Raw genomic sequence first — 115,343 nt, 5'->3', positions numbered from 1 at the left:
GACCCGAAGGGTCAGACCATTCAGGTCGCGGTGCTCCGGCTGCCCGCTCAGGGTGACCCCGGGCAGCGCATCGGGTCTCTGGTGCTCAACCCGGGCGGCCCGGGTGGCTCGGGCATGACCCAGGCGACGAGCTTCAGTGCCGCGCATGCGAAGAGCCCGCTGCTGCAACGCTTCGACGTGGTCGGTTTCGATCCCCGCGGGGTCGGATCGTCGACGCCCGCGATCGACTGTTTCACCGACGCCGAGCGCGATCGTGGCGAGGACCAGACCACGCTGCTGGCGTCGTCGGGGCAGTGGAGCGAGGACGACACCCGGCAGCTCGCGGAGCGATGCGCGAAGGGCTCGGGCGGCAAGCAAGTCCTGGCCTCGGTCGGCACCCGCAACGCCGCCCGGGACCTGGACGTCCTGCGCTCGGCGCTGGGCGACGAGAAGTTGACCTTCGCGGGGCAGAGCTACGGCACCCGGCTCGGCGCGGTCTACGCGGAGATGTTCGGCAAGAACGTCCGGGCGCTGGCGCTGGACGGGGTGACGGACCCCACCTTGGAGAACCCGCAGCGGCGGCTGACCCAGCAGGCCGGCTTCCAGCAGAGCTTCGAGAAGCTGGCGGCCTCCTGCGCCGCCAGCAAGGACTGCCCGCTGGGCACCGACCCCGCCCAGGCCACGGCGGTCTTCCAGAAGCTGGTCCAGCCGCTGATCGACAAGCCGGTCCCCGCAGGCAAGGGGCGCACACTGAACTTCAACCAGGCCGTCGGCGGCATCACCGCCGGCCTCTACCAACCCGAGGTCTGGCCCGTGCTCATCAAAGGCCTCACCCAGCTCAAGCAGGGCAACGGAACGCAGATCCTGAAGGTGGGCGACCTGTTCGGCGGCCGGGAGGCCTCCGGCGTGTGGACCAACTTTCTCGAGGCGAACCTCGCCATCAACTGCAACGACGAGGTGCGCCGCACCCCTGAGGAGGAAGCCCGGCTGCGCGCCGACATCAACAGGACCAGCCCGTACGTGGCAAGCGGCGAGAAGGTCGACGGAGCCAGCCGGGATGCGTGCGAAGCCTGGCCGGGCGAGCCCAGCCTCGGCATCCCCTACGCCCAGCACGTCAAGGGCCTGCCCGACACCCTGATCATCTCCGTCACCGGCGACCCGGCCACCCCCTACGCCGCCGGCAAGGTCCTCGCCGACGAGATCGGCGGCAACGTGCTCACCGTCGAGGGTGCACGGCACACCGTCGCGCAGGACGGGATCAACCCCTGCGTCAACGCCGCCTTCGCCGCCTACCTCATCGATCTGAAGGTCCCCGCGGCAGACCAGCGCTGCAAGCTCTGAGCAGAGCGCTGGTCATCGGCTCGGAGTCGGGTCACCGCCGCCGGTCTGATCCCGGCCGGCGATCGTCCGGGCCACGCCGTTGATGCGTGATCGGCATGAATCCCGCGAATTCTGTCTTCGACCGCATACCGGATCGCTGTCAGGGTCGAGTTCTGTCCGACCGGCTCTCTCCGGCACCCGGTCCACCTATCAACAAGGAGTGATCATGGTTCTCACAACGGCACACCGCATGGTGGCTGCGGCGGCAGTGGTGTCGCTGGCTGCCTGCAGTCCCGCCGCCGCCGCCGAACAGCCGACCCGGGACGGCGCGGTGGCGGCCAGCACGTCGTCAGCGCCCGGCCGTAAGCAGGAGTTCCGCCAGCTCGAGAAGAAGTTCGACGCGCGGCTGGGGGTCTACGCCATCGACACCGGCACCGGACGGACCGTGCAGTACCGGGCCGACGAGCGGTTCGCGTACGCCTCGACGTTCAAGGCGTTGGCCGCCGCCGAGATCCTCGACGAGACCACCGACGCCGAGTTGGACCGGGTGGTCCGCTACTCGGCCGACGACCTGGTGAACTACTCGCCGATCACGGAGCAGCACGTCGCCGAGGGCATGACACTGCGGGCCATCGCGGACGCGGCCCTGCGCTACAGCGACAACACCGCCGCCAACCTGATGTTGCGTCACCTCGGCGGACCACAGCGGTTCCAGAAGGAGCTGCGCAAGATCGGCGACAAGGTCACCGATCCGGCGCGTTACGAGCCCGACCTCAACGAGGGCACGCCGGGCGACCGGCGGGACACCAGCACCCCGCGCGCCATGGCCACGTCCCTGCGGGCGTACACCGTCGGTGACGCCCTCGAACCCTCGGACCGGAACATCCTCAACGGTTGGCTGCGGGGCAACACCACCGGCGGCGCACTGATCCGCGCCGGGGTTCCCGACGGCTGGGTCGTCGGGGACAAGACCGGGTCCGGGGGGTACGGCACCCGCAACGACATCGCGGTGATCTGGCCGCCGAACCGCGCCCCGATCGTCCTCGCGGTGCTGTCCAGCCGCGACGAGAAGGACGCCGACTACGACGACGCACTCATCGCCGAGGCGACCAGGGTGGTGCTGACCAACTGGTGACCGGCTGACGGGCACCCACTCGCCGCCGAGCGCCCACCCGGACGCGTCAGACACCGCGGGGCGGCAGCGATCGAGGACCTGACCAGGGCGTGCGACGCCGCTGGCGAGCCGCTGCCGCCCCGCATCCCATTGATCGAGGTGACCTGAATGTGGAAACGTGACCACAATTACCTCACCAACGCCGCGTCGCTGCTGATCTGCGGTTTGCTGGCCGGTGTGGTGGTCGCGGCGGCGGCCTTCCCCGCGGTGGCGATGTCCGGCCTGGCGGCGAAGGCCGGTGTCGAGACGTTCGGCGCGCTGCCCAAGGAGCTGACGGTGGCCCGCGCGCCGCAGATCAGCTACCTGCTCGCCTCCGACGGGAAGACGCCGCTGGCGACGATGTACGACGAGAACCGGCGGGACGTGAAGCTCGCCGACGTCGCCCCGGTCATGCGCCAGGCGATCGTCGCGGCGGAGGACCACGACTTCTACCGGCACAACGGGGTCGACCTCAACGGCGTCGTCCGGGCCTTCGTCAGCAACCAGTCACGCGGCGCCGACGGTCAGCAGGGCGCCTCGACGCTGACCATGCAGTACGTCCGGCTCGCCATCGCCTACTCTGCCACCCATCCGGCCGACGTGGTCGCCGCGACCGAGGACACCAGCGCCCGCAAGCTACGCGAGATGCGCTACGCCCTGCAGGTCGACAAGGAGTTCTCCAAGGACGAGATCCTGGAGCGCTACCTGAACATCGCCGCCTTCGGCAACGGCGCGTACGGCATCTTCGCCGCCAGCCAGGTCTACTTCGGCAAGCCGCCCAGCAAGCTCGCGGTCGAGGAAGCGGCGATGCTCGCCGGCATGGTCAAGGCCCCGTCGACCAACAACCCGACCACACCGAGCGGCCGCAAGGGCGCGCTGGACCGGCGGAACTACGTCCTGCAGAACATGGTCGAGACCGGCGCGCTGCAACAGCCGCAGGCCGACACCGCCAAGGCCACCAAGATGTCGATCAAGGACAAGCGCACCCCGAACGGCTGCGTCGCCACCAACCAGCGGCAGTGGGGCTTCTTCTGCGACTACTTCTACCGCTGGTGGATGGATCAGGAGACCTTCGGCGCCACCACCTACGACCGGGAGCGGCGACTCAAGAGCGGTGGTTACACGATCACCACCAGCCTCGACGTGCAGGCGCAGCGCGGTGCGGACCAGGCGGTACGCCGGGCCAAGAGCGAGACCGCCGAGGAAGCGGCCATGGTCGCCACGGTGGAACCGGGCACCGGCCGTGTCCGTGCCCTCGCCGTGAACCGCACTTTCCGGCCCGACGACCCGAGGAAGCCGACCAACCGGCCGCACAGCGACCCGAAGCAGCGGGCGAAGGGCGTCCCGGGCAACTACCCCAACACGATGAACCCGCTGCTCACCGGCGGTGATGGCATCACCGGTTACCAGGCCGGATCGACCTTCAAGATCTTCACCGTCGTCGCCGCCCTGGAGAAGGGCGTCCCGCTCAGCCACACCATCGACGCCGCACAACGGTTCCGGTCGGAGTACGTCATCGACCGCGCCAGCCCCACCGCGTGTCCCGGCACCAACCTCTACTGCCCCACCAACTCCGACAAGAAGGCCGGTGGTGTGCTGAACATGTGGAGCGCGTTCGCCCGGTCGACCAACACCTACTTCGTGCCGCTACAGCAGCAGATCGGCGCGGAGAAGGTGGTCGACGTGGCCAAGCGGCTCGGCATCCGGTTCCGGGTCGACCAGGAGGACAGGTGGGCCGGCGACCGGGAGGCCGCCCATGACTGGGGCGCGTTCACTTTGGGCGTCTCCAACACGACCCCGCTGGAACTGGCCAATGCGTACGCGACGCTGGCCGCAGACGGCACCTGGTGCGCACCGACACCGGTGCAGGAGATCCGCAGCCCGGACTCCAAGACCGTGGACATCGCCGAGCCTCGCTGCGAGAAACGAATCAGCACCGCCGTTGCCCGCGCCGCCGTCGACGTCGCCCGCTGCCCGGTCGGCGACGACTCCGCCACCAGTCGCTGCGGCGGTAGCCGGACGGCCCCGCAGGTGAAGAACGCCGTGGACGCTCCGGTCGCCGGCAAGACCGGCACCACCGACGCGGAGAACTACGCCTCCATGGTCGCGATGACCAAGCAGTACGCCGTGGCCGGCATCCTGACCGACCCGGACTGGCCGCAGACCACCGTGAAGATGCGACACCAGCAGCGCGACGGCATCAACCCGCCGGTCTACGAGAGCCTGGCGGCGGCCATGAAGGGCAAGCCACGCATCGATTTCGCACCGGCGCCGACCGCGCTGATCAACTGAGCTCCCCACGCGGCCCATACGTGGAGATGGCACGGGCGGTAGTGACACAGCGTCACTGATCCGTGGCTCGACGAGTGGTGCAAATGGGACGTCACCCCCTTCGACGAAAGGCACTTCTCCGATGAACGCCCCCCGGTCCGACGGAGCGTGGAAGCCGATGGATCACCCGAGCCCTTCTGACGCAGGAAACCGGCGACCGCAGACACCGAAGCATGCGCCGCCTGCCGTCGACCCTTCCCGCCCGTTCGGCGCTCACCTGCGCATGGCCTGGTGGAAGCCGCTCGTGGTGCTCGCCGTGCCGCCGCTGGTGATGCTGGTCCTCCAGGTGCTGTCCTGGCAGCTCGCGGGGGTCATCGAGGGCAGCGACGACCCGATGTCCCCCACGATGACGCCGTTGAAGTCCCTGGGTGTCAACCTCAGCATCGGCGCGTCGGGCGTCGTGGCGATCCTGCTCCTGGCGAGGATCACCAGGGTGCCGTGGCGCAGCCTGATCAGCTCACCCCGCGCCTTCGACGCCCACCGTCTGGGCAGCTACCTTGGCGGGGCGGCGCTGCTGGTGGGTGCCGGGATCGGTGTGACCGCCCTGGTCGCGCGCGACTCGACGCCCTGGGCCGGCTTCGGTGTCAGCGGGACGACGATCGCCCTGCTCGTGGTCACCGTGCTGACCACGCCGCTGCAGTCCGCCGGCGAGGAGCTGTGGTGGCGAAGCGCCGTGCTGCCCGCCGCCGCGTCGTGGGCACGCGCGGTCCGGCCGGCTCTGGCAGTCGGGCTCGTCGTCTCCAGCCTCGGCTTCGCCACGCTCCACGGGTCGAGCGATCCCTGGTTCTTCGGTTACTTCACCTTCATCGGCATCTGCACCGGCCTGATGGCGATCATCAGCCGTGGCATCGAAGCACCGGTTGCCTTCCACGTCGCCAACAACGTCCTCTTCGGGATCGCCAACACGGTGCTGGCGGACGGCGAGCCCTACGCGATCGACCGGTCCACCGACGCCGGTGACGCGTCCCTGCTGATCCTGGCGGCCGTCAACATCGTCATGGTGGTCCTGGTGTGGCTGTATGAGCGGCGACCCCGGGCCGTGCGCGCGGGCTAACCCCACCAGGGCAGGGTGCCCGTCCGTAGGTAGTCGTGCAGGCTCCGGGCGACCTGGGCCATCGTCGCCTCGCTGCCGGGCTGCGCGACGGCGGGCACCCGGGAGGCGGTGAGCGCGGCGACCGCGTACGACTGGCCGTCGGCGTGCTCCACCACCCCTACCTCGTGGCGCAGGTGCAGCAGGGTGCCGGTCTTGGACGACCAGCGGGACGCGTCGGAGGTGAAATCCGGCGCGAGCCGCTGGCGATGCAGGTTGGCGCCCATCAGGGCGCGTACCCGCTCGGCGGTGGTCTCGTGGATCGTCGAGGGGCGCCAGAGAGCGTGCAGCAGGTCGACGTAGGCCCGGGCCGACCCGGTGTTGGCCCGGGTGACGTCGAGCTGGGCGACCGGGTGGCCCTGGCCGGGCGTTCCGCTGCCGATGGCGAGGGAATAGGCCAGGTGGACGTCGTCGGGGCCGAGGCGTTCCGCCGGCGTGTCGGCAAGCTCGCCGGCCCGGTGCCGCACGGCGATGCCGTCGATGCGCAGTCGCTGCAACTCGGCGGCGACCGCGGCCGGCGGGGTGAGGTCGAACAACGCGTCGGAGGCGACCCCGTCGCTGACGGCGGTGCTCAGGTAGAGCAAGTCGTCCACGGCGATCCGTGCCGGATGGCGGAAGCGGCTCAGCCCGGTCGGGCCCGGTGTGGTGATCCGACCGGGCGAGACGTCGACCGGCGCCGCCGAATCGAGTTCCCCGCGCGCGATCCGTTCCAGCACCGCGACCGCCAACGGCACCTTCACCAGCGAGGCCACCGGGTACGAGATCTCCGTGTCGAAGCCGATCTCCTCGCCGCTGTCGAGGTTGCGGACCAGGAAGGCCCCGTGCAGCCCCGCCTCGTCAAGCAGACCACGCGCGTCACGCACCACTGCGGTGGCGCTCACGTCGGATCTCCGGTCGTAGGGGTGCCGGGTGGGGAACCCTCGGTCGGTCCCGAGTGGCCGTCGGGCGCGCCCAGGCATCGTGCGATGTCTGCGTACAACCCCGTGCGGAGCTGATCGAGATCCTCGCGTACGCCGGCGACGACGTCGTAACCGCGCAGGAGCCGTGGGCCGGTGACGGGTCGCCAGTGCAGGTCGAAATCCTCGGCCTGTTGACGTGAGCAGAGCAGCAGGTCGGGGGAGCCGAGGGCCGCTGCCGCCGCGTCCACCAGGGACGGCGCGACCGTCACCTGGGCCGGTGCCAGGCCGGCCGACTGGCCGGCCCGGGTCAGTGGGTCCCGCAGGTGCGCGACGTCGTCCTCGGGTTGGATCAGGATCCGCCGCCGGGCCTGCGTGCGGGCCCGGCCGCTGCGCAGCGTCTCCAGGAACACCGTCGGCGCCGGAAACGGGGTCCGGGCGGCCAGCCCGAGCGGCACCCGCCAGGACGCCGTCGCCTCCGGAACCGCCGCGATCCCGGCACCGACCTCCAGGGTCTGACAGAGCCGTTCACGCTCGGCCGGGCCGGCCGGCCGTACCTCCAGGTGGATTTGCTGCCGCCGTGCCGCGACCAGCAATTCGGCGAGGCGACGCGGCGGGCAGATATCGGGTACGGCGACCCGCAGCGGACGCAACCGGGCCCGCTCTGCGTCGTCGCCCATGGCGTCGGCGAGGTCGACCAGGCGCCGAGCCGACGGCAGCATGTCCTGCCCGAACGACGTCAGCCGCACCGCGCGGGACGATCGGTCGAGAAGCCGCGCCCCGAAGTGCTCCTCCAGGGCTGCGATGCGGCGGCTGGCGACCGACTGGGGGATGCCTGCGGCGGCAGCCCCGGAGGTGAAGCTGCCGTGGCCGCTGACCGCGACGAAGGCCCGGCAGGCGGCGACCAAATCCACCCACCGAACCTATACCGGGGCGCCTGGACGAACCGGCGCGGCAGCGACCGGGCCGCCGGCTTCCGAGACGAGCATCACGTGGGCTTGAGTGTGCCGCTACGGCCGGGTGTCTTATCCCAAGACGCAGCTTGTCGGACGACTCGATTCCGAGAAGTTCCCGTGACTTTGTCGGACGTGTCACGCGTGACCGCACCGGGGCCGAGCACTCTGAGCACCGAAGCGGCCCAACCGATCGACACATCGACGCAGAGGACAGCATGCCCCACTCGCAAGCACATCCGGTCGTGCGCCCGCTGGGGGCGTTCGAGCACATCATCGACCTCTACATCAGCCGCAACCCCGTACAGTTCTCACTCGCCATCGAACTCGTCTCGCCCGTCTCGGCGCAGCAGCTGGACCGCGCGCTCGCGCACCTGCAGCAGACACATCCGCTGCTCGCCGTCGGCATCGATCGCAGCGGCGAACGCCCGACCTTCCAGGCGTCGACCGAGCCCATCCCGGTCCGACAGGTCCGCGCGTGCGACTGGCGTGAGGCGGCAGCGCAGGAGCAGACGCGTCCCGTTGATGCCACCGGGAGTCCGCTGGCGCGCGCGACGCTCGTGAGCGACGCATCCGGTGATCAGGGAACCGTCGTCCTCCTGACGTTCTCCCACCAGATCACCGACGGTCGGGGCGCGCTCCGCGCGGCACACGACCTCCTCGCGATCCTCGACGGGCAGACGCTTTCGGCCCGGCCGGCGCCCATCGACCAGGAGAGCCTCCTCGCGCGCCTGCCCCAGGAGGAACGGCCGGCCGGTCAGGCCCCGGGCCCGGCGCCGGCCGTCGCCACGATTCGTCCGTTCGACGCCACCGCACCCAACGTCGAGAGCGCCGAGCTCGACCCTGCGACGACCGAACACCTTCGTTCCACCGCCCGGGCCAACGGGTCAACCGTTCAGGGCGCACTCTGCGCCGCTGCCGCCCAGGCATTCTCCGCGCTCACCGGGGGTGAGAGCATCCGCATCAACGTTCCCATCGACCTCCGCTCGGCGCTGGGTCTCGAGGACGACGTCGTGAACCGCTTCACGGCGACGACCGTGGTGCTGAATGCACCTGCGCGCAGCACGCTCTGGTCGCTTGCGCAGGACGCGACGGCGCAACTGCGGGCAGCACGGGACGCCGCCCGCGAGGCGGCGCTGATGCTGGCTTCGCTCAACCCCGCCGGCGCAGCGGAGGCAGAGGCGGCGATGCTCGCGGCCACCACCGCCGACCTGGAGATCACCAATCTGGGGACGTCCGAGTCCGGCACGTCGTCCGCGGTCGCGATCTGGGGACCGACGATGACGACACAGGTCCGCGACGAGCGGATTCTCGGCGTCGTCACGCACGCCGAATCACTCCGAATGGTATTGACGACGCACAGCGATACGAGGGGTCTTCCCGCTGACATTGCCAGCCGCCTCACGCGACTGTGAGGTTGAGGATCCGAGGAGCGGGCCTCTGCGGTAGGCGTGACGGGCGCGCGCCGTCCAGGCCGATGCCTGCGGCCGAGCAGGAGCCTGGCCTGCGGCGTGGGACACCGATCCAGGCAACTTTCGACCGACGGCGGCGCGTCGTCCTGGGCCCGGCCCCTCGGTGACGGGGTCGTCACGACGATGAGTGGGGCGCGTCAGAGCTCAGACCGCTCGGCCCCGATGCTGCCGGTCGTGACGGCGTCGACGACCATGCGGAGCGTGTCGGTCTCGACCTCGAGTCGCAGGGCGTCGGTCGGGAGTGCGCGCTCGGTGAACAGGCCGTTGACGACGGTGGTCAGGAACCAGGCGCGTCGCTCGACGTCGTCCGCCGGGACCGCGCCTTCGTCGGCGAGGGCGGCCAGCCATCGCTCGATGCGGTGCAGGCCCAGCCGCTCCAGCGAACGGTATGCCGCGACCTCGTTATCCGTCGGGCCGGACGCGATGTACGTCTCGTGGATCGCGCGCCAGTACTCGCGCGCCCGATTCCCGGTGCCGACCTGCTCGCGACGACGGCGCGGTACGCGCGCGGCTCCACCTCGACGGTGCGCTCCATTCGCTCTCCACGATGCCGGCCCGCTTCCCCGTGCCAGGCGGTCACATCGAGGTCGCCGTCACCACCTACGGACTGGGTCGCTGCCACTACGTGCGGGCCGATGACACCGAATCACAGTTGACACCCCATCCCGCTTCCGCCGAGGGTCGACGCGCCCACCTTGACCGCACCCGCCCGAGACTGAGCCGCCTCGTCGGCGTCGTCTCGACGCTGCTCGTGCTCATCGGGATCTGCGTGGCCGTGCCACAACTCGTCGAGACGATCTCGCACATTCCGCCGGGGGCGGATTCCCTGGGGACGTTCGATCTTCCCGTGCGCGTCCCGCTCGCGGTGAACTTCGCCGCCGGTCTCGCAGCGGTCGCGGGCAGCGCCGAGCGCGCACTGCGACTGCGTGCGAACTGGCTCGACTCTCTCGCGAGCTGACCTGATCTGGAGCGGTCCGGACACCATGGTCGTGTTGCTCAACGCCCCCTTCCCGGGCATCCGCATTTGCCGCAAAGCACGCGCTGCGCGCCGGGATGCAGCGGTCAGTCAGTGGTGAGTTCCCCCCGCTTTGATGGAGCGGTGGTTACCTGCTGCCGGCTGGCGCAGGGGTGGCGATAGGTGGTTCGGCTGGTTCCGTCTGGCTGTGCCAGGCGGTCTGGTATTCGTTCGGGCTGAGGTAGCTTACGGCCGACGCGGATGCCGTCGCGGCGTAGCTGCCGGTGGACCCGGTCCGCGCCGTAGGTGCGCCCGGAGGTCTCCCAGATCTCGTGAATGTTGGAGATCAGACCCAGGTCGACCACGCCACGGTCGCAGGGCTGCTCGGCCTGCTTCACCCAGGCGTAGTAGGTCGACGCGCCGATGTTGAGGACCCGTAGCAGGAGCGCGACCGCGAACTGGTCACGGTGTTCATGGATGAACCTCATGACCGTCGCCGGGTCGGGTCGAGCTCCGCCGCGAAATACGCACTCGCCGCTTTCAGGATCTCGTTCGCCCGCCGCAACTCGGCGACCTCCCTACGCAGCCGCCGGTTCTCCTCCGCCATCTCGCTGGTCGGCCGGTCGTGACGCTCGTCGGCGTCTGCCTCGGCCTGGCGGATCCAGTTCCTGAGCGCCTCGTGATGCACACCAAGCTGCTCGGCCAGACGCCGGATCACCGGCTTCGGGTCCGACTCGCGATACAAACGCACAGCGCGCTGACGAAGCTCATCGGGGTACTTCTTCGGTGCTGCCACGAACGACTTCCTCCCCCACGGCCATCAGACCATGGTCAAGAAGCTCCATGAAAGCGGGGGTGGCTCACCCTGCGAGCACCGAGGGAACCCGGGGGGCGATTTGGGTGATTCCCTCGTTGCTGGTTGTGATGGTGGAGGTCGTGGTGGACATAAGCACGGTAGGAGGTGCCATGGACGTCGCGGAGAAGCAGTTCACCGAGTTGTACGAACGTCATCACGGGGACGTGTGGCGGTACGTGGCTCGGCGGGTCGTCGGTGATGTGGTGGCCGAGGTCTTCCTGGTGGCGTGGCGACGTCTGGGTGGTGTTCCGTCCGGGTCGGCGTTGCCGTGGTTGTACGGGGTGGCTCGGCTGGTGCTGGCGAATGAGGCCAGGGGCCGCCGACGGTGGCGGGCGTTGACGTTGCGGGTCACGGCGGAGCCGGACCTGTCGGTGATGGTGGATCACGCGGACGAGGTAGCCAGCCAGCGCGACATCGTGGTCGCTTTCGGCCGCCTAGCCGATGCCGATCAGGAGGTTCTGCGGCTGGTGGCCTGGGAGCGGTTGACTGTTGCCGAGGCCGCGGTCGTCCTCGGGCAGTCGCGGGCGACGTACGCGATGCGGCTGATGCGGGCCCGGCGGCGGCTTCGGGCGCACCTGGAAGCGGTCGGCGACGGCACAGGGCAGGCACCGCGAACAGTTCCGTCGATGTCGAGTTGGGGTGGATAGCGATGAACGCCGTCAAGGACGTGCGTCAGATGTTGAGCGATCTGGATCCAGCGCAGGGTATCCAGCCTGCCGATGAGCAGCGGCGCGCGCGGGACCTGACCCGCATCCTCGCCTCCGACCGGTCGGATGGTGCGGCCAGGTGGGCAACGTCCCGTCGCCGCGTCGTGTGGGTGGCTGCCGCGGCGGCGGTCCTGGCGGTGGCTGCCGGCGGGGTGGCAGTGGAGACGCTTCGACAGCCACAGCCCGCGTACGCGGCCACCCCTGCGGTTCTCATCTACGGGGCGCCGGCGAGCACGGAGGCGGCTGGCCCCAGGTTGCGGCGTCTGGCGGCGGTGGCGGCGGCGCAGCCGGCGCTCGATCGGCCGGCGGGCACGGTGGAGCACCTGGAGTCGGCGAACTGGTTTCTGAACTCGTCGATTTCGGGCGGTCGGACGACGTCGGCTGTCGTTCCGCAGCAGTGGCGCTCTTGGCGGGGTGACGACGACGCCGGCCGTATGGTCAAGAAGGACCTGCCCCCGACGTTCCGGTCGGACGCCGACCGGCGGGAGTGGCAGCGGCGGGGCGGCCGGGTCGACTCATCGCAGGAGACGCGGGACTTCGGGGCCGGCGGATTCTCCAGCCGCTTCTCAGGTGCGGTGCCTACGGACGCGGCCACGCTGCGCCGGTGGCTGACCGCCGGTGCGTCCACGCACGAAGCGCCAGTGCAGTATCTGGAGGATGTCGCCGAACTCGCTGGCGTGCGGCTGCTGAACCCGGCACAGCGGGCGGCGGTGCTCAGCCTGCTGGCCGACCTGCCGGGCATCACGGTGACCGGCCCCGTCACGGACCGGGCCGGCCGTGTCGGGGAGGCGTTCTCGATCACGTCGAGCGCGCACGGTTTGCCTGCCCAGTACACGGTGATCGTCGACCCGCGCTCCGGCGCGCTGTGGGGATACGAGGAGATGCTGACCACGACGGCGGGGAAGTTGAACGTGACGACTCCCGCAGTGATCTCCTACCGGTCGTACCTGGTCGCCGAGTACGCGCCCATGCCCCGATGACGCAGGTCGGGTGGGTGGCGTCGTGGAGACGCCACCCACCCGACAGTCGAGGCCGTGCTGGTCAACTCAAGGCATCAGCCGTGGATGTCCTCGGCCCTGTCGTTGTAGCTGCCGAGGTTTGCCGATGCCGTGCAGTCCGTCATGGTGCGGTTGTCCCCGGCCCCGTCACCGAGGGTGCCGCTGTCGCTGCCGGAACACCCGGTCCAGCTGCCACCCTGGTTGTTGACCCCGCGAGTCATGCGGCTGCCGGCAAGACGCGGGTGACAGTGTGTCGGAGGTCGGCGAGGCCGCTGTGGGGGGTATTCCTACTGAGGTTACGGACGCGCTCCCGCGACGGGGCGGATGTCGTCCTCGGTGAGGAGCGGGTCGGCGCGGATCGTCCAGACCCGGTCGCTTGCGCTTGGGGCCCGGATCATCAGTGCCCTTGGCTTTGTGCGGTGGCTCTCGTGCGGTCCAACCGGAGGGTGGTGCTGTCGCCGGTTGGACCCGCAGAAGGGCTCACGTTTATGCAGTGGTGGGAATGTTGGTCAGCCCATTCGCCGCGTTGGTGACGGTGTTGGAGGAATACACGACGTTGGGGTTCGTGGAGCATTTCGACGTCGAAGTGATGTAGATGGCGTACTTGCCGACGCCGCCGAGATTTGACGTGTTTGTGCGCCAGATGTTGCCGCAGCCGTAGCCGTCGATCAGGTTGTGCGTCTCGTAACCGTTGGCGAAGGTGCCTGGCGACTGGAAGGTGCCGGTGTTGTCTTCGATGAGGTAGCCGTTGCCCTTGGCGTCGACCCACGAGTCGGCGGAGTTGGATCCTGACATGCCCTGGCCGTTGAACCGGTTGCCTCGGATGACGCCGCCCGCGGTGCCCTCCTTGACGTCCACGTGCTCGGCGGCGACGTTGGGGCCGATGTTGTTGTTCAGCACCTGCACCCGGTCCGAGCGGTCCATCCCGCCCGAGTTGCCGTGGCAGCCGAAGTTCGAATTGGAGGAGCCGATGTAGACGGCCTCGCCATAGCCGGCCTGCACGAGGCCGGTGTCGGTGATCGTGGAGTTGCGGATGATGCCGTCCGCGGAGGAACGACGGAAGTGCACTGCTTCCTCGTCGGTGTGGTGCACGTACACCCCGTCGATGGTGACGTGGTGAGAGTTGTCCAGCACCATGCCCTTCTTCGACTGGGCCACCGTGAAGCCGGTGAGGTTCCAGTACGGCGCGTTGAACAACCAGAGGCCGTAGCCGGAGTCCCAGCCGGCGGTTGGCGCCGGGCAGGACGGGGCGGTGCCGGACGGGCCGTCGTTGATGAGGACCGCGTCGCGGGGACCGATAAGTGTGATCCGGGCGGCGGCGGTGCCGGCCCGCTGGGTGAGGAACGCCCCGCGGTAGGTGCCGGACGCGAGCCGAATGGTTTGGCCGGGCTGTGCGGCGGCGAGAGCGGCCTGTAGCTGCGCGGAGGTGGCGACGTCGACGACGGAACCGCTGGGGGGCGGTGTCGTCGGTGGTGGTGTCGTGGGCGGTGCAGCGGTCGGTGGTGTGGTGGTGGGTGGTGTGGTGGTGGGTGGTGTGGTGGTAGGCGGCGGAGTCGTGGCAGCGCCGTCGCAGGGCCTTGCGTTGATGGTGCAGTTGAGGGGGGTGCCGGTACCGGATGCGTTGAAGCCGAAGTCTTCGGTGGCGCCGGGTGCGATGTCGCCGTTGTAGCTGGCGTTGGTGAACCGGTAGTGCTGTCCGCTCTGGGTGCGAACGGAGCTCCACGAGTTGGTGATGGTGGTGCCGCTGGGCAGATCGAATTCGAGGGTCCAGCTGGTGCTGGCGGTGTCGCCGTGGTTCGTGATGAGGTAGTCGGCGCCGTAGCCGCTGCTCCAGGTGGAGGTCCTGAGGAAGCGGGCGGTCAGGTCGGGCGCGGAGGCGTTGGCAGCGGGCGCGAAGACGAGGGCCGTAGTACAGAGGGCGGCGACGAGGCCGATCGTGGCAACGGCTCTGCCGGTACGTGGGCGGGGCATCAGCGGGGCCTTCCGTTCATGGTGCAGGTGAGGGGGGTGCCGGTGCCGGATGTGTTGAAGCCGAGGTCTTCGGTGGCGCCGGGTGCGATGTCGCCGTTGTAGCTGGCGTTGGTGAACCGGTAGCGCTGCCCGTTCTGGCTGCGCGTGGCACCACTCCACCATTTGGTGATCGTGGTGCCGCTGGGCAGGTCGAACTCGAGGACCGAGCTGGTTGTCCTTGTGCTGCCGTGGTTGGTGATGACGTAGTCGGCGCCGTAGCCGCTGCTCCACCTGGAGGTTTTGACAAATTTCGTGGTCAGCACGGCAGTTGGGGGCTCCGACCGAATCGTGTCGATGGCCGCCTGCCGGCGGAGTCGTCGAGACCATGACCAGGATGTACTTCGAAGATGTCGGCGAGTTCGGCGGAGGTGACCTGGCAGGCGGCGCCGGGGTTGAGCTGGTCGTTGCCCGGCAGCGCGGCGCAGCCTCGGTATCCGGCGCGGCGCCAGTCGTAGAGCCCGGTCAGGGGAGCCCGGTGGTTGCCCGAGGACAAGTCGAGTGCAAACGCCGCCTCGGCGGCCATGTCGGTCACCGAGGGGGACTGGGGAGCAGCCCCCAGCGAGCGCGATCGGCCGGCGTTGCGGCCAGGGTTACGGCCGCGCCTACTAGAGGCGCGACCCAGCGTACGGGGGAACGGGGCACCAGGATCTCCGGGTGTTGTCGCAGCCGCCGTGGCGGCAGTGCGGGTCAAGGGTGGCGACAAGGTTGCAGGCTAGTTAACTAAACGCATGTCGAATCGTCAATATTTGTCCTCCCTTTAACCTGGCGTACGCATACGTGGACGGAGATCCAGGCCATCCACATACGTAGACAAACCGCTGCCCGTGGGACGCCCATCCATGTAGGAGGACCGCACGAGGGCATGCTGAGCCACCCCGACCCCAGGACACCAACAGGAGGCACGGCACAGCTCCACCACCGGCACCTGGACCGCCGCGAACGCGGCGGCGAACAAGCATGGATACATCTACGTCACCCGCCCGGCGGGGACCGGCGCGAACACGTTCAACTGGCAGCTCAACGTGCCCTAGGCCGGCACGTACGAGGCGTTCGCCCGCTACCCGAGCGTGTCCGGCGCCGCCACCGACGCCAAGTACACGGTCAACCACGGCGGTGGCGACACGGTGCGGACGGTCAACCAGACCGCCAACGCCGGCACCTGGGTGACCCTCGGCTCGTACAGCTTCACCGAGGGCAACAGCCACAAGGTGTCCCTGTCCGACCAGGCCGGGGGCGCGGTCGTCGCCGACGCCGTGAAGCTGGTCCGGAACAACACCGGCGAGGCGGACAACGAGAAGATCGACTACGCCTACCGGTACGACCCGAACGGCAACCTCAAGACCATCACCGACTCGTCACCCAGTGCCCGCGTCGACACCTACTCGGTCGCCTACACCGACCTCAACCAGGTCCAGACGGTCACCGAAAGCAAGTCCGGGTCTGTCAAGAACAACACCGCCTACACCTACAACGAGAACAGCGCACGGAAGACCGCCACTCTCAGGTATACCGGCCGTGGTGAGTTGTCGAGGCTGACCAAGGGCAATGGCAATACCGTCGACCACACCCGCTACCTGGACGGGGCGCCTGCCGATCCCACCACGCGCTTGGGTGAGCGCGAGCCCTTGTGCTCTCCCCGTTCGGGTTGGCACCGTGGTCGCGAAGCCCGTGTGACGCACAATCGGCGCTCCGTCTGCCTACGGATCAGAAGGTTAGGGGTTCGAGTCCCTTCGGCCCCCCTTCTGCTGTCCGGCCCTGCGTGGACTGTGGGCGCTCGTGGTGGGTCTGCGGTCGGGCCGGTTCGTGCGACGCTGGCTTTGATCTCCTTGCGGGTGCGGAGAGCGGAGCAGCCCTACCGTGGGCGGTGCGCCCTCTCAGGAAGACTGCCCGAGATTCGTGACGAGGTTGATGGCAACAGCAAGGATGCCGGTACCGAAAACGTAGGACAGCAGAGCGTGCCCGAGGGCTACCCGACGTACGCTGCTGAGGGTCGGTTCGGTCTCGGTGACACCGAAGGCCATGCCGACGGTGAACGCCATGTAGGCGAAGTCGCTGTAGCGCGGCGGCGTCTGTTGTTTGAAGTCGATGCCGCCGTCAGTATCGCGGTAGTACATCCGGGCGTACTTGAATGCGAACACCGTGTTTACCAACGCCCACGACAGGGTGACCACGACGACGCTGGAGATGACGGCGGCCACACCGATGGCGTCCTGGCTCCCGGAAGACCGAATCAGCGCTTCGGCGACGGCGGCCAGGCTGACTCCGCTGGCGATCAGCACGGCGGAGTCGGTCGACCGCGACCGGCTCTCCGCTTCGGCCAGCCGCTCGGTCCCTTCCGGACCTTGCGGCCAGCTGATGCGCCACACCCAGATCAGGGCCACGCCGGCCGCGACGATCCAGCCCAGGAGGATGCTCAGTTCCGGCGCGCCGAGCACCGCGGCTACCGCCGCAGCCGCGATGCCGGCGACCAGGGACAGGGACACGCGCCGGACCGAGAGCAGCCGTCCGGTGGATGTCGGCCCGACCGTGCGAAGACGGTTGTCGGTCACGGCTTGAGGACGACCTTCTCGCAGTTGTCCTGCTTGTTCTTGAAGATCTCGAAGCCGCGTTCCGCCTCGTCGAGCGGAAGGGTGTGGGTGATGATGCGGGTCGGGTCGATCTCTCCGCTCTCGATGCGCTGCAGCAGTGGCCGCATGTACCGCTGGACGTGGCACTGGCCGGTGCGCAGGGTCAGTGACCGGTTCATCCAGGCACCGGCCGGGAACTTGTCGAGGAAGCCGCCGTACACGCCGATGACCGAGACCACGCCGCCGCTGCGGCACGACATGATCGCTTGGCGCAGGGCGTGCGGGCGTTCGGTCTCCGACCGGACGGCCTGCTTGATCCGGTCGTAGGCGTGGATGTGCGCGGCGCCGTGGCTGGCCTCCATACCGACCGCGTCGATGCACTTGTCCGGTCCCCGCCCACCGGTCAGTTCCAGCAGCCGGGACCGCACGTCCACCTCCTCGAAGTTCACCGGCGTGTGGCCCGCCCGTTCCGCCATCTGCAGCCGGTACGGCTCCTTGTCGATGGCGATGACCTTCGCCGCCCCGAGCACGCGGGCGCTGTCCATGGCGAACTGGCCGACCGGGCCGGCACCCCACACCGCCACCACGTCACTGGGCTGGATGTCGCACATCTCGGCACCCATGTAGCCGGTGGGCAGGATGTCGGACAGGAACAGCACCTGCTCGTCGGTCAGATCCGACTCGATCTTCAGCGGACCGACGTCGGCGAACGGCACCCGCGCGTACTGGGCCTGACCGCCCGCGAAGCCGCCGGTCAGATGCGAGTAGCCGAAGATCCCGGCGACGGGGTGACCGAACATCTTCTCCGCGATCCCGGCGTTGGGGTTGGAGTTCTCGCAGCAGGAGTAGAGCTCGGCGGCGCAGGCGGCGCACGCGCCGCAGGCGATCGGGAACGGCACGACGACCCGGTCGCCGACCCGCAGTTTGTCCCCGGGAACTCCCGATCCGACCTCGACCACCTCGCCCATGAACTCGTGCCCCATGACGTCGCCGTTCTGCATCGTGGGCACGTACCCGTCGACGAGGTGCAGGTCCGAGCCGCAGATCGCGGTGGAGGTGATCCGTACGATGGCATCGCGCTTGTTCAGGATCTTCGGGTCCGGCACGTCACGGACCTCGACCTTGTTGCGGCCCGCCCAGGTGTTCGCCCTCATTGGTCCGCTCCCTTCGCCAGCTCGGAGTCCGACAGCGGTTGCGCCGGACGCTGCGGGAACTCCTTGCGGGCCCGCTTACCCCACGGGGCACCGTCGGACCGGACCACTTCCCCGGTCTCCAGCACCTGCTTGAGCCGGCGCAGATCGTCGTCGAGCTGCTGGTGCGGCTCCTCGCCGAAGTACTTCGCGACCGCCTTGCCGACCGCGCCACCCGGAATGTCGTACGTGAGAACGACCTGCACCTCGGTGCTGACACCGTCCGGGGCTGGCACGAACCGGACCGTACCGGCGTTCGGCACGTCGGCGTCGCTGGTCGAACGCCACGCGATCTTCTCGCCCGGCGCCTCGTCGACGATCTCCGCATCCCACTCGACGTCCTTGCCGAACGGGGCGCCAGCGACCCAGTGGCTCGTGCGGTCACCGGTGGTGCGGACCTCCTCGAGATGCGCCATGAACGTCGGAAGGTTTTCCCAACTGCGCCAGAACCTGTAGACCTCCGACGGGGGTTTACGGATGGTGGTCGCGGCTGTCAGCTCCATGGATCCTCCTCTACGTGGACCCGCACCGCCTGGCATGGCACGGATTTCCTTCGAGTCGTCCGCCCGGTCGTCAGCAGGACCACGGCGTTCTCGCCAAGGCGGGCGGCGATGGCACCGACGAGCCCGTGTCGAGACCTGTGGAGCCGAACCAGCGACACACACCTTGCCCTGTATTGGCCTCCACTGCGTCTCGGATTGCCGGTCGATACGCGGATCGATTTCGGGTTCGGTCGCCTCTGGGTTGAGCGTCCGGTCAGTGCCGACCGAGGCGGCTACAAGATCGGCTGTACCCCTGGCTGGAACAGCTAAACGAGCCGGCCGACCATCGCGCGAAGAATGCACCACGCGCAGCCGCTCGCTGTCGTGGCTCGGGACAAGCTCGGCCAGCGCGACATCATCCTGCCCGGGTCGTGCCTGTCCGGGGCCTTGGATGTCTCCCCGCCGTAGATTGAGGTATCGGGGCGGGGTTGTCCGTCACCCGGGTGACGGACACGGGTGGTGGGCGGTCCAAGAGGCCGGCGGCGCGAGCTCCTGTGCGGTGGAGGATGCTGGTGCCGCAGCGCGGATGGTCAGGGTGAGATCGGCTCGACGCGCAGGTCCATGCCGGTGCCGGCTTCGGCGGCACCGGCTGCCCCAGCTCCCGCAGGCAGGAGCGGGCACCAGGCAGCACTGCTCCGACAAAACGGGCTGATCTCACGTACGTCGATGATCCTCATGGTGCGACGGGGAAGGGCATCTATAGTGCCGAGACCGACCGGACAGCCCGGATCATGGGCTCACCGGCAGGTCCGCGGTTGCCCACACCGGAGGGATCGAGTCCATGTCCTACGTGGCCCCAACAGAGCTCGTTGCGAAAATGATCGACGCGGGCGAGACAAAAGTCTTCATGTCCACCCGGGACACATTGATCCGTGCTTACATGGCCGGCGCCATCCTCGCGCTCGCTGCGGCGTTCGCGGTCACCATTACCGTGGAGACGGGTCAACCCCTCGTCGGAGCCCTTCTCTTCCCCGTCGGGTTCTGCCTGCTGTACCTGCTCGGGTTCGACCTCCTGACCGGTGTGTTCACCCTTGTTCCCCTCGCCCTGATCGACAGGCGGCCGGGCGTCAGACTGCGTTCGGTCCTGCGCAACTGGGGCCTGGTTTTCGTGGGCAACTTCGCCGGCGCGCTCACCGTTGCGCTCATGATGGCCGTGATCCTGACCTTCGCCTTCAGCGTGGACCCGAACGAGGTCGGCCAGCGGCTCGGCGCGATCGGCGCGTCGCGGACGGTCGGGTACGCCGACCACGGTGCCGCCGGGATGCTGACCCTCTTCATCCGCGGTGTCCTGTGCAACTGGATGGTCTCCACCGGCGTCGTCGCCGCGATGATCTCGACGTCGGTGTCGGGAAAGGTGATCGGCATGTGGATGCCAATCCTGGTCTTCTTCTACATGGGGTTCGAGCACTCGGTGGTGAACATGTTCCTGTTCCCAGCCGGCCTGATGCTCGGCGGCGACTTCTCCATCGCCGACTACCTGGTGTGGAACGAGATTCCCACAGTTGTCGGCAACCTGGTCGGCGGCCTGGTCTTCGTGGGGCTCGCCCTCTACGCGACGCACGCCCGCACCGGTGCGACCCGGAACCGCCCGCATCCCGAGAAGTCGACCTCCCCGAGGGTGGACGCGTGACGGCTCGCTTGCCTCTCCGGATGCCACCGATGCGAAGCCGTGCGGGTTCGGTGGCGTAGGAGTGCGTCGCTTGCGCCGTCGCGGGGTCGCGCGAATCGCAGGTACGCCATGCGGGCTGCCCTGCGTCCAGGTCACCGTAGGTCACCTGGACGCTCCACGGCTGTGCTATTCGGTCTGATACTCGCCCGCCGTGACGATCACGACAGAGCGGCGTGATCGAGGCGGCCCGCACCGACGCCGGAGCGGCGGCGGACCCGGGCCGGCGGAGGGGGCAGCGCCCGCCGGTCGATCTTGCCGTTGGCGGTGGCGGGCAGCTCGGGCAGGAGGACGTAGCGTACCGGCACCATGTGGTCGGGCAACGCCTCGGCGAGGAAGGCGCGCAGCGCCGGCTCGGTCAGGCGGGCCGGGTCGGCGTCGCGCTCGGCGACCAGGTACGCCACCAGGGTCGGCGCGGTGCCCAGGTCCTCGCGGAGCAGCACGACGCTGTTGGCCACGAACGGGTGCCGGTTGAGGCTCGACTCGATCTCACCAAGCTCCACCCGCTGCCCGCGGATCTTGACCTGGGTGTCGACCCGGCCGACGTAGTTGAGGTGGCCCTCCGGCGACCACCAGACCAGGTCCCCGGTCCGGTACACCCGCTGCGGCCGGCCGGCGACCGTCACCTCGACGAACCGCTCGGCGGTCAGGTCGGGCCGGCCGGCATAGCCGCGAGCGAGGCAGTCCCCGCCGACCACCAGCTCCCCGACCTGGCCCAGCGGAGCGAGATCGCCCCGGTCGTCGAGCACGTACGCGACGACGTTGCTGATCGGCCGGCCGATCGGCACGGTGTCCGCCGGTTCGGGCCGGCGGCACGGCCAGGCGGTGACGTCGATGGCCGCCTCGGTGGGGCCGTACAGATTGTGCACCCGCACCCGGGGCAGCACGGCGGTGAGCTTGTTGACCAGCTTCGGCGGCAGCGCCTCCCCGCTGCAGATCACCCGGCGTAGGTCGGCGCAGCGGTCCAGCCCGGCCTCCTCGACGAAGAGGGCGAGCATGGAGGGCACGAAGTGGACGGTGGTCACCGACTCGCGGGCGATCACCTCGACCATCTCCTGCGGGTCGCGGTGCGCCTGCGGCTGCGCCGTCACGAGGGTGGCGCCGGTGAGGAAGGGCCAGAGCAGCTCCCACACCGAGACGTCGAAGGTGTACGGCGTCTTCTGCAACACCACGTCACCCGGGCCGATCCGGTAGCTGTCCTGCATCCAGACCAGGCGGTTGGCCAGCGACAGGTGCGTCATCTGCACGCCCTTGGGCGCGCCGGTCGACCCGGAGGTGAAGATCACGTACGAGAGGCCGTGGACCACCTCCTCCGGCGCCCGGTAGCCGCGCCAGTCGACCGGCGTGGCGGCCCGGTCGCCGCCGTCCAGCGGGCGGACGGGCACGGTCGGCGCGGCACCGAGCGCGGCCTGCCCCGCCGGGTCGGCCAGCACCAGGGCCGCCCCGGCGGTGCCGAGCATGAGGTCCAGCCGGGGGCGCGGGTGCGACGGGTCGACCGGCAGGTACGCCGCACCGGCCAGCAGCACGCCGAGCACCGCGACCACCAGTTCGGGGCTGCGCTCGGCGCAGAGCCCGACCACCGACCCCGGACCCACCCCGTCCGCGCGCAGCCGCCCGGCCAGCGCCGCTGCCTCGTCCAGGAACTCGCGGTAGCTGAGGTGGCGGCCGTCGCCGCGCAGCGCGACGGTGTCCGGGGTGCGTTCCGCCTGCCGGCAGATCAGCTCGTGCACCGGGGTGCGCGGGGCGGGCGTCGGCGCGGGGTTGAAGCCGAGCAGGGTGCGGCGCTCCTCGGGGCCGACCAGCGTCGCCTCCCGTACCGGCCGGTCCGGGTGGGCGGTGAGCCAGGCGTGCAGGGTGTGCAGGCGCTCCGGCAGCCACCGCGCGTCGCCTTGGTGGCGCAGGAAGCGCACCGGCAGGGTGCCCAGGGTGGCCGCGGCGCCGCCGGCAGTGGCGGCGGTGGTGGCCGGTGCGGGCAACAGCACGTCCGGTTCCGCTGCGGGCAGCAGCACGTCCGGCGCCGCCTCCGGGGACACGCTGCGCGCCTGCGCGCGTACCTGGTCGAGGGTGTGCTCCGGGCCCACGCGCAGCCGCAGCTCGCCGCGCGGGCCGCGCACCGCGACCTCGGTCGCGCCGCCGAGCCGGTGGCAGAGCACGGCCGCCACCGCAGCGGCGAGGTCCAGGTCCTCGTGGCGGCCGGTCACGCGGTCACCAGCCCGGCCAGCACGCGCGGCGTGGGGTCCGCGGCGAGGTCGTCCATCGGCACCCGCACGCCGTAGCGGCGCTGCACCTGGCTGATCATGCGGATGAGGAGCAGCGAATCGCCGCCGACCGCGAAGAAGTTCGTGTCCGGGCCGATCTCCGGGGCGCCGATCAGGGCGGTCCAGAGCGCCACGATCTCCCCCACCAGGCCGTCCCCGCCGCCGGCCGGCGGTGTCGGATCGTCCGGGACCGGGGGTGCCGGGTCGTCCGGGACCGGCGGTGCGACGTCGAGCCAGTGCCGGGTGGGGGCGAACGGGTAGCCGGGCAGCGCGACCCGTCGACTGCCGGTGCCGCCGCGCAGCGCCGGCCAGTCCACGCCCACCCCGGCCGTCCAGAGCGCACCGACCCCGGCCAGCACGTCGCCGGCGTCCGGGCGGGCCGTCGCCCGTGGCTGCAGGGCGTACCCGGGCACCGGCCGGCCCTGCGGGGCCTGCCGGGCGGCGCCGGTCAGCGCGCTTCCCGGCCCCACCTCGACCAGGACCGGGTCGGGCAGGCCGAGCGCGGTCAGCAGCGCGTCGTGGTAGCCGACCGGGCTGCGTAGCTGGGTCGCCCAGTAGCCCCCCGGGCGGGACAGCCCCTTGCCGAGCAGCGCACCGTCCACCGTGCTGATCACCGGAACGGTGCGGGGACGGTGGTCCACCCGGTCCGCCTCCGCGCCGAACTGCCGGGCCGCGTCGGCCATCATCCGGCTGTGGAAGGCCCGCCGGGCGGGCAGCGCCCGCCAGTGCACGCCCGCCCCGGTCAGCCGGTCCCGGAGCGCGTCGAGCTGCGCCACCGGCCCGGCCACCACGGTCAGGTCGGGGGCGTTGCGCGCGGCCACGTCGAGCTCGTCCAGGCCGGCCAGGTGGGGGGTGAGGGCGGGCTGGGAGGCGAGGACGACCAGCATGCCGCCCTCGGGTGCGTCCTGCATGAGCCGGCCCCGGGTCGCCACCAGGCGCAGCATGTCGTCACCGGCCAGCTCCCCGGCCAGCGCGGCGGCGGTGAACTCGCCGACGGAGTGGCCGACCAGCGCGGCCGGGCGTACCCCCCAGGAGAGCAGCAGCCGGCCGAGGGCCAGCTCGTGCAGCGCCAGCACGGGCTGGGCCACGTCGGTGCGGTGCACCACGTCCTGCGGGTCCTCGTCGACCAGCACCTCCCGCGGGTCCAGCCCGAGGATCGGGGTGAGCAGCCGCGCCCCCTGGTCGAGGTCGGCCCGGAACGAGGGGTAGCGGTCGTAGAGGCCCCGGGACATGGCGGGGAACTCGGCGCCCTGGCCGGGGAAGAGGAGGACCACGCTGGGCCGGCGGGCCGCCGCCCGGGCCGGGGCGCGGCGCAGCCGGGTCACCGTCTCGGCGAGGTCCCGGGCGGCCACCGCGAGCCGGTGCGGGAAGTGCCGGCGGTACGACTGCAGGGTGCGGGCGACGTCGGCCAGCGGCAGGTCGGGGCGCTGCCGCAGGTGCTCGCCGAGCTGCTCGGCGGCGTCCCGGACCGCCTCCGGGGTACGCCCGGAGAGCACCACCAACTCGGTGCGCTCCTCGGGCGGGGCGGTCGAGACCGGCACGGCCTGCCCGTCCCCCTCCTCCAGCACCACGTGGACGTTGGTGCCGCCGAGGCCGAACGCGCTGACCCCGGCCCGGCGCGGCGTACCGTCGGTCTCCCAGGACCGGGCCACGGCGTCCACCGTGAACGGGGTGGAGCCGTCGAGCAGCTCGGGCCGGGCCTCCTTCAGACCGGCCAGCGGCGGGATCTGGCGGAAGTGCAGCGCCAGCGCGGCCTTGATGAGCCCGGCGACCCCGGCCGCCGCGTCGAGGTGGCCGACGTTGGCCTTGACCGAGCCGAGCGAGCAGGGCCGCGTGCCCCGGGTGAAGACCTCGGTCAGCGCGGACAGCTCGATGGCGTCGCCGACCTCGGTGGCGGTGCCGTGCGCCTCCAGGTAGCCGACGGAGGCGGGCGCCACCCCGGCGGCGGCGTACGCGCGGGTCAGCACGTCGATCTGGCCGGCGACCCCGGGGGCGGTGTAGCCGACCTTCAGGCTGCCGTCGTTGTTCACCGCCGAGCCCTTGATCACCGCGTACACGGTGTCGCCGTCGCGGCGGGCGTCCTCGACGCGCTTGAGCACCACCAGGGCGACGCCGTTGCCGGGCACGGTCCCGTCCGCGGTGGCGTCGAACGGGCGACAGGTGCCGTCGGCCGACATGATGCCCTTGGTCTCGTACAGGTAGCCGGAGTGCTGCGGCACGGCCACGCAGGCCCCGCCGGCCAGCGCGACGTCCGAGTCCCCGGCGCGCAGGCTCTGCGCGGCCAGGTGCACCGCCACGAGCGAGGTCGAGCAGGCGGTCTGCACGGTGACGGCGGGCCCGCCCAGGCCCAGCCGGTAGGCGATCTTCGCGGCCAGGTGGTCCTTCTCGTTGCCGAGCACCACCGACAGCAGCCCCTGCGCGTCGACCAGGCCGGGCTGCGCGAAGACGTGGTTGAGCGCGTAGTAGTTGAAGCCCGCGCCGGCGAAGACGCCGACCCGGCCGAAGGGCGCGTCGGTGGCGAGCCCGGCCGACTCGAGCGCGGCCCAGGCGGTCTGCATCAGCAGCCGGTGCTGCGGGTCGGTGGTCTCCGCCTCCCGGGGGGTGATGCCGAAGAAGGCGGCGTCGAAGAGCTCCGGGTCGGCCAGCATCCCGCGCGCCGGCACGTACGCGGGGTCGTCCAGCCGGTCGGCGGGCACCCCGGCGGCCAGCAGTTCGTTGCGGGTCAGCGAGCTGATGGTGATCTTTCCGGCGGCCAGGTTGGACCAGTACTGCCAGACGTCGGCGGCGCCGGGGAACCGGCCCGCCATGCCTACGATCGCGATGTCGCCGTTCATGAGGGTGCGCCTGCTCCTTCGGTCTGTGCGTGCAGATGCCGGGCCAGCGTCTGGACGGTCGGAAAGCGGTAGAGGTCGGTCAGCGGGACGCTCCGGCCGGAGAGCCGCTCCTGGAGCAGCCGGCGGACCACGGCCAGCCGCAGGGACTCCCCGCCGACGTCGAAGAAGGCCTCGTCGAGGTCGAAGTCGTCGGTGCCCAGCGCCTCCACCCACGCCCCCGTGACCAGCTCCTCGAACTCGGCCAGCGACGCCGAGGACGACGCCGATGCCGAGGACGACGCCACGGCTGCGGTGGGGGGCGCGGCGGCGACCAGGGCGGCCAGCGCGCGCAGGTCGACCTTGCCGTTGCGGTCCAGCGGGAACTCGGCCACGGTGTGCCACTGCTGCGGGCGCGCGTACGGGGCCAGCTCCGGCTCCACCGCCCGGCGCACGTCGGCCACCTCGACGCCGTCCGCGTCGGGCTTCAGAGCGGCGCACAGGCGCACCCCGGTCGCCGGGTCGCCGACGGTGAAGACCACCGCGTCGCGTACGCCGGGCCGGGCGCGCAGCCGGCGCTCGATGTCGACCAACTCGACCCGGTGGCCGGCGATCTTCACCTGGCGGTCGTTGCGGCCGAGGAACCGCAGCTGCCCGTCCGCCCCCCAGCGCACCAGGTCACCGGTGCGGTACAGGCGCGTCCCCAGCTCCTCGGAGCGGACGAACGAGGCGTCCGTACGGGCCGGGTCGTCGAGGTAGCCGTCGGCGAGCCCGGTCCCCGCCGCCCACAGCTCGCCGACCGCCCCGGGCGGGACGAGGCGTCCGCCCGGACCCACGACGTACAGGTCGGTGCCGCGCACCGGCCCGCCGATCGGCAGCGGATCCGGGGTGGCATCGGCGTGGTCGACCGAGTACGTGGTGGTGAACGTGGTGTTCTCGGTCGGGCCGTAGCCGTTGGTGAGCCGCAGCCCCGGGCAGGCGGCCAGCACCCGGCGCACGTGCGCCGGGGAGACCACGCCGCCCCCGGTGAAGAGCTGCCGCAGCCCGGCGAAGGCATCCGGCCGGTGATCCGCGACCAGGTGGAAGACGCCCGAGGTGAGCCAGGCGTGGCTGACGGCCTCGGCGCGCAGGAACCCGGTCAGCCCGCTGGGCGTCGGCTCCCCGGCCGGGAAGACCACCACGGTGTCCCCGTTGGCCAGCGGTACCAGCAGCTCCAGGGTGGACGCGTCGAACGCCAGCGGGGACAGGCGCAGCATCCGCATGCCCGGCCGGTCGACGAAGAGCCCCGGGTCGTCGGCGAGGCGCAGCACCGCCCGGTGCGGGACGACCACCCCCTTCGGCACGCCGGTCGAGCCGGAGGTGAACGAGGTGTACGCGGTCCGGTCCGGCCCGGCCGGTGCCGCCTCGGGGCCGGCGTCGGAGACCGGGGCCGGGTCGTGAAGGTCGACCAGCGGGCAGTCCGCCACGCCGGCCCAGTGCGGTCCGGGTGCGTCCACGCCGAGCCGGGCGCGGGGTGCGACCGCCTCGGCCAGGTGCGCCCGCCACTCGTCGGTGGCGTCCCGGTCGACCGCCACGTAGTACGCGCCGAGCCGCAGCACGCCCAGCACCGCCACCGCCTCCGCCGCCGAGCGCGGCAGCTCCAGCAGCACCCCGTCGCCGGCCCGCACTCCGTGGGTGTGCAGCAGGCTCGCCTGGGCGACGGCGCGGTCGTGCAGTTCGCGGTAGGTGAGGGTGAGCCCGGCCTGCGGGTCGACCAGCGCGATCCGCTCGCCCGCGTCGCGGGCGTGGCGGGCGAGCCGGTGCCACACGTCGTCGGTGGTGTGGTGCGGACCACCGGCGCCCAGCGCGCGCAGCCGGTCCCGCTGGGCCGGCGAGAGCGTGCTGATCGCACCCAGGGGCGCGTCCGGGTCGGCGGCGAGCGCGGCCAGCGCCGCCCGGAACGACTCGACCAGCTCACCGGCCTCGGCGGCGGTGAGCACCGACGTCGCGTACTCCAGGGCCAGCCGTGGGCGCGCCGACCAGGACTGGAGGTAGAGCAGGGCGTCGAAGACCGCGCCGTGGCAGTGCCCCTCGTGCAGCCGCCAGCGCCGGCCACCCCCGGTCAGCTCGTCGGGGACCAGCTCGTGGTGGGCGGCGAAGCCGAACTGCGCCAGCGGGTTGCGCGCCGGGTCGGTGGGGACGTCGAGCGCCGCGACGACCCGCTCGAACGGCACGTCGGCGTCGGCGGCGGCCTCGCCCACCGCCCCGGCGAGGACCCGGACGTGCTCCCGTACGGTCAGCTCGTCGCGGCTCGCGCAGCGCACCGGGACGACCCGGGTGCACAGGCCCACGATCTCCGCCATGCCCGCCTCGAAGCGGCCCGCTGCGGGCACCCCGAGGACCAGGTCGTCCAGCCCGGCGTGGCGGGACGCGGCCAGCGCCCAGCCCGCCATGACCACCGACGTCACGGTCACCCCGCACCGGCGGGCCAGGTCGGTCACCGCGCCGGCCGTCGCCGGGTCGAGGTGGAAGTGCAGGCGGGCGCCCCGCCCGTCGGCCTCGGCCAGCGGGGGCAGGTCGGTGGCGAGCGCCACCGTGCCCGGCGCGCCCGCCAGCCGGGTCCGGATCCGGGCCAGCGCGGCGTCCACCTCCCCGGCCGCCTCCCGCGCGGCCAGCCGGCTGCCGACCCAGTCGGGGGAGGGCGCGGACCCGGGAGCCGCCGCCGCGTCGTCCCCGGGCGCTGCGGCGCCCGCCGCGTCGTCCCCGGCCGCTGCGGCGCCCGCCACGTCGTCCCCGGCCGCTGCGGCGCCCGCCGCGTCGGCGGCGTAGCGCTCGGTGAACTCACGCCAGAGCAGCCCGATGCTCCAGCCGTCGCTGATCACGTGGTGCACCAGCAGGGTCAGCAGATCCCGGTCCCCGGCCCGGGTCAGCACGAACACGACCGGTGGCTCCTCGAAGGGGCGCAGCAGCCGCGCCGCCGCGGTGCCGTACAGGTCGTGCACGGTGCGGACCGCGTCGTCGCCGGGCAGCGCCTGGTGCAGCAGCCGCGGCTGGTACGGCGCGGGCAGCACGATCCGGGCCTGCCGGGGCTCGTGGACGAAGCGGGTGCGCAGCGCCTCGTGCCGGGCGGCCAGCTCCCCCAGCACCCGGCGGACGCGGGCCGGGTCCAGCGGACCGTCCGCCTCCAGGGTGAACATCAGGTGGTAGGGCGCGTCCCGGTCGAGCAGGTGCGCGGCGAGCATGGACCGCTGGCCGGGCAGCAGGTCCCGTTCGGCGGGCTGCCGCGCGAGCACCGGGGGAGCGGTGTCGACGTACCCGACCGCGTCGGCGAGCACCTGCGCCAGCGGCAGCGCGGAGAGCAGCCGGCCCGCCTCCACGTGCGCCCGCAACTCCCGCTGGCCGAGCGCGACCAGCGCGATGGCCTGCAACGAGGTGCCGCCCAGGCCGACGAAGGACTCGGTGGCCGCCGCCTTCCGCAGGTGCTCGGGCGCGACGCCGAGAACCTGGGCGGCCAGTGGCGTCCAGGCGGCCAGATCCGGGCGGTCCATCACACCACCTCCGCCGCCGGCCGCTCCGCCGGCACCTGGCTCGCCACGGTTCGCAGGTCGGCGAAGCGGGGGTTCTCCAGCACGTGACCGAACATCACCGCGAGGTTGAGCTCCTGGCGGATCAGGGTGCTGAACCGCAGCGCGCTCAGCGAGTGGCCGCCGAGGTCGAAGAAGTCGTCGTCGTCGTCGACCGTGTCGACGCCGAGCACCTCCTTCCACAGCTCCTCGAACTCGGCCACCCAGGTCCGGTCGTCTACGTCGCGCATCAGTGGTGCCTCTCTGTGTCCAGGTGGGTAGCGGGGGCGTCCAGGTAGTGCCGGGTGGCGGCGAAGGGGTAGGTGGGGGCGGGCACCCGTTGCCGCCCCGTGTCGTACGCGGGGTCCCAGGGGCCGGCCAGGCCGAGCTGCCACAGCGCGCCGACGGTCGCCAGCAGCCGGGCGTGCCGATCGGTGGGCAGCGTCGACGGGTCCGGCCCGAACCGGGGGGTGACGCTCGTGCCGACCTCGATCCAGAGCAGCCGGTCCGGGTCGGGTGGGAGCGGCTGCGGCGCGGCCGGGGCGAGCGCCGCCGCCCGCCAGCGGGTCGGGTCGGCGCACTCGGCGTCCGTGAGCGGTTCCCCGCCGGCCGGCCGCAGCGGCAGCTCGGCGGGGCGGAGCCGGGCCGGGTCGAGGTCGCCGCACAGCAGCGCCACCGCCTCCGGCAGGGTGAGCACCCCGGCCACCACCGCGCCGGCCAGCAGGCCGAGGCCGGTGCCGGCCAGTTCGCGGGGGGCGATCCCCCGACCGCGTAGCGACCGGGCCAGGCCGACGCAGGCGACCAGCCGGGTGACCCGCTCCCGGGCCGGCTCGTCGAGGGGCTGCCCGCGCAGCAGCGCCGCCCCCTCGTCGGCGGTGGCCCGGTAGACCGGATCGGCGTCGTAGTTCGGCCGGTTGCCGGTCAGCTCGCCGGCCGCGGTGAGGTACAGGCCCACGCCCCGCGCCCGCGCCTTCGCGTCGACCTGCCGCACCGCCGGACCCGGCGCGCCGGTCCCGGCCGCCGGACCGTGCGGGCCGGTGAGGAACGCCGCCCGCCAGGGCAGCTCGGCGCGGCCGGTCCGCAGCGTGTACGCGATGTCGGCCAGGTCGCCGGGGGCGGTCCGGGCCACGAGGTCCACCGCGCGGTCGACGCTCTCCTGGGCCGCGGCGGCCGTCTTCGCGGCGACGAGGACCAGCTCGGTGACGTGCCGACGGCGGCGGGGCGCGGAGTCCGGGGCGGCTTCGAGGACGACGTGGGCGTTGGTGCCGCCGATGCCGAAGGAGCTGACCCCGGCCCGCAGCACCCCGTCGATCGGGGTCCAGGGCCGCGCCGCCACCGGCAGGTCGAAGACCGAGCCAGTCAGCTCGACCCGGGGGTTGGGGGTGCTCAGGTGGGCGATCGGCGGGACGGTCCGGTGTTTCAGCGCCAGCACCGCCTTGACCAGCCCGATCACGCCGGCCGCGGTGTCCAGGTGCCCGACGACCGACTTGACCGCGCCGAGCGCGCAGGGGGCGCGGTCGGGCCGGTCGCTGTCGAAGACCTGCCGCAGGGCCGCCACCTCGATCGGGTCGCCCAGCGCGGTGCCGGTGCCGTGCGTCTCGATCAGCCCGACGGTGTCCGGGTCGACGCCGGCCACCTCCAGCGCCGCCGAGATCACCGCGGCCTGGCCGGTGGGGCCGGGTGCGGTGAAGCCGGCCTTGCGCAGGCCGTCGTTGTTGATCGCCGACCCCCGGATGACCGCGTGCACGGTGTCCCCGTCCCGGCGCGCGTCGGCGAGGCGCTTGAGCACCACCACGCCCGCCCCGTCGCCGGGCACGGTCCCGTCGGCGGCAGCGTCGAAGGCCCGGCACCGACCGTCGGCGGAGAAGATGCCGCCGGGCTCGTACCGGTGCCCGCGCCGCGTCGGCGGCGCCACCGTCGCCGCCCCGGCCAGCGCCACGTCGGCGTCGTAGGTCAGCAGCGCCTGCACCGCCTGGTGCACCGCGACCAGCGAGGTCGAGCAGGCGGCCTGCACCGTGACCGCCGGGCCCTGCAGATTCAGCTTGTACGCGATCCGGGTGGCCGCGAAGTCCTTGTCGCTGCCGATGATCAGCCCGAGGCCGCCGGCCGCCTCGACGGCGCGCTGGTTGGGCCAGACGTTGTCGAGCAGGTAGACGTTGAGCCCGGTGCCCACGTACACCCCGATCCGGTTGCCGTCGGCGGCGACCGGCGGCTGGCCGGCGTGCTCCAGCGCCGCCCACGCGCACTCCAGCAGGACCCGCTGCTGGGGGTCCATCAGCGCGCTGTCCGACGGTGAGTAGCTGAACAGTCGGTGGTCGAAGCGGTCCGCGCCCTCCAGCACCGCCCGGGCCGGCACGAAGTCGGGATGCTCGACGAGGTCCTTCGGCACGCCCCAGCCGAGCAACTGCTCCGGGGTGAAGAAGCTGACCGCGTCGATGCCGTGCACCACGTGGTGCCAGAACCGGTCCAGGTCGCGGTCCGCGCCGGGGACGCGGACGGCCATGCCGACCACGGCCACCGCGGCGTCGTCGTCGGGCTCAACCACGGTCGCCTCCGGCACCGCGCCGCCGGCCGGCGAGCAGGGCCCGCCCCTGGTGGCGCTGGGCGACCCGCGCGTCGGCCAGCACCGGGGCGGCCTCGCGCAGGTGCGCCGCGCAGCCGGCGACCGTGCCGACCCGGAACAGGTCCGTCACGGAGACCTCCAGCCCGTCGTCGGCGAGCCGCTGTTGCAACGTGATCAGCGCGAAGCTGTGCCCGCCCAGGTCGAAGAAGTTGTCGTGCAGCCCCACGTCGGAGCGGCCGAGCACCTCGCTCCAGCAGGCCCGTACCCGCTCCTGAAGGTCAGTGCCGGTGGCGCGGTCGGCGGCCGGAGCCGGCGCGGCGGCCGTCCGGGCCGCGCGGGTCTCGGCCAGCAGGCGGGCGGTGTCCACCTTGCCGTGGGTGGTGAGCGGGATCGCCTCGACCGTGAGGATCCGGGCCGGCACCATGTAGGCGGGCAGCGTCTGCCGGACGTGGCCGCGCAGCTCGCGTTCGGTGTCCGGGCCGGTCCCGCCGACCACGAAGGCGACCAGTTGGTCGTTCTCGGCCGCCACCGCGCACGAGCGCACCGCCGGGTGGGTCAGGAACGCGCCCTCGACCTCGGCCAACTCCACCCGGTAGCCGCGGAGCTGCACCTGGGTGTCGTTGCGGCCCAGGTAGACCATGTTGCCGTCGGTGCCCCACTTGACCACGTCGCCGGTCTTGTACATGACTCCCCGCCCGTACGGGTCGGGCAGGAAGCGGGCGGCGGTCAGCTCGGGATTGCCGACGTAGCCCTGCGCGACGAGCACCCCGCCGCAGTACAGCTCGCCGGGCACGTCCACCCCGGTCGGGCGCAGCTCCTCGTCGAGGACGTAGCAGCGTGCCGACGGCAGCGGTACACCGACGTTGCCCTCCCGGACGCGGGCCAGCTCGGCGGTGGGCGCGGCGAAGATCGTGCAGTGGATGGTGCCCTCGGTGATGCCGTACATGTTCACGAAGACCGTGTTCAGGTTGGGCGCCTCGCCGACCAGCCGGGTGAGACGGGCCCAGCTCAACGCCTCGCCACCGAGGACGACGTAGCGCAGCCGGGACCGCTCGCTCCCGAGCTGCCGCAGGTAGGGCGGGAGCAGTCGGTAGAGGGCACCCGGCGTCTGGAACACCGACGTGACCGCCTCCCGGTGCACCAGGGCGGCGAGCCGCTCCCGGTCGACCAGGTCCGACTGGTCGGCGATGACCAGCCGGCCGCCGGTGGTCAACGCCCCCCACATCTCCCACACCGAGGCGTCGAACGAGAAGGAGCTGGCCGCCAGCCACACGTCGTCGGCGGTGACGTCGAGACCAGCGGGGGTGGGGGTGTTCAGGGCGTCCAGGCCGCCGTGCCCGACCAGCACGCCCTTGGGCACCCCGGTCGAGCCGGAGGTGTAGATGACGTAGGCCGGGTCGTCCCCGGCGGGGTAGGCCCGCGGCACCTCGACGGCCCCGTCGAGGGTGTGCGGGTCGGCCACCCGGATGCCCCGGTCGGCGGTGAGCGCCCGGGCGGTTTCGGCGGTACCGGGCTCCGCCAGCATGATCCGCAGCCCGGCGCTGGCGGTGATCAGGTCTAGGCGCTGCCGGGGATACTCCGGGTCCAGCGGCACGTAGATGGCGCCGAGCCGCCACACCCCGATGATGGCCGCGATCACCGCGGGTGAGCGGCCCAGCAGCAGCCCGACCCGGTCGCCGTGGCCGATCCCCAGGTCCGCGAGGCCGGCGGCGATCCGTCCGGCCCAGCGGTCCAGCTCGGCGTAGGTCACCGTCGCGTCGCGGTGCCGCACCGCCACCGCGTCCGGGGTACGCGCCACGTGCTCGTCGAAGCGGTGCAGCACCGACGGGTACCCGATCGGCTCGGCGGTCAGTGGCGGGTTCACCTCCTCGACGAGCAGCCGGTGCTCGGCGGCGTCCACCATCGACGGCTCGGCGTCCGGCTCCTCCACGATCGAGCGCAGGAAGGTCAGGTAGTGCCGGAGCAGAGTGGCGACGGTCTCCTCGGCGAACAGTTCGGTGCTGTACTCGGCGCGCAGGAACGGGACGTCGGTGGAGACGTCGAGGGTGAGCCCCACGTCGAACTTCGTGACGTCGACCTCGACGTCCACCTCGGTCAGCTTCACCCCGTCGAGGTCGGGAAAGGCGAACGGGAAGTTCTGCACGGTCAGCGAGGTCTGGAACAGCGGCGCGTGGCTGAGCTGCCGCTCTCCCACGGTGGCCCGCACGATCTCCTCGAACGGCACGTCCTGGTTGGCGAAGGCGGCCATGCTGGCCCGGCGGGCCCGGTCGACCAGCTCGGCGAAGCGGGGCCGGCCGGCCAGGTCGAGCCGGATCGGCAGGGTGTTGACCAGGCAGCCGACCACCCGCTCCTCGGCCTCGTCCATCCGGTTGGCCACCGGGACCCCGATCACCACCTCGGACTGGCGGGCGTAGCGGGACAGCACCGAGGCGTAGGCGGCCAGGGCCACCGCGAACAGCGTCGTCCCGCGCTCCCGTGCCCACGCGGTCAGCCGGTCGACCAGCTCGGCGTCGACCGGCCGGCGCAGCACCGCGCCCCGGTTGCCGAGCACGCTCGGCCGGGGGAAGTCGGTGAGCAGCGCGAGCTGCGGGACGTCCCGCAGCTCGGTACGCCAGAAGTCCAGCCCGGAGGCGTCCCGCTCCCAGGCGGCGCGCTGCCGCTGCGCGTACGCCAGGTAGGACTCGGCCGGTTCGGCGTGGCCGGCACCGTCCGCGCCGGCCAGCGCGGCGTTGTACTCGGCGGCGAGGTCGCGCAGCAGCAGCCCGACCGACCAGCCGTCGCAGGCGATGTGGTGGACCAGCACCGCCAGGGTGTGCTCGTCGGGCCCCCAGGAGCGCAGGTACGCGCGCAGCACCGGCCCCTCGTCGAGCGCGAACGCCCGGCACGCCTGCTCGGCGACCAGGGCACGCAGGAACCCCTCCTGGGTGTCCCGGTCGGCCCACTCCCCGGCCTCGATCTCGATCTCCGCCTGCGGGGAGTCCACCACCCGCTGGGTGAGCACCCCGTCCACCAGCGCGAACGTGGTACGCAGCGCCTCGTGCCGAGCGGTGACGCGCAGCAGGGCCGCGCGCAGCGCCTCGGGGCGAAGCGTGCCGTGCAGGTGCACCCCGAAGGCCACCACGTAGGCCGGGTTGCCGGGTTGCAGCTGGTTGAGGAAGTAGAGCCGTTCCTGAGCGAACGAAGCACGACCGGTACGAACCATGTGGCGATCGTGGCCGTCCGGGCGTCCCGCCCGACAGAGCGGGCCTTCCCGCCCCGGCAGGGAAAACCTCCCGGTCGGCTGCCGGACGGATCCGCCGGCACGGCCCGAGCCGTGACCCGGTCCGGCCGGGACGTGGATGCGGGCAGGGCGGGGCCAGCGGCGGATCCGGCCGGTGGGCACAGCCGCTGCGGGAGGGAGGCATCCTGGCCGCCGTCGACATCACCGCCGACCCGGCACGCCGGCGTGCCCACGGTCACTTTCCCGGCCGCCGCCGCGGGGCCCAAAAGCTACGCCAGGTCGAGGCGCACCGCGCGGTGCGCCTCGACCTGGCGATTCGACCGGGCGGTCAGTACTCGCCGCGCCCGAAGGCGGCCAGCTCGGCCGAGTGTGCCGGGTTGCTGACGTACGTGGCGCCGATCGGCGCGGTCACCCGGCACCACATGTCGAGCCGGTCGACGTCGATCCCGGCGGCGGCGGCGAGTTCGTCGCGGCGGCGTACCATCTCGGCGCGATCCAGCCCCTCGAGCACGTAGTCGACGGCGTCGAAGCAGGGGTCGCCGGCGCAGGCCATCGGGTCGATCGCCACCAACCCCCGGGCGCCCCCGCTGAGCACGTTGCCCAGGTGCAGGTCGCCGTGGAGCAGCACGGTCTCGGTGGGTGCCGCGAAGAGGTCGTCGCGCAGGCGCTTCGACCCGGTGAGGTCGGCGCCCCGCCGGTCCGCCGAGTTGAACAGCACGTCGATCCAGTCGGTGAGCTGCCGGGGCGCGGCGGCCGGGTCACCGGCGGCGTGCAGGTCGGTGAGGAAGTCGGCGTAGTCGGCGGGGGTGGGGGGCTGCGCCATCTTCTCCACCAGCGTGCCCGGCCGGATCGACTCCAGCAGCACCGCGCCCCGGGCCGCCGCCAGCACCACCGGCACCCGCCCGCTGGGCCCGAACTGGCGCAGCATGTCGACCTCCTCCCGCACCGCGTAGCTGTCCGGTGACAGCTTCAGCACCGCCTCACCCTGCGGCCCGGTGCAGCGGAACACCACCGAGGAGTTGCCGGACTTGAGTTGCTCACCGAGGACGAGCCCCCACTCGGCGACGAGGTCGGTCAGCCGCTGCGGCAAGGTGCCGGTCCAGCGGTGGGCGGCCTTGCCGAAGCGCGGCTCCAGCCGGTTGGCGATGGTCTCCAGGTCCAGGTTCATGCTGTTCATCCCTCCACCGAGCGCAGGCTGGCCAGGGCCGCCGAGCCGCCCGCACCGCGCAACGGCACCGCGCCCGCGCCGTGCAGGCGGGAAATGCCGCCGCCGGCTACCAGGTCGAGCGCCGGCCGGTACGGCCGTGAGCGGGCGAACCGGGCCTTGCGGGCCATCTCGATCGCCTCGTACCGGTCCGACACGTTCAGTTTGTTGAAAATCGTCGAGATGTGGTTGCTGATCGTCTTCGGGGACAGGTTGAGCCGGGCGGCGATCGCGGCGTTGCGCATGCCCGCCGCGATCAGCTCCAGCACCTGCCGCTCGCGCTCCGTCAACTCCGGGAACATCTGCTGGTTGCGCGGCTCCCGGCCGAGCTGCCCGATGAGCAGGTCGGCCACCCGGGGACCGAGGATCACCTCGCCGGTGGCCAGACCCCGGACCGTCCGCACGATGCCGTCGCCGGGGCAGCTCTTGAGCACGTACCCCCGGGCGCCGGCGCGCATGGTGGCGATCACGGCGGCCTCGTCCTCCACGGCGGTGAAGACCAGCACCGCGGTCGACGGCGAGGCCCGGGTGATCTCCTGGAGAGTGCCGGTCTGGAAGTCCGGCATCGCGATGTCGAGCACGAGCACGTCGGGGCGGACCGACGCCGCGCTCCGCAGCGCCTCCTGCGCCGATCCCGCCTCGGCCACCACGTCGACCTCAGTCGAGGTGGACAGCAGGGCATGCAGCCCCCTGCGCACCACCGGCTGAGCGTCGGCCAGCACCACCGTCACGACCCGGGGTCGTGCCCCGTCCGCGACCGCCTCCGGATCCCGTCTCGTCGTATGAGTCAGGTCCCTGGACGAGCCAACGCCGACCATTGCCACACCTCACCCTGTCCCCCCAAGCAGCCCGCGACGCCTCCTGGCGGGAGACGTCGCGGGAACGGACCGCCTCATCGGCGTGAACAGCTACCTACGGTCGCTAGAACAACATATATACACGACCGTCAAGACCTCCTGTCAATCATCCGTCCCATTTTCGGAGGTCAATTACGTAAACGAAGACGCATCGGAGCTACTGTCCGTCGGAAACGTTTCGCCGCCAGGGGTGCATCCGCAGGGCCACGACCTGCGCATCCGGTCGGCGGGCCAGCGAGACCCGCCCCGATCTGCGCGTACGCCTAGCGCAGCGGCCCCGGGTTGTCCAGCGGCAGATGTCCCGGACGGCCGGGAAGTCGTCCCGCCTACCGCCTCCCGCAGTCCCTGTCCATCCGCCACCTGGATCACGATTATTGATGGTGACCGCGCCATTACGCCAGGATGTGGGAACATGCCCTTTTCGCGATTGATTGATTATTCGTTCCGTTTGGTGCCGAGCGATCCGCTGCGCAGGAAACTGATCGCGATCCGGCTGGCCGAGTCGATCGGCAAGGGCGTCTTCCTCAGCGGCAGCGTCGTCTACTTCACGCTCCGCGTCGGGCTCGACGCCAAGCAGGTCGGCTTGGGCCTCTCCGCAGCCGGCCTCTCCGCCTTCGTGTCGTCGGTGCTCTTCGGGGTGATCGCCGACCGGGTGGGCGCGCGGCGGCTGCTGATCGTCCTGTTCACCACCCTGGCGGTCGGCTTCGGCCTCTACACCCTGGTGGGCAGCGCGGCGCAGTTCTACGCCCTGGTGGTCGCCGTCGGATTCATCGAGTACGGCACCGGACCGGCGAACGGGGCCCTGGTCGGCAACCTCGTGCCCGCCGACGAACGGGTCAAGCTCAAGGCGTTGATGCGCTCGGTGTTCAACATCGGCTTCAGCATCGGCATCGGGGTGGCCGCCGTCGCCGCACTCAGCCAGCGGCTGCTGGTGCTCATCCCGCTCACCACCGCCGCGCTGATGGTGGGCGCCGCGCTGCTGGTCACCCGCCTGCCCGACGCGCCGTCACGGCCGGTGCCGGTGGGCTTCAAGCGCTTCGCAGCCGTCCGCGACCCGCGCTTCCTCGCGGTCATCGGCGTCTCGACGGTCCTCGCCTCGCACGTCAGCGTCATCCTGGTCACCATGCCGCTCTGGGCGCTCAACCGCACTGCCCTGCCGCACTTCCTGGTGCCACTGCTGCTGATCTTCAACACCGTGTTCGTCATCCTGTTCCAGGTCCGGGCCAGCCGCGGCGCGGACACCGTGGCGGGAGCCGGCCGGCTCGCCCGGCGCTCCGGTTACTGGCTCGCCGGCGGATGCCTGGTCATCGCCCTGACCGCACTGAATGACAACGTGGCGCTCGCCTGCGTGGCGATCGTCGCCGGCGTGCTGATCCTCTCGGTGGCCGAGGTGATGCAGGCCGCCTCCGGCTGGGGGCTCGCCTTCGGCCTCGCCCCCGAGCACGCCCAGGGCGAGTACCTGGGCGCGTTCGACCTGCACGTCATCACGCAGAACATCGTCGGCCCGGCGGTGCTCTCCGGCCTGGTCATCACGTTCGGGTTCTGGGGTTGGCTGGGCATCGCCCTCGCCGCGCTCGCCGCGTCGGCGGTGATCGTCCCGGTCGCGCGACGCAGCCAGGTCACCCTGGAGCCCGAGCCCGAGCCCGCCCCGGCGACCAGCCGCCAGTGAGTGCGGCCAGGCGTTGGTGGTGCCGATGGTGAAGCCGGCGGCGAGGCGGGAGTAGGTGTCGTTGTTGCGTGCTGGACCCTCGGCTGCTGGACGAGTCGGGGACACCGGCAGTCCGCGGTGTCCTGTGCAACTGGATGGTCTCCACCGGCGTCGTCGCCGCGACGATTTCGACGTCGGTGTCAGGAAAGGTGATCGGCATGTGGATGCCGGCCTCTGGGTATCCAGCGAAGTGCGAGCACGCCGAGGCCGGCGCAGAGCACGGCGGCGATACCCATCGCGACGTGCAGTCCGGTGAGGAAGGCTTCCTTGGCCTGCGTTATGACGGCTCCTGCTGCTCCGGCGTCGAGGGTCTCATCCAGGGTCGGTGCGATGCCGGGGCCGGCGAGTCGAAAGATCAGCGCGGCGGTGGAGCCCAGCAGGGCAATGCCGAGGGCGTTGCCGATCTCGTTGGAGGTCTCCGCGATGGCACCTGCCGAGCCGGCCCGGTTCGCGGGTACAGCACCCACGGCGGTGTCGGCGACGAGGGCGAAACTGATGCCGTAGCCGATGCCCGCGATCGCGGTGGAGGCGATGAACCAGCCGATCCCGCCGGTGACGGTGGTGAGAAGTAGCAGGGCGAGGCCCGCGGCCATCGTGAAGTGGCAGATGACGAGGGCTGCGCGTTTGCCGATCCGATCCGCGAGCGCCGGCGTCAGGATGCAAACCGTCGTGAGCACAGCCGCGCCGGGCAGCGCGAGGATCGCGGCCGTGAGAACCGGCAGACCGAGCACGGATTGCAGGTAGATGCCGGTCAGATATGCGGCGGCGGACCATGCGAACAGCGACAGGACGCCGGTGATGATGGCAACGGTGAAGACCTTCCCGCGAAACAGAGCCAGGTCCACGAGCGGGTGTCCAAGCCCTCGCTGACGGGCAGCGAACCAGGCCAGGACGCCGACGCCGACGACTCCGGTCACGAACACGACGAGTGAGGGGCCGTAGGCGGCCAGTTCCTTGACCGCGTACACGGACGACAGCAGTCCGCCGGCGGACAGGATGATGCTGAGCAGGTCGACCTTGCCGGTACGGGTGGCCTTGACCTCCCGGAGAACGAAGGGAGCAGCGAGGAGGAAGATCGCGACGACGGGCAGGTTGATGAGGAACACCGCCCCCCAGTCGAAGCGGCTCAGCAGCAGCCCTCCGATGATGGGGCCGACCGCGAAGCCCGTGGCGAACGTCGCAGCGAAGATTCCGATCGCCTGTGCGCGCTGCCGCGGGTTTTCGAACAGCTCGCTGAGCACCGCCAGCCCCGAGGGCAGCAGCGCCGCCCCTCCGAAGCCCATGAGTGCGCGGAACGTGATCAGCACTTCCGGCGACGGTGAGAACGCGGCACCGGCCGAACCGACGCCGAACACGACGGTGCCGATCATGAGGAGTTTGAGCCGGCCGAAGCGGTCGCCGAGGTTGCCGAAGGCGATCAGCAAGGAGCCGACCGCGAAGCCGTAGACGTCCAGAATCCACAGGGCCTGCTCCGCGCTCGGCGTCAGGGCGTGGGTGATCGTCGGCATCGTCAGGAACAACACGGAGCCGTCCATCGAGACCAGCAGTACCGGGCCGAGGACGACAAGCAGGCCGAACCATGCGCGCCGGCTGGCCCGCACCGCTCCGGTTGCGTTCCGTGACGGGGTGGTCGGGGTGGTCAGGGGTAGATGGTTGGTCTCACTCACGCGTCCGATCCTGGAGGCGGTTGCGCGGAGCCAGCCAGCCCTCTGGCATGGGTACACCTGCCACGTGCAGGCACGAGCCGAGTGAACTGCCTACGGTTGAGGGCATGCAGACCGAGACCTTGGGCGTGTTCCTCAAGACCCGCCGCGACCGGATCACTCCGGGCGATGCGGGCCTGCGTAGCTATGGAACGGTCCGCCGCGTTCCCGGCCTGCGCCGCGAGGAACTCGCCCAACTCGCCGGTGTCAGTGTCGGCTATTACACCCGGCTGGAACAGGACCAGTCCGGTACGGCCTCACCTCAAGTCCTCGATTCCCTCGCACGGGTGCTCGCCCTCGATGACGCCGAGACGACGCATCTGCACAATCTCGCCCACCGGACCGGCATGTCCCGACTAGCACGACCCGAGCCAGAGACACCGCATCCGCGGGTGCTCACCCTGCTGCACTCGCTCGGCGAGAGCGTTCCCGCAATCGTCCTGGGGCGCCGCGGTGACGTGCTCGCGTGGAACCGCAGCGGGCAACTCCTGCTCGCCGAACACTTGGACTACGACGCCCCGACGACACCGGAGACGCGGCCGTCGATTCCGAGGATGTTCTTCCTCGATCCTCTGCACCGCGATCTCTACCGCAACTGGGATGAGCTGGCCCGTATCCACATTGGTTACCTGCGCCTGACCACGGGGCGCCATCCCACCGACGCGCGACTCGCCGAACTCATCGGCGAACTCGTCATGCACAGCCCTGTATTCGCGGCACTCTGGGCTACCGGTGATGTCGCAGACTGCACGACCGGGCCAATGGACCTGCAACACCCCAGGATCGGGCGGGTCGATGTCGACTATCAGGTATGGCTCCAGCCCGACAGCCCCGATCACCGCCTTGAGGTCTACACCCCGCGCGATCATTCCTCCGAGGAGGCGCTTCGCCGGGTCTGCCGCGCCAACATCGGCCTCAGTTCAGGATGAACTCCTTACGGGCTTGCACCGTGGCGAGAACCTCGCGCGGCGCCCGGCCCGGCGACCCGGCCTGGTACGGGGGCTGCGGGTCGTACTCGTGGGCGAGCTGAATGGATTGGGCCACCGTGTCGTCGGCGATGCGGCCGGCGAGCGTGAACGCCATGTCGAGTCCGGCGGACACCCCGGCGGCGGTGACGTACTTGCCGTCGGTGACCACCCGCTGCGCGACCGGGACGGCGCCGAGCGGGGCGAGCTGGTCGTGGGCCAGCCAGTGCGTGGTGGCGCGGCGGCCGGTGAGCAGCCCGGCGGCGGCGAGCAGGAGCGAGCCGGTGCAGACCGAGGTGGTCCAGGTGCTGGTGGCGTCCACGGCGCGTAGCCAGTCGGAAATCGGCCCGGCGCCCATGTGGGCGCGTTGCCCGGGTCCGCCGGGCACCACCACCACGTCAGGCGTGGTCACCTCGGACAGGGCCGCGTCGGCGGTCAGCGCGAGGCTGCCAACCTCGGTACGCACCGGGCCAGGTCGTTCGCCGACGAACACGACTCGCGCGCCGGGGAGGCGGGAGAGCACGTCGTACGGACCGACCGCGTCCAGCGCGGTGAACCGGTCGAAGAGCAGGACAGCAATCTGCATGGAAACCCCCATATATCGTCAGAACCGGCTTCGGTATTCGCCGGGTGCGACACCCAGCGCGCGGACGAAGGCGCCCATCTCCTTCGCCTTCCCGCGTCGTCCGTGGCGTGCCCTCAGCCCATTCGGGTAAGCGCGGCTGGTCCAGGTCCGGTCGACGGCGGGCCGCGAGCCACGACGGAGCAGAGGCATGACGAACAACGGCAATGGCGAGCAGCAGGGCCAGGAGGGGCATCCGGACCAGCAGGGCCAGCAACGCGGTCAGGGGGAAGACCAGGAAGGTCAGGGCCGGCAGCGCCGAAGCGGTGATGGCGGGCAGGGTGACCGCGTACCGCGCAGTCCCGAGAGCGAACGTCGGGAGCGGCACGTCAGCCAGGGGCAATGGCCTTCCCCGGAGTCGGATCAGCGGGACAGGAGCGAACCGGACGTTCTGCTCGACGTGCCGAACCTGCGGGTGGGGGACCTCCGGCTCGCGGTGGACGGGCTGGAGGCCGACCTCTCCCTGCGGGCCCGGCTGGCCACCCTCCTGCAACTGGACGCGGGCGTCCGGGTCCGGCTCAACGCGGTCGAGCTGGACATCGAGGACGTGCGGGCTGAACTCCTGCTCAAGGTCCGGCTGGAACGACTGATGGAGATCCTCGGCCGGGCGTTCACCACCATCGACCGGAATCCCGAGCTCCTGCAGTCGCTCGGCGAGCTCGCCGGCCAGGCGGTGGGCGGAGTCGGCGACTCCGCTCAGCAGGTGACCGGGCAGACGCGCGAAGCCGGGAAGGACCAGTTGGTTCGCGACATCGCCTCCGCCACGGCAAGAGCGGAATGGAGCGGTGCGGGCGCGCCCTCAAAGGCCGGCGAGACCGCCGGCCAGGCAACCGGTGGTGACGGTCGGCAGGACCAGCCGCAGCAGCAGGGCCAACCTCGGAACCAGCGAGGCCAGGGCCAGCAGGGCGCAGAGCGGGGTCAGCCGGAGCAGAGCCAGCCGGACGGGGCTGAGCCGACCCCCCATCCTTCCGAGGCGTTGCGGCAGGCCGGGCGGGATCTCTGGGACGCCGTCATGGCCGCGATGACGCAGCAGAGCGAGAGCTTCAAGCGACGAAATCAGTAGGGAACGAGTGGGTGGGTGCCGCGGCGCGACGGCATGGAGCGTCGCGGGTCGCTGAGGTCACCCCAACCGAGCCGTTCGACGACCCGCGAGTGGCTGTTCCACTGGCAGACACCACGCGGTGGATCAGGCCTGTGCACGTATGAGTAGGAACTGGGAGCGTGGGGTCGGGTCGGTGGTGGGCGGCGGAAGGTGCTCGACTGCCAGATCGTGGAAGCCTGCGCTGGCGACCGCGTCGACGTAGTCGTCGACGCGCCAGTAGTAGTCGCGCAGGGTCAGTGTCCCCTGGTCCGTCCTCAGCACGGTGGTCATGGGGTCTCCCGGCGCGTAGGCACGGCCAGGCTCACCGTTGCGGAGTGTGGCGAACTGAACGCCGACGCTGTCCGGGTTGGTGTTGAGCATGGCGAAGGGCGCGCCGGGGCGTAGCACGCGCCGGATCTCCGTGCAGGCTGTTGCCATCGAGAGCCGGTCCGGCATCTGCATGAAGACGTAGCACGACAGGCAGCCCCCTGCACTGGAGTCGGGAAGGAAGGACAGGCTGCCGGGCTCGATGCGGCGGTAGGTGACGCGTCGGTGCGCGTACTCGCGGGCGGCCAGGCGGATCATGGAGCCTGAGGTGTCCACGCCGACGACCGTGCGACCGAACGTCTCCGCCACGTGTCTGGCGACGAAACCGGGGCCGCACCCGTAGTCGATGACGGTGTCGTGGGCGTTGGCGTTGGCGGACAGGCCCAGGGCCGCGAAGACCGCAGGGTACCCCATGATCCGCCAGTCGGCTGCTTCGACGTTGTGCGAGTAGTCCTGGGCCGACTCGCCGGTCTCCCATTCGGTGTGCATGGCCCTGACCTCCTGTCGGTCCTACACGGTGGCGGGTGTCTGGAGGGCAGCCCAGAGCGTTCCGGGCTCCAGGAACCCGCCGCGATCCAGAATGGGATCGAGTACGCAGGCGGTGACGCCTACTGCGTGGCAGGCGTCGAGCTCGTCGATGACGTCGTCATCGAGCCCGGATCGGTCCAGGGCGGGAAGAGGAACGCCCGGGAACGGCGGTGGAGCCGCATCAGCGGATGCGAAACCTCCGCCGGGTGCACAGCCCGCTGCTACGACGACGAGCCGTGCCGATCCTGCGGTGTCCAGCATCTCCCTGCCGAGGGCGAAGGCCCGGATCCGCGATTGCATGGTGTCCCGCGCGATGAAGCGGGCGCTGACCCTCGGGCGCGGGTGACGTGCCGCGAGGTCGAGCACCTCCAGGGTGTACAGCGCGGAGAGCGACACGGGACTGGAAACCCCGTGGTGTGCCTCGGCCCACGGCTCGTGCCAGCAGCACAGCAGGCAGATTCTGGGGCGTCGTCCCGGGTCGAGATGGATTTCCAGGCTCTGGTCCGTCTCGGTGACCGGAGTCCCGGGGAGCAGATGACGGAGACGTTCGCTGAGCCATTCGCGGGCGCCGGCGCTGGTGTCCGCTTCAGGTGACGACATTTCGGCGGCCTCCCGTGAGATGGCTCCGGACGTTGCCGAGCACCTCGTGCAGGTTCTCCTGGCGCGCGCGCTCGGTGTACCAGGCGGTGCCCGGGGTCAGCAGGGTGTTGGCCACCGCGGCGAGGGCGGGGACGAGTTCGATCGGGGCGTCGTCCAGGGCGACGCCACCGAGTGTCCCGGTGCGGTGCCTGCGCAGGAGTGCCTCCGTGTCGATGACGGCATGACGCGAGACGCTGACGACGACAGCACCGGGGCGAAGCTCATCGATGAAGTCGGCGGACAGAAGGTGGCGGTTCGTGGGTGTTGCGGGGACCTGGACCGACAGGATGTCGCTGTGCCGAACGAGCTCCGCCAGGGGAACGATGTCGACGCCGGGTACGCGGGTTCCGCTGCGGTTGGTGCCGATGACGCGCACCCCGTGCTGTGCTGCGATCGCGGCGACGGCTCGGCCGATCCGACCGGTGCCGAGTAGCCCGAGCACGAGCCCCCGGGGCTCACGTCCGAGGTAGGGGACGTACGAATGCTGGATGCCGCTGGATCCTGCGGCGTGGGCGGGGAGGAGCCGCCGCCGCAGTGCCCCTGAGCACGCCATGATGTGATCGGCCACGGCGGCCACGGAGTAGCCGGGGCAGTGGGAGACGGTGATGCCGAACTCGCGCGCCGCCGACAGGTCCACCTGGTCGGTGGCCGACAGTACGGTGGCGATGTGGCGGAGGTGCCTGGCCTCTTGCAGGATGGCGCGGGTGAGGGCCGTCCATTCCACGATGACGATGTCGGCCTCGGCGAGCCGGTGTGTCGTCTCTGCCGGCGTCGGCCGGTCGTAGTGCACCTTCACCGGTCCGAGTGCGGCGAGACGCGCCAGGAATCCGGCCGTGATGTACGTGGGCTCGTCAAGGTAGACGATCCGTCGCCCGGCGTGGTTGGTAGCTGTGGTCATGCCCGGAAGTCCGCGTTGGCCTGGATGACCGCGCGCAGGTGGTGGCATGCCTCCGCGAACCAGTCCGGCGGCCGGGCGAGGGCGAAGCGGACGTACTGCGAGCCGGCTCGGTGGTCGGCCCAGTAGAAGTGGTCGCCGGGGAGAATCCCCAGGCGGTCCTTGCCCAGCGCCTCGACGACGTCTTCGCTGCGTAGGTCGGCGTGGTCGATGCGTACCCACTCGACGCTCACTGTGCTGTCCGGAAAGGCGGAAACGAAGATGCTGTCGCTGAGTGCGGCCCGGAGGGCGGCTCGGTTCGCGCGGATGATGCTCCAGATGGTGGCATCGAGGCCGTTACGGTGGGTGTCCTGAATGTAGCGGGTCAGCAGTTGGAGGATGAACGGGCTGACGTTGAGGAGGATGTCGTTGTGCAGTTCCAGGATGTCTGGATGCAGATCCTCACTGACCGCGAGGATGCTGCACTTGAGGTCCTGCGTGGGCCATGTCTTTCCGGTGTCCTCCATGACGGCGTAGCTGACCCCGGATTTCTCCAGGATGTCGTAGTGGTCGCAGGGTGGGGTCGTCACGAAGAAGCGGAAGGTGCGGTCGATGATGAGGATCTTGTTGGCGTCGCGGCAGTAGTCGACCACGCGGCGGAACGCGGGGAGGCTGAGGTCGAAGCCGGTCGGATTGTTGGGCAGTGTGAGGAAGAGCGCGTCGGTGTCCAGTGCCCGCAGGGCGGAGTCCAGGCGATCTTCGGCGAAATCGTCCTCCTCGACGGGGGTGAGGTGGACGTTCCTGCGTTGCAGGATGGTGGCAAGGTTGTCGAAGCACGGCTGCAGGAGGCTGACGGTGAGATTCCTGGTCGAGAGGTAGGTGGCGACCAGGTCGATGGCCAGCGATGCGGAGTAGCACAGGAAAGTGCGAGGGTGGAGCACGGCTGACTGTTGCCCGGCCAAGGTGAAGAATGCCTGCTGGAACTCGTCCTCGGAGTGGGCCTGCAGCGTCTTCTCTGCGGAGTAGAAGATCTCGGGCAGGCCCGCGACGATTTCCTGTTGCGTCGCGTTCTGGCCCTGGTGCGCGTGCCCGTCGGCGAGATTGAACTCCTTGTTGATTCCGATGGACTCGTACCGCGTGAGGTTGGTGTAACGGGTTCCGGTAGCCATTTCCCCTCCGAGGCTCGGTTTGGTGCTGCGGAGTCAGGACACGAGGCTGATGATCTGGTTGCGCTTGCCCCGGTTGGTGATCCGGAGGGAGTCGACCAGGTCGACCTCCACGGCCACCTCGTTGAAGAGGAACTCGCTGATCTCGCGCCGAATCTGCTCGCGGATCGCGTCCGTCATCCCGGGGCCGGGAATGCACTCGAACGCGACCAGGTCCCTTGTCTTCTGGACGAGGCTCCAGGAGTTCAGCGCATCCCCGTACTCCATGAGACGGGTGTATCCGACGTCGAGCAGGTACCCGGAGGAGAGGAACCGCCCGCTGGGCAGGGTGAAGGAGGAGTTCTTGCGGCCCTCGAACGACTTGAGCATCCGCATGGACCGACCGCAGGAGCAGGCATCGTCCTCCGGGTGCAGGGCGGCGATGTCGCCTTGCCGGTACCGGATGATGGGCATCGCCCAGTTGTAGAGACAGGTGGCGACGAGGTCGCCGGTCTGGCCGTCGGGTAGTGGGACACCCCGCTCGTCGACCACCTCGACAACGGCGATGTCCTCCCAGATGTGGTAGCCCTTCTCGGGACACTGGGCGGCGACGGTCCCGGCCATCTCCTCGGAACCGTATTCGTCCAGGACCGGGACGCCGAAGAAGTCCGCCCATTCGTCCCGCTGCGCCTGGGTCGACATCTCCGACTTCACGTTGATGACGATGAGGTTGGTGCGGAGCTGTTCGACATCCTGAGGGCTCAGGGTCCGGCGGATGTCCTCAAGGCGGGAGGGGTACAGCGTGAGCATGTGCGGCTTGCTGGCGAGCAGCTTCTCGCGGGCCGCGGGGAGGGGGTCCAGGGTCCAGATGTGCTTGAGTTGGTAGCTGCCGTCCGGCAGGCTCTCAAGCGGATACTTCCCGGTGTAGACGTAGGTCTGTACGTGGTGGGGTTCGTACCCGCCCATCATCATGTCGTAGATCCGGTAGGCGGTCATGACCCGCTTGCGCATGGTCTGGGCGGAGTACGCGACGCGGAGCGTCTTGCCGCTGGAACCTCCGGTGATCGCGGTGGTCAGCTCGTCGAGCGTGTACCCGGCCGCGAGCGTGTCCTCAGGGAAACCATCGATGAGTTCGTCCTTCTCGAGGACGGGCAGCCGCGCGGCGTCGGCAACGGTGCGGATCGTCGTGACGTCCACGCCGGCCTCGTCGTACTTGCGGCGGTAGAGCGGCACGTTGTGGTAGGCGTGCCGCACCATCCGGGCGAAGGCGGAATCCTGCAACTGCTTGAGCTCCTGCCGGTCCAGGAACTGGTTGCGCCGCAATTCGCGCCGCATTGCCGGCGCCTCGTTCATGAGGATCTTGAGCTGTTCCAGGTCGAAGTCCTTCATGTCGCCTCCCGGTCAGCAGTGGTTGAGCCTTCTGGCGCGGCCGGTCAAGAGGTAGTGAAATGCGAGAATCTCCCCGATCTCCACCTCCGGGTCGCCGACGCCGAAGGCGTGGCGCAGCGGATCGGAGCTGCGGTCGATGGCTTGTAGGGCCCGCTGCCAGCGCCCGATGTTCGCCGGTCGGTAGTCGGCGTAGCCGGTGGCTCCGCCGGACGGGGAGCGTACGACCGGGTCGGCAGAGGTGACCCGGGCTTCGTGTTCCGAGATCGGGTGTAGTTCCCGGCCGTCGGGCAGCAGGATTCCCAGCCCGATGGAGAGCGCCTGCTGGCGTAGATAGGAGTCGCTGGCCACCAGGCTCGCGCACCGGCTGGCAAGGTCGTCGGTGTCGCCGTGCCGTGCGGCGGCCAGGGAGCCTGCGGCGTGGACGAGCACGTGGAGTTCGAACAGGTCCGTGGCGACCCCGGGGCCGAGGTTCCCGCTGACCACGCTGGGGCAGCCGGTCTCCTGCTCCAGGGCCCGCATCCGCCGGAGAAGCGAGCTACGTATGTGCGCCGCCTGGTACGAGGAGTGCATGGCTGCCCCGTCCAGGGCGGTGAGCAGGTCGTACCGGGTGGAGCCCAGCGCCGCCTCCGCGACGACGTGTCCCACCTCCTCGCGGGTGACGCTCTCGAACTGGCCCAGCGCGGTGCTCAGTGCCATCTCGGCCCGGCTGTAGGTGGAGTTGTCGCCGGCCGGAACGACAACCATCTGGGCGGGGGCCGCCGGGACGCGGTGGTCTGGAAGCGGGGACGAGGGCATATCGACCAGGGCGCAGTCGCGGACCGTCACCCGGTGACCCCTGCTGGTGTACGCGCCATAGCGCACGTCCTCCCACCCCACCAGGGCGAGCGGGACCACGAGGCGGACGTCTCGGCCTCGGGTGTGGTGCAGGTTCCACAGGAGTTGGTGCAGGACACCCGCTGCTCCGATCTTGCCCAGCAGCGCCTCGGCGGCGAACCCGTTCGACGTGGCACCGTGTGTGTACGGACAGGCGAAGCCCATGCCACCGAGGCCGCTGGTGGAAACCTTCACGTAGCGCTTCACGCCGAAGTCCGTCAGTGCGGCATCCAGGTTGGCCACGTACCGGGACAGCGCCGGCACCGGGTTGCCCAGGACGGCGTCGAGCATGGCTCGCCTGGTCGTGGCGCCGGTGCGGGCTTCCCCGGCCGCGGCTGCCCGGAGCAGTTCGTCCCGTGACGCGGGGGGCAACACGTTGCGGGGACCGCTGGTTGCCGAGGTGACCGCGTCGATGATCACGTCGGGGCGGTGCCGCTGGACGACCTGGTAGATATGGGAGGAATCGGGTCGCGCCTCCTGCGCGGACGGCTGACAGTAGTAGCGCGCGAGCTGCCAGCGGTGTTCGTCGGTCAGATTGTCCACGCCGACCTGGGCCAGGGCGGCGGGGCTGAAGATGTCGCCCCAGCTACCGTCGAGCTCCGTGCGCTCTCCGGCCAGTGACCGCAGGTGGTCGAGCCGGCGGCGTAGCGTCTGCGGCCGGGAGGTGTGGACGGCCAGGTGGGTCGGGGCCAGCCGGCGGAGAAGTGCCTCGCCCACGGCGGTCCCGATCTCTCCCGCTCCGATGACGAGGACGCGTGCGATCGTCGGCTCGCCCATCACGTACGGTCCCTGATCGGCTGCATGACCCAGGCGTAGCTGTGGGGGATGGTCAGCTCGACCTCGCGCACGCAGCGGTACCCCGCATCGCGCACCAGTCCTCGTACGGCCTCGCGACTGCGGGGTTCCATGCCCTGCAGCGCGTGCACATAGTCGAAGCCCGGCCCGAACAGTTCGGGACCCTCGGTCGATGGTGGCGGCATGACGGTGTCGAAGATGACCAGGTAACGCGCGTTCGGGAAGGTCACGCGGTAGGAGCGCAACACCGCAGCGCAGTAGTCGTCGGGTGCGATGTGGTGAGTCATGAAGGCCTGGGTGACGATGTCAACGGCCGGGTGCGGGTGGCGTAGGGCGGTTGCGTCGCCCTGCATGACGTGCAGGTCGATGTCGAGGGCGCGGGCATCGCGAACCGTGTTCTGGGCGGTTCGTACCGCCGCCGGGGAGATGTCGAAACCCACGCCCGGTTGTCGCGTGCGCTTGCACATGGACAGCAGTCGGGTGGCGGAGCCGCAGCCGATGTCGCAGATGGCGCCCTGGGGTTCGAGGTCTTCCACAATCTGAAGAATTGTCTCGTCGAGGTGCTGGGCGCCGATTCGGCTGGACGACTCCGCGACCACGTCACCCCGCGCCAGCGTCACCGAATCCGGGGTGCCCGCCACGTGCTGCGCCAGAACCGAAGCGTAGCCACCGAACCATAGCTTGAAAATGGGAACGTGGGGTTGCAGTTCGCTGCCCAATTCGCTGAGTACGAACGAGCTGCCGCGGCGCTGGACAAGACCGGCCCGGTGCAGCGCGTGCAGGACTCCTCTGGTGCGTACCCGGCTGTGTAACCATGGCTGCTCGTTCAGGCTGGATTCACGAAGAGGCCCCTTGGACAGGGCGGAGAAAAGCCCGAGGTCGTCGGCCACAACGATCGCGTGGGCGGCCACTGCGCCTGTGAATAGAGGTGCAAGTTGCGGATGCGTGAACTCGTCGCTGGCCATGGTGATCTCCTGATCTCTCCGACGTTTGGTAGCGCCGACGCAGAAGGTGCCACGAGCAATCCGTGCCGAGGCTAACCATGCGGAACATCGGGAGCAAGATCGAATAAGAATTTTTCGTACTAAGGGACTCGCCGCCCTGAGATCACGCCTATCAGTCCGCTGGGCTTTAGGTTTGAGTCGAGCGGGGATGAGCGGGCAGCGGGGTGCGTACGGCGGCCGACGATGGTATCGTCGCGCCCGTGAGACGCTGGCAAGGACAATGGTGGGCCGCCTAGGGGCGGCTCACCCACGCGTTTCACGCATTAATCAGCCGCTCCGCGCGTGGGTGGCTGCATGGTCCACCCTGGGCGGAACCACTGCCAGTGGAGGACCGGTCTAGTGATCAAGCTTTCCGGCATCACGCCTTCGGGCGAAGTCCATTTGGGGAACTACCTCGGTGCCATCCGTCGTTGGGCACTGCACTCGGGGCCGGATGATCTGTACTTCGTCAGCAACATGCACGCCATGACCGTCAAGCACAGCCCCGAGCGGCTGCGGCATTTGACGGATCACCAACTGGCCGTGCTGCTGGCGGCAGGCGTGCCGCAGGAGCAGCTCTTCGTGCAGGCTGACCTCATACGCGAACACATGACGCTCACCTGGCTACTGGAGTGCACCTGCACCTTCGGCGAGGCACGGCGCATGATCCAGTTCAAGGAGAAGTCCCAGGGAAGCGCCTCCGTCCGGCTCGGCCTGCTCACGTACCCCGTTCTCATGGCGGCGGACATCCTCCTGCACGGCACGGCGCAGGTCCCGGTCGGCGAGGACCAACGTCAGCATGTCGAGCTGGCGCGGACGCTCGCCCGTCGGTTCAACACCGACTACGGCGAAGTGTTCGTGGTGCCCGAGGCTGTGCTTCCCGAAGCCGGCGCCCGAGTGCGGGACCTCACCGACCCCTCCAGGAAGATGTCCAAGTCGAGTTCGGAGGCGAACGGCATCGTCTACGTCCTCGACCCGCCAGACGTGGTCCGCCGCAAGTTCCAACGTGCCGTGACCGACAGCCGCAACGAAGTCCGGTACGCACCGGAAGATCAGCCAGGGGTGGCCAACCTGCTGGACATTCTCGCGGCCTGCCAGGACACGACGCCCGAAAGGGCAGCCGAAAGCGTCGGCAGCTATCGCGAGCTGAAGGAGGCGGTAGCTGAGGCCGTCCTCGCGACAATCACGCCGGTACGGGAACGTGCGATCCACCTGCTTGAGAGCAGGACCGAGCTTTCGCACATCCGCCGACAGGGAGCAGAGCGCGCACGGACGCGATCCGAGCGTCGCCTGAGCGAAGCCATCGCGCTCGCGGGGTTGGCGTAACGGCGGCCTGTGGGGTGCTCGTGGGCGTGCGGGCCCGCGCTCGCCGGAACGGCCTCGGCTGCCGCGCGAACCCAGCGGCACCACGGTGTGCCGCCGTGGCGGGTGACGAAGAGGCGGCTCGTGGAGGGCGAGGGCGGCTCGGATGATCCCGGCGGGAATGATCGGCTTCCTGCGCGGCCGTGGACGGGACCGAGGGTGCCCCGGCCGCCACCGACGACGAGCGGGAAACCGGCGTCGCGTACCACGTCAGGTCGATGAACAGGTCGAGTGCCGCTTGCAGGACCTGCACCGGGTACAATCTTGGGCGCGCCACGAGAGCTTTCACGCTGCCGGAAAGCAACTGCCTCACCGGGCGTGACCGCGGCTCCGCCCGGAGGGCCGGGTTGGGTGGATCGGGCGAGGTGCTCACCGACGTACGAGTGGGCCGGCCTTTCGAACCGGTCTGGGCCGGTCGCCGGTTCCCCGACGTTGTCACACCCCGCGGTTATCTTTGCCGGCGCCGCCGACTGCCCTGATTGAGGAGACCCGTGCCCGAGACAAGCCTCGTCCCCGAGACCAGCCCCGCGCCGGCACCCGCACACTGGAAACGCAACGTCGCGCTCTTCCTCTCCGGTCAGACCGTGTCGCTGTTCGGCTCGATGGTCGTCCAGTACGTGGTCATGTGGTACGTCACGCTGGAGAGCAAGTCCGGCCTGGCGATCGCGCTCTACGCCGTCTGCGCGTTCGCCCCCCAGGGGGTCGTGTCGATCTTCGGCGGGGTGCTGGCCGACCGGATGAACCGCAAGACGCTGACGATCGTCGCCGATGCGGGAATCGCGGCGGCGACCCTGGTCCTGGCCCTGTTGATGTTGAACGGCATCACGGACCTGTGGGTGATTCTGCTGGCGGTCGCGGTCCGCTCGTTCGGGGCCGGGGTGCAGACACCGACGGTGCAGGCGATCATTCCGCAGATCGTGCCGGCCGACCAGATGATGCGGGTCAACGGCATCTTCCAGACCATCAGCTCCGCGATGGCCCTGCTGGCGCCGGCGGCGGCCGCCGCCATCTACGCCGGTTTCGGAGTGGTGCCGGTCTTCTTCCTGGACGTGATCACCGCCGTGATCGGCATCGGGCTGCTCACCCTGGTCGCGGTGCCCACCCTGGAGCGGGCGAGCGCGGCCACGACCACCTATCGGCAGGACCTGGTCGAGGGCATGCGGTACATCTGGACCCACCGCATCGTCCGCTGGCTGCTGCTGGTCTTCGCGATCATCTTCATGCTCACCGTCGCGCCGTCGTTCGTCACGCCGCTGATGGTGGCCCGCACCTTCGGCAGCGAGAAGTGGATGCTGGCCGTGCTGGAGATCGCGTTCAGCGTGGGAATGCTGCTCGGCGGAGCGTTGATCTCCACCTGGCTGGCCAAGCACAGCCGGATCGGGCTCGTCCTGATCTCCACCTTCAGCTTCGCGGTCCTCACCGTGGCGCTCGGCCTCAGCACCAACCTGTGGGTCTTCTACGGCTTCATGTTCCTGTTCGGGCTCGCGGTTCCCCTCTTCTCCACCCCGTTCATGACCCTGATCCAGGAGACGGTGGAGCCGGAGAAGCACGGCCGGGTGTTCAGCTACGTCGGCATCGTGATGGCCCTGGCCACCCCGATCGGCATGGTGGTGTTCGGCCCCCTGGCCGACGTCATCAGCGTGCAGACCCTGCTGATCGTGGCCGGCCTGGCCACCATCGTCGTGACGATCGTGGCGATCATGGTGCCGTCCGGGCAGGCCGCGATAGCCGCTGCCCGCGCCACGTCGACGCCGGTGGCCGAGGGCTCAGCCGAGAAGCCGGTGGCTGTCTAGCACTCAGCCGCACCCGGTCCACCGGCCCGTACCCGACCCGTCGACGCGGTCACCGATGGTGGGACCGCTCGTCGGCGAGGTCGCGGGCCACCCGGGTCAGCCGGAGGGCCGTGACGAGGCCGACGCCGCCGACGATGTTGCCCAGCACGGACCAGCCGAGGGCCCCGAGCCAGTCGAGGTAGCCGAAGGGGGCGTGGCCGGCGGTGAGCGCGGCGAACATCATGATCGAGTCGAGGACGCTGTGGAAGAGCTGGCCGCCGGCGAGCAGCGCGCCGAAGAGCAGCGCCGGCACCAGGCGTACGCCGAGGTTCTCGGTGGCGTGCTGCATCCGGGTCATCAGGGTGATCACCAGGCCGGCGAGCACGGCCAGGGTGAAGGAGCGCAGATTGACGCCGAGCGTGGCGAAGTGGGTGCCGGTCTCGACGGCCGTGCGGCGCAGCTCGGGGAAGGCCCGGGTGATGAGCCACGCCACCAGCCAGCCCCCGAGCAGGTTGCCGGCCAGGGTCACGCTCCACAGGCGCAGCAGCCCGCGTAGGCGGTTCCGGCCGGCGGCCACCGCGGTCACCGGCACCAGGAAGTTCTCGGTGAACAGCTCGCTGCGGGCCAGCAGCAGCGCGACGAAGCCGATGCCGAAGGCGAGCCCGGCGAGCAGCGACTGCCCGGTGGCCTGTTTGACCAGGAGGTAGGCCAGCACGCCGGTGCCGACGTCGACGCCCCCGAGGATCCCGGTGACGACGAGTGGAGCCCACGGGCGCGCCAGCCGGATGGCGCCCTCCTCGACCACGCGGCTGAACGCCTGGGCCACCTCCGGCTCGGAACCGGTCCACCGATGGTCCGTCACACCACAGGCTGCCCGTCACGATCGGCGTCCACGCCCCGGCCCGGATTCCTCACCTGGTCGCCGTGGTTGCCGTCCCAGTAGCCGGCCGCCAGGGGGCCGTCGGGCTGGATGGCGATCTGGTTGCCGTCCAGGTCGTTCTCGACGACGTAACAGTTGACGCAGCTACCCCGATCGGTGATCCGGATCCCGTGGGTCTGGGTACGGGATTTGGTGTCGCGGATCAGGTTGCCCCGGATGGTGACCGCGTCGGCGGTGGCGTTGACGGTGATGCCCGGCCGGTCGGCGGGGGCGGCAGGCAGCTCGTAGGGCGCTTTGGGCGGCGGGGTGTCGGCGTTCCAGCTACTGGCGCTGCCGGGCCGGATCGGGGCGAGGGTGAGGGTGGTGGCGTCGTTGGCGGCCACGACGGCGTACCAGTGGCCGACGCGCAGGACCTTGCCGCGGTGGCCGTCGGCGGGCCAGTCGGCGCGCTGGTCGACCAGGCTGTTCTGGGCGTAACGGACCGACTCGCCGCCCCCGGACGCGGCACCGGCGCACTGGCGGCCGTTGTTGCGGATCCGGTTGTTGATGATGACGGCATCGCGCAGCGGCCGGTCGAGGCGGATCCCGTCGAGGCTGTTGCCCCAGATGTCGTTGCTCTCGATGACGATCTCCTCGGCGACGGCCCGGTCGCCGTCGCCGAGGTCCTGGTGGTGGTAGCCGTAGCGGCCGTTGCCGGTGATCCGGTTGCCGCGCACCGTGTAGGGGCCGCCCGTGTTGCCGATGTTCACCCCGTCGCGCAGGTTGCCGTCGATGACGCAGTCGGTGAGCAGGCCGCCCTTGCCGGGAATGCCGGTGGTGCCCTTCGCCGACACCTGGAAGCCGGCCTCGAGGTTTCCGGTCATCGTGCATCCGGTGACGATGAGCCCGTCGGCGCCCCAGTCGGAGATGCCGAACCGGTTGGCCTCGGCGTGGCAGCCGATGATCCGGATGCCCCGGGGCTGGGGTCGGTCGGGGTGCTGCATCTCGAGGAAGATGCCGTTGGTCGCGTTGCCGACCGCGACACAGTGGGCGATGGTCAGCCGCTCCATCGGCCCCCATCCGCCGATGCCGACGCCGATGCCGGCCCCACCCATCTCCATCCCGTTGTCCAACCGGCCGCATTCGAGCACCCGGACCGCCTGGACCAGGGTGTCCTGGAGGAAGTCGCACCCGAAGCCGGTGGCGGCGGTGTGGTGGATGAACAGGTTCCGGAACAGGCCGCCGGTCACGTACTGCAATCCGAGGCCCTTGGACAGCGGGTTGTACTGCGCCCCGGCCACGCCCGATCCGTCGATCTCGAAGTCGGCGAACGTGCAGTAGGCCAGGTGCCGGTCGGGGCTCGCGCCGTGCAGTTGGGCGGTGTAGAAGGCCAGCGGTACCGCCTGGGACCGGTCGCCCTCGTTGCTGAGGACGAACCGGGTCGCTCCCGGTCCCGCGCCCATCAGCGACACGCCGCTGCGCCAGACCGTGCCGGCGTCGCGGATCGCGTAGACGCCGGGCGGGCAGTAGATCACCCGGGCCCGTCCGTCGGCGGTGAAGGCGTCACCGAGCCGGTCGACCAGCGCGGCCAGCGCCGGCTGGTCGTTGGTCGTGCCATCACCGGTCAGACCGTGCTCGCGGGCGTCGCAGAGCAGGGGCGCGCCGGCCACAGGGTACGGGCGTACGCCGGAGGCGGTCTGTGACGCGTGACCTGACACAGGACAACACCTTCCCGTGCGGCACGGCTACGCGCGGCTTTCGCCCCCACCGTGGGCGGGACGGCCGGATACCCCGACGGTACGGCTGTCAGGGACCCGACGGGGGCGGATCGCCGGGACTGCGGTCTCCGGCTGCCCCGCCCGCTCCCGGCACCGACCAGGCGATCGCCTCGGGCTCCCGTCCGGTGCCGTGCCCCCGACGACGGTGCCCTTGCCGTCGCTGCCGATCACCACCGAAAAGTCGGCTGGTCGGGTGAACCAGGAAGGCCCCGTATCCGTCGTCCCGGCGAGAGTCGGCACGAGGAGTCGGATCGGAGCAGCACCATGATGCAGGTTGCCCGGGAACCCGAACTGAGGGCGATCGGCCCGCCAGAGGCTTCGCCTCAGCCGACGCCGCTCGACGGCCAGGAGCCCGAAGAACCGTTCTTCATCCTGTATCTGGCTGGCCCGGACTACCGGGAGGAACTGCGTCGGCTGACCGATTGGGTGAACAACCTGCTGGTGCCGGTGTACGGCCGCGAGGTGACCTCCGGTTCCCCCTGGTGCCCGGAATGGCCGAAACACCCGGAGGCAGTCGCCCAGTTCCACGGACTGTGGTTGGCCTGGCAGGAGAACACCGGGCCGAAGGCGCCCCTGTCGGGCCCCGCGCTGTGGCATCGGGACCATCTCGGGCCGGTCATGCAGTCGCTACGGGACCCGTCCGGGCCGTTCGCGGGCTGCCGGCGTGGACACCACCGGGAGAAGGAAGTCCCGTACGTCGACGATTGATGATTTCGTCGACCGCCGTCCTTGTCGGTGCCGGCGACCGCACGCAGATCCCGCGCGCTGACGACCAATCGCATCCGCTGAAAGAGCGAGGAATCGTTCTGATCGAGAGGGAGACCGATGACACAACCGACGGAACAAGCATTTGCTCTCGGAAACTATGCTGCCCCGGGATCGGATGTCGAGGCACAGCAGCCAGTGCAGCCCCCTCGGGAGGCGTCGAGGAGTTTGAAGGAGCTGGCTTCCCACTTGTGGAAGAGGGACCACAAGAATGCGAGCAGCGTCGTCGAGGATGTCAATCTCTTCGCCACCACGATCACGTCTTTCGCCTCGTCGCTCAACGATTACGCCTATCAGAGCGGAAGGGCGACGAAGGCTATCGAACTTGTCAACCTCGTCACCAATTTGGGAACCACGGCAGTGGAATCACTTTCCACCAAGGAGGGAAGGAGTAATCCGTGGTTCGTCGCGGCTACCGCCGCGAGCGCTGCGGTCTCGATCGGGCGGGTGGCGGTCGAGTTCGCCCTGGAGGAGGGCGGCACTCTCGACAAGGCCAAGTTCGGCCTGGACATGGCGCAGATGGCGCTCCAGGTGACCAAGTGGGGAACCAAGCCTTCGGTCGCCAAGGCCGTGGGTAAGGAGTACGCCGCGAGCATGGCCAGTGCGACGGCCTCGCTTGCCAGCGACGTACAGGAGGTCCGTGCGCGCATCGGGACATCCAACACCTCGCTGCGTAGCGCCCAGTCGGCCCCGGTCGCAGGCTCCGCGAGGCCTCAGGAGTGGGCACAGGCTGCGGAGCTGAAGAACAGGAAGGGGAAGGGTCCGGCCCGCTAGACGAGTGGGGCGTGGTGTCCCCTGGGCCGTGGAGGCGCACGAAGGGTGTCGAGGGTGTCGCGACGATGGACCCTCGACACCCTTTAGGCCGCACTCCGGGTCATCATCTGAGCCGCAGGTGGCCCCGAGCAGGGTGCGGTGGCAGTCCGACGGCCTGCTCCCGGTCATCCTCCGGAACCCCGCCCGCCGCTGACACGCAGCGGTACGAGGCGGTCGTTGACCGGTCGTGGCGCTGCTCTCGAGCCGTCGCCCGCAGGCTCCGGTCGGCCTGTTCCCCATCCGACCGGGGTCACCGTTGAACCGCCGGCAGCCCGGCCCGTAGTGAGGGGCCGGGACGGCAGGATGACGGTGACCGAGGACAGGAGGGTCGACGGTGCGGATGCGGTGGACCGTTCAGGCGGTGCTGGTGCTTGCCGGGATCTGGTGGCTGCCGCTCGGCCCGGCGCACGCCGCGCCGGCAGCGCTCGGCCCGACGCGCGCCGCGCCGGCGGAGACCGGCCGGTACTACGTGGTCGGTCCGCCGGTCGACGGGCAGCGCGAGTACCTGTACGCCATCGCCCTGCGCACCCTCGGCAACGGCAACCGGTACCGGGAGATCGTCCAACTCAACGCCGGCCGGGTCCAACCCGACGGCGCGACGTTCACCGACGGCCTGGAGCTGAAGCCGGGCTGGTTGCTCGTCCTGCCCAGGGATGCGAAGGGCCAGGGGGTACGCGTCGGTCCGCTGCCGCGCACAGCTACCCGCTCCGCCGCACCGGCCACCCCGACGCGGGCCGCCGTCCGGCCCGCACCGACCCGGACGACCGCGCCGACCCGGCCGGCGACCACACCGGCCGGCGTGCCGTCCTCCGCACGGGCACCGGCACCGACCCGGACCACGGCGGAGGTCGTCGCCGGGCCCCGCCCGGAGCGTGCGTCGCCCGGCGGCGTCGACCCGCTGGTGATCCGGGTCGGCGCGGGCGTCCTGTCGGTGCTTCTCGTGGTGGTGGCGATCGTCCTGCTGCGCCCGGGGCGTTTCCGCTCCGTCCGGCCGCTGGCGGGTGACGACGGACCGTGGCCGCCGGAACGGCACCACACGCCCGCTCCGGGCGACGACAGCAAGCCGATCGCGCCAGCCTCCCCGCCAGCGCCGGAGGACGATGGCGGAACGGCGTACGCCGGGGACGGCCCGTCCGAGGCGACGCCGGCGGGGCCACCGCCCGGGCCGGTGGCGGCGCGCCCAGCCGCCAGCCCGGAGCCGCCGGCGGCGCCGAGGCGCAGCGCGGCGCTGGCCGAGCCGCTGGCCGAGCCTGGGGCCGAGCCGGTGGCCGTGGCCGAGCCGGACGTGCCGCGCCCGCCGCTGCCGACTGCGGACGCGGCACCCTATCTCGCCGCCGACCTGGACACCGAGGCCGGCCCGGCCCGGGTCCGCCTGGTCGGGGTGGCAGCCGGTCGGGGTGCGCCCCCGTACGCCTGGCTGGGCCCCGGGGAGCCGGCGCCGCCGGCCGTGCTGCCGCTGGTGCTGGGGCGCAGCGGACCGTGGCGGCTGCACGTCGACCTCGCCCGGGTGCCCGACGTGCTCACACTCGTCGGTCCGGCGGCGGTCTGTGGCCGTACCGCCGCGTTCTTCGCCCGGCGGCTGTCGGCCGCCGGGGTCGGCGTCGCCGTGGTGGGGGAGGCCCTGGGCGCCGAGCCGCCGGACGGCTGCCGCCGGCTGCCCGGGCTGCCCGAGCCGCCGGGGCCGGGCGAGGCTCCGTTGGAGCCGTCCGTGGTGTTCACCGCGGGGCTGTCCACGGCGGCGATGGCCGGTGCGCGGGGCCTCGCCGCCGCCACCGGGGGACGGTGCGTGCCGGTGGTGCTCGGTCCGGTGCCGGCCGGTCGGTGGTCGCTTCAGCTCGACGTGGACGAGGAGCCGGTTGCCCGCGCCGTCGGGTCGGACTGAACGCCCCGCACGGCCACCGGCAGCGGCCCCGCCGTCACCCCGCCGACCGGCTCCCAGACCCCGTCGCGGGCGCGGTGGACCCGCCGCACCTGGACCCGGTCGTAGGAACGGCTGGTGAGGATCAGCTCGACCCCCGCCCGCCGCAGCAGTTCCACGCGGCTGCGGGCCAGGGCCAGGCAGGCGAGGGCGTCGGCGGTGGCCCCGACGTCGACCGTGCGGCCCCGGGGCACCCGTACCTCCACGAGCAGGCGGCCGGGCCGTGCCGCCGGCCGCTGCCGGTACAGCGGCAACCACCCCGGGGCCAGGTTGCGTGACCGCGCCGGCAGCAGGGCGTACGCCCGGCGGGTGCCGTGGACGGGCCACCGGTCGGCGTCGTGGGGCAGGCCGGCGCTCGACCAGCTCGCCGGTGCGGGTCGGATCCGAAGCTGCCCGCCGTCGATCCCGGCGACGGGCCGGAGCCTGCCGGCGTCGGCGCTGTGGAACCCGCCCAGCACCCGAGCCCGGTCCAGCCGCGCGGCCGGCAGCAGGTAGGTGTCCGGGGCGCCGAGCAGGTACTGCAGCCGGGCCGGGATGTGGGAACGCAGCACGTGCACCGGAATCGCGCCGCCCGGTTCGACCCGGACGCCGATCAGATCGGCCCCGGGCGGTGCGGAGCGCGGGTCGAGGAAGGCGACCAGGAACAGCTCCGCGCTGGGCACACCCTCGGCCACGGCCCGCTCCACGCCGCCTGCGACCTGCACGAACGCCTCGAACGCCTCGACGTTGACCTGCTGTCGCGGGCGCAACCAGGGCGGCCCGTACCGGCCGGCGCGGCGGTGCTCGGCGGCGAGCGCGGGTCGGGGCGACGGCGCGACCGACCGCGCCGGACCGGTGTCGTCGTCGCTTACGGCGTCGAGCGGAACGTCGACGGGCGGGCGGACCGTGACCGTGCCGCCGGCCGACAGGATTCCGGGCGTTTTCGCACCCACGGTGGAGACCACGATCCGCTCCCGCGCCAGCCGGGACACCAGGAGCCCGTCGGGGGTCGCGTCGACGGCCGACGGGCCGTCGGCGTAGCGCGGGCGGTGGGCCTGCCACGGTGCCACGCCGCCTGCCGCGTCGAGCGCACGCAGGCGGCGATGGTCGCCGACGAGTTCCGCCCGCCCGCCCGGCGGCGGGGTCCAGACGGTGGCGCCGGTGGTCTCTGCCAGCTCGGCGGCCTGTTCGGCGAGCTTCGCCTGCTCGTCCGGTTCGGACGGCCAGGTGAGCCACAGCCGCAGGTCGGCGCCGTAGAGCGGCAGTTCACCGAGCAGCGCGGCGAGGTGCCCGGCGTCGCGTACCTGCTGGGTGCCGCTGTAGTCGCCGATCAGGAATCCGCCCGAGCGAACCGTGACGGCGACCGTGACCAGTTCCGCCGCGGTGGCGCCGAGCCGGTGGGCGGTGGCCCGGCGGGCCACGAAGTCCGCCCGGGTGGCCAGTGCCATGCCCGTGGTGAGCGGCAGGTTGACCACCCCGGTCCGGGGCCGGACCAGGCCGTCCTCCATCGCGAACCAACCGGGCAGCGGGGTGGCGAGGTCGGGGGGTTGCAGCACGAGCCAGTCCAGCGGTTGGCGGGTGACCCGGTCCAACGGTAGGGCGTGCAGCGGGCCGTCGGGCGTCGCGTCGGCGCGCGGGGCGGCCACCGGTACGGCGTGCCTGATGTCCGCGCCCTCGGGGCTGACCAGGACGTCGTGCCCCAGCAGCCCGGCCACCTCGGTGAACAATTCCGTGTGCCGGGCGCCGTCGTCGAGGAGGACGCGTACGTCATCCGCGACGTCCCCGGTGCGTCGGACCAGGTCGGCGACGGCGGTCGCGTCCAGCGAGCGGTCCGGCTCGGTGGGCAGTGCCGGCCTGCCTTGGGGACCGCCGACCAGCCAGAGGTCCAGCAGGCCGGGAACCCGTCGATGCCGGCGCGGATCGAAGCGGCGGGTGGCCGGGGCCCGGTAGATCCCCGTGCCGCCCGTGGTGGCGGCCTTCATGAGCCCTGTCACCGGCGTCCCCGCCTTCGTTCCACCGACGCCGACCGCGGCACGCGCCGCACGCACCGATGCGGTGGCTGTCGTGGGCCGCGCCGGTCGTGGACCGCCGGCCGGATCTGTCCGTCACCGAGGGCCGACGCCCCCGGCGCTCTCCATGACGAGCGTCAGTGCAATCTGGTTCAGATTGAATTGAACGAAGTCCGCGCGGATTCCGCAATAGACGGTGGCGGCCGAACGATCTGGGCCGCGGTGACGGAAGGGGACCTCGGTGCTGACAAAGCACTCCATCCTTGCTCGAATGCTCGTGGTGCTGATGGTCGGCTGCGCGTTCCTGGCCACGCCGCGACCCTCGGCGGCCCGGTCCGCACCGGACACCGAGCCGTACGTGAAGTACTACGTGGTCACGTCGCAGTACCAGGGCCAGCCGGAGACGCTCACCGAGATCGCCCGGCGCTTTCTCGGCAGCGGTGCGCGTTCCGTCGAGATCTACCAGCTCAACACCGGTCGGGTCCAGCCCGACGGGGCCCGGTTGACCGATCCGGGCGTGCTGCGGGCAGGGTGGTACCTGGTGCTGCCGTGGGACGCCGCCGGCGCGGGCGTCAAGTACGGGCAACTGCCGCCCGTACGCCGCTCGACCGCCGGCCCCACGCAGGGCGTCTCACCGGGCGCCTCGGCGAGTGCCCGGCCCGGCGGCAGCCCGAGTCCGAGCCTGAGCCCGAGTCCCACGGGCACGCGCCCGCCTGCCGGTGACGGCAACCCGTCCAAGTGCAGGGCCACGACCGCGTCGAGTGGTCGTTCGGACTGGGCCCAGCTCCGGATGGCCGCCGACAGCGCCTGGACCGCGACCCGCGGGAACGGGGTCAAGGTCGCCGTCGTCGACACCGGGGTCGATGCCGGCCTCCAGCAGCTCAGCGGCCGGGTCGCGGTGGGCGCGGACGTGACCGTGGGCAACGGGCGGGGCGACAGCGACTGCCTCGGCTCCGGCACGGCGATGGCGGGCATCATCGCCGCGAACGACAGCGTCGACGGCGCGCCGGTGGGCCTCGCGCCGGACGCGACGATCCTGCCGGTGCGGATGGTCCGCTCCTCGGGTGACGCCCGGCCGGCCGACGCCGCGACGGCGATCGAGGTGGCGGTCAGCACGGGTGCCTCCGTGGTCGCGCTCGGCTCGCGGGTCGACCTGGCCGATCCGGCGGTCGCGGCGTCGCTGACCACCGCGCTGGAGCACGACGTGCTGGTGGTGGCGGGGGCGCCGGTGAAGCCCACGACGGTTCCGTCGCCGAGCGGTCGATCCGGCGGCGGGGCGTTGGTGCTCACCGGGGGCGTCGGCCCCGGCGGCCAGCTCGCCGAGAAGTATCTCGACGGGTCGGTCGAGGTCGTCGCGCCCGGCGTCGAGGTGGCGACGCTCGGCCTCGGCGGGGGCAAGGTCGTCAGCAACACCGGCACCGAGTACGCCGTCGCGTTCGTGGCCGGTGAGGCCGCGTTGATCCGTGCCGCCCAGCCCGGTCTCACCGCCGCTCAGGTCGAGGACCGGATCCGCGGCACCGCCGAGCCGATCGGCGGGCAGGTCGCCGAGGGCGACCCACGGTACGGCTCCGGCATGATCAACCCGGCTGCCTCGGTGGCGGAGCCCGTCGACGGGCCGGGCCGGGCGGCCGCGCAGTCGGCCGGTGGCGGAGGAGGTACCGCCCTCGCCGTCATCCTGGGTCTCGTGCTGGTGCTCGGCGCCGGAGGCGTCCTGACCATCTGGTTGCGTCGCCGCCGGTACGCCGGCTGACGGGGACGGCGACGCCCCGGTCACCCTCGTGGGGTAACCGGGGCGTCGCCGTCCCGTCCGCTACCGCAGCGACCAGGTCTGCTCCCTGTTGAACACGCAGGTCCAGATGTTGAGCGGCTTGTTCGCCGAACCCATGTCGACGTCCAGGCAACGATTGGTTGCCCGGTTGAACAGCCCCCGCCTGCCCTGACGCTCGAGCCACTCCCACTTCTGGGCCGGGTTGCCACTGCACCGGGCGGTCTGCACCGGTGCCCCGTCGGCCGGCTCGCCCCAGGCCACGTCCAGGCAGAGACCGTTCGCCCGGACACTGCCGTCGGCCCGGAAGGTCCACCACTGCTGACGGTCCTCCTTGCACGCACGGAGGACGACGGGCACCCCGTCCCCGCTGCCGCCGTCGGCGCAGAGGCCGAAATCCTTGAGGACGAGTTGCTTCGCGCCGGACGGCCGGGCCGGTGGGGCCGGCTTCGCCGGCTTGGGCGACGGTCGCGCCGACGGGGTCGTGCCGGTCCGGGGCGTGGGCGACGCGGTCGCCGTCGGCGTCGGCGTCGCTGTCGGCGTCGTCGTCGGGGTGGGGGAGGGGGAGGGGCTCCGGGTGGCCGGGGCACCGCGAAGCCGGCCGTCGAGGGCGTAGAAGTCGGTGAACTCCCGTACCTTGCGCAGGAACGCCTGCGTCTCGCCGTCGAGCTCCCCGCCGGTCTGCCGTACGGCGGTGGGGCCGTTCCGGTACGCGGCCAGCGCCAGCAGGCCCGGGTCGCCGTCGAGGCCGGCGAGATCCTTCTGTAGCGCGCAGACCGCGGTGCCGACCGCCGGGACGGCCACCTGCGGGTCCCAGGCCGTGGCGCCGGCCGGGCCGTGCGCTCGCCACACCTCGGGCAGGAACTGGGCGATCCCCCGCCGGCCGGCGTCGCCGAGCAGGTTCGGGTCGAAGCCGGACGTCGCCATCAGCAGGGCGGCCACCGCCGGAGGCGGCACCTGCGGGCACACCGAGCCCGCCCGCACCACGAGGTCCACGTAGTTGCCGGGGACCGCCTTGGGCTGCGGGCGGTCGCCGCCCGGACGGGTGGCGCCGGAACCGCCGAAGGCGGACTGCTTGCCGTAGTACGCGGCGTAGCGGCTCACGTCGTCGACGTACTCGACCGCGCCGGAGGGCACCCCCTTCGCCTTCCGTACCTGGTCGAACCCGGTGTGGAACGCGGCCAGGGAGAGCCGCCACGGATCACCGGGCACCGCCGCCGACCGGAGCTGCCCGCTGAGATCGCACATCTGGTGGGCGAGCGCGATGATGTTCGCGGCGATGTCGGTGCGCTTCGCCTCCGGCCACGGCGCCCACGACTTCCACCGGGAGTCGTCCAGCCCGGCGAAGCCCCGGCCACCGGAGGTGCTCCGGGTGACCCGCCCGTTCAGCCCCGACTCGGTCATGAGCTGCCCGGCCAGGCGGGCCGGAGTCAGCACGGGGCAGGAGCGGGCCGCCGACCGGATGATGGTCAGGTGCTCGGCGGAGACGGCGCGGCCGGTCAGCTCGTCGTCGCGGGCCGAGGCGACGCCCCAACTGATGGCGGCCACCACCATGGACAGGACCGCGAGACCGCCCGCTGTGCCGGCAACGACCCGGCGCGGGATCCGGCCGAGCCGGAATCGGGTGGCAGGAAGATCGGGTGTCACGGGACTTCCCTTCCAACGGCGACGTCGTAGACGTGACGGATGCGCGAGGTCATCGGTTCATCCGGCCGGAATCGAATCGACTCCACTTCGGCGGTCGTCGAACCGATCGGCACACGGGGACGTGAAGGTGTCAGGCGCCGGACGGAGCTACCTCCTGCCAACAGCCGCATGTCGCCGAACCGTCGATAGGAGCGATCGATGTTAACTCGCTGTGGACTGCCCGACACCCGGCGGATCGGCCCTGCCGTGCCGCCGGCCGCCGCCGGCCGGATCGTTCCCGCCGACGACGCCCGTCGGGACCACTGGGGACGACCGCAGCAGATCGCCGACGTCCGCCCGCCGGGCCTCGCCCGATGAGCGCCGGCACGCTGGTCGTCGCGCGCCTGCCGAGACCGTCCGCGTGGGGTTCCTGTCAACTTCCCGATGCCCGCCGCGACGGCACACCCGCCCGCCGGCCGGCCCCACCGTCCGATGAGTACGGCTATCCTTCCTCCCCAGAGGGGCTCGGCGTCGAGGTGGCGACACGACCGTACGGGCGCGACCCCCACGTCAGGGGGAGGCGTTCTGTGTCGGCGTTGCCCAACGAGGCGGTGGAGCCCGGAGGGTCGGGCGAGGTCGCCGTCGGGCAGGGCTCCCCCGAGAGCCTCATGCGGTGGATCCACGAGCAGTACCGGGAGCCACTGCTGCGCTTCGTCACCCGTCTCGTCCTCGGCCGGCAGGAGCTCGCCGAGGACATCGTGCAGGAGACCCTCCTGCGGGCCTGGCGGAACCTGGGGACGTTGGCCGAGGAGCCGCGCCGGATCGCCCCCTGGCTCTACACGGTCGCCCGGCACGTGGCGGTCGACGCCGGCCGGGCCCGGCAGGCCCGACCGGTCGAGGTCGCCGTCCCGGACCTCAACCGGCTCACCTCGGCGGAGGACGAGACGGACCGGGTGGTCAGCGCCCACACCGTCCGCCTGGCCCTGCGACAGATCAAGCCGGAGCACCGGGAGGTGCTCATCGAGATGTACTACAAGGGGGCCTCGGTCGCGGAGGCGGCGGAGCGTCTCGGAATACCGGAGGGTACGGTAAAGTCCCGGACGTACTACGCGGTGCGTGCGCTGCACGCGGCAATCGGCCCGATCGAGGCGGCCTGATGTCCCGTCCCAGCGGCTCCTCGCTCGATCCCCGGCACCGGTGCCGCGACACGGATCGTCACTCGGACGCACCGTTGTCGGGCCGGGAAGGGGGGCGTGATGCGCGCCGGCGGTGAGCACCCGACCTCCGAGCACACCGCGCTGGCGCTCTACCTGCTCGGTGCCCTGGACGAGCCCAACCGCGTCGCCTTCGAGGCACACCTCGCCGGCTGCTGGGAGTGCCTCTCCGCAGCGGGCGACCTGGGCGACGTGACCAGTGGGCTCGGCGGCCTGAGCGCGGCGGACTGGGACGAACTCGCCGCCCTGCCCCCGGCCGGCGTCCTGCCTCCCGCCGCTGTCCTGCCCCCGGCCGCTGTTCTGCCGTCCACCGCTGTCCTGCCGCCGCAGCCCACTTCGCCGCCGGAGAGCGAGCAGCCGTCGCGGCGCGGGCCGGGCGACCCGCCCGCTGCCGGGTCCGCCCCGGGCGACCCACCGGCTGCGGGTCCGCCTCCTGCGGCGGACCCGGCAGCGGGGGCGACGGGCCGACGGCCTGTCCCGCCGGGCGGCCCGGGAACGACCCGGCCCGGGACGGCATCCGGCGGAGGCACCGGCCCCGGCCGTGGCCGGTCGCGCGTCAGCTCCGCACGACGGCGGTTGCTGCTCTGGGGCGGAGCGCTGGCCGTGGCGGCCGCCGTGCTCGCCGGCGGGATCGTCGCCACCGGCGGGGGCGGGGCGCGGGACGATCTGGTGCTGACCGCGACCGGGGAGGCACCGGGTCAGGGGGTGAGCCTCTCGGTGGCGATCACCACCCACGAGGGTCGTGGTGCCACGATCAGGATCACGGCGACCGGGCTGCGGCCGGGTCTGCGCTACCGGCTCTTCGCGGTGACGCGCGACGGCGTCACCCACGTGGTACGGGACTGGACCGCCTCGGCCGGGCCGCAGGAGGTGACGGGCGAGCTGTCGCCGCCCGCCGATGAGCTCTCCTTCATCACGGTGGGCCTGGTCGACGGCACCTCGGTCGTGACCGCGCCCATCTCGCGCTGACCGGCATTCCCCCCGCCCGGCGCTGATCCGGGCCACCATCCGTTGAACCGGGAGCTGTCCCGCGCCGTCATGTGGCCGTGCGCCTGCCGCACTCGTCCGGGGACGTCGTGCGTCCCCGCCAGGCCAGGGGAGGGCTACATGACAGTCAGTACCGGTTCGTTCCAGACCGGCGGGGCCCGGATGAGCAGGGGGGCCGTGCTCCTCGCCGTCGTGATGCTCGCGCTCGGTCTGACCGTCGGTCTGCCGGGCGGTTCCGCCACCGCCGCCGTCGGGGAGCGGGTGACGTTCGTCAACGCGACCGGGGAGACCCTGTGGATCGGCGCGGGGGAGAGCGGGGACGGCTCGCGGAGGATCACCGGCCTGCCCGTCCTGCGTCCCGGCGAGTCGGGCACGATCGTCATTCCGGACGCCGGTGATCCGGGCCACTGGCGGGGCCGCTTCTTCGCCCGTCAACGCTGCGACGGCGACCCGGGCAGCACGTTCCGGTGCCTCGTCGGTGACTGCGGCGCCTTCGCAGACCACTGCCAGCGGGGCGCGGAGCCGGTGAGCCTGGCCGAGTTCAACTTCGACCGGAACAACCCGGGGGCTCCCTGGTACAACGTCAGCTACGTCGACGCGGTGTCGACGGCGATTACGATCGACGCGCCCGGTGCCCCCCGGCCGAAGCCGGCCGGTAGCTGCGCGATCTGGGACTGCTCCGGCGGGCAGATGCTCGCCGCCTGCCCCGAGGCCCACGCCGTCCGCGACCAGGGACGTGGCGACCGGGTGAACTGCGTCAACCCCGAGCGCGACGCCGAGAGCGCCTACACCGCCGCGCTGCTCCCGTTCGGGCCGAGGGCCTACCTGTGGTCCACCCACGACCGCGTCTCCGGCAACGAGACCGTCTACAACTGCGCCGGCTGCGCGGAATTCGTGGTGACCTTCCGCAGCGGCGGGGCCCCGGCGGCTCCGCCCGCCGACCGTCGCACCGGCCCGTCCTCCTCGGGCTTCGCCCTACGCGGCTACGCGGACAAGTGCGTCGACGTGCCGGGCGGGGTCTCGGCCGACGGGGTGCGGCTCCAGATCTGGCCGTGCAACGGCAGCGCGGGCCAGCGGTTCTCGCGTGGCCCGGGCGACACCCTGACGACTCTCGACAAGTGCGTGGACGTCGCGTGGGCATCGCGCGACGACGGGGCGAAGGTTCAGCTCGCGTACTGCAACGGCGGACCGGCGCAGGTCTGGGTCAGCGAGGCGGGACTGCTGCGGAACCCGCACTCGGGCAAGTGCCTAGACGTGCGCGACTGGAACTCCGGCGACGGTGCGCCGTTGCAGATCTGGCAGTGCGCGCCGGGGCAGAGCAACCAGACCTGGCACGAGGCGGGCTGAGCCGTCGGACGCCCCGGTGGCTCCGGCCACCGGGGCCGGGGCGGCCTGGGCTGAGGCGGGGCCGGGGCGGCGGCCGGAAAAACCTCGAAGTGGCGCTGAACCGAGCGGGCGGTCGTGTCGTAGAGCGGCCGTCGGCCGTACCGGCCGGGGCCGCCGGGTGCCGGCGGCGCGGCCGGCGACTGCGACGACGGGCAGGGACGGGAGGCAAGCGGATGAGGAGCCAGCCGATGGTGTTGCGGCGTCCCCGGGAGTCGGGCCCCGACCCGGAGCAGGGCGGGACGTTCCGCGTGCGGGAGCACGACGAGCGTCCGGTCCGGCACCACCACACCCTCTCCGGCCAGGGCATCGGTTGGATCGGCGCGCACGGCGGCGCCGGTGCGACCACCCTCACCCGGCTGCTGGGCGGCGCCGACATCGGCTGCCGGTGGCCGGACGCGGCGATCGGCGAACCGGCCCGGGTCATGGTGGTCGGCCGGAGCAACCTGGACGGTCTGCGGGCGGTTTCGCGCGCGCTGAACGCGATGCGGGAGGGACGGCACCCGGCCGGGATGCGGCTGGTGGGCGTGGTGCTGATCGCCGATGCGCCCGGCCGGCTTCCGGCACCGCTGCTCGGCCGCATCCGCCTGCTGCGCTCGATCGCCCCGGTCCACCGGGTGCCGTGGATCCCCTCGTACCGGGTGGGCGAGGAACCCAAGCGGTTACCGCGTCAGGTGACCCGGCTGGCCGGCGTGGTGGACGCCCGGTCCGAGCGGGGGCGGCGGTGAGCCGGCCGGTCCGGGCCGCCGTCGCCGCCGCCCTCCTGGCCCTGGCGCTGGTCGGGCTGACGCCGGCCGCCCCGGCGGTAGCTGCCGAGAAGTACACCGTGAAGATCGATGGTGGCGACGCCGCGTACATCTTCATCCTGTGCCTGAAGACCACCACCACGGTGAAGACCTATCCCGCCGGTAATGGCGACCGGGTCTGCTCCGGCAAGAAGGGCTCGCCCAACGGCAACTTCGAGCTCAGCGCCGAGTACACCTCCGGCGACACCGTGTGGATGGACGTCGAAATGATGGTCGACACTCTCGGCCACTCCCGGACCAAGGACAACCTCGACATCACCGGGTCGCACTCGTGCAAGATCTCCGGTGCCCTGTACGCCGGCAAGTTCAAGTGCGACGGCCCGATCAACAAGACGACCTTCGCCACACCGTCGATCAGTCCGTACCCCATCGACCTCGACAACCCGAAGACGCCGGTCGTACAGCTGCTCAGCCTGATGGCGTGGTGCGTGAGCGCCGCCGCGGTGGTCGGCCTGCTCATCACCGGCATGACGATGGCGTCGCAGCTACGCCGCGGTGCCCTGGAGGAGCAGACCCAGTACACCCGGCAGATCGCCATCGTCTTCGCGGCCTGCCTGATCGCGACCACCGCCGGGCCGATCGTCGAGGCGCTCGGGTTCAGCCGGTGACGCCCCTGACCTCGACCTGACCCGACCGGCCCCGGCCGGGTGACAGGCCAGCCTTCCACATCCAAGGAGCACCCATGGCCCTCTCCGACATCTACTACTACGGGCTCCTGCGGATCCCGGTCGAGTTCCGCCTGGCCCCCAATCCCGGAGGCCAGAACGGCGGCGGGGTCCCGCAGCCCGCCACCGGTGGGTCGGTGCCGCCGGGACTCGCCACGAAGGTCGAGCAGGCGCTCGGCCTGGTCGCCTGGGCGGGCACGGCGGCAGGTGTCCTCGGGGTCCTGCTCACCGGCGCGGTCATGGCCATCTCGCACAAGCGGGGCGACAGCTCGGAGCACATGAGCCGACTCGGCATGGTGCTGGGCGGCTGCATCCTGGTCGCCACCGCCGGGCCGATCGTCACGTGGGTCTTTGGCAGTGGCCAGTAGGGGAAGCGGCCACTGATCGCCATCAGAAGGGGATCGGCGTCATGAGATCGAGACACGCATTCGACGAGACGGAGGCGGCCGGGCCGTTCTGGCGGCACCGCCGGTGGCAGCTGTCGGCCGGCTTCGTCGTCCTGGCCCTCTGCACCGGCACGGTCGCGGCGCTCGTCGGCGCAGGGGACACCGGCTCCCGCGCCGCGCCCGTGGCCAGGCCCGTGATCGGTGCCCTCGCACCGGACGGGTCACGCCCGCAGGGCTGCCGCACCGTCGACTCCGCCCAACGGATCCCGAACGCGGCCCCGCGCGACATCACCTGGCGGACGCTCAACGGCGCGGAGACCCCCCTTTCTGCCTCGGCGGGCCCACGGAAGACCACGGGGCCGCTCCTGTGGTGCTTCGCGCACACCCCGATGGGCGCGGTGATGGCGGTGCACACCATCTCCCGCCAGATGAGCGGGCCCGACTGGCGTACGGTCAGCGACCAGCAGCTCGTGCCGGGTCTGGGGCGGGACTACTTCGACGCGATGCGCGGTTCGATGGAGGAGAGCGGCCCGTCGCAGACCTCCAACAAGCTGGCCGGGTTCCTCGTGGTGAAGTACTCGCCCAGGACCGCCGTCATCCGGGTGCTCATCCGGCAGGCGACCATGCGGTACTTCTCCGTCGACTACACGGCGGACTGGAGCGGAGTCGACTGGCAGCTCCGGCCGCTGAACTCCGGCGGCCTGCACAACGCGGCCATCCCCGCCCTCTCCCTCGCCGGCTTCGTCCTGTGGAACGGGGCCTGAGGTGGCCGAGTGCGCGACCGGCGACGCCGTCTACATCGGTGAGATCGGGCAGGTCGTCGGCTTCTTCGAGCGGGGGATCGACGGCATCCTCAGCGACATCGCCGGGGCCATCATGGGCGCGGCGGTCGAACTCTTCGCCAATCTCGGCGACATCCCGGCGCTCGGCGACGAGACGCTCAACGACAAGATCCACCTACAGACCAACTGGCTCGTCGTGACCATCGCGGTGGCGTCACTGTTGGCCGCGGCGTTCCGGATGGCGCTGGAACGGAAGGGACAGCCCGGCCTGACGGCGCTTCTGGGCCTGGTCCGCATGGTCCTCACCGTGGGAGCGGCGTGGACCGTGCTCAACCTGCTCGCCACGGAGGCGGACAACTACAGCGACCACCTGTACGACCAGGGCATCAAGGCGCAGCTAAAGCTGATCGCCAACTGCGGGACGGACGGGCTCACCGCCTTCCTGCTGATCATCGTCGGGCTGCTGCTGCTGCTCGCCGGCTGCATCCACGTGATCCTGATGTACATCCGGCTCGGCGTGATGGTGCTGCTCACCGGCACGCTTCCGCTGGCGGCCGCAGCCTCGATGTCCGAGTGGGGCGGCGGGTGGTGGCGCAAGCACATCGCCTGGATGGTGGCCTGGCTGGCGTTCAAACCGGTGGTCGGGTTGATCATGTATTCGGGCGCGGCCATGATCGGCGCGGTCGGAAACGACGCCAAGCACTACAAGCTGGCCGGGGCCGCCGTCCTGCTGATGGCCGCCGTCGCCCTCCCCGCGCTGATGCGGCTGGTCGTGCCGGCCATGGCGACGCTCGGCTCCAGGGACGGCGTCGGCGCGGGCATCGCCGCCGGGGCGGCTGCCGTCGGCGGCACGGCGGGTGCCGTCGCCAGTGGGGCGAGAAAGGTCGCCGGAGGCGGCAACCAGGCTGGCGCGGCCAAGGCACCGAGTGGCGGCGCGACTCCCGCCGGCGGCACGTCGGGAGGCGGCGGGTCGAGGTCGGCCGGCGGGATGATGGTCATGACGTCCAGTTCGGGCCGCACGTCCACGGCCGACGGGGAGTCCTCGTTCAGCTCCACGACGGCGGTGGTCGGCGCGTTCACGTCCGAGAGCGGTGGGTCGTCGTCGGGGAGCGAGCCGACGCCCGAGAGCGGCGGCAGGCGCAGCGCCGCGTCGAGGGCCGCGCCCGTCGTCAGCGGCGCGGCCTCGGCGGTGAAGGCGGGCGCCGGCGCCGTCAACAGCATCTACCAGCACGCCAGCGGCATCTCCCACGGGGCGCTGCCGGATTCCGACCGTGACTAGGCCGGGACGCCATCCAGGAGGACGACCATGACCACGGCAACCGAACCGATGAAGACCCGGACGTACGGCAACTGGCGTCGCCCCCGCAAGGCCGGACTGGGCTCGCTGGGCCTGGTCGGGACCGTGGGGCTGTTCGGTGCCCTCGTGATGGTCCTGATCGCCTCCATGGTCTCCCTGGACACGGCCCTGGTGGTGGGGCTACCGCTCGCGCTGGCCGTGGCGCCGCTGGCGATCCGCACCCAGGACGGCCGCAACTTCTTCCAGCTCGCCGGCGTCCGGATCGGCTGGCTGCGCCGGAAGTCCAAGCGGCAGCACCTCTACGTCTCCGGGCCGCTGTCTACGCGACCCGGTGGGCGGTTCCGCCCGCCGGGCCTGCTGAGCCGGGTGACCATGCTGGAGGGACGCGACCCGTACGACCGCCCGTTCGGCGTGCTGCACCACCGCAACCGCCACCAGTACACGGTGGTGCTGAGCTGCGAGCCCGACGGCGGTTCGCTGGTCGACCCGGACCAGGTCGACACCTGGGTGGCGCTGTGGGGCGAGTGGCTGTCCCGGCTGGCGCACGAGCCGGGGCTGCGCGGCGCCTCGGTGGTGGTAGAGACCGCGCCCGACCCCGGCACCCGGCTCGCCACCGAGGTGCTGGGCCGCCTCTCCCCGGACGCCCCACCGGCCGCCCGGGCGGTGATGGAGGAGGTGGTGCGCACCTATCCGCACGCGTCCTCCGAGATGAACACGTACCTGACGCTCACCTACTCGGCACCCGGCGGCGCCCGGCGCGACGACGACACCATGCTGGCCGACCTGGCGCTGCGGCTCCAGGGCGTGCTCAACGGGCTGGTCGCCGCCGGCGGCGGGTCGGCGGAGCCGCTGTCGGCGGAGCGGATCGCCGAGGTCGTCCGGGTCGCGTACGACCCGGCCGTGGCCGCCGAGGTGCTCGACGTACGGGCCCGGCACGGCCGCACCGGGCTGGAGTGGGACGACGCCGGGCCGGCCACGGCGGTCGAGACGGTCAGCTCCTACCAGCACGACTCCGGGGTGTCCCGGAGCTGGCTGCTGACCATGGCGCCCCGGGGCGTGGTGCGCTCGGGCATCCTGCGCAGCCTGCTCGATCCGGTGACCGGCATCCGGCGCAAGCGGGTGGCCCTGATCTACCGCCCGATCGATCCGGCGACCTCCGCCAAGATCGTCGAGTCGGATCGCCGGTCCGCCCAGTTCATGGCGAACTCGACGCGCGGTCTGGTGCGGGCCCGGGCGACCGCCGAGATCCAGGCGGCCGAGCAGACGGCGGTGGAGGAGGCCTCCGGCGCCGGTCTGGTCGAGTTCTCGATGCTGGTGACGTTGACCGTCGACTCCGCCGCCGAGGTCCGCGACGCGAACGTGACGATGCGCAACCTGCTGGGCGCGACCCGGATCGCGATGCGCCCGGCGGACCGGATGCAGGCCGCCGCGTTCACCTGCGCCCTGCCGGTCGGCATCCTGCCCTGGGAGCAGTCCCTCGTCCCGCAGGACCTCCAGGAGGCGCTGTGACGGCCGGGGCGGGCGCGGACGGACCCCGGGTGCTGGATCTCGGCGCGGGCTGGCCCCGCCTGGCGTCCGGGCCGGCCACGGCGATGTCCGGGCTGGTGGTGCCGGAGCTGGAGGCGCAGGACCGGGAGCCCGACGAGACGGGCGAGCAGACCCCCCGGGCGTTGCGGCGGGCGCGCCGGCGGCAGGCCGCGGAGGAGGCGGCCGAGCGGCGGTACCGGCAGCGACTGGCCCGCGCCGACCGGGTCGACGGCGTGCCGCACCGTGGCTCGCCCGTCGTGGGCGGCGGCCGGGTGGCGACGCTGGACCCGCCGACCATGTGGCGGGCCACCACGGTGCAGGCGTGCGGGCTCTGGCCGTTCGCCTCCGGCTCCGGCGCGCCGATGACCGGGGTCCCGCTCGGCCAGCACGTCAGCACCGGCGCCACGGTCTGCGGTGACCCGCTCAACTGGTTCACCCGGGCGCGGTACATCTCCAACCCCTCGCTGTTCATGCTCGGCATGCCGGGACTCGGCAAGTCCACGCTGATCAACCGGATGCTGATCGGGCTGGCCGGGCAGGGTGTCGTCCCGCTGGTGCTGGGCGACCTGAAGCCCGACTACGCGGAGACGGTCCGGGCGCTCGGCGGGCAGGTCATCTCCATCGCCCGGGGCGTCGGCGGGCTCAACGTGCTGGACCCCGGCGCGATGGGCGCGGCCGCCGCGCGGATCGGTGGGCAGGCCGGCCAGGCGTTGGCCGCCGAGACCCACGGCCGGGTCCTCAACATGGTGGCGGCGCTGCTCACCATCGTGCGCGGCATGCCGATCAGCGACCACGAGCAGTCGGTGCTCTCCGCCTGCCTGCGGCACCTGCGCGAGCGCACCACGCCGGGCCGGACCTACCGGCTGCCCGACCTGCTCGCGGTGCTCGAGGAGGGGCCGCCGCAGGTCCGGCAGGTCACGCTGGACCGGGGCCAGGAGTCCCGGTACCGCGACGCCGTCGACCCGCTGCACCGCTCGCTGCTCGGCATCCTGGACGGCCCGCTCGGCGACACCTTCGCCTCGGAGACCGCCACCCGGATCGACCCGGACGCCACCGCCGTCTGCATCGACATCTCCCGCATCGGTGAGGCGGACGGGCAGTTGACCGCCGCCGCGATGCTCGCGGCCTGGTCGGACGGCCTGGGTACGGTGTCCGCCTCGCACGCGCTGGCGGACGCGGGCCTGGCCCCCCGCCGCTGGTTCTTCACGGTCCTGGACGAGTTGTGGCGTCCGTTGCGGGCGGCCTCCGGCATCGTCGACCGGATCGACGCGCTCACCCGCCTGAACCGTTCGCTCGGTCTCGCCGACGCGAAGATCACCCACACTCTGAAGGACGCCGAGGCGTTGGGGAGCGAGGCGGACAAGGCCAAGGCCCGGGGCTTCGTCGAGCGCGCCGGCATGGTCGCCTGCGCCGGGTTGCCGAGGGCGGAGATGGAGGAGTTGGGACGCGTGGTCGGGCTCTCCCGGCGCGAGATCGACCTGGTCTCCTCCTGGTCCTCACCGGCGGGCTGGGCACAGGACGGCGGGAACGAGGAGCCGCCCGGCCGTGGCCGGTTCCTGATCAAGGTCGGCGGGCGCCCCGGAATCCCGATCCGGGTCGCCATCACCGACGCCGAGCGGCACCTGCACGACACGAACACACGGTGGGTTGCCGACGGCGACGCGGAACGGCTGAGGGCCGAACGGGACGCGGTGATGCGCGCCGTCAAGGCCGGCGACCTGTCGCATCGGGGTGACCCGTGGCAGGCCGACGCGGGGCCGCGATGAGGAGCGGCGGCGGGGCCGGCGGCGACCACCTGGCGTGGCTGATCCCGGGGCTCGCGCTGGTCAACCTCGTGGTGTTCCTCCTGCTGTGGCTCGGCGGCACGCTCGGCGGCGTCCTCACCGGGCACGGCTGGCAGCCGCCGCCGTTCACCGTCCGCGTCTACCTGAGCCTGCTCGGCGGATCGGCCGAGCGGGTCTGGCCGGGTGTCCCACCGCCCGTGGTGTACGCGGGGGCGGCCGGACTCGTCCCGATCGCCGCCGTTCCGGCGGTGGCGCTGTCCCGCACCGTCGCCCGTCGCCGGCGGGCACCGAAGGGTCTCGCCCAGCCGAAGGAGCTGGGGGCCATGACGGGCAAGGCGGCCGAGGCCCGCGCCCGCGAGCTGCGTCCCTCGCTCAGGGACGCCGCCCGACTGCGCCCCGACGACACCGGCAACCTCCTCGGCGATCTCCTGCCCGCCGGGCCCGAGCTGCGGTCCTCGTACGAGGACGTAGAACTCGACCTGATGGCGCCACGGGCCGGGAAGTCCACCGGCATCGCCATCCCCCGGGTGCTCCGTGCTCCCGGGGCGGTCCTGTTGACGTCGAACAAGTCGGACGTCTTCACCGTGACCCGGCGGGAGCGGTCGCAGGTCGGCCGGGTGTGGACCTTCGACCCGCAGGGCATCGCGTACACCGAGCGCGGGATGTGGTGGGACCTCCTCGGCGGCTGCCGGACCATCGAGGGGGCGCGCCGGCTCGCCGGCCACTTCGTCAGCTCGGTCAACGACGACTCGTCGAAGCGCGACTTCTGGATCGCCGCGGCCCAGAACACCCTGACCGCCCTCTTCCTCGCCGCCAACCGGGGCGGGGCGACGGTCGGCGAGCTGCTGGCCTGGCTCGCCGACCCGGGCGACCGCACCCCGATCGACCTGCTCCGCGACGCCGGCATGGACGCGATGGCCGATCAGCTCCAGGGCACGGTCCACGGCGCGGTGCAGACCCGCGACGGCATCTACGAGACCGCCCGGCAGTGCGTCGCCTGCCTGCTCGACCCGGAGATCCTGGCCTGGGTCTGCCCCGACCCGTCCCTCCCGCAGTTCGTCCCGGAGGAGCACGTGACCAGCCGGGACACCCTCTACCTGCTCTCCAAGGACGGCGGCGGATCCGCCGCCGGGGTGATCGCCGGGCTGGCGGACGCCGTCATCCGGGCCGGTGTGGTGGCCGCCGAGCGCGCGGGTGGTCGGCTCGACCCGCCGATGACCGCCATCCTGGACGAGGCGGCCAACGTCTGCCGCATCTCCGACCTGCCCGACCTCTACAGCCATCTCGGCTCGCGCGGCATCAGCGTGGTGACGCTGTTGCAGAGCTACCGGCAGGGGGTACGGGTCTGGGGCGAGGCGGGGATGGACGCGCTGTGGAGCGCCGCCACCATCAAGCTGCTCGGCGCCGGGCTGGACGACGCCGACTTCGTGGACAAGATCGCCCGCCTGGTCGGCCAGCACGACGTGCGTACGCCCAGCTACTCCCGCTCCCGCGACGGCTCCAGCCGGTCCGTGTCGTACCGGCAGGAGCAGGTGCTGCCGGCGGACCGGATCCGGGCGCTGCCCAAGGGGACCGCCCTGCTGCTGGCGACCGGCGTCCGGCCCGCCGTGATCCGGCTACGTCCCTGGTTCAAGGAGCCGAACGCGGGGCCGATCTCCGCGGCGGCCCGCGCCGAGGTGCAGGCCATCACCGACCGGGCGGCGGCGGCCTGGCACCAGCGGGAGGATTGACGGCCGTGGCGGGGAAGATGCGGGCGGCGCAGGCGGCGCAGCAGTCGGTGACCCGGTTCGGCGCGACGCAGTTGGCCTGGCTGATCATCTCGGCGGTCGGGATGCTCCCGTTGGCGGTGCTGGCGGCGCTGGCCCTGGTCGTCCTGATCATCATCATCCTGCTCAGCGGTTCGCAGATGACCTCGTACTCGCCCGATCCGTCCAGCACCCTCGGCCCGGGGGCCGGCGGCAGCGTCCTCATCGAGCTCGCCGGCGGGGACGGCGACGGCGCCTTCGACGAGGAGAGCCTGCGTGACCGGGACCTCGTCGCGCCCATCAAGGCCGCCGCCGGGAAGTGTGACCTGCTCACTCCCGTGATCATCGCGGCGCAGATCGAGTACGCGTCCGACTTCGACGCGGACAAGGAAGGCCCGCAGGGACGCAAGGGGCTCTCCCAGTTGACGCCCGACGTCTTCGACAGGTTCGGCGAGGACGACGACGACAGCGGCGAGGCGTCGGCGCTCGACCCCGAGGACTCGATCCACGCCCACGCCCGCTACTTCTGCCACCTGGCCGAGGAGACCCAGCGGCTGCTGGACGCGAAGAAGGTCGTCGGTGACCACCTCACGCTGACGCTGATGGCCTGGGAACAGGGCCTTGAAGCGGTCGAACGCCAGGGCGGCATGCCCGTCATCGTGCTGGACAGCTACCCGTTCCGGGTGCGCGGGCTCTTCGCGCGCTACACGGTCGACGGCCTGACGACGCCCGACGACTCCCCGTCCCCGTCTCCGTCGGCGTCCGCCCGCGCCACCCCGCAGGACGGCGGCGACGGTCCGGGCGACGACGCCGGGGGCGGCGCCTCGCTGGTGAGCAGGGCGGCGTTCGACGCGATGTTCCCCGCCCGGAACCCCTTCTACACGTACGCCGGACTGACCGACGCAATGGCGAAGTTTCCCGCCTTCGCCGGGACCGGCGACGAGCGGACCCGCAAGCGGGAGCTGGCCGCCTTCCTGGCCAACATCGACCACGAGTCCGGCGGCCTGGCGCACGTCGAGGAGATCGACCGGAACGCGTGGGGCAACTACTGCGACGGCGGTCAGCCCTACGGGTGCCCCGCCGGCCGGAGCGCCTACCACGGGCGCGGGCCGATCCAGCTCAGCTGGAACAGCAACTACAAGGCCGCCGGGGACGCGCTCGGGCTGGACCTGCTCAACAACCCGGACCTGGTGAAGACCGACCCGTCGGTGGCGTGGCAGACCGCGCTCTGGTTCTGGATGACCCAGCGGGGTGCGGGCACGATGACCCCGCACGCCGCGATGACCGGTGGCGGGGGATTCGGCGAGAGCATCCGGAGCATCAACGGGGGTCTGGAGTGCGGTGGCGGAAACCCCGCCCAGGTGGGGGCGCGGGTCGAGGCGTACCGGCGCTTCACCGCAGCCCTGGGCGTCGACCCCGGCGACGGGAGCACGCTGACGTGCTGAGCAGCCGGGGCGGGTGCGCTCGAACGGGGCCGGACGCGGTGGGACGGAGCCGGACCGGACAGGGTCAGTGTCGGCCCGTCTCTGCCCGGATCGCCGACAGCATGACGTCGCGGGCCGGTACGGGAGAGTCCTCGGTGATGCGGGTGAGCCCGGCGAGCCCGACCCCGAGCATGAGGATCCGCCAGGCGGCCGTTCGCGCATGTGCGGCGTGGGGGTCCCCGGCCAGGACCGAGGCGAGGACGTCGGTCAGCCGGGTGAGCGTCTCGACGTAGCTCCGCGCGACGAGGGGGCGCTGCTGGGCGTGTGCGTTCGCCTCGGCCCACCGCGCGAGCGCGTGCCCGTCGCCGTCGGCGCCGACGAGGTCGGCGAAGAAGAGCACGAGCGCGTCGTACGCGTCGAGGCCGTCGACCTCGCGCTCGTACTCGTCGATCTGCCGCGCGGCGTAGTGCCGCCAGGCCTCCCCGGCGAGCTCGTCGGTCGACGCGAAGTGGTGGTGGATCTGTCCCTGCGACCCGCCGAGCTCGTCCGCCACGATCCTGGCCGTCACCGCGCTCAGGCCGTCACGCTCGACCACGGCCGCCGCCGCCTCCACGATCGAGCGGCGCCGCTCGGCACGCGCCAGATACGCCATCATCCCCTCCCTCGTACGCTTCGCTGGGCGCTCGACACCGAGCGTAGGAACGCGACGGTACGCGCCCGCAGCCCCTCCCTGCGCGACTGGATGATCTCGTCGAGCGGTGGGTCGTACGGCCCGAGGAGGGGCGTGCTGTGCACCTTCGTGGCGCAGTCGAGGTCGGTGCAGACGAGGATGCCGAGCGTGCTCAGCCGCTGGCGCTTGTCGGCGGAGGGGCGCGGCGCGGCGAAGAGGGCGACCTCGTTGAAGCGGCGCATGAAGTGGCACAGCGAGCACATGACCGATCGCCCGCCGAGCTCGGCCTGGTTCGGATTCTGGCGGAGCAGCAGGCCCGTCGCGACGCCGTCGACGTCGGCCACCAGGTAGGCGCGCATCGGCGCTCGGGGGTCCCGCCACCCGAGGTAGTCGAGCTTGTCCCACGCGATCTCGTCGAACCAGGACGGCAGGCGCACCCTGCTCCCGACCGGTTCCCGGTTCGCGATGGCACCCCGCACCTCGTCCCGGCTCATGGCCCGCACGACGTCACCTCCCGGCCGATTCTGTACACGGTTACAAATTGTAAGCCGGTACAAGTTTTCTCGTCCAAGGGTTTCCGTGCGGGGGGCCTTCGGCCGCGCAGGATGACGGGGCCCGACCCGCGTTGACGCGGATCAGGCCCCGCCCCGGAAGCGTCAGACGGTCGCCGGAGTTGCCGCCTTCAGCGGCTCCCACCAGTCGCGGTTGTCCCGGTACCACGCGATCGTGGCGGCCAGCCCCTCGGCGAAGCCGACCCGGGGGGCGTACCCGAGCTCGGCCGAGATCTTCGAGATGTCGAGGCAGTAGCGCAGGTCGTGGCCCCTGCGGTCGGGCACCCGGCGGACGGCGGAGGCGTCCGCCCCGCACATCTCGACGAGGCGGGCGGTCAGCTCGGTGTTGCTCAGCTCCGTGCCGCCGCCGATGTGGTAGACCTCGCCCGGCCGGCCCTTCGCCGCGACGAGCTGGATGCCCCGGCAGTGGTCGTCGACGTGCAGCCAGTCCCGGCGGTTGCGCCCGTCGCCGTACAGCGGCACGGAGAGGCCGTCCAGCAGGTTGGTGACGAACAACGGGACGACCTTCTCCGGGTACTGGTACGGGCCGTAGTTGTTGGAGCAGCGGGTGACGCAGACCGGCAGGCCGTGGGTGCGGTGGAAGGCCAGCGCCAGGTGGTCCGACCCGGCCTTGGTCGCCGCGTACGGGGAGTTGGGCGCGAGCGGCTGCTCCTCGCCCCACGCGCCCCGCTCGATCGAGCCGTACACCTCGTCGGTGGAGACGTGCACGAAGCGGCCCACGCCCGCCCGCACCGCCGCCTCCAGGAGCGTGAAGGTGCCCTGCACGTTGGTCCGCACGAACGCCGAGGCGTCCGCGATCGACCGGTCCACGTGCGATTCGGCCGCGAAGTGCACGACCAGGTCGACGCCGCGCATCAGCTTCCCGACGATTTCCGGGTCGCAGATGTCTCCCTGGACGAACGTCAGCTTCGGGTCGTCCGCGACGGGTGCCAGATTGGCCGTGTTGCCGGCGTAGGTCAGTTTGTCGAGCACCACCGTCCGGGCGTCCTCCCATTGGGGGTAACCGCCGCCGAGCAGTTCCCGGACGAAGTGCGAGCCGATGAAACCCGCACCGCCGGTGACCAGGACGCGCATGGATCGTCACCCTTCTCGATTTGACCGGATTCCGTGCCGGTCGGGTCGGAGGCGAATCAGTGCGGGGATGCGTTCGATTTCCACTCCAGCAGTCGGAGCAGGTAGTCGCCGTAGCCGCTGCGGATCAGCGGCTCGGCGAGGGCGCGCAACTGGTCGTCGTCGAGGAGGCCGGCACGCCACGCCGCCTCCTCGACGCATCCGATCTTGAGGCCCTGCCGCTCCTCGATCACCCGCACGTACTCGCCCGCCTGGACGAGCCCCGTGAAGGTGCCGGTGTCCAGCCAGGCCGTGCCCCGGTCCAGCAGCGTCAGGCTCAGCGTGCCGCGGCGGAGGTACTCCTGGTTGACCGCGCTGATCTCCAGCTCGCCCCGGTCGCTCGGTTTGAGCTGGTCCGCGATGTCCACCACGTCGCTCGCGTAGAAGTAGAGCCCCGGTACGACGTACCGCGACCTCGGCCGGGTCGGCTTCTCCTCGATGGAGAGCACCCGCCCCGACCCGTCGAACTCCACCACCCCGTACGACGACGGGTCGGCCACCGGATAGCCGAAGATCTCGGCGCCGACCGGCCGGGTCTGACGGACCAACTGCCGGCCGAGCCCCACGCCGTGCAGGATGTTGTCGCCGAGGACGAGGGCCGCCGGCCCGCCGGCCAGGAACTCCCGGGCGATGATGAACGCCTGCGCGATGCCCTCGGGCCGGTGCTGGATTCCGTACGTCAGGGAGAGGCCCCACTGCTTTCCGTCGCCCAGCAACCGGCGGAACTGCGGCTGGTCCTCCGGAGCGGTTATTACCATGATCTCGCTGACGCCCGCCATAACCAATGTTGATAGTGGATAGTAGATCATCGGCTTGTCGAAGACCGGCATCAGTTGCTTGGATACCGCCTGCGTAATGGGCCGCAACCGCGATCCCGTTCCGCCCGCCAAAACGATGCCTCGCATCGCAGCAGCATAACAGCACCATTGTTGAGCGTAAATATCGCCGGGAATGGTGCATGCCCGCTTTCCCGCTGGTTCGTCGCACTTTCGTGGCCGTTGACGCCGCGGCGGCGTCGTCCGCCGCCCGAGCCCCTGCCGGGCGGGGCGCGCTACCAGCGGTTGCGCGCCTCCTCGGCCCAGCCGACCAGGCCGTCCAGGTCGACGCGCTCGCCGTCGTCGGTGGCCGCCCAGCCGGTGAAGTGCCCGAAGCACTGGTGCGTCTCGCTGCCGACCACGCCGAGGTTCGTCCGGGAGACCTTCTCGTGGAACGGGTGGAAATCGACCGCCGCCCGCTCGCCGGTCATCCGCCACGGCCGCAGCCAGTCGCTCCGGTCGTACTCCCAGCGCAGCTCGTCGCCGATCTTGTGCAGCCGGCCGTCGACGAAGAGGCCGTTCTCGGTCGAGCCGGTGCCGTCGGTCCACCTGCCGCCGAGCTGGATCGCCCGCCCCGGGCCGCTGCCGGCGGCCCAGTTCCAGCGGATCGCGTACGGCCACCGGCCCCGGCCGTGGTCGAGGACCGCGAAGGAGTCCGCCTCGGCGACCGGGTGCTCCACCCCGTCGACCCGCAGGGTGCCGCGCACCGGGCGGCCGACGTCCTTGACCGTGTACTGGAACCGACGGGTGCTCCAGGGCACCACCACGGCGAGCGACTCGTGCCCCGCCGGCAGCGGCACGACGAGGTCGACCTCCACCCCGGGGGCGGTGGCGCGGATCGTGGTCCCCGCCGGGTCCTGGTCGATGTCGATCGAGATCCCGCCGCCCCGGGCGCGCACGGGGCCCGCGCCGCTGACCAGCGGGAACGCGGTGCCCCGGGCGAGGGGGACCACCGTGCCCCGATCGATCTCGACCCTCGTCGCGCGGTCGAGCACGTAGACGCCGTGCACCCCCGCGTAGTCCAGCGACGAGGCGACCAGGCCGACGATGTGGGTGGGCGTGACGACCCCCCAGTACTCCCAGCGCTTGTTGCGCCCCCAGCCCCGCAGGTTCGCCCGGTGCACCGGCCGGCGGCTCCACCCCACGGCGGCGGGCCGGAGCCGCCCGCCCGGAAGGCACAGGTCGACCGGCGCGGTGATCTCGTTCTCGTGCGTCACGCGGCGAGGGTAGTACGCGGGCCCGCCCCCCGCGCCGGGGGCGCGGGGGGCGAGTGGGGAGGAGGTGCTGGTCAGCGCGGGTTGCCCCGGCCGGGCTCGGCGAGGCCGTAGGCGCGGTCGATGGTCTGGACGACGCGGTTGCCCGCGCGGTCCCAGGCCTCCGTGCGGACGGAGACCGCCCCGGTGGTCCGCGCCAGCTTCGGGTGGTTGACGACCACCCGGTAGCTGCCGCCGCCGGCGGGCAGGACGAGGGCCGGCTTCCAGGTGACGCCGTCGTCGTACGACACCGAGGTCCGCATCCCGGCGATGCGCGGCGCGCCGGGCATCGGGTGCGGCGTGACCGTGAACCGGTACGGCCGCCCGGCCGCCGTGGTGTCGTCCAGCGCCAGGTCGAAGTCGTGACCGAGCTGGATCAGCGGCTGCCAGTCGCACTTCCCGCTGCTGATGTTGATCCACTGGGTGTAGCAGGTCGCCGGCTCCTTGACGGTGCCCGTCGCACTGGCCGAGCGGAACGTCCAGTCCGTGGCGACCCGCTTCGCCAGCGTCTGCCCCGAGAAGTCGTCGTGGCGGACGGTCCGCAGCGTGTACCGGCCCGGCGCGGCCGGCACGGTCCAGTGGACGAAGCTGTTGCCCCGGCCCGGCGGCGGGTTCGGCGCCACCCGGACGCCGTCGAGTTCCAGGGTCGCCTCCAACCGGCGCTTGCCGCCGACCGAGGCCGTGAGGTCCGCCGCCGACGCCGAGCGCTCGACGATGTGCAGCTTGTCGCCGTCGCGGCACGCCATGCAGATGACGCTCTCGGTCGGGTCGTCGATGCGCGTGCCCTGCACGACCGGCGGCTGGTTGATCTTCTCGGCCCTGGTGCCCGGCCTGGTGAACTTCTGGGTGAAGCCGACGTCGCGGCTGGCCCCGTCGGCCGGGTTCTTGACGGTGAAGTAGCGCGCCCAGAGCACGTCCGGCCCGGTGACGTTGTAGTACTCCATCCGGGTAGCCGGGGGAACCGACGGAAGGAGACCCCGTGTCCAACGCCATGCGCATGCTCGAGACGTACCCGAAGTCGATCAACCTGGATCGGGCGAAGCTCGCCGCGATCGACTCCCTGAAAGCCTGCGCCCAGACCTGCACCGCCTGCGCGGACGCCTGTCTCAGCGAGGACATGGTCGCCGACCTGACCAAGTGCGTCCGGACGAACCTGGACTGCGCGGACATCTGCGAGACCACGGCCCGGGTGCTGTCCCGGCACACCGGATACGACGCGAACATCAGCCGCAGCCTGCTGGAGGCGTGCGCCACCGCCTGCCGGGCCTGCGCCGACGAGTGCGCGGGCCACGCGGACCGGCACGAGCACTGCCGCGTCTGCGCCGACACCTGCCGCGCCTGCGAGCAGACCTGCCGCGACCTGCTGGCGACGATGAGCTGATCCGGGGCCGACGCGACCCACGGCGGGGCCGTCGCCGTCGTCCGGCTGTCGCGTACGCCCGGGGGTGGAACGGCCCGTGGCCCCGCGCCGACGAGGCGGCGCGGGACCACGGGTGCGGCGGGGTCGGTCAGGGGGTGACCATCTGGATGCGGACCGGCACGGAGTCCACGCCGATCAGCCCGGTCGAGTCGAAGACCTCCAGCCACACCGACCACGAGGTGGTGGTGGTCCCGCTGCTCAGCAGGGGGAGCGGCGCGGTGAAGGCCGCGCAGCTCTTCGGCACGACCTTGTCGTCGACCGGGCCCCGGCCAGCCTCGGCCACACGGTGTCGGCGACGACGAGGAACCCCGGTGCGGTGTAGGCGGACAGCCGGGGCGCGGTCAAGATCTGCACAAGTTCAGGGAAAGTGGGCTCTGGCGGCGCGGAATGGCCCCACTTTCCCTGAAGTTGCGCGGGTCTCGGGGCGGAGGTGAGTGTCGGGTCGGGCCGGCAGGCGGGCGGTGCCGGGAGGGTGCCGGCCCAACGATGACGACCAGGAACGGTACGCCCACCCGGCCCCGCCGTCCTCCGCCGGGCGTCAGACGAGCGGGCAGCGGCCGGCGCTGTAGTGCGCGACCGCCGCCAGGATCTCCGACTCCGAGCGGTCCGCGAAGTTCAGGGTCGCGATCAGCCCCGAGCCGTAGAAGGCGGTCAACAGCCCGCTGTCCACCGCTGTGAACGTCCCGAGATTCTGCAGGCTGCGGGGGTCGCGGGGCGCGACGACCAGCATCTTCTCCAGGCTCCACCGGCGGCGCGAGACCTGCCCGACGGCCTCCCACGGCAACCAGACGGCCTGCCCCCGCGTCGGCCGGGTGCGGATCCAGAGCCCCGCCGGGCCGAGCGCCAGCACCGGTCCCCCGGAACCGATCAGCCAGAGCTGAAGACCCAGCGGCAGCCCGATCAGGGCCAGCAGGCAGCCGAGCACGCCGAGGATGCCGAGCACGGCGTTGCCGCGAGCCTGCGGGTCGGCCCCCTGCACGAGGCCGACGCCGGCCAGGCAGGCGATCGGAAGGACGAGGACCAGCACGACCCCGCCCATGACCAGCGCACGCTTGACGACGTTCGGCCGTACGACGAAGGGCTGGTCGGCGGGGATGCGCTTGAGCACGGGCGCGGGGGGTGGGGGCGTGTATCCGGGCTGCGGGGCACCGTAGGGGTGCTGCCAGGGCTGACCAGGTGGCGGGGTGGTCACGGGAGGGGCTCCAAGCTGCTGGACGGCCGGGGGGCTCAGCCTACGAGGCGCGTACGAAGCGTCCGCCACCTCTCATGGTGGTTGCGCTCTCCACGGGCAGTGGTCCGGCGAGGGCCACTAATTGGCTTCGTGCGACCAATACCTGACTAAAGTCAGGTATATGGACGAGGGGCTCATTGCCGCGGTGCGGCGGTTCAACCGGACGGTCACCCAGCGGGTCGGCGCGCTCGACGACGAGTACATGAACCGCGGACGCCCGCTGGCGCAGTCCCGCCTCCTGTGGGAGATCGGCCCCGACGGCGCCGAGGTGGCGGCGCTGCGCACCCGGCTCGGCCTGGACTCGGGATACCTCAGCCGGCTCCTGCGCACCCTCGAAGGCGACGGGCTCGTCAGCGTCGGCCCGGCTGTCGGCGACGGGCGGGTGCGGGTCGCCGCGCTCACCGACGCCGGCCGGGCCGAATGGGTCGAGCTGGACGAGCGCTCCGACGAGTTCGCCCGTTCCCTGCTCGAACCGCTCACCGAGCGCCGCCGCGAACGGCTCGTCGCGGCGATGGCCGAGGTCGAGCGCCTGCTGGTCGCGTCGATGGTGGTCATCGAGCCGTGCCCGCCGGGCGACCCACGGGCGCGGGCCTGCGTGCGGGCGTACGCCCGGGAGGTCGCCGGGCGGTTCGACGACGGGTTCGACCCGGCGCTGAGCAGGCCGGTGCGCGACGAGGAACTCGTCCCGCCCGCCGGGGTGTTCCTGCTCGCCACGCTCAACGGCGAGCCCGTCGGCTGCGGCGCGGTCAAGCTGCACCGGGACGCGCCCGCCGAGATCAAGCGGGTGTGGGTCTCCGACGCCGTACGCGGGCTCGGGCTCGGCCGGCGGATGCTCGACGAGCTGGAGCGGCACGCCGCCGAGCGGGGCTGGACCGCCGTCCGGCTGGACACCAACCGCCACCTCATCGAGGCGATCGCCCTGTACCGGTCGGCCGGCTACCGCGAGGTCGAGGCGTTCAACGACGAGCCGTACGCCCACCACTGGTTCTGCAAGCCCGTCGCGCCATGACGCCGCGTCCGGCGGCGGGCGCGGCCCCTCAGGGGAGCGGGTCGGTCCCGGCGCGGCGGCGCTGCACCAGCCCGAGGGTGATCGCCTCGCGGGTCAGCTCAGCCTTGTTCCCCACGTCGAGCTTCGACCGGATGCGGGTCAGGTAGGTGTTCACCGTGGCCTCGGAGATGCCGAGCCGGCGGGCCGCCTGGGCGTGGGTCAGGCCCTGGGCGATCAGCCCCAGGGTCGCCGCCTCCCGGGGGGCGAGTGTCGGGCGGCGCGCGGCCCGGTGCCGCGCCGGGTTCCGGACCGGGCCGAGGCCCGGCGCGCAGGCCGGGCCCGTGCCACCGCCCGGGTCGGGACCGAGGGTTGCCGCATCATCCGCCCGCCCGCCCGCGCCCGCCGGGAGGCCCGCGTCCCACTCGCCCGCGCCGGCCCTGAGCCGGGCGGTGAGCATCGGACACAGGTAGAACCCGCCGGCCGCGGTCACGTCGAGGGCGATCCGCAACTCGGTACGCTCCGTCGCGGTGCTCACCACCGAGCGGGCACCGGCCCGGATCACGCACAGCGTCGCGGCGCCCGCCGACTCCGGCACCATGACCAGGGTCGGGTGCCGGTCGCAGGCCCATCGGACGGCGGGCGGCAGCGGATCGACCAGGACCACGACCGTCTCCGGCCCCGCGCCGCTCGCGCCCACCTCGCCCACCGTGTCGACGGCGACCACGCGCCGCACCCGGTCGTTGCCGTCGATGAGCTGGCGCACCCCGCGCCGGGCCAGCGGCTCGGACACCACCACGCACACGTCGAACATCGCTCACCCCTCCGTGAGCAGTCAACTACGTTGCCGCCGGCGGGGGGAGGCAGGAATACCGGCAGGAACGCCCGTCACATCGACAGGTAGCCCAGCTCGACCGCGCGGCGGGTCAGCTCGGCCTTGTTGGCGGCGCCGAGCTTGTGGCGCAGCCGCTTCGCGTACGTGTTGACGGTCTGTTCCGTGACGCCCAGGCGGTGGGCGGCCTGCCGGTGGGTGAGGCCCTGGGCGATGCACCGCAGCGTCTGGACCTCACGAGGGCTCAGGGACGCGGCGGCACCCCGGTCGTCGCGGCCGACCAGCGTCGCCACGCTCGGCGACAGGTACGACCCGCCCGTGTCCAGCGCCGCGTGGGCCAGCCGCAGCTCACCGGGGCCGTCGCCGTCCCGCAGGACGGCCCGGACCCCCGCCGCGAGCAGCGCCAACGGGTCCACCGTCGCCTCGCGGGGCAGCACGAGGAGCACGGGCAGACCGGCGGCCAGGTCGGCCAGTTGCGGCCAGCGTTCGCCGGTCAGGCGGTCCCACCGGACCACGACCGGCGCGGATCCCCCGGCTTCGGGCGGGTCGGCGGTCGGCATCAGGGGCTCCAGGAAGGAGGGCCGCTCCGTTCCCCCGGCGGCGCGTACGGAGCGCTGTCGAATAGTAGATCCCCGTGACGTCCCCGAAATGAGGGCTGTCCATGTCCCCCGAGGGGGCGTGCAGAATCTCGGGCGCGACGTCGATGTCGCCCACCTCCCCAGCACAGGCCGTCCCGTCTGCGCCGCGCCGCCGCCGCTACCGCCGGCCGGAGCCCGGTGCCGGCCGTTGGTCGCGGACCGGACCGTCCGCGTTGTCGTGGCGACGAGGGAGACAGATCACATGAATGCGACGAAGCATCCGATGCCCGCCCCGGGAGACCCCCGGTGTCTGCGGCTCCGATGCTTCGGCGGGTTCCGGCTGGAGCGCGACGGCGTCCGGCTGGACTGGTCGGGCGTGCGGCCCCGGGTCCGGACCCTGATGCGCTACCTCGCGGCGGAGGCCGGCCGGCCGGTGCACCGGGAACGGATCACCGCCGCGCTCTGGCCGGAGCTGCCGGACCGGGCCGCCGTCAACAGCCTGCACGTCGGCGTCTCGACGCTGCGGACCTTCCTGGAACCCGGGGTGGCCCGGGGCGCGTCCCGGTTCATCGTCCGCGACGGAGCCTCGTACCGGCTGGAGGTGGGGGCGGGCGGCGGCTGCGACGTGTCGGCCTTCGAGGCGGAGCTGGCCGCCGCCCGCCGGGGCGCGTCCCTCGGGGACGACGGGGCGGCCGTCCGGGCGCTGCGCGGCGCGCTCGACCACTACACCGGCGACCTGCTTCCCGAGGACGGCCCCGCCGAGTGGGTGGTCGCCGACCGGGAACGGCACCGGTGCCGGGCGGCGGAGGCGGCGGTGCTGCTGGCCCGGCTGGAGCTGGCCGGAGGACGGGACCGGGCCGCGGCGACGGCGGCCCGGCGGGCACTGGAGCTGGACGGCTACCACGACGACGCGTGGCGGCTGCTGATCACCGCGCAGCGCGGCGCCGGCGACGCGGCGGCGTGCCGGCGCAGCCAGCAGGCGTACGAGCGTGTCCTCCGCTCGCTCGGCGTCACCCGGCCGGCCGCGCCCCGACCCGCGCACGTCACGGCCGCCTGAACACCTCGATCTCGGCCAACGCCACCCGCCGCCCGCGCTCCTCGCCGTAGCTGGCCCCGATGGTCAACCGCAGCCGCGCCACCCCGCCGCGCACGCGGTGGAACGTCTGCGGGCCCGGCCGGTCGGTCAGCCGCAGCCGCTCGGTGCGGCTTGCGCCGTCCCGGGTCCACGTCGTCATCGTCAGTTCGGCGGGCCGCCCCTGCCGCACGAACTCGTCCTGCTGCGGCGACGCCCCGGCGTGCACGATGAGGTCCATCAGCCGGATCGGCGGGTCGAAGGTCAGCTCCACGTACTGGCCCGTGGCGGGGCGATCGGTGGCGGGCGACCAGTAGCGGTTGTTCAGGCCGTCGACCGTGGACCGGGCGGGGTGGCCCCGCGCCTCACTCGAAGCCGTCACCGAGGTCGGCAGGACGGCCTCCGGCTTCGCCGTACGGTCCCGGATCGCATCGACGACCGGGCCGCCGAAGCGGACGACGGCCCAGGCCGCCCCGGCGAGCAGGAGCAGGACGACCAGCACCGCGAGCAGCCGGCGCAGCAGGCCCCGGCCGGGCCGCCGGCGGGGCCACCGCAGCCGGCGCCACCACGGTACGGCCGCCGCCGGCCCCGCCGCCGCGAGCAGCGACCCGCCGCACCGCCGGCAGAACGCCCGGCCGCGCGGGTTGCCGGTGCCGCAGGCCGGGCAGGCCACCTCGCCCGCGCCGACCGGGTCACCGGCGAAGTCGCGCACCACCGGCACCGGCTCCACGGGCCGCCCCGGCCGCACCGCGCCGGGCTGGTCGACGGCGGGCGCGGGCGGTGCGCCGCCGGACGTCGGCGCGAGGAGGCCCGGGTCGGCCGGGTGGGCGGCCCCCGCGACGTCCTCGGCCGGGCGCACGGGGACGACCAGGGCGGCGGCCCGCCGCTCCCGGTCCGCCACCCCGGCGGGGTCGCCGTCGCCGGGGCTGGCCGCGCCGACCGTGGCGTCGGCCGGGGGGGCCACCGCGGGCCGCGTCTCGGCCTCGGCCTCCACGGCGGGCGCGGGCGTGGTCTGCCGCGGACCGGCGTCGGCGGTGTGGGCGGGCGTGGTTGCCGGAGGACCGACGTCGGCGGTGCGGGCGGGCTTGGCTTGCGAGGGACGGACGTCGGCGTTGTGGGCGGGCGCGGCTTCCGGAGGACCGGCGGCGGGGGCGGGATTGGCTTTCGGGGCGTCGGCGACGGGGGCGGCCTTCGGGGCGTCGGCGGCGCGGGTCGTCCCGGCGGCGTCCTCGCCGTCCCAGGCCAGGAAGGCTCCGCAGGTGCCGCAGAAGGCGTCGCCCGGCACCACCTCCGCGCCGCAGTTGTCGCAGGCCCTCATCGGGCACCGCCCGTCGCCGGGCCGCCGTCGGCCGGCAGCACCTCCACCGTGTACGGCACGTGCGCCGGCCGGTTCGCCTCGACCACCGCCCGGAGCCGGGACTCCAGGGCCTCCGTGGGCTCGGGCACGCGCAACCGCACGGTCAGGGCGGGCTCGGCGGCGCCGGGCAACTCGGCGCGGGGGCTCGCCGACCAGGTCGTCCCGCCGCTCTCGACGACCTCGGGCACGAACCCCGTGGCCAGCCGCACCTCCTCGGCCAGCCCGGCGGCGGTGCCGCGCACCCGGTGCCGGGCCACCGCGCCGGACACGGCTCGGCGGCGCTCGTCCGGCGGCCTCTCGGGGCCGGCCCCGGCGGCGACCCAGCCGCCCAGCCAGTCCACGAAGTCCATCGGGGCGAGCGCCGGGTCGAAGTACGCCCACAGGTTGTCCAGGGTGGCGTGCACCGGCGCGACCACCTGGTCGTACGCGCCGGTCAGGCGCTGGGCCAGGTCGTCGGCGGCGTAGACGGCGGGCAGCCGTCGACCCAGCGGGTCGGGCGAGTCCAGCCCTTCGATGGCGGCGCGCATCCACGTACCCCTTCCGCTCAGGCGCCCGACGGGCGAGCGTCGACCCGGACCTGGTGCTGGTGGGAGAAGACGAGGGCGTGCCGGTCCAGCTCGATGCGGGCCACCTGCTCCCCCCGGCGGCCGGTCAGCGGGTCGGCGGGGAACATCCGTACCTCCTCGACCACCTCGACCCCCGGCAGCCGTTGCAGGACCCCGAAGACCTCCCCCGAGTGCACCTGCCGCCCGAACGGCCACCCGGTGCCCTCCGGCCCGCCGCGCACCGGGTCGAGATACCGGTACAGGGTGGCCGTGGCCTCGGCGCGGAGCTGGGCGGCGGCCGTGTCCGGGCGGGGGACGAGTCGCGCCGCGACCGTGACGCCCTGGTAGAACGGCGGCTCCACGACCAGCCGGGTGCCGATCGGGCGGCGGGCGTCGAGATGCTCCGCGATGGTGGCGAGCATCGCGTCCGGGGGCACCAGGTCCTCGAAGTGCAACCGGCCCTCGTCGTCGGCGACGGCCTCCGGCACCACCAGCAGCCGTACCCCACCGGCCGCGCTCCCGTCACCGGCGGGCAGGCAGCGGACCCGGGCCGCGGCCGGGCAGGCCTGCCGGGCCAGCAGCTCGTAGTCGCGGGCGGTGACCGCCCGGTCCTGGGCCCGGAGCTGCACCGGCCCGCGCAGCCGGGCCTCCGCCACGCTCTCCCCGTCGACCCCGCCGGTGGCCGGCCCCCGGTTCTCCACCCGCGACACGTACGGCATGGAGCTGCGCAGGACGGCCAGCGCCCCCCGGGCGACGTTGCCGCTGCGCCCGCCCCCCGTCCGGTAGCGGCGCACCCGCACCCGGGCTCCGGCGGGCGGCACGGCGCCGTACCGGCGCAGGGTGCCGTCGGGTTGCCGCACGGCCGGCCCGAAGAGGATCTCCCCGGCGGTCCGGTCGACGACGACGTGCCGGTCGTCCGGACCGGACGCGCTGAACGCGCCCACCTCGGTCCACTCCCGCCACCCGGCGGCGTCGGCGGTCTCCACCACCAGGGGGTGCTCGTCGCCGACGATCGGCGGCCGGGCCACCGCGAACCGCTGGCCGGGCACCCCCTCGGCCTCGCCGAGCTGCTCGCCGAGGACGGTCTCGGCATGCACGGCGGTGACCGTGCCGCCGATGGTGGCCGCCTCCACCGAGCGCACGGTCGGGGAGGCGGCGTAGAAGGGCTGACCGGGCCGGGCCTCGACCAGCCGGCACCGCAGCCAGCCGGCGCGCTGCCCGGCCACCACGGAGGTGACGTGGCCGGCCGGCACGTGCAGCACCACCTCGCCCGGCCGGTTCAGCCCGCCGGTGTCGTCGTGGTCGACCTCGCAGGGCGACCAGTCCCCGCCCGTCCACGCCTCCCACACCAGCGGCGGCTGGCGCGGGTCGACCCCGACGCCCTCCACCCGGCTGTCCATCCGCAGCAGCACCGCGCAGGAGGGCACGGCGGCGGAGAGGCCGAGGAGCATCGCGTCCCCCGGGGCGGGGCCGGCCGGGAAGCAGGCCACGTCCCGGCCGTCGAGCAGCTCCTCGGTCCGGTCCGCCGGTGGGCCCTGCGCCGGGTGGCTGCGCAGCCGGGTCAGCTCGCAGGGCACCACCGCCAGGTCCGCCGCCGTGGTGAACACGATCGCCTCGTCGGTCTGGGTGCGTTCCGTGCCGACCTCGGTGCCGGCGCGCAGCACCACCGGCTGGGTCTGCGGGCCGGAGAGCCAGAACGTGACGTCGCCCCGGGCGGCCGTCGGCGGGAACGGCCGCACCCCGATCAGGTCGAGGAAGGCCAGGTAGTTCTTCTCCGGCACCCGGTTGAGGCGGTAGAGGAGCTGGTCGACCATGTGGGCGAACGTCTCGACCAGGGTCACCCCGGGGTCGGAGACGTTGTGGTCGCTCCACTCGGGGCAGCGCTGCTGGATGAAGCGCTTCGCCTCGTCGACGAGTTGCTGGAAGCGACGGTCGTCCAGGTTGGGGGCGGGCAGCGGCATCAGGCGGCGCTTTCCTCGTGGGACGGGATGACGTAGAACGGGAAGACCAGGTTGCGGGGGTCGTTGGTGCCCCGGATCGAGTACCGGACGTCGATGTAGAGCACCCCGGCGTCCTCGGCGTCGAAGCCGATCACCACGTCGGTGACGTCGATGCGCGGCTCCCACCGGTCCAGCGCCCGACGCACCTCGAAGGCGATCCGCCCGGCGGTGTTCTCGTCGGCGGGGGCGAAGACGTAGTCGTGCACCCCGCAGCCGAACTCCGGCCGCATCGGCCGCTCGCCGGGCGCGGTGCCGAGGATGAGCTGGATCGCCTCGACGATCTCCCGCTCCCGGTCGACCAGGGCCATCCCGCCGGTGGCGTCGGTGCGCAGCGGGAACGCCCAGCCCGCCCCGATGAACTGCTCGGCCACCGCCGTCACCCGCCGATCAGCACGGTCGGCGCGCCGGTGCTCACCACGGCCCGGCAGGTCGTGGCGTCGCCCCGGCGGGCGGCCGGGTAACCGCCGATCAGCACCTGGCGCAGCGGCGGCGGGGCGGCGGGCACGATCACGTTGGTCATCAGCAGGGCGGCGTGCGGCGGCGGCACGCTGCACACGCAGACCGTGCCGACGACGGCGGCGGGCTGCCCGGCGATGCGCACGCTGGCCACCCCGAGCAGCGGCCCGCCGGGGGGCCCGGGGGGCAGGGCCCGCCCGCCGGGCGGCCCGACGCTGCCGGTGGGCGGACCGGGGGTGAGCCCGGTGGCGAGGTGGCTGATCTGGTCACCGACGCGCGCGGCGGGCGGCATGGGCGTCCCTCCGGTCAGGTTGGGCTCGACGACGGTCAGTTGAGCTTGACGAGTGGTGCCTGGATGTCGACCGTGGTGCCGCCGTCGACGGTGACCGACCGGCCCTTGAGGGTCAGCTCGCCGATCCCGGCGTCGAGGGTGATCCCGCGCCCCTTCACAGTGACCTGCTGCCTGGCCTCGATCTCGACGCTGCCGTCGCTGTGGATCACCACGGCCGTGCGCCGCTCGTCGAGGTGCACGGTGAGCCTGTCCTTGGAGGTGCGCAGCCGGATGCCCCGGGGCCCGGCGGGAAGCTGCGACTCCAGGAACTCGATCCGGTCCCCGCTGCGGGAGGCGAACGAGCGCCGGTTCACCCGCCCCGAGGAGGAGTCGACCAGCGCGCCGTCGTGCGGCGAGGGCTTGTCCACGCCGTTGTAGAGCCCGCCGATGACGTACGGGCGGTCGAGCAGGCCCTGCTCGAAGCCGACCAGGACCTCGTCGTTGACCTCCGGGCAGAACACCCCGCCCCCGCCCACCCCGCCGAGCTGCACCGTCCGCACCCAGTCGGTCTCGTAGTCCGGGGCGTCGGTCAGCCAGGGGAAGCGCAGCCGCACCCAGCCCTGCCCGACCCGCTCGGGGTGGCGGCGGTCCACGTCGGCCTTGGTGTTGGTGACGATCGCGACGGCCAGCCCCGGGACGCGGGCCGCCCGGGCCGGCGCGGCGGCGGCCGAGGCCAGGCCCCACGTGGAGCGGTCCTGCCGGCCGCTGACCGTCAGCCAGGTCTCGTAGAACTGGGCGGGGCCGAAGACGTGCCGGCTGGCGGTGATCGTGTACTTCCCCTCGAAGGGCTTCCCCACCTGCTGCAACGACAGCGGCACCCCGGCCCGCAGCCGGGGATTGCCCCGGATGCCCACCTCCAGCTCCGCGAAGGCCCCCGTCACGTCGGCGGCCACCGCGCCGGCCACCGCGCGGGTCTCGGCCGCCGTCCGGTACGGCACGTCCGCCACGCAGAGCCGGGCCGCACCGAAGGGCGCGGACACCTTGGCCGGGGTGGTGCCGATCTGCACCTCGTCGCTGGCGGCGGTGGCGACCTCCGTGAGGACCGGACGCTTCGCCCGGACGTCCCACCCGCGCACGGTCACCCCGGCCACCTGGCCGACCGAGGTGACCGTGGAGCGCACCGACAGCAGGTTCTCGTCCATCTGGACCACGAACGGGCTCTGCTCGGCGGTGACCCCCGGGCCCGGCGCGCCGGCCGCCCGCACTGATCGGCGGAAGAAGAACCGGCCGTCGACGACCACCACCTCGGCGTCGTTGTCGACGGCCAGCATCTTGAGGAACTCCCAGTCGTTCACGTTCGGCTGGGTGACCGTCTCGTACACCGTGGGGGTGGGGTCGATCCGGCCGACCGGGATCCTGGCGGCGGCGGCGACCTCCCGGGCGATGTCGGAGGCCTTGCGGTTGACGAAGCTGCGGACCCGCTGCCCCCGCATCAGCCGGTGCGACAGGTCCATGGCCCGGATGGTGGTGAAGGTGCCGACCCCGTCGTACTCCGACTCCAGGGTGACCACCTCGCCGCTGAACAGCGGCAGCGGGGCGGCGTCGGAGCCGGTGCGGACGTGCAGCGTCATGTCGACGCCGATCTCCACCCTGTTGTCTTCCAGGAACCGGCTCTGCGGGTCGCGGAAGCGGAGGGTGGCGGTGGCGGCCAGGTTGGTGCTGTCCTCCACGGTCGCCGAGACCAGCCGGTCGGCCCAGTCCTCGGGCAGCGGGTCGGGCAGGCCGACGACCAGGTTGTTGGTGTGGTCAGCGCTGGCCATGGGGATCCTCCTGGGTGCGCAGCTCCTCCGGGGCGGGCAGCAGCAGTTGACGGCCGGTGCGCAGCCGGACCGGGTCGTCGATGTCGTTGGCCTCCGCGATGACCCGCCAGGCGGTGGGGTCCCCGTACTCGCGGTGGGCCAGCAGCTCCAGGGAGTCCCCGGCCACCAGCCGGTGCACGCGGCGGGCGGTGCGGCTGCCCGACGTCGGGTTCTGCCCGGGGGTGGCGCCGCTGATCTCGTTGAGCGTCAGCGAACAGGTGGCCCGCAGGGGGGTGCCGTCCGGGTCGAACAGGCTGTACGTGGCGTTGACCTGGCTGACGTACGAGTAGAAGGAGACGGTCTGGAACTGCCCCCACGCGAACTTCACCCACGGCGGCGACGGGGCCTTCGCCGCGATGCTCGCCTTCGTCGGCACGCAGCAGGTGAGCAGGGCGTCGACCCGTTCCTGGACGCTGCGGGAGTGGGTGTCCGTGGCATCGAGGAAGACCTCCAGGCTGAGCGTCCGGGGCCCGGACCCGCTGAACTCGGCGACCCCGACGTCCGCCGCCCCGCGCACGACGTGCGGGATCCAGTTCGCCGACTTGGTGAGGGCGAGCTGCTGCGGGTTGAACATGAAGGTGATCGGCCCGCCGAGGGAGCCGCCGGGCTGGCTCCCGCCCGAGGTGGGCGGCTGGTACCGCTGGATGTGCGCCGACACCTTGCCGGCCCGCGACCGCATCAGCCCACCTCCAGGAAGCCGTGGTACGCCAGCTCGATGCTCTCGGTGGCCACCTCTGACCGGTTCGGGTCGAAGGACGGCCCGGACCAGCGCACCAGGACCACGTCGGCCAGCCCCCACTGCACGAGCAGCGCCAGATCGGGCCGGAGTGCCGCGATCTGCGCCGTCCCCCGGCGTACCCCGCTCGGTAGCTGGGCGAGGTAGCTGGAGACCTTGGCGGTGTCCCGGGTCAGCGGGCGGCTCAGGGTGACGTTGGAGTACCGCAGCCGCGACGGGAGCTGCCAGACGAACTCGTTGTTGCCGCCCTCCTGGAACTGCTCCAGCTCCACCTCGCAGCCGAGGCCGTCGCAACTGCTCCAGTCGCCCAGGTCGATGCCGTCGACCTGGAGCCGGAAGTGGACGGTCGTCCCCGGGTCGCCACTGGCCATCCCCGTCTCCCCTCTCGTGCCGGTCGGTGCCGTCCGGCCGGTGCGTTCCGCCAGTCATCCGGGCGGTGGGCGGCGGGCTCACCGCGCGCCGTCCCGCCACCGGCCGGACCGTTCCCGGCTGGCCCGCAGGTCGGCCCGGATCAGCCGGCTGATCGGCTCGACCAGCCGGTGGGCCAGGGCATCCAGGTGCCGTCGGTCGAAGTCCCGCAGCAGCGCCTCCAGGCCCGGCTCCGGGCCGGGGTCCGGGGCGGCCAGCGCGGCAGCCCTCCGCTGCACCGTCCCGGCGCCGGGACGCGCCGCGGCGGCGGCGGCGGTGCCGGGGGCCGCTGCCCGCTGGACCGTCGCGGTCCGCTGCGCGGGCGTCGGCCCGGTCGCGTGTCCGGGGCCGCCGTCCGCCGCCGGCCCCGCCGTCCGCCGCCCGGGCACCGGTACGTCGCTGGACGCGAGATCCCGCCCGGGTACGCCCGACGCGGCACTCCGCCCCGGTGCGGCGGCCGGCCGAGGCGGGACGGCCGGCGGGGGCAGCCTTCCCCCACCCGCCCCGGCGGCCCGCTGCACGGCGGCGGGCCGGGCGGTCGGCTGCACGGTGACGGGTGGGACGGTCGGTCGGGCGGCGGTCGGCCCAGCGGCCCACTGCGCAGTGGTCGGTGGGGCGGTCGGTCGCGCGGCGGCCGGCCCGGCGACCCGCTGCACGGTGGCCGGTCCGGCGGCTCGCGGCCCGGACGGGGTGGGCGGCCCAGCCGGGATCGCCCCGGAGTCCGAGCGGCCCCGGGTCCGCCAGGTCACCGGCACCGTGGCCCGGGCACCGGCGGCCGCACCCGGCCCGCCCGGCACGGCCGGCGCCGCCGGCATCTCGGTCAGCGGGGACAGTTGGCGCTCGGCCAGCAACGGCAGCCGCCGCTGGACTGGCGCGGGCGGCGGTACGCGTACCCCGGTCGGTCCGGCGGCGGAACCGTCCCGCTCCACCGGACCCGCCTCGGCGGCATCCGCCCAGTCCCCGGTCGGGCCGGGGCGGATCAGCCGCGGTAAGCCGGCGGGCGGTGTGGGACGCGCGGTGGCGGGGCCGGCGGCGGGCGTGGCGGGGCCGGCGAGCGGCGCGGGAGGAGCGGCGGCCGGGTCAGCGGTGGACGCGGGGCCGAGTGCGGCCCCAGGCGTGCCGGGCAGCCGCCGCCGGAGCCGCTGGACCACCGGCCCGGCCGGTGCGGCGGTGCTCGGCCCGGCCGTGGACCGGCGGGCCGGCGCGGGGCGGATCGGCACGCGTGGCGGAGCGGACGAGGCGCCCGACGCGCCGCCGCCCTGGGCGGCCGGCGAAGGCCGTCTCCCCGGCGTTCCGCCAGGGGTGCGGGCGATGACGGCCGGAGGCGGCGCGGCAGCGGCGGGGCGTGGAGGCTGGTCGGCCAGGGACGGCCGGGGCGGGGAGGAGGGCGGGGCTCCTGCGGCCTGCGGCGCGGCATCGGCGGCTGGCCCGGCCGGCGTGTGGAGGGGCAGGCCGGGGCGGGCGGTGGAATCGGCCCGGGCGGGGGCGTCCGGCTGCGCCCCGTTGCCCCCGCGACCGTCCGGCTGTGGCCAGCCGCCGGCGCGGGTGTCCGGCCGGGGCGCGTCGGCCGCCCGGGGGCCGACCGGCCGGGGCGGTTCCGCCCGGCGGGCGTCGCTCGACTGCGCGTCTACCGTGCGGGGGGCGTGCGGTGATGAGCCGGTGGCCCCGGCGCGGGCGGGGGGGCTCCGACGTGCCACGGGCGGCGGCGCGTCGGCCGGCAGCGGCGGTCCCAGCCCGGCCCGGTCCGGGCGGGCGGGGGCCCGTTGGACCTCGGCGTCGCCCGGGGTGTGCTGCCAGGTCCGTGCCGGGGAACCCGGCGCGGCCACCGGCCCGGCCGGACGCGCGCCCGGCGGCGATCCCGGGCCGACCGACGGCGACCCCGAGCGGGTCGGGGGCGAAGCCGGACGCGTCGGTGGCGACCCCGAGCGGATCGGGGGCGCGGCCGGGCCCGGCGGCGATACGGCCGGACCAGCCGGCGGCGAGGCCGAGTCGACCCGCGGCGTGACCTGGCCTGGCCGGGCCCCGTGCCCAGCGGCGGGTGCGGGGCCGGCGCGTCGACCGGGCGCGCTGGTCCGGGCGGTCTCGGGAAGCGAGGGGAGCGGGTCACCGAGGCCCAGCCGCGCACCTCGCCGCACCGGGGGCGGGCCGCTCCGGGCCGGCGCACGCGCGACGTGGGGCGTCGGCGCTCCCGGGCCGCCGTCGGTGGGGCCCGAAGCCCCGGCCGGCGCGGGCCCGACGGTGGGGACGGCCGGAGCGGTCTGGACGACCGGGGCGACGGCCCCGCCGGCCTGGCCGGGCGCGACCGTGGCCTGGTTCGGCGTGGCCTGGCCGGGCGCGACCGTGGCCTGGGTGGGGGCGGTCGTGACCTGGGCGGGGGTGGCTGTGGCCTGGGCGGGCGGGGCGAACCCGGCGGGCCGGACGAGCGGGGCGGTGTCGGCCGGGGTGACGGGGCCCGGTGGCGCGACAACCGCCTCGACGGGCGCAGCCGGGGCGGGCGCGACCGGCCGGGAGGGCGGTGAGTTCGCGGGCGCCGGCTGGACCGTGGTCAGCGGCGGGGCCGCCGCTACGCCGGCGCGCGGCGTGCCGGCCAGCCGGCGGGTCGGCGCGGGCACGGGCGCGGTCACCAGCGACCCGGCCGCTCCCGCCGATCCGGGCCGGTCCGCCGATCCGGGCCGGTCCGCCGATCCGGGCCGGTCCGCCGATCCGGGCCGGTCCGCCGATCCGGGCCGGTCCGTCGGACGGGGCCGGTCGGGCGCGTGCCCCGGGCGGGCGGGTGCCGGCTGCGTGGGCGCGGCCGGCCCGGCTGCGGTGGGGCGGCCCGGAGCCGTGACCGGACCACCGGGATACGCGTCGGGGCCGGGGCGGTCCGCTCCCGGTGACGCCCCGGGGCCAGGGCGGTCCGCTCCTTGTGACGCCTCGGGGGCGGGTCGACCGTCGGCGGGGTCGGCCGGCGCGCTCGCGACCCGACGCTGGACGGCCGGCAGGTGCGGGCCCCGGCCGGCGGTCGGACCGGCCGGCCGGGGCCGGGCCAGGTCACGGACCAACCCGAGCGGTGCCTGGTCGCTGACCAGGTGATCGAGCGGCGTGCGCAGGGTCGGGTCCCGGAAGGTGCCCAGCCGGTCGGCGAACCGGGTCAGGTCGCTGACCAGCACCGGCCCGGTGGCCACCGCCCGCTGGATCGGCGGCAGGGCCCACCACCCAGGCGCGGAGGGCGTCGCCGTCGGGGCGTCGGACCCCGCAACCGGGCCGGCCGGGGCGGGGGACGGGGAGGGGCCACCGGCGGGACCGGCCAGCCGGTCGCGGGCGCCGGCGGCCAGCCGCCGCATCCTCTCGCGTAGCCCCATCGCGCCTCACTGACCTTCGTTCATCCTGGTGTTGATCTGGGCGATCTCCGCCACGTACCGGGCCCGCTCGGCGTGGGTGAGGTCGAGGATCTCGGCGCGCGGCCAGTGGAAGTGGTAGGCGACGTACGAGACCTCCTCGTGGAGCCGATCGGCCCCGTACGTCACGATTCCCCCGGGCGACCACCGGCCAGGTCCACCTCGAACACCGACTCGCAGGCCGGGCAGGTGACCTCGGCGAGGGTGTGCCCCTCCGCGTTGATCCGCCGGTACAGGTCCTGGAGGAAGGCCAGGTCGGAGGCGAAGAGCCGCTCCACGACCTCCGCCCGCACCTGGGTGATCGTGCCCAGCCGGGTGATCACCAGGCTGAGCAGGACGATCGACAGGTACGCCGGGTTCTGCTTGACCCGCAGGTCGACCAGGGGCGCCAGCTCGTCCCGGGCGGTGGCGAGCCGCATGGCGCCGTCCCGGTGCACCGTGCCGTCCTCGTCGACGTACCCCCGGGGCAGTTGGAAGGTGAACTCGGTCTGGAGCCGGACGGGCGCGGGCGGCGCGACCACCGACGCGGCGGGCTCCTCCGGCCCGCCGGCCGGGTCGACGAGGGTGTCGAGGCCCCCGGCCGAGACGCCACGGCGTCTCATTGCGCGCTGATCTCCTCGTACACCACGGTGACCTTCTCGGTCGCCGCCGTCGGGTCGCCGGCCTTGAGCCCCGGCCCCTCCCACTTGCTCACCCACGCGTTGGTCAGGTCGAAGCGCCGCGTCTCGGACTTGTCCGCGTTGTTGAGGATGATGCTGATGTTCTGCCGGGCCGCCTCCACCGCGCCCTTGAGGAACGTCTCCTTGATCCAGTCGGTGAAGGCGCTGCTCTTGTCGAGGCCCCGGGTGATGGTCACCTCGCCGGCCTTCCGCGCCCCGGGGATCTTCCGGATGATCAGCTCGCCGGTGGGCGTCACCGACTTGACCTCGATCGAGTCCAGCTCGACGGTCAGGCCGCTGACCTCCTGAACCAGCTCCACCTGGATGCCGCCCAGCTCCACCTGGAAGCTGTGCACGATAAGGGTGTCACCACTGGCCATCGTGGCCGCCTTTCGTCAAGGGTCGGAGCGGTCAGTCGCTGACCAGGCTGGTGCTGTCGGAGAACTGCGCCAGGCGGAACACCACGAACTCGGCGGGCTTCACCGGGCAGATGCCGATCTCGCACACCACCTGACCCCGGTCGATGACCTCCGGGGGATTGGTCTCCTGGTCGCACTTGACGTAGAAGGCCTCCGCCGCGGTCGCCCCGAACAGGGCCCCCCGCCGCCACTCCTCGGTGAGGAAGGCGGAGATGTTGCGCCGGATCGTGCCCCACAGCCGCTGGTCGTTCGGCTCGAACACCACCCACTGCGTGCCGAGGAGGATCGACTCCTCGATGTAGTTGAACAGCCGCCGGACGTTGATGTAGCGCCAGGCCGGGTCGGAGGAGAGGGTCCGCGCGCCCCAGACCCGCACGCCGCGCCCGGGGAAGGCCCGGATGCAGTTGACGCCGATCGGGTTGAGCAGGTCCTGCTCGCCCTTGGTGACGTTGTTCTGCAGGTCGACGACGCCCCGGACCACCTCGTTGGCGGGGGCCTTGTGCACCCCACGCTCGGTGTCGTTGCGGGACCAGAGGCCGGCCAGGTGGCCGCTGGGCGGCATGAACACCGCCCGCCCGGTGCTCGGGTCGAAGACCTTCACCCAGGGGTAGTAGAGGGCCGCGTACCGGGAGTCGTAGCCGGCCTCGTCCTGCCGCCACCCGCGCACCTGCTGGGCGGTCAGCTCCGGCGGCGGGTCGAGCAGCACCATCCGGTCGCCCATCTGCTCGCAGTGCGAGATCAGGGCGAGCTGGGCGGCCTTGACCGTCTCCAGGTCGACGACGCCCTGCTGGTACGCCCCCATCAGGTCCGGGGCCGCGACCATGGTGATCTCGTCGATGGCCTCCAGCCCGGCCAGGCCGGTGCGGGCGTCGACGTCCCCGGTGAACTCGTCGGCGGAGAGCGTCGCCGGCACGGCGTCGGCGGGAGCGGCGGGCGGGGCCAGGGTGACCGTCTGCTTGGCCGGGCGGGCCAGGGCGTTGGCCGGGGCGGCCTCCTCCAGGCTGATCAGCTTGGACCGCTCGCGGACCTGGGTGACCACGGACGCCTTGTTGCGCCGGAAGGAGCCCTCGTACTCCTCGGCCACCTGACCGTCGCGGTGGACGACCAGCCGGAACCGGTCGTCGCCGGCCCCCTCGCCCTCGACGTCCGCGACCTCCACGACGACCTCGCCACCGGCGGACGGCAGGGCGGCCACCCGGAACGTGCCGAGAGCCGACGGCTCACCGGCGGGCAACTCCTTGCGCCCGCCCGCGCCACCGGGCTTGCGGCTCGTCGACGGGTCGCCGATCCGCACGACGTAGCAGACGCCCCCGCCGTTGGCGAAGTACCCGTACACCGCGTGCGCCAGGTAGGTGCCCTCGACCATCCCGCCGAAGAGCTGGACGTACTGGCTCCAGTTAGTGACCAGGGTCGGCGCGTGGAAGGGCCCCTTCTCGGCAAATCCGAGGAAGGCGGTGACGGCGGTCCCGACGCCCTCGATGGGCCGCGAACCGCTCTGCACCTCCTCCACGTACACGCCTGGGGACAGGTACGTCGGCATGCCAGCTCCTCTGCCAGTTCGGCGAACGCTGGCCAGCCTGCTCGGGCGCGAAGGCGGCGGGAAGGTCCGTACGGGCGGCGCGGGGGCAGAATCCGCGCCGCAGGGGCAGGCGGCCCGGCCCGCCGGTCGTCAGACCATCCGCCTGGCCGCCCGGGAAGGAAGCCGGGCGCGGCGCGGCGGGCCCGGGCCGCCCGTCGACCGTCAGCCCGGGATCTCCCGGGGGTCGCGGCTGCGGGGGTACGTGTTCTTCTCCCCGATCGTGCCGTCCTGCTTCTTGATCACGTGCTCCACGCCCCGGTCCTGGGCCATCTCCCGCCCCCGGTCCTGCGCCTCGTCCTTGGTGGCGTGGGTGCTGCTCGCCTGCTGGTTGCCCTCCGGGCGGTTCTTCCACTGCCCGTCCTCGTGGTACGTGTCGACGTCACCCTTGGCCATCGCCGACTCCTCTCCGTCCTGGGCCTCCTCGGCATCCGACCGAGCTGTCCGCTCAGTAGTTGCCGCGACCGCCCCCCGCCAAACGGCCCCGCGCTGTCCCTTTGGGACACACCGCCCCGGTCGCCCCGGCCCGTGATCCTGGCCGCGCGCACCTCGACCGGCCGGCGCGGCCGGGACTACCGTGGGCGTCGATGCCCGCCCTCCCAGCTAGGAGGCGCCTCGTGCGTGCTCAGCGGCCCGTAGCGACATCCGGCTCACGGGAGGAGCGGGTACGCTCCGCCCCGCCCAACGGCCGCAGCGGCGACGCGCCCGCACTCGGCGGCGGCGCGGGGCGCAGCCCGGGCGAGGTCCTCGCCCTGCAGCGAACGGTGGGCAACCGCGCCGCGTCCCGGATGATCGAGCGCGACGAGCACGAGCACGGCGCGGGCTGCGGCCACGACACACCCGCCGTCCAGCGCTCCACCGTGCACGAGGTGCTGCGCGGCGGCGGCCGGCCCCTCGACGAGGCGACCCGCGTCGACATGGAGGCCCGGCTCGGGTCGGACTTCTCCGACGTACGGGTCCACGACGACACGGCGGCGCGCGTGTCGGCGGCGGAGCTGGGCGCGCGGGCGTACACCTCCGGCAACCACGTGGTGCTCGGCGAGGGCGGGGGTGACCGGCACACCCTGGCCCACGAGCTGACCCACGTCATCCAGCAGCGACTGGGCCCGGTCGCCGGCACCGACGACGGCACCGGGCTACGGGTGAGCGACCCCGACGACCGGTTCGAACGCGAGGCCGAGGCGACGGCCCACCGCGCCCTCACCACCGACGTCCCTGCGCAGGCCGACCCGGCCACCGTCGAGCTGCCCTCCCTCGCCGGCCCCGGGGCGCAGACCCCCGTGCAGCGGCTGCCGAAGGCGGTACGCACCAAGACGACCGACCAAACCGGGCCGTACAGCGGTCGCGCCACCCGGTCGCGGTCCAAACCGGAGGCGGACCTCAACGCCCCCCGGCTGACCTTCACTTCCGCCTACGACGGCCCGAGCACCCAGCGACTGGACACGCGCCAGTCCATCGGGTTCACCCAGGCGGCCACCCTGCACCGGCCGGACAACGCGGCGCTGTCGGCAGCGACGCTCTACGACTTCCGGCAGGAGGTCACCGACGAGTTCGTCGCGTACACGGTGGACGAGGACGGCGCGGTGGGCTCCCCGCAGCACGAGGGCAGGCCGTGGGCGCAGGACGGGCCGTACCGCCCGAACTACACCAACCCGGTCATCCAGACATCGCCGGCGGCCATCGTCTTCAACGACGACCCAGGCTTCTCCACCACCAGCGCGATCGGCGAGGGCAGTTGGCTGGCCAGGTACGAGGTGCGCTTCCGGTGGCGGGTCAGGCGGCGGGACGCGGAGAGCCAGACCTGGGTCAGCAGCCCGGAGATGAGACACAGCCTCACCTCCGACTTCGACCCCGAGAACCCGCCGCAGAGCGGCGCGATCGACCACGCCGCCGCCGGCGACCACGAGTGGGACGTCTCACTCTGACCGGCTGCCCGTGCCCGCGCGACGCGGGAGGGGCCGCCCCGACGCGGCGGCGGGCGGGGCGTCAGCGACGGCGCGGTCCCGTGCCGTTCGCCGCCGCCCCGGGCAGGACCAACCGGCCCAGCTTGCGGTACTCGCGCTGCGCGGCGGCCACCAGCATCGCCATGGTCACGGGTGTCCCGGCTGCGGCGGCCAGGTAGCCGGCGCTGACCGCGCACGCCCGGATGCCGCCGCCGCTGAGCTCGAAGTCCCCCGCGCAGCGGTCCAGGTCGACATCGTCGGCGCGGGGCAGCTCGGTGCCGAGGCAGCGGTCCCACAGCGCCCGCCGCTGGGTCGCGTCGGGGGTCGGGAAGTCCACGATGACGTCGAGCCGGCGCAGGAACGCCTCGTCCAGGTTGGCCCGCAGGTTCGTGGTGAGCACCGCGACGCCGTCGAAGGACTCCATCCGCTGCAACAGGTACGCGCTCTCCAGGTTCGCGTACCGGTCGTGGGCGTCGCTGACCTCCGAGCGCTTGCCGAAGATCGCGTCGGCCTCGTCGAACAGCAGCACCCCGTTGACCCCGGCCGCCTCCGTGAAGATCCGCTCCAGGTTCTTCTCGGTCTGCCCGACGTACTTGTCGACCACCGTGGACAGGTCCACCACGTACAGGTCGAGGCCCAGGTCGGCGGCGACCACCTCGGCGGACATCGTCTTGCCCGTGCCGGAGCCCCCGGCGAACAGGGCCGTCACCCCGCGGCCCCGCCCGCCGCCCGGGCGCAGCCGCCAGCCGCCGAGCACCTGCTCGCGGTGGCGCACCCGCAGCGCCAGCTCGGTGAGCTGGTCGCGCACCGGGGCCGGGAGCACCAGGTCGTCCCAGCCGACGGCGGGCTCCACCCGCCGGGCCAGCCGCTCCAGCGCCGCCGCGTTCTGCGAGCGCACCCCCGCCCGGACGTGCCGGGCGGCGACCCGGGCCGCCCCGTCGAGGACGGCCTGCTGCGCCGCCGCGACCGCCGCCCGCCGCGTCTGGTCGGGGGCCAGCACGTACGCCGACAGCTCCCGCTCCGGGTCGACGTCGACCGCCACCCGCGCCGACCGCCCGGCCAGCGCGTCCCGCCACAGCCGGGCCCGCTCCGCTGCGGCGACCGGATGGGCGGTCGCCAGCAGCGGGGACTCCTCGGCCCAGTGCGGGTCCCAGCGCAGCCGGCCGGTGAGCAGCACCGGCACCGGGAGGCCGGCGAGCCGGCGCAGCAGCCGGGCGTGGGCCGGCCCGGCCGCCGGGTCGAGGGTGTCGACCGGGCCGACGACCAGCCCCGCCCGGTGCAGCCGGGCCTCCCGCACCGCGACGGCCAGGGCCTCCTCCGGCGCCGGGTCGGCGGTGAGCGCGTCGAGGTCGAGAGCGAGCGTGCGCCGGCCGGCGGCGGCGAGCGCGGCGGCGGCCAGCTCGCCGGCCGCCCCGCCGGGCTCCTCGCGGAGGTAGGCCAGCCGGTCGCCGGCGCGGATCGCCGCCGCCAGCCCGGCGGTCACCCGGTCCGGCTCCACCCGCGTCGGCCCCGGCCCGCCGACCGGGCCCGTCGGCCGGCGGACCAGGCCGTCGAGCCGGCGGTCGACGCCGCCGGAGCCGAGCAGGTGCGCGGTCACCCGGTCCGGCACCCGCAGCGCACGGGTCAGGAAGGGCCGCTCGGGCTCCTCCACCAGGAGCAACCCTCCGCCCACCAGCGGCCCGGTGTCGGCGAGGCGGGCGCGGGCCGGGCCGGCGACCGGGGACGCGCCGCAGAGCGACAGGGCCAGCCCGGTCGTCGCCCGGCGTCGGGTCACGTCGTCGTTGAGGTACCCGTACAGCTTCTCGTAGCGCCGGTCCAGGTCGGGCAGGAGCGCGATCAGCAGCACCTCCACGTCCAGCGGGGTCAGCCCGAAGTCCTCGGCCACCTCCCGCAGCGGCACCCGGGCGCCCGCCGCGCGGGCCCGGTCGGCCCACCGGTCGGCGGTCTCCACCGCGTCGGCGGCGATCTCGTCGGGGGCGGGCGGGGCGGGGTCGTCCACGAGCCGCCAGGCGTCGTCGTCGGAGACGTGCAGCCCGCGCAGCGGGTCGTCCGGGGCCGGGTCCGCCGCCCGCGCGGCCGCGACGGCCCGCCGGACCCGCTGCTCCGCGAGGAAGAGCCGGGCCCGCAGGTACGTGGTGCCGGGCGGTGCGACCCGACCGGTATCCCGGGCGCCGACGGGCGGCCCGTCCGGCGTGGCTGCCTGGGGCTCCGCGTCGACGGGGGCGCTCACCGTCGGCCGCCCCGGACGGGCCCACCCGTGCCCTGCCGGCGCTGCCGCTCGGCGGCGGTGCCCCGCGCCCGGCGTACCCCGATCGGGGTCGTGGTGTCCACCGGCTCGGGGTGGCGCAGCCGCCGCGTCTCCGCGCCCGCGACGGGCTCGGTCCGGTCACCGGTACGCAACAGCAGCCCGTCGGTGACGGGCTTGGCGGCGAACGTCGCGGACGCCGCGATCGGCGCGGTCACCACCAGGTCCAGCGACGGCTTCAGCGCCCCGCCCAGGGCGGACCAGATGTCGGCCAGCCCCCGGTCCCGCGCCGGCGGCACCGCGACGCTCATCGGCACGGTGAGCCCCAGGGCGGCGAGCCGGCCGATCATCCGGTCGGCCGGCAGCACGTCGTGGGCGACCAGCCCGGCCAGCAGCACCGACAGCAGTCGGTGCTCGTCCTGCGGCTGCGCCGTCCACGCGGTCACCAGGTACGACAGGGCGAAGTACCGGGGCGGGCGGTGCTCGGCGACGACCACGCCGTCGCCGTCGCACTCCTCGATCCGGCCCTCCCGGCGGTGGGCCATCTCCTCCCGCACGTCGTAGAGGAAGACGTTCACCGTCGGGGCGTTGCGCCGGGACTCCCACTCGCGGGTCGGCGCGTCGAAGGCGAGCTGCACGTCGGTGCCGGAGAGCATCTCCTCGGCCAGCAGCCCGCGCAGCGCCTCGTCCACCTCGTGGATCATCGTCGTCCCCTCACCAGCCGCGCCCGAGCAGGCCGGGCGGCTGCTGGGCGGGCATGACCACCCGGAAGTCGGTGCGCACCACGCCGAACCCCGGGCCGGTGGCCAGGATCTTCCGGGGGCCGAGCTGGTCGCGCGGCACCACCAGGAGCTGGGCCGCGAAGGTGCCGTCGCGCGCCGGCACGGCCGGGTTCGCCGCCACGGTGAGGCCGACGTCCCAGGCCAGCCGCACCGGCACGCCGGGCGGGAAGTCGGTGCCCCGGACCGAGGTGACGAAGCCCGGCGGCCCGATCTCCGGCACCGCCACGATCCGGGGCCGGAGCACGCGGAACGGGGCCTGGGCGGTGTCGTCGAGGCCGCCGTCGGCGACCACGGTGCCACGGGTCGTCGTCGCCGTGGCCGCATCCGGGGCCAGTACGAAGGTCAGCCGCCGGCCGGCACCCGGGGCCAGGTCCGGGACCGGGCAGGAGGTCGCGGCGCACCCCGCCGGTCGGGTGCGGACCGGCACCCGCGCCGGCAGGGCGGGGGTGATCCGGACCCCGGTCGCCACCCGGGCGCCGATGTTGCGGACCGTGTAGGTCACCCTGACCAGCCCGCCCACGTACCCGGGGGTGGGGTTGACCGTGACCGTGATGTCGAGGCCGGTCGGCGTCGGGGCGGTCGGGGCGGGCGACGGGCTGGCCGGCGGGGTGGTGGGCGGGACGGTCGTCGGCGCGGGGGCCGGGGTGACGGCCACCGGGACGGACGCCTCGTTGTCCGACGGCCGCGCGTCGGCCGTCCAGTCCCCGACCGACCAGGTCAGCGGGTACGTCCCGGCGGTCACCCCGGTCAGCTCCACGCGCACCCGCACGGTGCGGCCCAGCCCCAGGGGGCCCAGGTCGCACCCGGGCGGGTCGAGCCGGCAGGAACCCACCTCCGGCTCCAGGGCGACGACCCGCAGGCCCTCCGGCACCCGCAGGTCGAGGCGGACGTTCGCCGCCGGGGTCGGCCCCCGGTCGGTCACCGTCACGGTCACCGACGTCCGCTCGCCGACCCGGACCGGCGCGGGCGGCTCCGGGGCCGCCGTCGCCACGTCCACCGACCGCTGCCAGGCGGGCTTGCGGTGCCGGCCGGGCACCTCCCAGGTCAGCCCGTCCAGGACGGCGGTGCCGAAGTCGTACGTCTTGACGTACTCCCGGCTCGTCAGCTCGGCGGACCGACGCGAGTTGAAGGCGAGGGCGCTCCCGTCCGGCGACCAGGCCACGTCCCGGGGCCGGTACGGGCCTTCCGAGCCGGTCAGCGGGCCCGCGCAGCCCACCCCCGGCGGCGTCAGCACCTGGCACCCGCCGCCGGTGGTGTCGGTCACCACCAGCCCGTCGGCGCCCCGACCGAACGCGATCCGGGTGTTGTCGGGGGAGAAGCTCGGCCCGTAGTCCGCCACGGTGCACCCCGGGCAGCTCGCGTCGGTCAGGTCCCGCTGGCCGGCACCGTCCCGGGCCTGGACCGTCCACACGTGGCTGTCGGCCGCCGCCCCGTCCGGCTGCCCCCGGACGAGCGCCAGGGTCTTCCCGTCCGGCGACCACGCGGGCTGGCTGTCGGACGCGCCGCCCGACGGCACGGCGAGCAGACGCGCACCGGAGACCGCGTCCGCCACCACCACCCGGCTCGGCCCGCCCGGCGTGGCCAGGGCGTACGCGATCCGGGTGCCGTCCGGGGACCAGGCCGGGTCGGTCTCCAGGTCCGCGTCCCCCCGCCCGGCGAGGGGGAGCGGCCGTGGATTGCCTCCGTCGGCGTCGACCACCCAGAGGCGGGAGACGCGGCGGCCGGCCACCGTCTCGAACCGGTTCACCACGATCCGGCGACCGTCGGGGGAGTAGGCGGGGCGGGCCGTCCACGGGTCGCCGTCGACGGGCCGCCAGAGCAGGTCCGGGTCGGTCGCCGCGCCGGGGTCCTCGCGCAGGACGGTCAGCCCGAGGTCCCGGGGGTCCGTGGCGTCCGGGCGGATGTCCTGCAACCGCACCGTGTACCGGTCGGGCGCGGTGGTGCGGTTCACCAGCAGGCGCGCGCCGTAGGTGCCCGGCGGCACGTACCAGCCGGGGCGGGTGATCCGGCGGTCCTCGGCGAGGCGGAGCACCGCCTCGCACGGGCACCAGTCGGGGCGCGGCACCCCCGTGTAGAGCAGGTCCACCTCGCCCCGGGCGCCGTCCGTGCCGGTGCTCCGGCTGAGGAAGGCCACCGTGGTGCCGTCCGGCGACCAGCTCGCCTGGTGGCTCTCCCAGCGCGGGTCGAGCAGCAGCCGGTCGTCGCCGCCCACGCTGTTCATCAGGTGGATCTGCCGGCCGTCCGGGCTCCCCGGCGCGGCCGTGTACGCGATCCGGTCGTGCGCCGGGTCCGGATCCCAGGCCGGCTCCCCGGCCCCCTCCGGCCGGGCGGTCAGGGCGGTGGCCGGGCCGCCGTCGACCGGCACGCGGTGGACCTGCGGCACCCCCGCGTAGTCGAGGCGCTCGAACGCCAGCGCCGTCCCGTCCGGCGACCAGGTGGGCCGCCGGTTGTCGTTGGTGCCGTCGGTGACCTGGCGCAGCCCGCTGCCGTCGACGCCGACGACGAAGAGGTCGTGCCAGCTCCCCACGCCGTCCCGGGTCTGCTCGAAGGCGATCCGGGTGCCGTCCGGCGACACCGCCGGCCACCCGGCCACCTGGCCCGGGTCGGCGGTGAGCCGGGTGGCCTCCCCGGCGCCGCTCCGCACCCAGAGCTGGGCCAGCTCCGACTCCCGCCGGCTGACCCAGGCGACCACGTCACCGTCGGCGGACGCCTCGTCGTCGAAGTGCGCCGGCCCGCCGCCGAACAGCGGCTCGGCCGTCGCCGCCGCCCCGGAGCCCGAGACCAGGCCGATGCTGCGGTGCCCGGTGGCCAGGTAGGCGACCCGCAGTTCGGTGACCGGCGGCGGGTCGGCCGGCTCGGCGGAGGACACCCGGGCGGGTGCGACGGCCAGCGCCCACCCGCCCAGCAGCGCGCAGACCGCGATCGCGGCGGCGACCAGGTGGGGCCTTCGGGTGGGACGCAATCGGCACCTCGGCGGTGGGGAGGGTGGCGGGCGGCCACGTCGCACGGCCCAGGTGGCCATCGTCCGCGCCGGGCGGGCTCCGGCACAGGGCCGCCCGGCCAGGGACCGGGGCAGACCCGCGTCGGCGCGGGCAACGGGTCGGCGTCCCGGCGGCCAGGGCGGCGGCCGGGACGCCGACCGCCGGCTCAGATCAGGTCGTGCCGCAGCGCGTACGCCACCGCGTGGGCCCGGTTGCGCAGGTGCAGCCGGGTGGTCAGGCCGTGCACGACGTTCTTCACGGTCCGCTCCGAGTACGACAGCTTGGCGGCGATCTCCCTCGTCTCGAACCCGTCAGCGACCAGCCGCAGGACGTCGACCTCGCGGGCGCTCAGCCCGCCGACGCCCGTCCCCCGGGGGTCGAGCGCGTCCCGCTGGAGCCGGCGCATCTGGTTCAGCAGCCGGCCGAGCAGGTCGGCCGGGACGCTCCCCTCGCCCCGGGCCGCCGCGAGGACCACCTCGACCAGGCGGGTGGCGGACGCCTCGCCCCGGCGCACCACCCCCACCACCCCGCACTCGACGGCGGCGGACAGTTGGCCGTCGTCGATGGTGGACGCCACCAGGACCAGCCTCGTCTGCTGCTCCCGCCGCAGCCGGCGCAGGGTCTCGATCCCCTGCGGGGTGAGACTGTCCACGACGACCAGGGTGACCACCGCCTCGCCCGCCTGCCCCCCGCCCACGACCCTGACCTCGGGGCGGCCCGCGAGCTGACCCGTCACGCCCGTCCACGAGATCGGGTCCGTCGCGTGCACGTGAACCGGTACCCGCTGCATCCTCGTCTCCTCTCCCCAGCCGCGGCTCACGCGCCGACGGCCCGCAGAGTGTGCGGCGAGTGTCTTCGCGGGCACTTAACGTCGCCCGGACGGGCGGACCTGGCTGCCCCCGGCCGTACCCCGATGGCCGCCGGGTCTCTGCCCGAGGTCGTACCCCGATGGCCGCTGACACGCCGGGGGCGCGCTCCTACGCTGCGAAAAATGCGCGCATCGGCGAATCTGGCCAGCACCTCCGTGAGCGTCGCCCCGGGCGGCGTGGCCGAGGTTCCGGTCACCGTGCGGAACGCCGGCGACACCGTCGAGGCGTACCGGGTCGAGGTCCTGGGCGTGCCGGCGGAGTGGGTGACGGTGCAGCCGGACACCCTCAACCTCTACCCGGCGGGCTCGGACACCGTCACGGTCACCTTCCGCCCGCCCCGGTCCTCCCGGGTGGACGCCGGGGACCTTCCCTTCGGCGTCCGGGTAACCCCCTCCGAGTACCCCGATTCGGTCGTGGTGGAGGAGGGCGTCCTCACCATCGAGCCGTTCGCCGAGGTGGCGGCGCAGGTGCAGCCGCCGTCGCGGAGCGGGCTGCGCTCCGCCCGGTACCGGATCGACACCGACAACCTCGGCAACGTGCCCGAGCTGGTGGGCTTCGCCGCCGTCGAGGGCACCGACCAGGTGACGTTCGTGCTGCCCGCCGAGCCGGTCGCCGTACCGAACGGCACGCGCGCCGAGACCCGGCTGCGGGTACGCGCCCGCCGGCTGCTGTGGTGGGGCGAGCCCAAGGAGTACCCGTTCGCCGTCGAGCTGCGGCCGACCGACGGACTGGTCCGCAACCTGGACGCCACGTTCGTCCAGCGCCCGGTGATCTCGGCCGGGCTGCTGAAGCTGCTCGCCGCGTTGCTGGCGCTGCTCCTGGCGCTGGCCGCGATCTGGTTCGGGCTGCTGCGCCCGCAGGTGAAGACCGCCGCCCGGGAGGCGGTGGAGGCGGAGAAGGCCCGGCAGGTCGCGCAGGGCGAGACCGTGCCGTCCCCGTCCGCGCAGCCCGGAGCGCCGGGGGCCTCACCGGGCGCGCCGGGCGGCGGCGTGCCCGGCGGCGGTACGCCGGGCGGCGGCGCGCCGAACGGGGGCGGGCCGGGCGGCCCCGCGGGTGGTCTCGGCGGCGAGCAGTTCTCCGTCGCCATCACCTTCCGGACCAGCCCCAACGGCTCGGCGCAGCGGAGCTACACCGTCCCCGAGGGGCGGACGTTCCTGCTGACCGACTTCCTGGTCGACAACGTGCAGGGCGACGAGGGCACGCTGACGGTCACCGCGAACCAGGTGCGGGTGGTCACCTACGCGCTGGAGAACTTCCGCAACCAGGACTACCACTCGGTCACCCCGATCCGGGTCCCCGCCCGGGGCAAGGTGACGCTGACGGTGGTCTGCCGCCGCCCGGGCACCCCGGCCAACGCACCCCGGGCCACCACCTGCCGCGAGTCGCTCTACCTCAACGGGGTGCTCACCAAGGCCCCGGAGGACTGAGGCCCCGCCGCGCGCTCCGTACCGGTGCCGGCCGGCGCCCTTCTCCGCGTGGGCCAGGCCCGCGCACCTCGGTCAGGTCGCCCGGCTCGTCAGGTCCGCGAGCCGGGCGCCGTCGCCCGCCGTCCTCAGCCCCGTTGGTAGCTGTCGGCGTAGTAGCCGCCGACCCGCTCGCGGTACTCGGGCTGGCCGAACGCGTCCGGATCGAAGGCCGGCGAGTCCTTGATCTGCTCCCGGGTGCGGTCCACGTGCACGGTGCGGTCGAGGTGGTCGACCCGGGCCACCGTGCCCGCCGGCAGCAGGACCTTGCGGCCGAAGATCCACGGCCCGGTGTCCACCACCAGGTACCGGGCGTCGGTGTCGTTGCTCGCCTCGTCGATCGAGCCGATCCGCCCGTCGACGGCCTGCACCCGGTAGCCGGCCAGGTCGATCGGGGTGCCCGGTCCGGGGGCGTCCGGCCCCTCGGAGCCGTGCTCCGGCCGTTCCTCCGGCCCCTGGGACGGGTCGGGCCGGCTGTAACCGCCGGCCAGAGCGGCGGGGTCGCGCCAGGCCCACGGATTGAAGGTCGGTTGCATTCGGCACCCCCGGTCACGGTCACGTCGAACGGTGGAACAGTGCCCTCCGGGCCCCGCCCGGAAACCGCCCGCGCGCCTGGGCCGCCGCCTACGGAACGGTGAGCGCCGAAGCCGCTTCGTCTCGCCTGACCTGCGGCGGCGCGCCCTGAGCGCCGCGCGGCCGACGGGTCGCGCCAGCGTTGCGCTGGCATACTGGCCACCCATGGTGCTGTCGCGCGCGTGGGCGCTCTTCCTCGTCGGGGTCGGCGTGTGGACGTGGGCCATCTGGCCCCGGTTCGCCGTCGCCATCTGGAACGACCCCCGCGCCTGGGCGGGTGGGGTCGTCGGTGAGGGGACACCGACCGGGTTCCTGTGGGTGCACGCCCTCCTGATCGCCGCCTCCCTGGCCATCGGGACGACCGTGGGCGTCCTCGGTGTGCGGGGCTGGCGCGCCGCCCGCCGCCGGGGCTGAGCCCCTGAGCTGGTCGGATGCCCGACCGCGAACGATGTGACGCGCGACGCTACCCCCCGATTTGACGATCAAACCCGGGACGCGTAACTTTCTCTCTGCCAGCGCGGAACGGACGAAACAGGGCGAAAGTCCTGGAGGCCGGGCGCAGGAAAGAGTCTCGGACGCCGGGGGTTGTACACCTCGGAGCCCGGACCGGGCGGGGCCCTCAGGGTTCGCCGAGAGGCGGATTTGGAGCGGCGGAAGCGACCGGGTAGGCTCGACGACCGGTAGGGAACCGGGCGAGCTAGCGGGAGACCGCAGCGGCCGGCCTGCCGAATCCGATGATCAACCGCAGTGGTTCGCCGCTGCGTGCGCTCGTCGACGCGGTATCCGTACGAAGCACGACAGACCGGGACACACCGGTTTGACACGGCGGAGACGGGGAAGTAAGGTAGTAAAAGTGCCCGGCGCGA

95 protein-coding genes and 3 pseudogenes (1 of these 98 running past the window's edge) are annotated in these 115,343 nt (G+C 72.8%); 38 read left to right on the top strand and 60 right to left on the bottom strand.

From position 1 onward, the window contains the following. The 4 genes and pseudogenes from LPU43_RS26630 to LPU43_RS26615 all read left to right on the top strand — a co-directional run. On the top strand, positions 1-1,320 hold the 3' portion of the coding sequence (locus LPU43_RS26630; protein WP_229403289.1) for an alpha/beta fold hydrolase. Its footprint begins 129 nt before the window's first position; the window shows 1,320 of its 1,449 coding nt (coding positions 130-1,449); its start codon lies off the left edge, out of view; its stop codon occupies positions 1,318-1,320. 205 nt (positions 1,321-1,525) lie between these two features. Beyond that, the gene (bla, locus tag LPU43_RS26625; RefSeq protein ID WP_229403288.1) at positions 1,526-2,434 is read left to right on the top strand and encodes a class A beta-lactamase; all 909 of its coding nucleotides are present in this window, start codon (positions 1,526-1,528) and stop codon (positions 2,432-2,434) included. A 147-nt stretch (positions 2,435-2,581) separates the two neighbouring features. Next, a pseudogene (locus tag LPU43_RS26620) lies at positions 2,582-4,720 on the top strand (transglycosylase domain-containing protein); the annotation flags it as partial. Positions 4,721-4,901: 181 nt separating this feature from the next. Next, positions 4,902-5,837: a CPBP family intramembrane glutamic endopeptidase gene (locus LPU43_RS26615; protein ID WP_229403286.1), complete on the top strand. Its 936-nt coding sequence runs from the start codon at positions 4,902-4,904 to the stop codon at positions 5,835-5,837. Here the strand turns inward: LPU43_RS26615 and LPU43_RS26610 are convergent. Further along, positions 5,834-6,754, bottom strand: coding sequence for a serine hydrolase (locus LPU43_RS26610; protein ID WP_229403285.1), 921 nt, complete (start codon positions 6,752-6,754; stop codon positions 5,834-5,836). The genes LPU43_RS26615 and LPU43_RS26610 overlap by 4 nt on opposite strands. Beyond that, positions 6,751-7,683 (bottom strand): LysR family transcriptional regulator, encoded by a 933-nt coding sequence (locus LPU43_RS26605; protein ID WP_229403284.1) that lies wholly within the window; start codon positions 7,681-7,683, stop codon positions 6,751-6,753. Before LPU43_RS26605 ends, LPU43_RS26610 begins: the two co-directional genes overlap by 4 nt. 284 nt (positions 7,684-7,967) lie before the next feature. On the opposite strand from LPU43_RS26605, the gene LPU43_RS26600 reads away from it, so the two are divergent. Both LPU43_RS26600 and LPU43_RS26595 read left to right on the top strand, forming a co-directional pair. Next, complete coding sequence (locus LPU43_RS26600) at positions 7,968-9,137, top strand: phthiocerol/phthiodiolone dimycocerosyl transferase family protein (RefSeq protein WP_229403283.1); 1,170 nt, start codon at positions 7,968-7,970, stop codon at positions 9,135-9,137. Between the two features lie 604 nt (positions 9,138-9,741). Next, positions 9,742-10,152, top strand: coding sequence for a hypothetical protein (locus LPU43_RS26595; RefSeq protein WP_229403282.1), 411 nt, complete (start codon positions 9,742-9,744; stop codon positions 10,150-10,152). Between the two features lie 104 nt (positions 10,153-10,256). Here the strand turns inward: LPU43_RS26595 and LPU43_RS26590 are convergent, their stop codons facing one another. Next, complete coding sequence (locus LPU43_RS26590; RefSeq protein WP_229403281.1) at positions 10,257-10,637, bottom strand: IS3 family transposase; 381 nt, start codon at positions 10,635-10,637, stop codon at positions 10,257-10,259. A gap of 8 nt (positions 10,638-10,645) precedes the next feature. After that, positions 10,646-10,945: pseudogene (locus tag LPU43_RS26585) on the bottom strand (transposase); the annotation flags it as partial. A gap of 170 nt (positions 10,946-11,115) precedes the next feature. Between LPU43_RS26585 and LPU43_RS26580 the strand changes: the two are divergent. Further along, a complete protein-coding gene (locus tag LPU43_RS26580) occupies positions 11,116-11,652 on the top strand; it encodes an RNA polymerase sigma factor (protein ID WP_229403280.1) in 537 nt (178 codons plus the stop codon). Positions 11,653-11,654: 2 nt separating this feature from the next. Further along, on the top strand, positions 11,655-12,692 hold the full coding sequence (locus tag LPU43_RS26575) for a CU044_5270 family protein (protein ID WP_229403279.1): 1,038 nt from the start codon (positions 11,655-11,657) through the stop codon (positions 12,690-12,692). A gap of 504 nt (positions 12,693-13,196) precedes the next feature. Here LPU43_RS26575 and LPU43_RS26570 read toward each other — a convergent pair. The 3 genes from LPU43_RS26570 to LPU43_RS26560 are packed head-to-tail and all read right to left on the bottom strand — an operon-like array spanning position 13,197 to position 15,252. Next, positions 13,197-14,681 (bottom strand): cellulose binding domain-containing protein, encoded by a 1,485-nt coding sequence (locus LPU43_RS26570; protein ID WP_229403278.1) that lies wholly within the window; start codon positions 14,679-14,681, stop codon positions 13,197-13,199. Then, a complete protein-coding gene (locus LPU43_RS26565; protein WP_229403277.1) occupies positions 14,681-14,983 on the bottom strand; it encodes a cellulose binding domain-containing protein in 303 nt (100 codons plus the stop codon). The genes LPU43_RS26570 and LPU43_RS26565 overlap by 1 nt, the downstream gene beginning before the upstream one ends. After that, positions 14,977-15,252: a hypothetical protein gene (locus LPU43_RS26560; RefSeq protein ID WP_229403276.1), complete on the bottom strand. Its 276-nt coding sequence runs from the start codon at positions 15,250-15,252 to the stop codon at positions 14,977-14,979. Before LPU43_RS26560 ends, LPU43_RS26565 begins: the two co-directional genes overlap by 7 nt. A gap of 511 nt (positions 15,253-15,763) precedes the next feature. On the opposite strand from LPU43_RS26560, the pseudogene LPU43_RS29060 reads away from it, so the two are divergent. Next, a pseudogene (locus LPU43_RS29060) lies at positions 15,764-15,976 on the top strand (golvesin C-terminal-like domain-containing protein); the annotation flags it as partial. Between the two features lie 618 nt (positions 15,977-16,594). On the opposite strand, the gene LPU43_RS26555 reads toward LPU43_RS29060, so the two are convergent. The 3 genes from LPU43_RS26555 to LPU43_RS26545 are packed head-to-tail and all read right to left on the bottom strand — an operon-like array spanning position 16,595 to position 18,980. Then, entirely contained in the window at positions 16,595-17,269 is a 675-nt protein-coding gene (locus tag LPU43_RS26555; RefSeq protein ID WP_229403275.1) for a DUF1345 domain-containing protein, read from the bottom strand. Beyond that, a complete protein-coding gene (locus LPU43_RS26550) occupies positions 17,266-18,441 on the bottom strand; it encodes a zinc-dependent alcohol dehydrogenase (protein ID WP_229403274.1) in 1,176 nt (391 codons plus the stop codon). The genes LPU43_RS26555 and LPU43_RS26550 overlap by 4 nt, the downstream gene beginning before the upstream one ends. Continuing rightward, complete coding sequence (locus LPU43_RS26545) at positions 18,438-18,980, bottom strand: SRPBCC family protein (protein ID WP_229403273.1); 543 nt, start codon at positions 18,978-18,980, stop codon at positions 18,438-18,440. The genes LPU43_RS26550 and LPU43_RS26545 overlap by 4 nt, the downstream gene beginning before the upstream one ends. Before the next feature lie 820 nt (positions 18,981-19,800). Between LPU43_RS26545 and LPU43_RS26540 the strand changes: the two genes are divergently transcribed. Then, positions 19,801-20,649: a formate/nitrite transporter family protein gene (locus tag LPU43_RS26540; protein ID WP_229403272.1), complete on the top strand. Its 849-nt coding sequence runs from the start codon at positions 19,801-19,803 to the stop codon at positions 20,647-20,649. Between the two features lie 197 nt (positions 20,650-20,846). Here LPU43_RS26540 and LPU43_RS26535 read toward each other — a convergent pair whose 3' ends face one another. From LPU43_RS26535 to LPU43_RS26500, 8 genes are all read right to left on the bottom strand, one after another. Then, positions 20,847-22,886, bottom strand: a complete 2,040-nt coding sequence (locus LPU43_RS26535) for an amino acid adenylation domain-containing protein (protein WP_229403271.1) — start codon at positions 22,884-22,886, stop codon at positions 20,847-20,849. Beyond that, entirely contained in the window at positions 22,883-25,777 is a 2,895-nt protein-coding gene (locus LPU43_RS26530) for a type I polyketide synthase (protein WP_229403270.1), read from the bottom strand. Before LPU43_RS26530 ends, LPU43_RS26535 begins: the two co-directional genes overlap by 4 nt. After that, on the bottom strand, positions 25,774-29,280 hold the full coding sequence (locus LPU43_RS26525; RefSeq protein WP_229403269.1) for a non-ribosomal peptide synthetase: 3,507 nt from the start codon (positions 29,278-29,280) through the stop codon (positions 25,774-25,776). The genes LPU43_RS26530 and LPU43_RS26525 overlap by 4 nt, the downstream gene beginning before the upstream one ends. Beyond that, positions 29,280-29,546: a phosphopantetheine-binding protein gene (locus tag LPU43_RS26520; RefSeq protein ID WP_229403268.1), complete on the bottom strand. Its 267-nt coding sequence runs from the start codon at positions 29,544-29,546 to the stop codon at positions 29,280-29,282. The genes LPU43_RS26525 and LPU43_RS26520 overlap by 1 nt, the downstream gene beginning before the upstream one ends. Then, the gene (locus tag LPU43_RS26515; protein WP_229403267.1) at positions 29,546-31,840 is read right to left on the bottom strand and encodes a beta-ketoacyl synthase N-terminal-like domain-containing protein; all 2,295 of its coding nucleotides are present in this window, start codon (positions 31,838-31,840) and stop codon (positions 29,546-29,548) included. Before LPU43_RS26515 ends, LPU43_RS26520 begins: the two co-directional genes overlap by 1 nt. Further along, the gene (locus tag LPU43_RS26510; RefSeq protein WP_229403266.1) at positions 31,833-35,060 is read right to left on the bottom strand and encodes a non-ribosomal peptide synthetase; all 3,228 of its coding nucleotides are present in this window, start codon (positions 35,058-35,060) and stop codon (positions 31,833-31,835) included. Before LPU43_RS26510 ends, LPU43_RS26515 begins: the two co-directional genes overlap by 8 nt. A 346-nt stretch (positions 35,061-35,406) precedes the next feature. Next, a complete protein-coding gene (locus LPU43_RS26505) occupies positions 35,407-36,255 on the bottom strand; it encodes an aminoglycoside phosphotransferase family protein (RefSeq protein WP_229403265.1) in 849 nt (282 codons plus the stop codon). After that, entirely contained in the window at positions 36,252-37,013 is a 762-nt protein-coding gene (locus LPU43_RS26500) for a LuxR C-terminal-related transcriptional regulator (RefSeq protein ID WP_229403264.1), read from the bottom strand. Before LPU43_RS26500 ends, LPU43_RS26505 begins: the two co-directional genes overlap by 4 nt. Before the next feature lie 577 nt (positions 37,014-37,590). Between LPU43_RS26500 and LPU43_RS26495 the strand changes: the two genes are divergently transcribed. Next, positions 37,591-38,808 carry an MFS transporter gene (locus tag LPU43_RS26495; RefSeq protein WP_229403263.1) on the top strand — a complete coding sequence of 406 codons (1,218 nt, stop codon included), beginning with the start codon at positions 37,591-37,593 and terminating at the stop codon, positions 38,806-38,808. A 179-nt stretch (positions 38,809-38,987) separates the two neighbouring features. Here LPU43_RS26495 and LPU43_RS26490 read toward each other — a convergent pair whose 3' ends face one another. Then, a complete protein-coding gene (locus tag LPU43_RS26490) occupies positions 38,988-40,448 on the bottom strand; it encodes an MFS transporter (protein WP_229403299.1) in 1,461 nt (486 codons plus the stop codon). Positions 40,449-40,618: 170 nt separating this feature from the next. On the opposite strand from LPU43_RS26490, the gene LPU43_RS26485 reads away from it, so the two are divergent. Beyond that, positions 40,619-41,479, top strand: a complete 861-nt coding sequence (locus LPU43_RS26485) for a helix-turn-helix transcriptional regulator (RefSeq protein ID WP_229403262.1) — start codon at positions 40,619-40,621, stop codon at positions 41,477-41,479. On the opposite strand, the gene LPU43_RS26480 is transcribed toward LPU43_RS26485, so the two are convergent. Then, entirely contained in the window at positions 41,466-42,101 is a 636-nt protein-coding gene (locus LPU43_RS26480; RefSeq protein ID WP_229403261.1) for a DJ-1/PfpI family protein, read from the bottom strand. The two genes, LPU43_RS26485 and LPU43_RS26480, sit on opposite strands and share 14 nt — an antisense overlap. Before the next feature lie 187 nt (positions 42,102-42,288). Between LPU43_RS26480 and LPU43_RS26475 the strand changes: the two genes are divergently transcribed. Next, positions 42,289-43,200, top strand: coding sequence for a hypothetical protein (locus tag LPU43_RS26475; RefSeq protein ID WP_229403260.1), 912 nt, complete (start codon positions 42,289-42,291; stop codon positions 43,198-43,200). A gap of 123 nt (positions 43,201-43,323) precedes the next feature. Here LPU43_RS26475 and LPU43_RS26470 read toward each other — a convergent pair whose 3' ends face one another. Genes LPU43_RS26470 through LPU43_RS26440 form a run of 7 tightly spaced genes read right to left on the bottom strand, consistent with a single transcriptional unit; the run spans position 43,324 to position 50,753 of the window. Continuing rightward, on the bottom strand, positions 43,324-44,034 hold the full coding sequence (locus LPU43_RS26470) for a class I SAM-dependent methyltransferase (RefSeq protein WP_229403259.1): 711 nt from the start codon (positions 44,032-44,034) through the stop codon (positions 43,324-43,326). A 21-nt stretch (positions 44,035-44,055) separates the two neighbouring features. After that, positions 44,056-44,673, bottom strand: coding sequence for a hypothetical protein (locus tag LPU43_RS26465; protein WP_229403258.1), 618 nt, complete (start codon positions 44,671-44,673; stop codon positions 44,056-44,058). Then, positions 44,660-45,610, bottom strand: a complete 951-nt coding sequence (locus LPU43_RS26460) for a 2-hydroxyacid dehydrogenase (protein WP_229403257.1) — start codon at positions 45,608-45,610, stop codon at positions 44,660-44,662. Before LPU43_RS26460 ends, LPU43_RS26465 begins: the two co-directional genes overlap by 14 nt. Then, positions 45,607-46,755 carry an aminotransferase class I/II-fold pyridoxal phosphate-dependent enzyme gene (locus tag LPU43_RS26455; RefSeq protein WP_229403256.1) on the bottom strand — a complete coding sequence of 383 codons (1,149 nt, stop codon included), beginning with the start codon at positions 46,753-46,755 and terminating at the stop codon, positions 45,607-45,609. Before LPU43_RS26455 ends, LPU43_RS26460 begins: the two co-directional genes overlap by 4 nt. 33 nt (positions 46,756-46,788) lie before the next feature. Next, entirely contained in the window at positions 46,789-48,120 is a 1,332-nt protein-coding gene (locus LPU43_RS26450) for a phenylacetate--CoA ligase family protein (RefSeq protein WP_229403255.1), read from the bottom strand. A gap of 12 nt (positions 48,121-48,132) precedes the next feature. After that, positions 48,133-49,770: a hypothetical protein gene (locus LPU43_RS26445; RefSeq protein WP_229403254.1), complete on the bottom strand. Its 1,638-nt coding sequence runs from the start codon at positions 49,768-49,770 to the stop codon at positions 48,133-48,135. Then, complete coding sequence (locus LPU43_RS26440) at positions 49,770-50,753, bottom strand: class I SAM-dependent methyltransferase (RefSeq protein ID WP_229403253.1); 984 nt, start codon at positions 50,751-50,753, stop codon at positions 49,770-49,772. The genes LPU43_RS26445 and LPU43_RS26440 overlap by 1 nt, the downstream gene beginning before the upstream one ends. A 378-nt stretch (positions 50,754-51,131) precedes the next feature. Between LPU43_RS26440 and trpS the strand changes: the two genes are divergently transcribed. After that, positions 51,132-52,097: a tryptophan--tRNA ligase gene (gene trpS / locus LPU43_RS26435; RefSeq protein WP_229403252.1), complete on the top strand. Its 966-nt coding sequence runs from the start codon at positions 51,132-51,134 to the stop codon at positions 52,095-52,097. Between the two features lie 527 nt (positions 52,098-52,624). Beyond that, the gene (locus LPU43_RS26430) at positions 52,625-53,926 is read left to right on the top strand and encodes an MFS transporter (RefSeq protein ID WP_229403251.1); all 1,302 of its coding nucleotides are present in this window, start codon (positions 52,625-52,627) and stop codon (positions 53,924-53,926) included. A 49-nt stretch (positions 53,927-53,975) separates the two neighbouring features. Here the strand turns inward: LPU43_RS26430 and LPU43_RS26425 are convergent, their stop codons facing one another. Together LPU43_RS26425 and LPU43_RS26420 are read right to left on the bottom strand one after the other, a co-directional pair. Beyond that, positions 53,976-54,767: a formate/nitrite transporter family protein gene (locus tag LPU43_RS26425; RefSeq protein ID WP_229403250.1), complete on the bottom strand. Its 792-nt coding sequence runs from the start codon at positions 54,765-54,767 to the stop codon at positions 53,976-53,978. Continuing rightward, complete coding sequence (locus tag LPU43_RS26420) at positions 54,764-56,482, bottom strand: right-handed parallel beta-helix repeat-containing protein (RefSeq protein ID WP_229403249.1); 1,719 nt, start codon at positions 56,480-56,482, stop codon at positions 54,764-54,766. The genes LPU43_RS26425 and LPU43_RS26420 overlap by 4 nt, the downstream gene beginning before the upstream one ends. A gap of 324 nt (positions 56,483-56,806) precedes the next feature. Here LPU43_RS26420 and LPU43_RS26415 point away from each other — a divergent pair, with 324 nt between their 5' ends. The 3 genes from LPU43_RS26415 (at position 56,807) to LPU43_RS26405 (ending at position 60,002) form a co-directional block, all read left to right on the top strand. Continuing rightward, the gene (locus LPU43_RS26415) at positions 56,807-57,250 is read left to right on the top strand and encodes a DUF4913 domain-containing protein (protein ID WP_229403248.1); all 444 of its coding nucleotides are present in this window, start codon (positions 56,807-56,809) and stop codon (positions 57,248-57,250) included. Between the two features lie 225 nt (positions 57,251-57,475). After that, positions 57,476-58,081: a hypothetical protein gene (locus LPU43_RS26410; RefSeq protein ID WP_229403247.1), complete on the top strand. Its 606-nt coding sequence runs from the start codon at positions 57,476-57,478 to the stop codon at positions 58,079-58,081. Positions 58,082-58,454: 373 nt separating this feature from the next. Then, on the top strand, positions 58,455-60,002 hold the full coding sequence (locus tag LPU43_RS26405; RefSeq protein WP_229403246.1) for a hypothetical protein: 1,548 nt from the start codon (positions 58,455-58,457) through the stop codon (positions 60,000-60,002). Here the strand turns inward: LPU43_RS26405 and LPU43_RS26400 are convergent. Then, a complete protein-coding gene (locus LPU43_RS26400; RefSeq protein ID WP_229403245.1) occupies positions 59,951-62,011 on the bottom strand; it encodes a hypothetical protein in 2,061 nt (686 codons plus the stop codon). The genes LPU43_RS26405 and LPU43_RS26400 overlap by 52 nt on opposite strands. Before the next feature lie 286 nt (positions 62,012-62,297). On the opposite strand from LPU43_RS26400, the gene LPU43_RS26395 reads away from it, so the two are divergent. Beyond that, positions 62,298-63,776, top strand: a complete 1,479-nt coding sequence (locus LPU43_RS26395; RefSeq protein ID WP_229403244.1) for a S8 family serine peptidase — start codon at positions 62,298-62,300, stop codon at positions 63,774-63,776. Positions 63,777-63,836: 60 nt separating this feature from the next. On the opposite strand, the gene LPU43_RS26390 is transcribed toward LPU43_RS26395, so the two are convergent. Further along, positions 63,837-65,438 (bottom strand): ricin-type beta-trefoil lectin domain protein, encoded by a 1,602-nt coding sequence (locus LPU43_RS26390; RefSeq protein WP_229403243.1) that lies wholly within the window; start codon positions 65,436-65,438, stop codon positions 63,837-63,839. A 198-nt stretch (positions 65,439-65,636) separates the two neighbouring features. On the opposite strand from LPU43_RS26390, the gene LPU43_RS26385 reads away from it, so the two are divergent. The 13 genes from LPU43_RS26385 (at position 65,637) to LPU43_RS26325 (ending at position 79,438) form a co-directional block, all read left to right on the top strand. Next, positions 65,637-65,795 carry a hypothetical protein gene (locus LPU43_RS26385; protein ID WP_229403242.1) on the top strand — a complete coding sequence of 53 codons (159 nt, stop codon included), beginning with the start codon at positions 65,637-65,639 and terminating at the stop codon, positions 65,793-65,795. Between the two features lie 209 nt (positions 65,796-66,004). Then, positions 66,005-66,574 (top strand): sigma-70 family RNA polymerase sigma factor, encoded by a 570-nt coding sequence (locus LPU43_RS26380; RefSeq protein ID WP_229403241.1) that lies wholly within the window; start codon positions 66,005-66,007, stop codon positions 66,572-66,574. Positions 66,575-66,673: 99 nt separating this feature from the next. Then, positions 66,674-67,600 (top strand): zf-HC2 domain-containing protein, encoded by a 927-nt coding sequence (locus LPU43_RS26375; protein ID WP_229403240.1) that lies wholly within the window; start codon positions 66,674-66,676, stop codon positions 67,598-67,600. 138 nt (positions 67,601-67,738) lie between these two features. Further along, the gene (locus tag LPU43_RS26370; protein ID WP_229403239.1) at positions 67,739-68,965 is read left to right on the top strand and encodes a ricin-type beta-trefoil lectin domain protein; all 1,227 of its coding nucleotides are present in this window, start codon (positions 67,739-67,741) and stop codon (positions 68,963-68,965) included. 212 nt (positions 68,966-69,177) lie between these two features. Then, entirely contained in the window at positions 69,178-69,729 is a 552-nt protein-coding gene (locus LPU43_RS26365) for a protein kinase family protein (protein WP_229403238.1), read from the top strand. Continuing rightward, a complete protein-coding gene (locus LPU43_RS26360) occupies positions 69,726-70,415 on the top strand; it encodes a hypothetical protein (protein WP_229403237.1) in 690 nt (229 codons plus the stop codon). Before LPU43_RS26365 ends, LPU43_RS26360 begins: the two co-directional genes overlap by 4 nt. A gap of 74 nt (positions 70,416-70,489) precedes the next feature. Continuing rightward, the gene (locus LPU43_RS26355; protein ID WP_229403236.1) at positions 70,490-70,840 is read left to right on the top strand and encodes a hypothetical protein; all 351 of its coding nucleotides are present in this window, start codon (positions 70,490-70,492) and stop codon (positions 70,838-70,840) included. A 41-nt stretch (positions 70,841-70,881) separates the two neighbouring features. After that, positions 70,882-71,622: a DUF8175 domain-containg protein gene (locus LPU43_RS26350; RefSeq protein ID WP_229403235.1), complete on the top strand. Its 741-nt coding sequence runs from the start codon at positions 70,882-70,884 to the stop codon at positions 71,620-71,622. A 1-nt stretch (position 71,623) separates the two neighbouring features. Next, complete coding sequence (locus tag LPU43_RS26345; protein ID WP_229403234.1) at positions 71,624-72,919, top strand: hypothetical protein; 1,296 nt, start codon at positions 71,624-71,626, stop codon at positions 72,917-72,919. A 27-nt stretch (positions 72,920-72,946) separates the two neighbouring features. Beyond that, positions 72,947-74,446, top strand: a complete 1,500-nt coding sequence (locus LPU43_RS26340; RefSeq protein ID WP_229403233.1) for an SCO6880 family protein — start codon at positions 72,947-72,949, stop codon at positions 74,444-74,446. Next, on the top strand, positions 74,443-76,230 hold the full coding sequence (locus LPU43_RS26335; protein WP_229403232.1) for a putative type IV secretion/conjugal transfer ATPase: 1,788 nt from the start codon (positions 74,443-74,445) through the stop codon (positions 76,228-76,230). The genes LPU43_RS26340 and LPU43_RS26335 overlap by 4 nt, the downstream gene beginning before the upstream one ends. Continuing rightward, positions 76,227-77,978 (top strand): type IV secretory system conjugative DNA transfer family protein, encoded by a 1,752-nt coding sequence (locus tag LPU43_RS26330; protein WP_229403231.1) that lies wholly within the window; start codon positions 76,227-76,229, stop codon positions 77,976-77,978. Before LPU43_RS26335 ends, LPU43_RS26330 begins: the two co-directional genes overlap by 4 nt. Before the next feature lie 5 nt (positions 77,979-77,983). Beyond that, the gene (locus tag LPU43_RS26325; protein ID WP_229403230.1) at positions 77,984-79,438 is read left to right on the top strand and encodes a glycoside hydrolase family 19 protein; all 1,455 of its coding nucleotides are present in this window, start codon (positions 77,984-77,986) and stop codon (positions 79,436-79,438) included. A gap of 64 nt (positions 79,439-79,502) precedes the next feature. On the opposite strand, the gene LPU43_RS26320 is transcribed toward LPU43_RS26325, so the two are convergent. The 6 genes from LPU43_RS26320 to LPU43_RS26295 form a co-directional block, all read right to left on the bottom strand. After that, complete coding sequence (locus LPU43_RS26320) at positions 79,503-80,069, bottom strand: TetR family transcriptional regulator (protein ID WP_229403229.1); 567 nt, start codon at positions 80,067-80,069, stop codon at positions 79,503-79,505. Further along, positions 80,069-80,581, bottom strand: coding sequence for an FBP domain-containing protein (locus tag LPU43_RS26315; protein ID WP_229403298.1), 513 nt, complete (start codon positions 80,579-80,581; stop codon positions 80,069-80,071). The genes LPU43_RS26320 and LPU43_RS26315 overlap by 1 nt, the downstream gene beginning before the upstream one ends. 162 nt (positions 80,582-80,743) lie before the next feature. After that, complete coding sequence (rfbB, locus tag LPU43_RS26310) at positions 80,744-81,733, bottom strand: dTDP-glucose 4,6-dehydratase (protein WP_229403228.1); 990 nt, start codon at positions 81,731-81,733, stop codon at positions 80,744-80,746. A 56-nt stretch (positions 81,734-81,789) separates the two neighbouring features. Beyond that, on the bottom strand, positions 81,790-82,674 hold the full coding sequence (gene rfbA / locus LPU43_RS26305) for a glucose-1-phosphate thymidylyltransferase RfbA (RefSeq protein WP_229403227.1): 885 nt from the start codon (positions 82,672-82,674) through the stop codon (positions 81,790-81,792). Between the two features lie 146 nt (positions 82,675-82,820). Beyond that, positions 82,821-83,801 (bottom strand): DUF2804 domain-containing protein, encoded by a 981-nt coding sequence (locus LPU43_RS26300; protein WP_229403226.1) that lies wholly within the window; start codon positions 83,799-83,801, stop codon positions 82,821-82,823. 71 nt (positions 83,802-83,872) lie between these two features. Continuing rightward, complete coding sequence (locus LPU43_RS26295; protein ID WP_229403225.1) at positions 83,873-84,781, bottom strand: hypothetical protein; 909 nt, start codon at positions 84,779-84,781, stop codon at positions 83,873-83,875. A 35-nt stretch (positions 84,782-84,816) separates the two neighbouring features. Here LPU43_RS26295 and LPU43_RS26290 point away from each other — a divergent pair, with 35 nt between their 5' ends. Then, positions 84,817-85,218, top strand: coding sequence for a four-helix bundle copper-binding protein (locus LPU43_RS26290; protein ID WP_229403224.1), 402 nt, complete (start codon positions 84,817-84,819; stop codon positions 85,216-85,218). A 127-nt stretch (positions 85,219-85,345) separates the two neighbouring features. Here LPU43_RS26290 and LPU43_RS26285 read toward each other — a convergent pair whose 3' ends face one another. Continuing rightward, a complete protein-coding gene (locus LPU43_RS26285) occupies positions 85,346-85,540 on the bottom strand; it encodes a hypothetical protein (RefSeq protein ID WP_229403223.1) in 195 nt (64 codons plus the stop codon). Positions 85,541-85,795: 255 nt separating this feature from the next. Continuing rightward, positions 85,796-86,449 carry a hypothetical protein gene (locus tag LPU43_RS26280; RefSeq protein ID WP_229403222.1) on the bottom strand — a complete coding sequence of 218 codons (654 nt, stop codon included), beginning with the start codon at positions 86,447-86,449 and terminating at the stop codon, positions 85,796-85,798. 160 nt (positions 86,450-86,609) lie between these two features. On the opposite strand from LPU43_RS26280, the gene LPU43_RS26275 reads away from it, so the two are divergent. Next, positions 86,610-87,497: a bifunctional helix-turn-helix transcriptional regulator/GNAT family N-acetyltransferase gene (locus LPU43_RS26275; protein WP_229403221.1), complete on the top strand. Its 888-nt coding sequence runs from the start codon at positions 86,610-86,612 to the stop codon at positions 87,495-87,497. A gap of 28 nt (positions 87,498-87,525) precedes the next feature. On the opposite strand, the gene LPU43_RS26270 is transcribed toward LPU43_RS26275, so the two are convergent. Both LPU43_RS26270 and LPU43_RS26265 read right to left on the bottom strand, forming a co-directional pair. Continuing rightward, complete coding sequence (locus LPU43_RS26270; RefSeq protein WP_229403220.1) at positions 87,526-88,287, bottom strand: helix-turn-helix transcriptional regulator; 762 nt, start codon at positions 88,285-88,287, stop codon at positions 87,526-87,528. A 74-nt stretch (positions 88,288-88,361) separates the two neighbouring features. Further along, positions 88,362-88,865, bottom strand: coding sequence for a response regulator transcription factor (locus LPU43_RS26265; RefSeq protein WP_229403219.1), 504 nt, complete (start codon positions 88,863-88,865; stop codon positions 88,362-88,364). A 301-nt stretch (positions 88,866-89,166) separates the two neighbouring features. On the opposite strand from LPU43_RS26265, the gene LPU43_RS26260 reads away from it, so the two are divergent. Further along, positions 89,167-89,940 (top strand): AfsR/SARP family transcriptional regulator, encoded by a 774-nt coding sequence (locus tag LPU43_RS26260; protein ID WP_229403218.1) that lies wholly within the window; start codon positions 89,167-89,169, stop codon positions 89,938-89,940. On the opposite strand, the gene LPU43_RS26255 is transcribed toward LPU43_RS26260, so the two are convergent. The 14 genes from LPU43_RS26255 to LPU43_RS26190 form a co-directional block, all read right to left on the bottom strand. Beyond that, on the bottom strand, positions 89,927-91,273 hold the full coding sequence (locus LPU43_RS26255) for a zinc ribbon domain-containing protein (RefSeq protein ID WP_229403217.1): 1,347 nt from the start codon (positions 91,271-91,273) through the stop codon (positions 89,927-89,929). The genes LPU43_RS26260 and LPU43_RS26255 overlap by 14 nt on opposite strands. Beyond that, positions 91,270-91,839: a phage tail protein gene (locus tag LPU43_RS26250; protein ID WP_229403216.1), complete on the bottom strand. Its 570-nt coding sequence runs from the start codon at positions 91,837-91,839 to the stop codon at positions 91,270-91,272. The genes LPU43_RS26255 and LPU43_RS26250 overlap by 4 nt, the downstream gene beginning before the upstream one ends. A 17-nt stretch (positions 91,840-91,856) precedes the next feature. Further along, positions 91,857-93,818 (bottom strand): putative baseplate assembly protein, encoded by a 1,962-nt coding sequence (locus LPU43_RS26245; RefSeq protein WP_229403215.1) that lies wholly within the window; start codon positions 93,816-93,818, stop codon positions 91,857-91,859. Beyond that, positions 93,818-94,228 carry a GPW/gp25 family protein gene (locus tag LPU43_RS26240; RefSeq protein WP_229403214.1) on the bottom strand — a complete coding sequence of 137 codons (411 nt, stop codon included), beginning with the start codon at positions 94,226-94,228 and terminating at the stop codon, positions 93,818-93,820. The genes LPU43_RS26245 and LPU43_RS26240 overlap by 1 nt, the downstream gene beginning before the upstream one ends. Positions 94,229-94,233: 5 nt before the next feature. Then, the gene (locus LPU43_RS26235) at positions 94,234-94,605 is read right to left on the bottom strand and encodes a PAAR domain-containing protein (RefSeq protein ID WP_229403213.1); all 372 of its coding nucleotides are present in this window, start codon (positions 94,603-94,605) and stop codon (positions 94,234-94,236) included. Between the two features lie 35 nt (positions 94,606-94,640). After that, positions 94,641-96,404 (bottom strand): VgrG-related protein, encoded by a 1,764-nt coding sequence (locus tag LPU43_RS26230; RefSeq protein ID WP_229403212.1) that lies wholly within the window; start codon positions 96,402-96,404, stop codon positions 94,641-94,643. Beyond that, entirely contained in the window at positions 96,391-97,122 is a 732-nt protein-coding gene (locus LPU43_RS26225; RefSeq protein WP_229403211.1) for a CIS tube protein, read from the bottom strand. Before LPU43_RS26225 ends, LPU43_RS26230 begins: the two co-directional genes overlap by 14 nt. Next, the gene (locus LPU43_RS26220) at positions 97,122-97,550 is read right to left on the bottom strand and encodes a phage tail protein (protein ID WP_229403210.1); all 429 of its coding nucleotides are present in this window, start codon (positions 97,548-97,550) and stop codon (positions 97,122-97,124) included. The genes LPU43_RS26225 and LPU43_RS26220 overlap by 1 nt, the downstream gene beginning before the upstream one ends. 78 nt (positions 97,551-97,628) lie before the next feature. Then, on the bottom strand, positions 97,629-98,516 hold the full coding sequence (locus tag LPU43_RS26215; RefSeq protein ID WP_229403209.1) for a hypothetical protein: 888 nt from the start codon (positions 98,514-98,516) through the stop codon (positions 97,629-97,631). 2,421 nt (positions 98,517-100,937) lie between these two features. Then, complete coding sequence (locus LPU43_RS26210) at positions 100,938-101,096, bottom strand: DUF6760 family protein (protein WP_229403208.1); 159 nt, start codon at positions 101,094-101,096, stop codon at positions 100,938-100,940. Continuing rightward, positions 101,093-101,569 carry a hypothetical protein gene (locus LPU43_RS26205; RefSeq protein ID WP_229403207.1) on the bottom strand — a complete coding sequence of 159 codons (477 nt, stop codon included), beginning with the start codon at positions 101,567-101,569 and terminating at the stop codon, positions 101,093-101,095. Before LPU43_RS26205 ends, LPU43_RS26210 begins: the two co-directional genes overlap by 4 nt. After that, the gene (locus LPU43_RS26200; RefSeq protein WP_229403206.1) at positions 101,566-102,006 is read right to left on the bottom strand and encodes a phage tail protein; all 441 of its coding nucleotides are present in this window, start codon (positions 102,004-102,006) and stop codon (positions 101,566-101,568) included. The genes LPU43_RS26205 and LPU43_RS26200 overlap by 4 nt, the downstream gene beginning before the upstream one ends. Before the next feature lie 31 nt (positions 102,007-102,037). Then, entirely contained in the window at positions 102,038-103,585 is a 1,548-nt protein-coding gene (locus LPU43_RS26195) for a phage tail sheath family protein (protein WP_229403205.1), read from the bottom strand. 201 nt (positions 103,586-103,786) lie between these two features. Next, complete coding sequence (locus tag LPU43_RS26190) at positions 103,787-104,017, bottom strand: DUF2188 domain-containing protein (RefSeq protein WP_229403204.1); 231 nt, start codon at positions 104,015-104,017, stop codon at positions 103,787-103,789. 221 nt (positions 104,018-104,238) lie between these two features. Between LPU43_RS26190 and LPU43_RS26185 the strand changes: the two genes are divergently transcribed. After that, positions 104,239-105,546 carry an eCIS core domain-containing protein gene (locus tag LPU43_RS26185; protein WP_229403203.1) on the top strand — a complete coding sequence of 436 codons (1,308 nt, stop codon included), beginning with the start codon at positions 104,239-104,241 and terminating at the stop codon, positions 105,544-105,546. Between the two features lie 61 nt (positions 105,547-105,607). Here the strand turns inward: LPU43_RS26185 and LPU43_RS26180 are convergent, their stop codons facing one another. From LPU43_RS26180 to LPU43_RS26165, 4 genes are all read right to left on the bottom strand, one after another. Continuing rightward, positions 105,608-107,794: an ATP-binding protein gene (locus tag LPU43_RS26180; RefSeq protein WP_229403202.1), complete on the bottom strand. Its 2,187-nt coding sequence runs from the start codon at positions 107,792-107,794 to the stop codon at positions 105,608-105,610. Next, entirely contained in the window at positions 107,791-108,513 is a 723-nt protein-coding gene (locus LPU43_RS26175) for a Pvc16 family protein (protein ID WP_229403201.1), read from the bottom strand. Before LPU43_RS26175 ends, LPU43_RS26180 begins: the two co-directional genes overlap by 4 nt. A 10-nt stretch (positions 108,514-108,523) precedes the next feature. Then, positions 108,524-111,553, bottom strand: a complete 3,030-nt coding sequence (locus LPU43_RS26170) for a DUF11 domain-containing protein (protein ID WP_229403200.1) — start codon at positions 111,551-111,553, stop codon at positions 108,524-108,526. A 185-nt stretch (positions 111,554-111,738) separates the two neighbouring features. Further along, positions 111,739-112,362, bottom strand: coding sequence for a response regulator transcription factor (locus LPU43_RS26165; RefSeq protein WP_229403199.1), 624 nt, complete (start codon positions 112,360-112,362; stop codon positions 111,739-111,741). A gap of 201 nt (positions 112,363-112,563) precedes the next feature. On the opposite strand from LPU43_RS26165, the gene LPU43_RS26160 reads away from it, so the two are divergent. Continuing rightward, positions 112,564-113,868, top strand: a complete 1,305-nt coding sequence (locus LPU43_RS26160) for a COG1470 family protein (protein ID WP_229403198.1) — start codon at positions 112,564-112,566, stop codon at positions 113,866-113,868. Between the two features lie 125 nt (positions 113,869-113,993). Here the strand turns inward: LPU43_RS26160 and LPU43_RS26155 are convergent, their stop codons facing one another. Next, the gene (locus LPU43_RS26155; RefSeq protein ID WP_229403197.1) at positions 113,994-114,440 is read right to left on the bottom strand and encodes a PRC-barrel domain-containing protein; all 447 of its coding nucleotides are present in this window, start codon (positions 114,438-114,440) and stop codon (positions 113,994-113,996) included. A gap of 202 nt (positions 114,441-114,642) precedes the next feature. Here LPU43_RS26155 and LPU43_RS26150 point away from each other — a divergent pair, with 202 nt between their 5' ends. After that, entirely contained in the window at positions 114,643-114,891 is a 249-nt protein-coding gene (locus LPU43_RS26150; protein WP_229403196.1) for an SCO4848 family membrane protein, read from the top strand. The last annotated feature ends 452 nt before the right edge of the window (positions 114,892-115,343 follow it).

It is taken from the genome of Micromonospora okii (assembly GCF_020884795.1).
Taxonomy (GTDB): Bacteria; Actinomycetota; Actinomycetes; order Mycobacteriales; family Micromonosporaceae; genus Micromonospora; species Micromonospora okii.
This window is presented reverse-complemented; position numbering and strand designations above follow the sequence as displayed.

Coding starts and splice junctions, on each gene's coding strand:
- LPU43_RS26355 (WP_229403236.1), top strand. CDS start 70,490: ATGGCCCTCTCCGACATCTACTACTACGGGCTCCTGCGGATCCCGGTC.
- LPU43_RS26265 (WP_229403219.1), bottom strand. CDS start 88,865: ATGCCGACCGCCGACCCGCCCGAAGCCGGGGGATCCGCGCCGGTCGTG.
- LPU43_RS26245 (WP_229403215.1), bottom strand. CDS start 93,818: ATGCCGCTGCCCGCCCCCAACCTGGACGACCGTCGCTTCCAGCAACTC.
- LPU43_RS26510 (WP_229403266.1), bottom strand. CDS start 35,060: ATGGTTCGTACCGGTCGTGCTTCGTTCGCTCAGGAACGGCTCTACTTC.
- bla (WP_229403288.1), top strand. CDS start 1,526: ATGGTTCTCACAACGGCACACCGCATGGTGGCTGCGGCGGCAGTGGTG.
- LPU43_RS26545 (WP_229403273.1), bottom strand. CDS start 18,980: ATGGAGCTGACAGCCGCGACCACCATCCGTAAACCCCCGTCGGAGGTC.
- LPU43_RS26330 (WP_229403231.1), top strand. CDS start 76,227: ATGAGGAGCGGCGGCGGGGCCGGCGGCGACCACCTGGCGTGGCTGATC.
- rfbB (WP_229403228.1), bottom strand. CDS start 81,733: ATGCGCGTCCTGGTCACCGGCGGTGCGGGTTTCATCGGCTCGCACTTC.
- LPU43_RS26395 (WP_229403244.1), top strand. CDS start 62,298: ATGCTCGTGGTGCTGATGGTCGGCTGCGCGTTCCTGGCCACGCCGCGA.
- LPU43_RS26590 (WP_229403281.1), bottom strand. CDS start 10,637: ATGAGGTTCATCCATGAACACCGTGACCAGTTCGCGGTCGCGCTCCTG.
- LPU43_RS26455 (WP_229403256.1), bottom strand. CDS start 46,755: ATGGCTACCGGAACCCGTTACACCAACCTCACGCGGTACGAGTCCATC.
- LPU43_RS26445 (WP_229403254.1), bottom strand. CDS start 49,770: ATGGGCGAGCCGACGATCGCACGCGTCCTCGTCATCGGAGCGGGAGAG.
- LPU43_RS26295 (WP_229403225.1), bottom strand. CDS start 84,781: ATGGAGTACTACAACGTCACCGGGCCGGACGTGCTCTGGGCGCGCTAC.
- LPU43_RS26470 (WP_229403259.1), bottom strand. CDS start 44,034: ATGCACACCGAATGGGAGACCGGCGAGTCGGCCCAGGACTACTCGCAC.
- LPU43_RS26275 (WP_229403221.1), top strand. CDS start 86,610: ATGGACGAGGGGCTCATTGCCGCGGTGCGGCGGTTCAACCGGACGGTC.
- LPU43_RS26475 (WP_229403260.1), top strand. CDS start 42,289: ATGACGAACAACGGCAATGGCGAGCAGCAGGGCCAGGAGGGGCATCCG.
- LPU43_RS26550 (WP_229403274.1), bottom strand. CDS start 18,441: ATGAGGGCGAACACCTGGGCGGGCCGCAACAAGGTCGAGGTCCGTGAC.
- LPU43_RS26160 (WP_229403198.1), top strand. CDS start 112,564: ATGCGCGCATCGGCGAATCTGGCCAGCACCTCCGTGAGCGTCGCCCCG.
- rfbA (WP_229403227.1), bottom strand. CDS start 82,674: ATGCGAGGCATCGTTTTGGCGGGCGGAACGGGATCGCGGTTGCGGCCC.
- LPU43_RS26270 (WP_229403220.1), bottom strand. CDS start 88,287: ATGTTCGACGTGTGCGTGGTGGTGTCCGAGCCGCTGGCCCGGCGCGGG.
- LPU43_RS26175 (WP_229403201.1), bottom strand. CDS start 108,513: ATGATCCACGAGGTGGACGAGGCGCTGCGCGGGCTGCTGGCCGAGGAG.
- LPU43_RS26365 (WP_229403238.1), top strand. CDS start 69,178: ATGAGGAGCCAGCCGATGGTGTTGCGGCGTCCCCGGGAGTCGGGCCCC.
- LPU43_RS26340 (WP_229403233.1), top strand. CDS start 72,947: ATGACCACGGCAACCGAACCGATGAAGACCCGGACGTACGGCAACTGG.
- LPU43_RS26165 (WP_229403199.1), bottom strand. CDS start 112,362: ATGCAGCGGGTACCGGTTCACGTGCACGCGACGGACCCGATCTCGTGG.
- LPU43_RS26190 (WP_229403204.1), bottom strand. CDS start 104,017: ATGGCCAAGGGTGACGTCGACACGTACCACGAGGACGGGCAGTGGAAG.
- LPU43_RS26415 (WP_229403248.1), top strand. CDS start 56,807: ATGATGCAGGTTGCCCGGGAACCCGAACTGAGGGCGATCGGCCCGCCA.
- LPU43_RS26260 (WP_229403218.1), top strand. CDS start 89,167: ATGCCCGCCCCGGGAGACCCCCGGTGTCTGCGGCTCCGATGCTTCGGC.
- LPU43_RS26575 (WP_229403279.1), top strand. CDS start 11,655: ATGAACGCCGTCAAGGACGTGCGTCAGATGTTGAGCGATCTGGATCCA.
- LPU43_RS26315 (WP_229403298.1), bottom strand. CDS start 80,581: ATGAGCCGGGACGAGGTGCGGGGTGCCATCGCGAACCGGGAACCGGTC.
- LPU43_RS26385 (WP_229403242.1), top strand. CDS start 65,637: ATGTTAACTCGCTGTGGACTGCCCGACACCCGGCGGATCGGCCCTGCC.
- LPU43_RS26520 (WP_229403268.1), bottom strand. CDS start 29,546: ATGCGCGACGTAGACGACCGGACCTGGGTGGCCGAGTTCGAGGAGCTG.
- LPU43_RS26255 (WP_229403217.1), bottom strand. CDS start 91,273: ATGAGGGCCTGCGACAACTGCGGCGCGGAGGTGGTGCCGGGCGACGCC.
- LPU43_RS26225 (WP_229403211.1), bottom strand. CDS start 97,122: ATGCGGTCGCGGGCCGGCAAGGTGTCGGCGCACATCCAGCGGTACCAG.
- LPU43_RS26205 (WP_229403207.1), bottom strand. CDS start 101,569: ATGAGACGCCGTGGCGTCTCGGCCGGGGGCCTCGACACCCTCGTCGAC.
- LPU43_RS26505 (WP_229403265.1), bottom strand. CDS start 36,255: ATGAACAGCATGAACCTGGACCTGGAGACCATCGCCAACCGGCTGGAG.
- LPU43_RS26195 (WP_229403205.1), bottom strand. CDS start 103,585: ATGCCGACGTACCTGTCCCCAGGCGTGTACGTGGAGGAGGTGCAGAGC.
- LPU43_RS26580 (WP_229403280.1), top strand. CDS start 11,116: ATGGACGTCGCGGAGAAGCAGTTCACCGAGTTGTACGAACGTCATCAC.
- LPU43_RS26150 (WP_229403196.1), top strand. CDS start 114,643: ATGGTGCTGTCGCGCGCGTGGGCGCTCTTCCTCGTCGGGGTCGGCGTG.
- LPU43_RS26155 (WP_229403197.1), bottom strand. CDS start 114,440: ATGCAACCGACCTTCAATCCGTGGGCCTGGCGCGACCCCGCCGCTCTG.
- LPU43_RS26250 (WP_229403216.1), bottom strand. CDS start 91,839: ATGCGCGCCGCCATCGAAGGGCTGGACTCGCCCGACCCGCTGGGTCGA.
- LPU43_RS26320 (WP_229403229.1), bottom strand. CDS start 80,069: ATGGCGTATCTGGCGCGTGCCGAGCGGCGCCGCTCGATCGTGGAGGCG.
- LPU43_RS26375 (WP_229403240.1), top strand. CDS start 66,674: ATGCGCGCCGGCGGTGAGCACCCGACCTCCGAGCACACCGCGCTGGCG.
- LPU43_RS26485 (WP_229403262.1), top strand. CDS start 40,619: ATGCAGACCGAGACCTTGGGCGTGTTCCTCAAGACCCGCCGCGACCGG.
- LPU43_RS26350 (WP_229403235.1), top strand. CDS start 70,882: ATGAGATCGAGACACGCATTCGACGAGACGGAGGCGGCCGGGCCGTTC.
- LPU43_RS26525 (WP_229403269.1), bottom strand. CDS start 29,280: ATGGACCGCCCGGATCTGGCCGCCTGGACGCCACTGGCCGCCCAGGTT.
- LPU43_RS26370 (WP_229403239.1), top strand. CDS start 67,739: ATGACAGTCAGTACCGGTTCGTTCCAGACCGGCGGGGCCCGGATGAGC.
- LPU43_RS26230 (WP_229403212.1), bottom strand. CDS start 96,404: ATGGCCAGCGCTGACCACACCAACAACCTGGTCGTCGGCCTGCCCGAC.
- LPU43_RS26220 (WP_229403210.1), bottom strand. CDS start 97,550: ATGGCCAGTGGCGACCCGGGGACGACCGTCCACTTCCGGCTCCAGGTC.
- LPU43_RS26200 (WP_229403206.1), bottom strand. CDS start 102,006: ATGGCCAGTGGTGACACCCTTATCGTGCACAGCTTCCAGGTGGAGCTG.
- LPU43_RS26460 (WP_229403257.1), bottom strand. CDS start 45,610: ATGACCACAGCTACCAACCACGCCGGGCGACGGATCGTCTACCTTGAC.
- LPU43_RS26450 (WP_229403255.1), bottom strand. CDS start 48,120: ATGAAGGACTTCGACCTGGAACAGCTCAAGATCCTCATGAACGAGGCG.
- LPU43_RS26480 (WP_229403261.1), bottom strand. CDS start 42,101: ATGCAGATTGCTGTCCTGCTCTTCGACCGGTTCACCGCGCTGGACGCG.
- LPU43_RS26615 (WP_229403286.1), top strand. CDS start 4,902: ATGGATCACCCGAGCCCTTCTGACGCAGGAAACCGGCGACCGCAGACA.
- LPU43_RS26540 (WP_229403272.1), top strand. CDS start 19,801: ATGTCCTACGTGGCCCCAACAGAGCTCGTTGCGAAAATGATCGACGCG.
- LPU43_RS26440 (WP_229403253.1), bottom strand. CDS start 50,753: ATGGCCAGCGACGAGTTCACGCATCCGCAACTTGCACCTCTATTCACA.
- LPU43_RS26570 (WP_229403278.1), bottom strand. CDS start 14,681: ATGCCCCGCCCACGTACCGGCAGAGCCGTTGCCACGATCGGCCTCGTC.
- LPU43_RS26595 (WP_229403282.1), top strand. CDS start 9,742: ATGCCGGCCCGCTTCCCCGTGCCAGGCGGTCACATCGAGGTCGCCGTC.
- LPU43_RS26235 (WP_229403213.1), bottom strand. CDS start 94,605: ATGCCGCCCGCCGCGCGCGTCGGTGACCAGATCAGCCACCTCGCCACC.
- LPU43_RS26530 (WP_229403270.1), bottom strand. CDS start 25,777: ATGAACGGCGACATCGCGATCGTAGGCATGGCGGGCCGGTTCCCCGGC.
- LPU43_RS26465 (WP_229403258.1), bottom strand. CDS start 44,673: ATGTCGTCACCTGAAGCGGACACCAGCGCCGGCGCCCGCGAATGGCTC.